This is a genomic window from Mycobacterium sp. SMC-15, assembly GCF_045310925.1.
GTDB lineage: Bacteria > Actinomycetota > Actinomycetes > Mycobacteriales > Mycobacteriaceae > Mycobacterium.
Genome location: NZ_JBJIAJ010000010.1, coordinates 114,214 through 207,480 on the forward strand (window position 1 = coordinate 114,214; position 93,267 = coordinate 207,480).

The 93,267-nt window shown below is 67.7% G+C and carries 80 protein-coding genes, 1 tRNA gene and 2 pseudogenes (1 of these 83 only partly in view); 38 read left to right on the forward strand and 45 right to left on the reverse strand.

The genetic code is table 11. The features are described 5' to 3' along the window. Positions 1 to 59 carry the 5' end (the start) of a DUF2236 domain-containing protein gene (locus ACJH71_RS15850; protein WP_406758948.1) on the reverse strand. It extends 1,270 nt beyond the left edge of the window, so only the first 59 of its 1,329 coding nucleotides appear in the window; its start codon is at positions 57 to 59; its stop codon lies off the left edge, out of view. A gap of 78 nt (positions 60 to 137) precedes the next feature. Next, a complete protein-coding gene (locus ACJH71_RS15855) occupies positions 138 to 1,466 on the reverse strand; it encodes an oxygenase MpaB family protein (RefSeq protein ID WP_406758949.1) in 1,329 nt (442 codons plus the stop codon). A gap of 91 nt (positions 1,467 to 1,557) precedes the next feature. Here ACJH71_RS15855 and ACJH71_RS15860 point away from each other — a divergent pair, with 91 nt between their 5' ends. Beyond that, on the forward strand, positions 1,558 to 2,139 hold the full coding sequence (locus ACJH71_RS15860) for a TetR/AcrR family transcriptional regulator (RefSeq protein ID WP_406759028.1): 582 nt from the start codon (positions 1,558 to 1,560) through the stop codon (positions 2,137 to 2,139). 4 nt (positions 2,140 to 2,143) lie between these two features. Here the strand turns inward: ACJH71_RS15860 and ACJH71_RS15865 are convergent, their stop codons facing one another. Together ACJH71_RS15865 and ACJH71_RS15870 are read right to left on the reverse strand one after the other, a co-directional pair. Further along, complete coding sequence (locus tag ACJH71_RS15865; protein WP_406758950.1) at positions 2,144 to 3,121, reverse strand: phosphotriesterase-related protein; 978 nt, start codon at positions 3,119 to 3,121, stop codon at positions 2,144 to 2,146. A gap of 53 nt (positions 3,122 to 3,174) precedes the next feature. Beyond that, entirely contained in the window at positions 3,175 to 3,633 is a 459-nt protein-coding gene (locus ACJH71_RS15870) for a MarR family winged helix-turn-helix transcriptional regulator (RefSeq protein WP_406758951.1), read from the reverse strand. Positions 3,634 to 3,791: 158 nt separating this feature from the next. Between ACJH71_RS15870 and ACJH71_RS15875 the strand changes: the two genes are divergently transcribed. From ACJH71_RS15875 to wrbA, 3 genes are read left to right on the forward strand one after another with little or no spacing between them, the layout of a single operon-like run. After that, positions 3,792 to 4,889: an LLM class flavin-dependent oxidoreductase gene (locus ACJH71_RS15875; RefSeq protein ID WP_406759029.1), complete on the forward strand. Its 1,098-nt coding sequence runs from the start codon at positions 3,792 to 3,794 to the stop codon at positions 4,887 to 4,889. Continuing rightward, a complete protein-coding gene (locus ACJH71_RS15880) occupies positions 4,886 to 5,485 on the forward strand; it encodes an FMN reductase (protein ID WP_406758952.1) in 600 nt (199 codons plus the stop codon). Before ACJH71_RS15875 ends, ACJH71_RS15880 begins: the two co-directional genes overlap by 4 nt. 30 nt (positions 5,486 to 5,515) lie before the next feature. After that, positions 5,516 to 6,118: an NAD(P)H:quinone oxidoreductase gene (wrbA, locus tag ACJH71_RS15885; RefSeq protein ID WP_406758953.1), complete on the forward strand. Its 603-nt coding sequence runs from the start codon at positions 5,516 to 5,518 to the stop codon at positions 6,116 to 6,118. A gap of 9 nt (positions 6,119 to 6,127) precedes the next feature. Here wrbA and ACJH71_RS15890 read toward each other — a convergent pair whose 3' ends face one another. Continuing rightward, positions 6,128 to 7,510, reverse strand: coding sequence for an NADP-dependent succinic semialdehyde dehydrogenase (locus tag ACJH71_RS15890; RefSeq protein WP_406758954.1), 1,383 nt, complete (start codon positions 7,508 to 7,510; stop codon positions 6,128 to 6,130). 112 nt (positions 7,511 to 7,622) lie between these two features. On the opposite strand from ACJH71_RS15890, the gene ACJH71_RS15895 reads away from it, so the two are divergent. Further along, positions 7,623 to 8,549, forward strand: a complete 927-nt coding sequence (locus ACJH71_RS15895; RefSeq protein ID WP_406758955.1) for a hypothetical protein — start codon at positions 7,623 to 7,625, stop codon at positions 8,547 to 8,549. Positions 8,550 to 8,730: 181 nt separating this feature from the next. Here ACJH71_RS15895 and ACJH71_RS15900 read toward each other — a convergent pair whose 3' ends face one another. Together ACJH71_RS15900 and ACJH71_RS15905 are read right to left on the reverse strand one after the other, a co-directional pair. After that, on the reverse strand, positions 8,731 to 12,981 hold the full coding sequence (locus tag ACJH71_RS15900) for an alpha-(1->3)-arabinofuranosyltransferase family protein (protein WP_406758956.1): 4,251 nt from the start codon (positions 12,979 to 12,981) through the stop codon (positions 8,731 to 8,733). A 49-nt stretch (positions 12,982 to 13,030) separates the two neighbouring features. Continuing rightward, the gene (locus ACJH71_RS15905; RefSeq protein ID WP_013827163.1) at positions 13,031 to 13,204 is read right to left on the reverse strand and encodes a DUF2613 domain-containing protein; all 174 of its coding nucleotides are present in this window, start codon (positions 13,202 to 13,204) and stop codon (positions 13,031 to 13,033) included. 131 nt (positions 13,205 to 13,335) lie between these two features. Between ACJH71_RS15905 and ACJH71_RS15910 the strand changes: the two genes are divergently transcribed. Together ACJH71_RS15910 and ACJH71_RS15915 are read left to right on the forward strand one after the other, a co-directional pair. After that, positions 13,336 to 14,526, forward strand: coding sequence for a glycoside hydrolase family 3 N-terminal domain-containing protein (locus ACJH71_RS15910; RefSeq protein WP_406758957.1), 1,191 nt, complete (start codon positions 13,336 to 13,338; stop codon positions 14,524 to 14,526). Between the two features lie 79 nt (positions 14,527 to 14,605). Beyond that, positions 14,606 to 15,232: a TetR/AcrR family transcriptional regulator gene (locus ACJH71_RS15915; protein WP_406758958.1), complete on the forward strand. Its 627-nt coding sequence runs from the start codon at positions 14,606 to 14,608 to the stop codon at positions 15,230 to 15,232. A 12-nt stretch (positions 15,233 to 15,244) separates the two neighbouring features. On the opposite strand, the gene ACJH71_RS15920 is transcribed toward ACJH71_RS15915, so the two are convergent. Next, positions 15,245 to 16,738 (reverse strand): PE-PPE domain-containing protein, encoded by a 1,494-nt coding sequence (locus ACJH71_RS15920; RefSeq protein WP_406758959.1) that lies wholly within the window; start codon positions 16,736 to 16,738, stop codon positions 15,245 to 15,247. Positions 16,739 to 16,875: 137 nt separating this feature from the next. On the opposite strand from ACJH71_RS15920, the gene ACJH71_RS15925 reads away from it, so the two are divergent. Then, positions 16,876 to 17,478, forward strand: coding sequence for a TetR/AcrR family transcriptional regulator (locus ACJH71_RS15925; protein ID WP_406758960.1), 603 nt, complete (start codon positions 16,876 to 16,878; stop codon positions 17,476 to 17,478). 662 nt (positions 17,479 to 18,140) lie between these two features. Here the strand turns inward: ACJH71_RS15925 and ACJH71_RS15930 are convergent. From ACJH71_RS15930 to ACJH71_RS15945, 4 genes and pseudogenes are all read right to left on the reverse strand, one after another. Continuing rightward, a pseudogene (locus ACJH71_RS15930) lies at positions 18,141 to 18,434 on the reverse strand (PE family protein); the annotation flags it as partial. 9 nt (positions 18,435 to 18,443) lie between these two features. Next, the gene (locus ACJH71_RS15935; protein WP_406758961.1) at positions 18,444 to 19,535 is read right to left on the reverse strand and encodes a PPE family protein; all 1,092 of its coding nucleotides are present in this window, start codon (positions 19,533 to 19,535) and stop codon (positions 18,444 to 18,446) included. A 117-nt stretch (positions 19,536 to 19,652) separates the two neighbouring features. Next, positions 19,653 to 20,495, reverse strand: a complete 843-nt coding sequence (locus tag ACJH71_RS15940) for a MaoC/PaaZ C-terminal domain-containing protein (protein ID WP_406758962.1) — start codon at positions 20,493 to 20,495, stop codon at positions 19,653 to 19,655. A gap of 5 nt (positions 20,496 to 20,500) precedes the next feature. After that, positions 20,501 to 21,865, reverse strand: coding sequence for a 3-oxoacyl-ACP reductase (locus ACJH71_RS15945; protein ID WP_406758963.1), 1,365 nt, complete (start codon positions 21,863 to 21,865; stop codon positions 20,501 to 20,503). Positions 21,866 to 22,006: 141 nt separating this feature from the next. Between ACJH71_RS15945 and ACJH71_RS15950 the strand changes: the two genes are divergently transcribed. After that, the gene (locus ACJH71_RS15950; protein WP_406758964.1) at positions 22,007 to 23,353 is read left to right on the forward strand and encodes an acetyl-CoA C-acetyltransferase; all 1,347 of its coding nucleotides are present in this window, start codon (positions 22,007 to 22,009) and stop codon (positions 23,351 to 23,353) included. A 139-nt stretch (positions 23,354 to 23,492) separates the two neighbouring features. Here ACJH71_RS15950 and ACJH71_RS15955 read toward each other — a convergent pair whose 3' ends face one another. From ACJH71_RS15955 to ACJH71_RS15965, 3 genes are all read right to left on the reverse strand, one after another. Further along, positions 23,493 to 24,221, reverse strand: a complete 729-nt coding sequence (locus ACJH71_RS15955; RefSeq protein WP_406758965.1) for a DJ-1/PfpI family protein — start codon at positions 24,219 to 24,221, stop codon at positions 23,493 to 23,495. Positions 24,222 to 24,233: 12 nt separating this feature from the next. Next, positions 24,234 to 25,202: a GlxA family transcriptional regulator gene (locus tag ACJH71_RS15960; protein ID WP_406758966.1), complete on the reverse strand. Its 969-nt coding sequence runs from the start codon at positions 25,200 to 25,202 to the stop codon at positions 24,234 to 24,236. Positions 25,203 to 25,350: 148 nt separating this feature from the next. Beyond that, complete coding sequence (locus ACJH71_RS15965) at positions 25,351 to 27,186, reverse strand: acyl-CoA dehydrogenase (protein WP_406758967.1); 1,836 nt, start codon at positions 27,184 to 27,186, stop codon at positions 25,351 to 25,353. Positions 27,187 to 27,464: 278 nt separating this feature from the next. Between ACJH71_RS15965 and ACJH71_RS15970 the strand changes: the two genes are divergently transcribed. From ACJH71_RS15970 to ACJH71_RS15980, 3 genes are all read left to right on the forward strand, one after another. Beyond that, positions 27,465 to 27,941, forward strand: coding sequence for a flavin reductase family protein (locus ACJH71_RS15970; RefSeq protein ID WP_406759030.1), 477 nt, complete (start codon positions 27,465 to 27,467; stop codon positions 27,939 to 27,941). A 64-nt stretch (positions 27,942 to 28,005) separates the two neighbouring features. Beyond that, the gene (locus tag ACJH71_RS15975; RefSeq protein WP_406758968.1) at positions 28,006 to 28,875 is read left to right on the forward strand and encodes an inositol monophosphatase family protein; all 870 of its coding nucleotides are present in this window, start codon (positions 28,006 to 28,008) and stop codon (positions 28,873 to 28,875) included. Between the two features lie 240 nt (positions 28,876 to 29,115). Then, positions 29,116 to 29,985 (forward strand): aldo/keto reductase, encoded by an 870-nt coding sequence (locus tag ACJH71_RS15980; protein WP_406758969.1) that lies wholly within the window; start codon positions 29,116 to 29,118, stop codon positions 29,983 to 29,985. A gap of 2 nt (positions 29,986 to 29,987) precedes the next feature. Here ACJH71_RS15980 and ACJH71_RS15985 read toward each other — a convergent pair whose 3' ends face one another. The 5 genes from ACJH71_RS15985 to ACJH71_RS16005 all read right to left on the reverse strand — a co-directional run bounded on the left by ACJH71_RS15985 (position 29,988) and on the right by ACJH71_RS16005 (position 34,491). Beyond that, complete coding sequence (locus ACJH71_RS15985) at positions 29,988 to 30,743, reverse strand: succinate dehydrogenase/fumarate reductase iron-sulfur subunit (RefSeq protein ID WP_406758970.1); 756 nt, start codon at positions 30,741 to 30,743, stop codon at positions 29,988 to 29,990. After that, positions 30,743 to 32,662, reverse strand: a complete 1,920-nt coding sequence (locus ACJH71_RS15990; protein ID WP_406758971.1) for a fumarate reductase/succinate dehydrogenase flavoprotein subunit — start codon at positions 32,660 to 32,662, stop codon at positions 30,743 to 30,745. Before ACJH71_RS15990 ends, ACJH71_RS15985 begins: the two co-directional genes overlap by 1 nt. A 34-nt stretch (positions 32,663 to 32,696) precedes the next feature. Further along, on the reverse strand, positions 32,697 to 33,521 hold the full coding sequence (locus tag ACJH71_RS15995; protein ID WP_406758972.1) for a hypothetical protein: 825 nt from the start codon (positions 33,519 to 33,521) through the stop codon (positions 32,697 to 32,699). Between the two features lie 70 nt (positions 33,522 to 33,591). Beyond that, positions 33,592 to 33,888 carry a hypothetical protein gene (locus ACJH71_RS16000; RefSeq protein WP_046286628.1) on the reverse strand — a complete coding sequence of 99 codons (297 nt, stop codon included), beginning with the start codon at positions 33,886 to 33,888 and terminating at the stop codon, positions 33,592 to 33,594. 165 nt (positions 33,889 to 34,053) lie between these two features. Beyond that, complete coding sequence (locus tag ACJH71_RS16005; protein WP_406758973.1) at positions 34,054 to 34,491, reverse strand: Hsp20/alpha crystallin family protein; 438 nt, start codon at positions 34,489 to 34,491, stop codon at positions 34,054 to 34,056. A gap of 218 nt (positions 34,492 to 34,709) precedes the next feature. On the opposite strand from ACJH71_RS16005, the gene nirB reads away from it, so the two are divergent. Beyond that, positions 34,710 to 37,277: a nitrite reductase large subunit NirB gene (gene nirB / locus ACJH71_RS16010; RefSeq protein ID WP_406758974.1), complete on the forward strand. Its 2,568-nt coding sequence runs from the start codon at positions 34,710 to 34,712 to the stop codon at positions 37,275 to 37,277. Then, a complete protein-coding gene (gene nirD / locus ACJH71_RS16015; protein WP_406758975.1) occupies positions 37,274 to 37,642 on the forward strand; it encodes a nitrite reductase small subunit NirD in 369 nt (122 codons plus the stop codon). The genes nirB and nirD overlap by 4 nt, the downstream gene beginning before the upstream one ends. Here nirD and ACJH71_RS16020 read toward each other — a convergent pair. The 12 genes and pseudogenes from ACJH71_RS16020 to ACJH71_RS16075 form a co-directional block, all read right to left on the reverse strand. Next, positions 37,639 to 38,772, reverse strand: a complete 1,134-nt coding sequence (locus tag ACJH71_RS16020) for a uroporphyrinogen-III synthase (protein WP_406758976.1) — start codon at positions 38,770 to 38,772, stop codon at positions 37,639 to 37,641. The two genes, nirD and ACJH71_RS16020, sit on opposite strands and share 4 nt — an antisense overlap. Before the next feature lies 1 nt (position 38,773). Next, positions 38,774 to 40,165, reverse strand: a complete 1,392-nt coding sequence (locus ACJH71_RS16025) for a nitrate/nitrite transporter (RefSeq protein WP_406758977.1) — start codon at positions 40,163 to 40,165, stop codon at positions 38,774 to 38,776. Positions 40,166 to 40,388: 223 nt separating this feature from the next. Next, positions 40,389 to 41,081 (reverse strand): sirohydrochlorin chelatase, encoded by a 693-nt coding sequence (locus tag ACJH71_RS16030; RefSeq protein ID WP_406758978.1) that lies wholly within the window; start codon positions 41,079 to 41,081, stop codon positions 40,389 to 40,391. Then, positions 41,078 to 41,368, reverse strand: a pseudogene (locus ACJH71_RS16035) (winged helix-turn-helix domain-containing protein); the annotation flags it as partial. The pseudogene ACJH71_RS16035 and the gene ACJH71_RS16030, both read right to left, overlap by 4 nt. Positions 41,369 to 41,463: 95 nt before the next feature. Next, entirely contained in the window at positions 41,464 to 42,867 is a 1,404-nt protein-coding gene (locus ACJH71_RS16040; protein ID WP_406758979.1) for a nitrate/nitrite transporter, read from the reverse strand. Between the two features lie 226 nt (positions 42,868 to 43,093). Further along, complete coding sequence (locus tag ACJH71_RS16045; protein ID WP_406758980.1) at positions 43,094 to 44,317, reverse strand: sodium-dependent bicarbonate transport family permease; 1,224 nt, start codon at positions 44,315 to 44,317, stop codon at positions 43,094 to 43,096. A gap of 445 nt (positions 44,318 to 44,762) precedes the next feature. Beyond that, positions 44,763 to 45,308 (reverse strand): GNAT family N-acetyltransferase, encoded by a 546-nt coding sequence (locus tag ACJH71_RS16050; RefSeq protein WP_406758981.1) that lies wholly within the window; start codon positions 45,306 to 45,308, stop codon positions 44,763 to 44,765. A 9-nt stretch (positions 45,309 to 45,317) separates the two neighbouring features. Continuing rightward, positions 45,318 to 46,214 carry a 5-oxoprolinase/urea amidolyase family protein gene (locus ACJH71_RS16055; protein WP_406758982.1) on the reverse strand — a complete coding sequence of 299 codons (897 nt, stop codon included), beginning with the start codon at positions 46,212 to 46,214 and terminating at the stop codon, positions 45,318 to 45,320. Positions 46,215 to 46,219: 5 nt separating this feature from the next. Next, positions 46,220 to 46,876: an allophanate hydrolase subunit 1 gene (locus ACJH71_RS16060; protein ID WP_406758983.1), complete on the reverse strand. Its 657-nt coding sequence runs from the start codon at positions 46,874 to 46,876 to the stop codon at positions 46,220 to 46,222. A 96-nt stretch (positions 46,877 to 46,972) separates the two neighbouring features. Continuing rightward, positions 46,973 to 47,920 carry an ABC transporter substrate-binding protein gene (locus tag ACJH71_RS16065; RefSeq protein ID WP_406758984.1) on the reverse strand — a complete coding sequence of 316 codons (948 nt, stop codon included), beginning with the start codon at positions 47,918 to 47,920 and terminating at the stop codon, positions 46,973 to 46,975. Positions 47,921 to 47,940: 20 nt separating this feature from the next. Beyond that, on the reverse strand, positions 47,941 to 51,540 hold the full coding sequence (locus ACJH71_RS16070) for a hydantoinase B/oxoprolinase family protein (RefSeq protein WP_406758985.1): 3,600 nt from the start codon (positions 51,538 to 51,540) through the stop codon (positions 47,941 to 47,943). 3 nt (positions 51,541 to 51,543) lie between these two features. Then, a complete protein-coding gene (locus ACJH71_RS16075; protein ID WP_406758986.1) occupies positions 51,544 to 52,452 on the reverse strand; it encodes a TetR family transcriptional regulator in 909 nt (302 codons plus the stop codon). A 158-nt stretch (positions 52,453 to 52,610) separates the two neighbouring features. Here ACJH71_RS16075 and ACJH71_RS16080 point away from each other — a divergent pair, with 158 nt between their 5' ends. The 7 genes from ACJH71_RS16080 to ACJH71_RS16110 all read left to right on the forward strand — a co-directional run bounded on the left by ACJH71_RS16080 (position 52,611) and on the right by ACJH71_RS16110 (position 60,197). Further along, positions 52,611 to 53,822, forward strand: coding sequence for an acyl-CoA dehydrogenase family protein (locus ACJH71_RS16080; RefSeq protein WP_406758987.1), 1,212 nt, complete (start codon positions 52,611 to 52,613; stop codon positions 53,820 to 53,822). Then, complete coding sequence (locus tag ACJH71_RS16085) at positions 53,819 to 54,844, forward strand: phosphotransferase family protein (protein WP_406758988.1); 1,026 nt, start codon at positions 53,819 to 53,821, stop codon at positions 54,842 to 54,844. Before ACJH71_RS16080 ends, ACJH71_RS16085 begins: the two co-directional genes overlap by 4 nt. A gap of 28 nt (positions 54,845 to 54,872) precedes the next feature. Next, positions 54,873 to 55,634, forward strand: a complete 762-nt coding sequence (locus ACJH71_RS16090; RefSeq protein WP_406758989.1) for an SDR family NAD(P)-dependent oxidoreductase — start codon at positions 54,873 to 54,875, stop codon at positions 55,632 to 55,634. A 40-nt stretch (positions 55,635 to 55,674) separates the two neighbouring features. Then, positions 55,675 to 56,760 carry a PucR family transcriptional regulator gene (locus tag ACJH71_RS16095; protein WP_406758990.1) on the forward strand — a complete coding sequence of 362 codons (1,086 nt, stop codon included), beginning with the start codon at positions 55,675 to 55,677 and terminating at the stop codon, positions 56,758 to 56,760. Positions 56,761 to 56,840: 80 nt separating this feature from the next. Then, entirely contained in the window at positions 56,841 to 57,407 is a 567-nt protein-coding gene (locus ACJH71_RS16100; RefSeq protein WP_406758991.1) for a nuclear transport factor 2 family protein, read from the forward strand. Further along, positions 57,397 to 59,058: an AMP-binding protein gene (locus ACJH71_RS16105; protein ID WP_406758992.1), complete on the forward strand. Its 1,662-nt coding sequence runs from the start codon at positions 57,397 to 57,399 to the stop codon at positions 59,056 to 59,058. The genes ACJH71_RS16100 and ACJH71_RS16105 overlap by 11 nt, the downstream gene beginning before the upstream one ends. 5 nt (positions 59,059 to 59,063) lie before the next feature. Then, positions 59,064 to 60,197, forward strand: coding sequence for a Rieske 2Fe-2S domain-containing protein (locus ACJH71_RS16110; protein WP_406758993.1), 1,134 nt, complete (start codon positions 59,064 to 59,066; stop codon positions 60,195 to 60,197). Positions 60,198 to 60,205: 8 nt separating this feature from the next. Here the strand turns inward: ACJH71_RS16110 and ACJH71_RS16115 are convergent, their stop codons facing one another. After that, positions 60,206 to 61,441, reverse strand: a complete 1,236-nt coding sequence (locus ACJH71_RS16115; RefSeq protein WP_406758994.1) for a DNA polymerase domain-containing protein — start codon at positions 61,439 to 61,441, stop codon at positions 60,206 to 60,208. A 67-nt stretch (positions 61,442 to 61,508) separates the two neighbouring features. Between ACJH71_RS16115 and fadD2 the strand changes: the two genes are divergently transcribed. Further along, positions 61,509 to 63,179, forward strand: coding sequence for a long-chain-fatty-acid--CoA ligase FadD2 (gene fadD2 / locus ACJH71_RS16120; RefSeq protein ID WP_406758995.1), 1,671 nt, complete (start codon positions 61,509 to 61,511; stop codon positions 63,177 to 63,179). 7 nt (positions 63,180 to 63,186) lie between these two features. Here the strand turns inward: fadD2 and ACJH71_RS16125 are convergent, their stop codons facing one another. The 4 genes from ACJH71_RS16125 to ACJH71_RS16140 form a co-directional block, all read right to left on the reverse strand. After that, positions 63,187 to 64,224 (reverse strand): TQO small subunit DoxD, encoded by a 1,038-nt coding sequence (locus tag ACJH71_RS16125; RefSeq protein ID WP_406758996.1) that lies wholly within the window; start codon positions 64,222 to 64,224, stop codon positions 63,187 to 63,189. Between the two features lie 192 nt (positions 64,225 to 64,416). After that, the gene (locus ACJH71_RS16130; protein WP_406758997.1) at positions 64,417 to 66,615 is read right to left on the reverse strand and encodes an acyl-CoA dehydrogenase; all 2,199 of its coding nucleotides are present in this window, start codon (positions 66,613 to 66,615) and stop codon (positions 64,417 to 64,419) included. 56 nt (positions 66,616 to 66,671) lie between these two features. Beyond that, positions 66,672 to 67,619 (reverse strand): 2-hydroxyacid dehydrogenase, encoded by a 948-nt coding sequence (locus tag ACJH71_RS16135; RefSeq protein WP_406758998.1) that lies wholly within the window; start codon positions 67,617 to 67,619, stop codon positions 66,672 to 66,674. A 2-nt stretch (positions 67,620 to 67,621) separates the two neighbouring features. Further along, positions 67,622 to 68,260 carry a TetR/AcrR family transcriptional regulator gene (locus tag ACJH71_RS16140; RefSeq protein ID WP_406758999.1) on the reverse strand — a complete coding sequence of 213 codons (639 nt, stop codon included), beginning with the start codon at positions 68,258 to 68,260 and terminating at the stop codon, positions 67,622 to 67,624. A 91-nt stretch (positions 68,261 to 68,351) separates the two neighbouring features. Here ACJH71_RS16140 and ACJH71_RS16145 point away from each other — a divergent pair, with 91 nt between their 5' ends. Then, the gene (locus ACJH71_RS16145; RefSeq protein WP_308485266.1) at positions 68,352 to 68,927 is read left to right on the forward strand and encodes a VOC family protein; all 576 of its coding nucleotides are present in this window, start codon (positions 68,352 to 68,354) and stop codon (positions 68,925 to 68,927) included. Positions 68,928 to 68,935: 8 nt separating this feature from the next. Here the strand turns inward: ACJH71_RS16145 and ACJH71_RS16150 are convergent, their stop codons facing one another. The 4 genes from ACJH71_RS16150 to ACJH71_RS16165 all read right to left on the reverse strand — a co-directional run bounded on the left by ACJH71_RS16150 (position 68,936) and on the right by ACJH71_RS16165 (position 73,178). Beyond that, complete coding sequence (locus ACJH71_RS16150) at positions 68,936 to 69,916, reverse strand: FUSC family protein (protein ID WP_406759000.1); 981 nt, start codon at positions 69,914 to 69,916, stop codon at positions 68,936 to 68,938. 26 nt (positions 69,917 to 69,942) lie between these two features. After that, positions 69,943 to 71,739, reverse strand: coding sequence for a selenocysteine-specific translation elongation factor (gene selB / locus ACJH71_RS16155; protein WP_406759001.1), 1,797 nt, complete (start codon positions 71,737 to 71,739; stop codon positions 69,943 to 69,945). A 13-nt stretch (positions 71,740 to 71,752) separates the two neighbouring features. Continuing rightward, positions 71,753 to 73,060: an L-seryl-tRNA(Sec) selenium transferase gene (gene selA, locus ACJH71_RS16160; RefSeq protein WP_406759002.1), complete on the reverse strand. Its 1,308-nt coding sequence runs from the start codon at positions 73,058 to 73,060 to the stop codon at positions 71,753 to 71,755. A gap of 23 nt (positions 73,061 to 73,083) precedes the next feature. Continuing rightward, positions 73,084 to 73,178, reverse strand: a tRNA-Sec gene (locus ACJH71_RS16165). A 106-nt stretch (positions 73,179 to 73,284) separates the two neighbouring features. On the opposite strand from ACJH71_RS16165, the gene ACJH71_RS16170 reads away from it, so the two are divergent. Genes ACJH71_RS16170 through ACJH71_RS16185 form a run of 4 tightly spaced genes read left to right on the forward strand, consistent with a single transcriptional unit; the run spans position 73,285 to position 76,753 of the window. Next, positions 73,285 to 74,190, forward strand: coding sequence for a metal-dependent hydrolase (locus ACJH71_RS16170; RefSeq protein ID WP_406759003.1), 906 nt, complete (start codon positions 73,285 to 73,287; stop codon positions 74,188 to 74,190). Between the two features lie 38 nt (positions 74,191 to 74,228). Next, positions 74,229 to 75,326 (forward strand): PDR/VanB family oxidoreductase, encoded by a 1,098-nt coding sequence (locus ACJH71_RS16175; protein ID WP_406759031.1) that lies wholly within the window; start codon positions 74,229 to 74,231, stop codon positions 75,324 to 75,326. Further along, positions 75,323 to 76,303: a selenide, water dikinase SelD gene (gene selD / locus ACJH71_RS16180; RefSeq protein ID WP_406759004.1), complete on the forward strand. Its 981-nt coding sequence runs from the start codon at positions 75,323 to 75,325 to the stop codon at positions 76,301 to 76,303. Before ACJH71_RS16175 ends, selD begins: the two co-directional genes overlap by 4 nt. 30 nt (positions 76,304 to 76,333) lie before the next feature. Further along, positions 76,334 to 76,753, forward strand: a complete 420-nt coding sequence (locus ACJH71_RS16185; RefSeq protein WP_406759005.1) for a hypothetical protein — start codon at positions 76,334 to 76,336, stop codon at positions 76,751 to 76,753. A gap of 16 nt (positions 76,754 to 76,769) precedes the next feature. Here the strand turns inward: ACJH71_RS16185 and nrfD are convergent, their stop codons facing one another. Genes nrfD through fdh form a run of 3 tightly spaced genes read right to left on the reverse strand, consistent with a single transcriptional unit; the run spans position 76,770 to position 82,074 of the window. Further along, positions 76,770 to 77,825, reverse strand: coding sequence for an NrfD/PsrC family molybdoenzyme membrane anchor subunit (nrfD, locus tag ACJH71_RS16190; RefSeq protein WP_406759006.1), 1,056 nt, complete (start codon positions 77,823 to 77,825; stop codon positions 76,770 to 76,772). Beyond that, a complete protein-coding gene (locus tag ACJH71_RS16195; RefSeq protein WP_406759007.1) occupies positions 77,822 to 78,784 on the reverse strand; it encodes a 4Fe-4S dicluster domain-containing protein in 963 nt (320 codons plus the stop codon). Before ACJH71_RS16195 ends, nrfD begins: the two co-directional genes overlap by 4 nt. Continuing rightward, a complete protein-coding gene (fdh, locus tag ACJH71_RS16200; RefSeq protein WP_406759008.1) occupies positions 78,784 to 82,074 on the reverse strand; it encodes a formate dehydrogenase in 3,291 nt (1,096 codons plus the stop codon). Before fdh ends, ACJH71_RS16195 begins: the two co-directional genes overlap by 1 nt. Before the next feature lie 89 nt (positions 82,075 to 82,163). On the opposite strand from fdh, the gene fdhD reads away from it, so the two are divergent. Further along, complete coding sequence (fdhD, locus tag ACJH71_RS16205) at positions 82,164 to 82,988, forward strand: formate dehydrogenase accessory sulfurtransferase FdhD (RefSeq protein WP_406759009.1); 825 nt, start codon at positions 82,164 to 82,166, stop codon at positions 82,986 to 82,988. Positions 82,989 to 83,143: 155 nt separating this feature from the next. Then, positions 83,144 to 84,412: a hypothetical protein gene (locus tag ACJH71_RS16210; protein ID WP_406759010.1), complete on the forward strand. Its 1,269-nt coding sequence runs from the start codon at positions 83,144 to 83,146 to the stop codon at positions 84,410 to 84,412. On the opposite strand, the gene ACJH71_RS16215 is transcribed toward ACJH71_RS16210, so the two are convergent. Beyond that, positions 84,409 to 84,951, reverse strand: coding sequence for a hypothetical protein (locus ACJH71_RS16215; RefSeq protein ID WP_406759011.1), 543 nt, complete (start codon positions 84,949 to 84,951; stop codon positions 84,409 to 84,411). The two genes, ACJH71_RS16210 and ACJH71_RS16215, sit on opposite strands and share 4 nt — an antisense overlap. A 105-nt stretch (positions 84,952 to 85,056) precedes the next feature. Between ACJH71_RS16215 and ACJH71_RS16220 the strand changes: the two genes are divergently transcribed. From ACJH71_RS16220 to eccB, 9 genes are all read left to right on the forward strand, one after another. Further along, a complete protein-coding gene (locus ACJH71_RS16220; RefSeq protein ID WP_406759012.1) occupies positions 85,057 to 85,503 on the forward strand; it encodes a hypothetical protein in 447 nt (148 codons plus the stop codon). Next, positions 85,500 to 86,276 (forward strand): hypothetical protein, encoded by a 777-nt coding sequence (locus tag ACJH71_RS16225; RefSeq protein WP_406759013.1) that lies wholly within the window; start codon positions 85,500 to 85,502, stop codon positions 86,274 to 86,276. The genes ACJH71_RS16220 and ACJH71_RS16225 overlap by 4 nt, the downstream gene beginning before the upstream one ends. Positions 86,277 to 86,391: 115 nt before the next feature. Next, positions 86,392 to 86,691, forward strand: a complete 300-nt coding sequence (locus ACJH71_RS16230; RefSeq protein ID WP_406759014.1) for a PE family protein — start codon at positions 86,392 to 86,394, stop codon at positions 86,689 to 86,691. Between the two features lie 10 nt (positions 86,692 to 86,701). Further along, positions 86,702 to 88,294 (forward strand): PPE family protein, encoded by a 1,593-nt coding sequence (locus ACJH71_RS16235; RefSeq protein ID WP_406759015.1) that lies wholly within the window; start codon positions 86,702 to 86,704, stop codon positions 88,292 to 88,294. Positions 88,295 to 88,516: 222 nt separating this feature from the next. After that, complete coding sequence (locus ACJH71_RS16240) at positions 88,517 to 88,810, forward strand: type VII secretion protein EsxS (RefSeq protein ID WP_406759016.1); 294 nt, start codon at positions 88,517 to 88,519, stop codon at positions 88,808 to 88,810. Positions 88,811 to 88,844: 34 nt separating this feature from the next. Then, the gene (locus ACJH71_RS16245; RefSeq protein WP_406759017.1) at positions 88,845 to 89,132 is read left to right on the forward strand and encodes a WXG100 family type VII secretion target; all 288 of its coding nucleotides are present in this window, start codon (positions 88,845 to 88,847) and stop codon (positions 89,130 to 89,132) included. 97 nt (positions 89,133 to 89,229) lie between these two features. Next, entirely contained in the window at positions 89,230 to 90,129 is a 900-nt protein-coding gene (locus tag ACJH71_RS16250; RefSeq protein WP_406759032.1) for a class I SAM-dependent methyltransferase, read from the forward strand. 275 nt (positions 90,130 to 90,404) lie between these two features. Then, positions 90,405 to 92,237 carry a type VII secretion AAA-ATPase EccA gene (gene eccA / locus ACJH71_RS16255; protein WP_406759018.1) on the forward strand — a complete coding sequence of 611 codons (1,833 nt, stop codon included), beginning with the start codon at positions 90,405 to 90,407 and terminating at the stop codon, positions 92,235 to 92,237. After that, a partial coding sequence (eccB, locus tag ACJH71_RS16260) for a type VII secretion protein EccB (protein WP_406759019.1) occupies positions 92,234 to 93,267 on the forward strand: 1,034 nt, incomplete at its 3' end. The genes eccA and eccB, both read left to right, overlap by 4 nt.

Genomic DNA, 93,267 nt, shown 5'->3' on the forward strand with positions numbered 1-93,267 from the left:
GGCAACAGCTCGGCCTGACGGCGCACGCGCTGGTGCAGGTCGGGGTAGTGCGTGGGCATTCAAGGACCTCCGAATTAACTAACAAGCTGTGAGTTGCAGCCAACAGAACCGGTGCCGGCGTTGTCAAGCGGGTGCGGCTACACGGGCTTCTCGGCCGGGGTGTAGTCGGCGGCATCGCTGGTGAATTCGGGTACCCCGTAGGTCTTCAACCGGTATTTCAGCAGCCGGATGATGTAGTCATCGACGAACGGCTGCAGCAGGGAGGAACGATTGGCTTTCTGCACGATCAGCAGTCGGCCGACGATAAACGGTGCGGTCAGCCCGATCCGGATGACGTCGGCCACCCCGATCGGCACGCCCATCGATTTCGCGACGGCACGGTCGCCACTGCAGAACGCCTTGATGAAAGCCGCCTTGCTGTAGCTGCGCTCCACCGTATCGGCGATGCGTTCGCGCAGGCTCTCGTTCGGGCGTAGGTAGGCGGCCATTGTGGAGCGGATCATCTCGCCGCAGGTGGCGTCGTCGAAGTCGTCGCGCAGTAGTGCCGCACGCGCGTGGAAGACGCGGACGATCTCCGCCGGTGTGCGGGGCAGCAGCTCGTCGGGCAGCCCCAGCAGGAAGTTGCGGTAGTGCGTGAACTCGACGACCGCGCGTTCGCGGGCACTGAACTCGGTGCGGCCCTGGCGCTGTGCGGCCAGCGACAGCAGGTAGAGGTTGATCATGCCGGCGGGCATCTGGTCGACTTGGGGGATCGGCAGCCCGTAGACGTCGACGTCCCATTTCGGGGACCGTTTCAGGGCGTTGTAGCGCACCATCGAGTGCATCAGCCGCACCATGGCCGCCGCCTCGAAGCCGGGCCCATGCCGCTCCAGGGCGCCGGGCAGGGTGGTGATCGCGAAGAAGCTGGTGGTCTCGTTGACGCGTCGGGCGGCCCGTTTGCCCGACAGTGCCCCGGTGAGCGCCATCGGCAGCGCCGCGTAGGTGTTGACGAACGTCGCGATAAACGCGCCCCGGGTGATGAACGGCGACACCAACGCCGCCGGGATGCGGGACTCGCGGGCACCGCGGCGCACCACGTCCATGTCCAGCCAGTCCGGTGCGTCTTCCATCGCGGCGATGAATGCGTGCAGTTCCGGTGGCGCGTCGGGGACGGCCTCGATTCCCTTGCGGCAGGCCAGCTTCAACATGCCGATCAGGTCGGTGACGCTGTATTCCGACATCAGGGTGGCGTAGGCGTCGGCCACCGCATCGCCGAGCCAGGTCGCCGCGCAGATCAGCTCGACCGCGGGCTCGTCGGCCAGATAGGGGTCGCGCTCGGCCACCCAGGCCGGCAGCGACGACACGTCGTCGGGTGAGGTTGCCGTCCGGTAGGGCTGGACGTCGAAGTTCAGCCCGCCGTAGAGAGCCGGCAGGATCTCGGCCTGGCGGCGAACGCGCTCGGCAAGCTCGGGGTAGTGCGTGGTCATCGACGGCCTCCGCATAACTCACAGGTTGTTAGTTACAGCTAACAGAGCGTTAATTATGCTGTCAAGTGTGATCGGGGGCAGTCGGCAGCGGATGACGGGCGAGGCACGACGCGAGCAGATCCTCGACGTCGCCCACGCGATCGTCGACGCGGAGGGCTTCCACGCCGCCACGCCGAACCGGGTCGCGCTCGGCGCCGGAGTCAATCGGTCACTGATCTATCAGCAGTTCGGAAGTCCCGCAGGTCTTTTCGTCGCACTCATCGATCGTGAAGCGGCCCGTGCCGCGGCCCAGTTCACCGCCGCGATCACCGGCACCGAGAACCCCGGCGCCGACGGCTTCCTGGCGCGGGTCTTCGACGGGGTGCTGCGCGCCACCGACGGCCACGCCGCCACCTGGCGACTGTTCCTGTTTCCGCCTCAGGGTGCGCCACCGGAGCTGCATGAGCGGCTGGCCGGCGCCGAGGCCGCCGTCCGGGCCTTCCTCACCCGTGAACTGCTGCGCAGCCTGCCCGATCTGCCGGATCCCGACTACACCGCGCGCGTCGTTGCCGCCATCGGCCGCGAATTGCTGCAACTGCGACTCAGCGATCCCGATCAGGCCACCCCCGAGCGGCTGCGCGCGATTCTCGATTCGCTGGAGCTCAATGTCGGCAGCCGGTCTCGACGAACGTAGGGCCTCAGTAGCCGCCGGAGTGCTCGAAGATCTTGCGCGGGTTGTCGACCAGCATGGTGCGTAGCTGCTCCTCGGTGACGCCGCGCTGTCGTAGCGCCGGAATCACGTCGTTGTGGATGTGCAGGTAGTGCCAGTTCGGTGCGGCCACCGAGCTCAGGTCGCCGGGCAGTGCATCGAAATAGCAGTTGGCATCGTGGGAGAGCACCATCTTGTCGGCGTGGCCGCGCTCGCACATGGCTGCCACCGTGTTCACCCGCTCCTCGAACGGCAGGATCAGGTCGATCCCGAAGCGGTCCATGCCCAGATACGATCCCGCCGCGATCAGCTCTTCCAGATAGCCCAGGTCGGTGCTGTCTCCGGAGTGCCCGATCACCACCCGGGACAGGTCGACGCCTTCTTCCTCGAAGATGCGCTGCTGTTCCAGGCCGCGGCGGGTGCCGGCGTGGGTGTGGGTGGAGATGGGTGCGCCGGTCCGGCGATGGGCGTTGGCCACCGCGCGGAGCACCCGCTCGACGCCGGGAGTCACGCCGGGTTCGTCGGTGGCACACTTGAGGATTCCCGCCTTGATCCCGGTGTCGGCGATGCCGGACTCGATGTCGCGGACGAACATGTCGGCCATGATCTCGGGGCCGTCCAGCATGGTGCCGGGCCCGCGATAGTGGTAGAAGAACGGCACGTCGTTATAGGTGTAGATGCCGGTGGCCACCACGATGTTCAGGTCGGTACCGGCGGCGACCCGGGCGATCCGCGGGATGTAGCGGCCCAGTCCGATCACCGTGAGGTCGACGATGGTGTCGACTCCGGCGGCCTTCAGCGCGTCCAGCCGGGTGATGGCGTCGGCTATTCGGGCGTCCTCGTCGCCCCAGGCTTCCGGATAGTTCTGGGCGATCTCGGTGGTCATGATGAACACGTGCTCGTGCATCAGGGTGACGCCGAGGTTCGCGGTGTCGATGGGCCCGCGCGCGGTGTGGCAGTGCGACATGGCTCGATCGTATGGAGATCGACGCGGCGGTCGGTTGCCTTCGCCGAGAATGCCTACGGGTGCTCGAGCAGATTGTCGCGGATTCGCGCGTAGGAGTGGGTGAACAGTTCCACCTCGCGCGGACTGAGCGAGTCGAACAGGCCGGCCCGCACCGCTTGCACGTGACCGGGTGCGGCGGCTCGCAGCTTGTCCATGCCTGACTCGGTGAGCTCGGCGTATTGGCCGCGTTTGTCTTCCTCGCACTTGACCTGGTGGACCCAGCCGGCGTCGGTCAGCCGTTTGACCGCTCGGGTCACTCCGCTGCGAGTCGTCACGGTGATGTCGGCCAACTCGTTCATCCGCAGCCGGCGTTCCGGCGCCTCGGACAGCAGCGCCAGGATCTCGAAGTCGGACAGGGTCAGTCCCGCATCGGCGGCCAGTTGTCGGTCCAGGCTGCGTAGCAGCAGCCGGGTGCTGTCGAGGTAGCCCCGCCACATCTGCTGTTCCTCCTCGTTGAGCCACCGTGTCTCCATGACGCCGAATATAGTTGACATGAGCACAATCGTCCAGGTGGCGTGGCGCGTTAAGCGGCCAGAAAATGCGGAAATGGACCGTCAACTAGTTGCGTTAGCAACTATCAGTTAGAGTGCTGACAACGAACCAAGGAGGGCCCGCAGTGACGACCACCGGTATGCAGTTCGGCATCTTCACCGTCGGCGATGTGACCGTCGACCCGACCACCGGCCGCGCGCCGACTGAGGCCGAGCGCATCAAGGCGACCGTGGCGATCGCCAAGAAGGCCGAGGAAGTGGGCCTGGACGTCTTCGCCACCGGTGAGCATCACAACCCGCCGTTCGTGCCGTCGTCGCCGACCACCCTGCTGGGCTACATCGCGGCGCAGACGCAGCGGATCCAGCTGACCACCGCCACCACGCTGATCACCACGAACGACCCGGTGAAGATCGCCGAGGACTACAGCGTGCTGCAGCACCTCGCCGACGGCCGGGTGGACCTGATGCTGGGGCGGGGCAACACCGGACCGGTGTACCCCTGGTTCGGCAAGGACATCCGGACCGCGCTGCCGCTGACGGTGGAGAACTATCAGTTGCTGCGCCGGTTGTGGCGTGAGGAGGTCGTCGACTTCAGCGGTGAATACCGCACCCCGCTGCACGGATTCACCCTGGCACCGCGTCCGCTGGACGGGGTTCCGCCGTTCGTCTGGCACGGGTCCATCCGCACGCCCGAGATCGCCGAGCTGGCCGCGCACTTCGGCGACGGCTTCTTCGCCAACCACATCTTCTGGCCGGCGTCGCATACCAAGCGGATGGTGCAGCTGTACCGCCAGCGCTTCGAGCACTACGGCCATGGTGGTGCCGACCAGGCGATCGTGGGCCTGGGCGGTCAGGTGTTCCTGCGGCCCAACAGTCAGGACGCGGTCAACGAGTTCCGGCCTTACTTCGACAATGCCCCGGTCTATGGGCACGGTCCGAGCCTGGAGGAGTTCAGTGATCAGACCCCGCTGACGGTCGGCTCGCCGCAGCAGGTGATCGACAAGACCCTGAGCTTCCGGGACTACGTCGGCGACTACCAGCGCCAGCTGTTCTTGGTCGACCACGCGGGTCTGCCGTTGAAGACGGTGCTCGAACAGCTCGATCTGCTGGGCGAGCACGTCGTCCCGGTGCTGCGCAAGGAGTTCGCCATCGGACGGCCCGCGCACGTTCCCGGTGCGCCGACGCACCAGTCGCTGGTCGAGGCTGCGCGGCAACCCGAGATTCAGGAGGCGTCATGAAGTTGATCGTGATCAGTGGCGGCCTGCGTGAGCCGTCGTCCACCCGACTGCTGGCCGACCGGCTCGGCGCGGCGGTCCGCGCCGAGCTCGGGCAGGTCGACATCGAGGTCATCGAGCTGCGCCATCTGGCCCGAGCGATCACCGACGCGATGTTGACCGGGTTCGCCTCACCGGAGCTGGAGGAGGTGTTCGGCGCGGTTGCGGGCAGTGACGGAGTGGTCGCGGTGACGCCGACGTTCAACGCGACGTTCAGTGGGTTGTTCAAGTCGTTCTTCGACGTGCTGCCCGAGCAGACGCTGGAGGGGATGCCGGTGCTGATCGCGGCGACCGGCGGTACGCAGCGCCACTCGCTGGTGCTGGACCACGCCCTGCGTCCGATGTTCTGCTATCTGCATGCGCTGGTATCGCCCACCGGGGTGTTCGCCGCCACCGCGGACTTCGGCGCGGACGGGTCCGGCTCGGGCCTGCCCGAACGGATCGCCAAGGCGGCCAGGGATTTCGCTCGGCTGTTGCGGGCGAGCGGCTCACGGCCGCACCGAGACCAGTTCAACGACGAGCTGACCGAGATACAGGGCCTGCTGACCGGCACGCACTGACACGACACAACAACCAAAGGAGAGATGGCAATGACGAAGTTGGCGGTTATCTACTACTCGGCCACCGGGCACGGCACCAAGATGGCCGAGCGGGTGGCCCGGGCGGGCGAGGCGGCTGGCGCCGAGGTCCGCGTGCGGCACATCGAGGAGACACGCGACCCGGAGACCTTTGCCCACAACCCGGCGTGGTCCGCCAACTACGCGGCGACCAAGGATCTGCCCGCGGCCACCGGGGACGACATCGTCTGGGCGGACGCCGTCATCTTCGGCTCGCCCACCCGCTTCGGTTCCCCCTCCGCGCAGTTCCGTAACTTTCTGGACGGGCTGGGTGGGCTGTGGGCCAAGGGCGAACTCGCCGACAAGGTCTATGCCGGCTTCACCTCGAGTCAGACCGCCCACGGCGGGCAGGAAGCCACGCTGCTGAACCTCTACGTGTCCCTGATGCATTTCGGCGGCATCCTGGTCCCGCCGGGCTACACCGACCCGATCAAGTTCGCCGACGGCAACCCGTACGGCGTCGGGCACATCACCGGACCGAACAACCAGAACGAGCTGGACGAGCCCACCCTGGCCGCCCTCGACCACCTGGCCACGCGGGTGGTGGGCGTCGCCGGCAAGATCGCGGCGGGCTGACGGCCGGCGTCAGGCCACCCAGACCGTCTTGAGGTTGCAGAACTCCCGGATGCCATGGCCCGAGAGTTCCCGGCCGTACCCGGATCGCTTGATCCCGCCGAACGGCAGCTCCGGGTAGGACACCGTCATCCCGTTGATAAAGACCTGGCCGGCCTCGATCTCGTCGGCAAACCGGCTGATCTCCGCCTCGTCGCGGGTCCAGGCATTGGATCCCAGCCCGAACGGGCTGGCGTTGGCGATCTCGATGGCCTCGTCGATGTCGGCGGCGCGGTACACCGATGCCACCGGGCCGAACACCTCTTCGGTGAAGATCGCCATGTCACGGCTGATGTCGGTGATCACGGTGGGCGGATAGAACCAGCCCGGGCGGTTGAGTCGCTTGCCGCCGCAACGGATTACCGCGCCGGCGGCGGCAGCGGCATCGACCTGCTGCGCGACCTCGTCACGGCCCGATTCGGTGGCCAGCGGTCCGACATCGGTATCCGGGTCGGTCGGGTCGCCGACCCGCAGTGCCGACATCTGACTGACGAACTGGGCGACGAAGTCGTCGTAGATGTCGGTGTGGACGATGAATCGCTTTGCCGCGATGCATGATTGGCCGTTGTTCTGCACCCGCGCGGTGACCGCGGTACGCACCGCGGACTCCAGGTCGGCCGAGGGCATGACAACGAACGGGTCACTGCCGCCCAATTCCAGCACGGTGTGTTTGACCTCGTCGCCGGCGATAGCGGCGACCGACCTCCCGGCGGGTTCGCTGCCGGTCAGGGTGGCCGCCACCACCCGCGGGTCGCGCAGCACCCGCTCGACAGCGCCCGAGGAGATCAGCAGGGTCTGGAAGCAGCCCTCGGGGAAACCGGCACGGGCCAGCAGGTCGGCGAGGTACAGCGCGGTCTGCGGCACGTTCGAGGCGTGTTTGAGCAGGCCCACATTGCCGGCCATCAGGGCCGGGGCGGCAAATCGCACCGCCTGCCACAGCGGAAAGTTCCACGGCATCACCGCCAGCACCACCCCGAGCGGCTGATAGCGTGCGAACGCCTTGGACGCGTTGACCTTCGACGCGTCGGCGACCTCGTCGGCCAGCAACTCCGCGCTGTGGTCGGCGTAGTAGCGGAACCCCTTGACGCACTTGAGTGCTTCGGCCTTGGCCGAAGTCAAGGTCTTGCCCATCTCCAGGGTCATCATCGCGGCGACCTCGTCGGCTTCGCCCTCCAGCAGATCAGCGGCGGCGTGCATCCATCTGGCGCGTTGAGCGAAATCGGTGCGACGGTATTCGACGAAGCGATTCGCCGCGCGGGTGATCGCGGCATCGACTTCCGCGTCGCTGGCGGCGGTGAACGTCTTGACCGTTTCGCCGGTCGCCGGGTTGGTCGTGGCTATCGGTGTTGCGGGCACGCGGGCCTCCTTTGGAGCGCTGCGGTGTGAGAGTGCATGTCCAGCCTGCCACCATCGAACCGCGTAGGCTCGCCACGAGCCAGCGTCAGTACATCGATACGGGAGTTGCCCGATGCGTTTCAACCCACCGCCCACCTGGCCGCCTGCGCCGCCCGGCTGGGCACCGGACGCCAATTGGGCGCCTGATCCGACGTGGCCGCCGCTGCCTCCGGGCTGGCCGCTGTGGGTGGAGGACGACGCTGCCGGTGTGGCCCCCGGGGGCTACCCGCCCTATGGTGCGCCGTGGCCCGTGCCGGCGCCTGAGCCCAGGTCACGCAAGGTGTTGTGGCTGTCGCTGGCGGCGGCTGCAGTGGTGGTTGTGGTGGTCGCCGGTCTGGTTCTGAGCCTGGGCGGCCGACTCACGGCGGAGGACAAGCCGTCTGGCAAGCCGGACATCAAGGACCTCACGTCGGAGATGCTCGTGGAGCGGTCCTCCTTCCCGGACCCGTCCGGCGGGAAGTGGATCAGCGGGGTGAACAGCGCCGGCGACGCGCCCTCGGATATGCCGAATCTGACGGTCGACCCGCCCGAATGCGCCGACTTCTACTCCAGCCCCTCCTCGGCCACCCAGACGGCGACGGCGACGCTGGCGAAGCTGCAGCCCGGCGGCCTGCACACGATGCGGGTGCGACTGGCCCTGACGCCGGATCACCCGAACCTCAAGCGGTACGTGGAGAAGTGCCAGACGTTCAAGCAGACCTTCGAGCAGGGTGGGCGTTCGGTGACCACCGACATCCAGATGAATCCGCTGGACGCCGATGGGGTGCCACCGTGGGCGGTCGCGACCGTCATCACGAGCGCGAGCAAGGCCGCCATCCGGTTGCCGATCTCGATCACCGCCTCCACCATCTCCGGTTACTACCGCGGGGTGCTCGTGGTTGCGACCAGCAACGACATCGGTTTGCGTATGGAGAGCGACGGATCCGAGGACTCCTCGCACGCCGATGATCTGGTGAAGCTGTTCAACACGCAGATCGAGAAGCTCGAAGCCGCGCAGTAGTCCCGGGCGCCGCAGGGGACTCACCGGCCTCGTGATGGAACCACGTAGTGCTGTTCGGATCGGCTAGCGCATGCGCTATCGCCTGCCGGTTGTTTCGTCGGTGATAGCGCCGTCGATATCCGATTCGAACAACACACAATGGCGGGCCGACGGTACGCGCGGTGCGGATGTGGCGCGCGGTTTAGGGGCGCTGGTCTGCTTCGCCCGACTCCGTCGGCCTCGCAACCACCGCTGTGGCCGCGAGGACCGCCACCGAGACCAGGGCCGCCAATTGCACTCCCGCGGAATGGCCGGCATAGCCGTCCACCGACCGCCAGGGATGCCGGCACAGCATCGCACCCGCCGTGATCAGTCCGCCGGCGCTCAACCCGAGCCGGGCCACATCAAAGGCGCGCTGCCGATGCCGCAACGCGATCAGCAGCACCATCGCGGCCCCGAACACCGCCGCGCCGGTGATCCCGGCGATCAAGAATCCGACCGTCAGCGCACCGGTCGCCGCCACGCGGCGGCTCGGCCCCCAGGGCTGCACCGGCGGCCCGGGATCGCGGGTCCGCCGCGCCGGCCACCAGGCCAGCAACGCCAGCAGCGGTAGCAGAGCCAGTCCGCCGGCCATCCCGAGTCGGTACATCCGATTGGGCCCGAATGTCAGGGTGATCGCGCCGTCGGTGCCCCCGGGCAGCACAAAGCCCTGCTGCCATCCATTGACCGCCACCGGAGCCAAGCGGGCGCCGTCCGACGTGCGGGCCACCCACCCGCCGTTGATGCTCTCCGGAACGACCAGCACTCGAGCGGTCGCCGCGGCAGGCACCGTCACCTCACGCCGGTCCGAGCCCCACGTGCCGAGGACCGCGGGTGTCGTCGCGGACGCTCCGGTGGCTGCTGACGGTCCGGACAGCGTCGCGCCATCGACGACGAAAGCCGGACCCGGGCTGATCATCAATTCCTGCGCGCCGGGCGGCAACGCGATCGGACGCTGGTCGCACGCCTGCGCCGCCACCGGCTTGTCGTCGAGCAGCGCGCCGACCGTGGTGCTGATCGAGGTGTGCACGAACCGGCCGGCGATCGCGATGATCGGGCCGTGGTCGCAGTCGACGTGGACCGGACGCGAGCGGTTGCGGGCGGGATCGGCGGGAGCAACCGGGCGTCCGTCGGCGCCGAGCACACTGACCTCGGCCAGCCCCGGCGGCTTGAGCTGGTCGAAGCCGATCGCGGTGCGGTCGATCACGTCCTCCCAACCCAGCAGGCTGATCGTGACGGTGTCGGTGACCCGCGGCAGCAAGCGCACCCGCTCATCGTCGGATTCCGCCAGGTCCCGGACTTGGGGACCGGAGCCCAGGTCGATGGCCACCAGCGTGGGATGCGCCGGCAGCGGGGACTGACTGGGAGTGAACCGCACTCCGGTCACCTTGACCGGTCGCGGCAGGGTGATGGTCAGGGTCGGCGGTGATCGGTGCGCGACCACTCGCTGCGACGCGGTCCATGCCGTGCCCGGGTCACCGTCGGCGGCGGCATACGCCGACCCGAGCACGTCGAGCACGTCGGCGTCACCGCGGGCCCGCAGGGCGCCCGGCTCGGCGATCAGGTCGACCAGGTTCGGGCCCTGACGCGGCCGCACCCAAACGGTCGGGGTCACCGACATGGGCCGCGGCACGTTCAGGGTGCGGCTGAAGCTGGCGGGCTCCTCGGGCTCCAACATCATCGACGCCGCGCAGCGCACCGCGCCGTCGGCCGTTGCGCAACCGGTCCGGCCCGGCAAGCCCGCCCCCAAGTCCCACTGCGCCACCTGGGCGCCCGCCGGCGGCGCGGGCACCAGCGCCGTGTGGCGCAGGTCGACCGGATGCGCGAAGCCCGAGGCGTCGTACTGGGTGATCGCCAAATCGGTGATGCCGAACTGGACGCCCGGGGAGCCGTCGTCGGTGCCCGATGCGGTGATCCGCACCCAAGGTGTTTCGCCGTAGGGCAGCGCTGCGATCAGGGGCTCGCCGGCGCGGTCGAACCGCAGCGTGGTGGTGCCGTTGACCGTGGAGATCTGGATCCGGCGCACCTGCGCGCCGACGGCCGTGGCGCTGGGCGTCAAGGTGATGGTGCCGTTGGTCAGCGGGTGATCGAAGTCCACCTGCAGCCATTGCCCGACCGCCGACTGCAGGGCGTTGGACACCCAGGCGGTGCCCGAGTCGCTGTCGATGGCGGCCGCCGGTGAGGTCGACGGCGCGACGTCGGGCAGCGTGGTGGCGTCCGAAGACGAGCTGGAGGCGGTGAGCCGGCCTCCGAGCCAGCCGCCGAACACCGTGCTGGCGCCGGGCGTCGGATAGTCCGGCACCCGGCTCAGCGTGTGCCGGGCGTCGCCGGCCGCCCGGATCGTCGACGAGTGGTCATCGACCCGGCCGTAGTCGGTCTCGCGGGCCAGGGGTGTGTCGGTGACGGTGACTACCGGTGTGCCCAAGTCCGCGCGCCGCGCGTCAGCGGTCATCAGCACCGGACCCAACACCGGCTCACCGCGCAACCGTCGGTGTTCGTCGAGCCGCAGCAACACCTCGGGGCCCCCGTCGACCCGCGGCATCGCGTCAAGGTCAGCCAGGTACGGCGCGCCCGGGTTTGCGACGGCCCCCGGGTCACCGACCCGGTAGATCTCGATCGCCGGATAGGCCGGCCGCAGACCGCTGTCGGAGACGAATCCCGGGACCGTGCCCGACCCGACCGGATCGCCGAACTGGGCCACCCGCTGCAACCCCGGGGAGCCGTCGACAGCGCGATGCACCAGCAATGGCCGGGCCGACCGCGACGTGTCGGGGTCCAGATCGTTGCGCACCACCAGATAGGAGATGCCTTGTCTGATCAGGGTGTCGGCCAGCCCGGCCGACGGGCGGCCGGCGGCGAACAGGCGCTGCACCGAGTCGAGTGCCCGGATGGTCTGCGGCGGGGTCAGCGGGATCGAGTCGCGCACTCCCCACGGTCCGACGTCGAGGACCTGTAGGGGTTCGTCGTGGCTGGTTCCCCAGGTCTGGGTGGCGAACGGCGCACCCGGCGCCACCAGCACCCGGCCCGGCGTGGGGCCGCCACCGTTGTGTTCGGCGAGCCAGGTGGCGGCGTCGCGCCAGTACTGCGGCAGCGCGCTGAATGTCCCCGACGGCGCGAGCCGGCCGGTCCAGGCCAGAGACGTGGAGACCATCAGCGCCGTCAGGACCACCAGCCCGACCGCGGCCGACTTGTGGTGCTCGGGGTGGACGAACGCGCGCCGCCACACCAGCGCCGGCGCGCTGCCCGGCAGCGGGATGCGGCCCAGCAGATGGGTGAGCCCCAGGACCAGCGGGATCCGAATCACCGACTCGAGCTTGTGCAGATTGCGCAGCGGCGCTCCGGCTCCGTCCAGGAAGGCCTGCACCGAGTGGGCCAGCGGCGAGCCCAGCCCACCGGCATAGCCGATGGCCAGCAGCGTCACCCCGATCAGCAGCATGGTGACCAGCCGTCCGGCGCCGGGCGTCCGCCGAGCCAGCAGGCCGGTCAGTCCGGCCAGACCTGCGGCCGCGACCAGGCAGGTGCCCAGGATCAACACCGGGCGAGTGACCAGTGGCGCCCCGGCGGTGGCATTCGGCGCGACGAACGGGGTCCAGCTGTGGGTGCCGCGCAGCATCTCGGTCAGCGACGTCCAGCGGGTGGTGACGCCGGCCGATTCGATGAAGTCCAGGAACGGCGGGCTGACCCGGCCGAGCAGCAGCAGGGCCACCACCCACCAGGTCACCGCCAGTGCCAGCGCCAGCAGCCACCAGCCGGTGAACCGCCACCAGCGCCGGTTCGGGCGATGACACAGCCACCAGATCATCGCCGGCAGGCACCCCGCCAGCGTCGCGACCGCGTTCACGGCGCCCATCAAGGCCACCGCGACCCCAGCCTGGCCGGCCAGCACCCGAGCGGGCCGTTCCGGGGCGTCCTGGTTCGGATCACGCGGCGCGCCGAGCGCCCGGATGACCGGCAGCAGCACCCAGGGGGCCAGCATCATCGGCAGCGTCTCCGACGAGATCGACCCCAGGGTGGTGAGCACTCGCGGCGACAGGGCGAACGCGGCGGCGCCGATCACCCGCGCCGTGGGCGTCCCGATCCGCAACGTCTCGGCGACTCGCAGCAGGCCCCAGAACCCCACCGTGAGCAGCACCGCCCACCAGAGCCGCTGAACGATCCAGCCGGGGAGCCCCAGCAGGTCACCGGCCAGGAAGAAGGTGCCGTGCGGGAACAGGTAACCGTACGCCTGGTTCTGCACCTGACCGAACGGCAGTTCGCTGCTCCACAGATTGGCGGCACGAGCCAGGAAGCGCAGCGGAGCGATGGTCAGATCGAGCTTGGTGTCCGGAGAGATCCGGCCGGGAGCCTGCAGCAGGCTGAAAGTCAGAGAGACGGCGCCTACCAGCCACAACCAGCGCCGGGACAACGGTGTCACAGCCTGCGGCCTTTCCGGCGGACGCTCGGGCGTTGCCGGCGTCCGCAGGTCAGCCGCGGTTGCCGTATTCCACCCTGTTCAGCACCGAGGACTGCGGGTCGCCTCCGGCGATCTGCGGCTTGGTGTCTTGTTGCACCATCAGCGTGACCCCGAAGACGGCCGCCGCACCCAGCAACACCCCCACGACGATGCTTATTGCGGCCGGCACCACGAACCGAGGCATGGTCAGGCTCCTTCTGCACTCTCGTGACGTAGATCAGGGGCCGTCAATATCAGCCCCCGCTGGCCCCTGACCGCCAACGTAGCATGTGGGCCTTGCGCGCCCGGCTGTTCCGGCCGTGACAGCATGGTGCGATGCCTGGATCACTGACTCGACAACTGCCCGGTCTGCTACTCGCCGCCGCGCTGCTGCCAGCCCTCGTGACCTCGTGCTCCCACCGTGACGACGCGCCCTTGTCCGAGGCGTCCTCATCGACGCCGTCGGACACCGCGACGGCTGCGCCGCCGGTGGATCCGGTGTGTGAGCAGGTGTCGGCCCTGTCGGTCCGCGACAAGCTGGCACAGCTGGTGATGGTGGGGGTCCGCGATGCGGCCGACGCCCGCGCAGTGGTCACCGACCACCACGTCGGCGGCATCTTCATCGGCAGCTGGACCGAGCTGTCTATGCTCACCGACGGCTCATTGAAGGAGATCAAGGAAAGCCAGGCCCCCACCGGTCCGCTGCCGCTGGCGGTCAGCGTGGACGAGGAGGGCGGCCGGGTGTCTCGGCTGTCGTCGCTGATCGGGAAGTCACCGTCGGCGAAGGAGCTGGCGCAGACCAGCAGCGCCGCGCAGGTACGTGAGCTGGCCGCCGAACGGGGCCGCAAGATGGCGGAGCTGGGCATCACCGTCGACTTCGCGCCCGTCGTGGACGTGGTGGACTCCGACACCGACGACGACACCGTGATCGGTGACCGTTCGTTCGGCTCGGACCCCGCCAAGGTCACCGAGTACGCCGGCGCTTACGCGCAGGGTCTGCGGGACGCCGGGCTGCTGCCCGTGCTCAAGCACTTCCCCGGCCACGGTCACGGGTCCGGTGACTCCCACACCGCTGGCGCGGTCGTCACGCCGCCCCTGGCGCAGCTGCAGGACAACGACCTGGTGCCCTACCGCACGCTGGTCACCCAGGCACCGGTGGCAGTGATGATGGGCCACCTGGAGGTACCCGGACTCACCGAAGACCCCGCCAGCCTGAGCCCGGCGGCGGTCAATCTGCTGCGCACCGGCACCGACTACCGCGGGCCGGCATTCGACGGTCCGGTGTTCAGCGACGACCTGTCGTCGATGGCGGCAATCACCGAGCACTACGGGGTCGCCGAAGCGGTGCTGCGCAGCCTGCAGGCAGGAGTCGACATTGCACTGTGGGTCACCACCGACGAGGTGCCGGCGGTGCTGGACAGGCTGGAGCAGGCGGTGTCGGCCGGTGAGCTGAAGCAGGAGGCCGTCGAGGCCTCGCTGGCTCGGGTGGCTGCGGTCAAGAAGCCCGGTACGCACTGCCACGGGTAATTCCGGCGGCGCGGGCAAGCACACAAGTTACTCTTCGGTAAGATCGTGCCGAGGGGGAGCGCGGAAGGACCTCGAGGCGATGGCAGCTGGTAGCAAACGGTTACCGCGGGCCGTGCGCGAACAGCAGATGCTCGACGCCGCGGTGCAGATGTTCTCGATCAACGGTTACCACGAGACGTCGATGGATTCGATCGCCGCGGCCGCGCAGATCTCCAAGCCGATGCTCTATCTGTACTACGGCTCCAAGGAAGAATTGTTCGGGGCATGCCTGGACCGCGAACTGCGCCGCTTCGTCGAGACGGTGCGCACCGGAATCGACTTTCAGCAGCCCCCGAAAGACATGTTGCGCAATACCATTCGGGCATTCTTGCGCTACATCGACGCCAACCGGGCGTCGTGGATCGTGATGTACACCCAGGCCACCAGTTCGCAGGCGTTCGCCCATACCGTGCGCGAAGGCCGCGAGCGAATCATCGAGTTGGTCGGCCGACTGCTGCGGGCCGGCACGCGTAAACCCGAACCGGGCGTCGACTTCGACTTGATGGCGGTCGCGCTGGTGGGCGCCGGCGAGGCGATCGCCAGCCGGGTCAGCACCGGTGACACCGGCGTCGACGAAGCCGGCGAGCTGATGATCGACCTGTTCTGGCGCGGCCTCAAAGAAGCCCCCGGCGGCCGCGACGGCGCCGACACCGTCGCGGCCGGGTAGCCCGGCGCGGCCTCAGGCCGTGAAGAGGCTCTGGAGGTCGGCGGTGATGTCCCGGATCGCGCCGTTGAGTGCGAGGAATTCGAAACCGGCGCCCAGCGTGCCCAACCCGATGATGCCGGCGATCGGCAGACCGACGGCGTTGAGGATGTCTCCTTCGGCGAGTTCCTGGGCGAACACGTCGAACGCGTACGCCGGTGCGGTGGTGAGTAGCGCGTTGAGGATGTCGGCGGTCGGAAGCAGCGCGGCGTACGCCGTCGAGGCGATACTGCTGAATGTGTTGACGATTTCGGTCAGGCTGGGCAGCGCGAACGAGGTGAGGTCGCCCGCCGAGCCGCCGAGGAAATCGGCTGCACTGGGGAAGGTCAGATTCGACAGATCGTCGACGAAGTTGGTCCAGCCCTCCTGCGCCCCGTTGGCCAGAGCCGTCAGAACCTCACCCCAGTCGAGGTCTGTCGGGAACAACTCGAACGTGGAGGCGACATCGGCCGGGCCGGAGGACCAGCCATCGGTGATGCTGCCGTAGCCAAGGTTCACCAGGACGCGCATGGCCGGTTCCAGTAGGTCGTAGAGCGGCATGCCGAGGACCGGGATCGACTGCAGCGGCATCAACAGCGGGAGGATCTCGCTGGGAATCATGAAGTACTGGGTGTTTCCGTCGTAGCCCTCGCTCATCGGCAGTTCGATGGCCGTCCCCAGCTGCTCGGCGGTCAGGTTCGGGTAGATCGTGTGCTCGTAGATGATGCCCAGGACAGCGTTGAGGTCGGCGAGGAAATTGATCGGGTATTTCGGGAAGTCGGCGTAGCCGTCGTATTCCAGGGTGTAGACGCTGGTAGCCCACGGGGCGTCCTCCGGGATTGCACCGTTGAACGTGATGCCCAGGCTCGGGATGGTCGGGTAGCTGCCGTCGTCTAAGACGTTGAAACGTTCGAACAAGCCGCCGTTGGGATTGTTAGGGGCACCGAGCAGCACGAAGGACAGCTGGTCGGCGGTCGGCTGTTGGTCGGCGGGCAGCGCCAACAGGTCGCGCATCACGACGGTGGAAATGGTGCTGCTCTGCGAGTAGCCCAGTATGACGAGCTTGTTCCCTTCCGCGATCTGTTTGTTGATCGTGTCGTGCAGGATGGTCACGCCCTGGGCGAGCGACGGATCCAGTTCCAGGCTCTTGACGCCACTGTTGGGGTAGAGGCCTTCCGGTGTGACCAGGCCGTTCACCGCATCCACCGGGTAGCGGGGCTGGCCGTCGAAGAACGGCGTGGTGGGGTCGATGTAGCGGGCAAAGAGCGCGTCCATGTAGCTCTGCGGCGGGATCGGCAGGCCGCTGCCGCCCATGATCCACGCCTCGGTGTCCAACAGCTTCACTTGGGCCGCAACCGCTTTGGCCCCGGCCGTGACTGCGGGGTTCAGGGCGGGAATCGCACCCATGGCGACGGCGGAGGTGATGGCCAGCGGTACGGCGAGCGCATGGAGCGGCCGGCTGGTGTTGTCGAGACGAAACGCGAAGGTCATCGGAGTGTCCTTACAATTGCCTCATGGCAAGGTCTTCAGGCCTGAACAGCGGAAATGACGACCGAGCCCTAGTTGACTGTTCATCTGATCAGTCAGATTAGCTGTGACAGAGATGTCAACGCAATAGGGGAATCCCAATGAAAATTGGTACGCGGGCCGAGCAGCGTGCCGCGACGCGTCAGGCACTGGTGGGCGCCGCGGTCGAACTGCTGCGGGCCGAAGGGGTCGTCGCGGTGACCACGCGCCGGGTCGCCGGCGCCGCGAACGTCTCGCAAAGCACGGTGATGTATCACTTCCCGACCCGCGATGATCTGGTGACAGCGGCGGTCGCCCAGCTCGCTTTCGAGTTGGCGAATCAGGCCCGCATCCACTTCGAGGAGACGGCCGCGGCCGCCACTCTTGACCTGGAGGGCTACCTCGACCTGATCTGGCGCGAATTCACTACCCCGCACGCGCTTTCGGTGGCTCACCTGTGGGCTGCGTGTTGGACGGATTCACAGGTCGCCGAGACGGTGAAGTCGTTGGAGCAGCACATCTATGGCCTGGCGGTGGCGTCCGCCGAAGCGTTACCCGGTGCTGCCCCGGGCTTCTCCGCGCCGGCCTATATGGACACGGTGATGGTGGTGGTCCGCGGCCTGGTGATGTCGATCCCGGTCTGGGGTATCGAGGTGGTCAGTACTCGCTGGGAGGCCAGCAAGGCGAACTTATTGAGGGCGGCCGGCCTTCCGGTTGCTGACTGACGGCCCGATCAGACGTCGCCGGCGGACAGATGCACGGCGTGGACGCCCGGTGCTGTCGACAGCTCGTCCAACAGATTTTCCAGGTGCGCCTTGTCGGTGTGCCAGTGCTGCACCGATTCCGGCCTTTCGGCGGCCGCGCCCAGGGCCTGCCGGAGCGGGTCGGGCGCCTCGCGGTCGGTGATGACGGCGGTGGCCGGGACCGTCGCTGAGCGGGGGACGCGACCGGCCCCGGCGGCGCCGGCCATGCCTCCCGCGGCGGCCTGCCCGACCAGGGATCCGGCTCCTGGCTCGACCGACGGCGCCGCGCTGGCGGCCGCCGTTACCGTTGCAGGTCCGGCGCCTGGTGCGGCGATTGCCCAGCCCGCCGACGCCGCTCGCACGGCGGTCAGCCGCGCGGGCGCGCCGGCGGCGGTCGGGTCGGTGCGGACCGGCCCCGAACCGGTGGCAGTCGATACCGGCGTCTGCGCCGACATCAATTCCGCCGCCGGACTCGATACCGCCGCCGCGCCAGCCGTCTTCAACACGCCGTCCAAATGCTGGGCGCCGGAGGACAGGCCGGAGATGACGCTGACCACGGCGCTGGCCTGGCCCGGTCCGGTGACGAAACCACCGATGGACTGCATCGCGCCGGCTACCGCCGTGAGGGTTGACGGGTCGAGCGCAGCCCCCGCGGCATTGGCGGCCTCGGCCGTGGCGTACGAGACGGCGCTGCCTCGCAGCGTTTCGATGAACAGTTGCTGCAACGCGGCGGCCCGAGCGCTGATCGCCTGATACTGCTGGGCGTGCGCGGCGAAGCGCGCTGCGGTCATCGCCGAGACCTCATCGGCGGCCGGGGGCGGCGCCCCCAGGGTCGGGGCCGCCGCGACCGAGTTCTCCTCGCGCATCGCCGTGTCGAGGCCGGCCCACTGGGTGGCGGCCGTCGTCAGCAGGTCGGGTTGGGTGATCACAAAGGACATGTCCGCTCCTCAGGCCTTTCGTTCGTTGGGCCAGTCGGAGGCCTGGATGACGAAGATCGTGGAACCGGCCGCCGCCCCGGCCCGGCTGCCGCCGTGGGAAGCGACGACGCGGCTGGTGAAGCCGTTGGCGGCTAATGCACCGCCCGCCGCGCCGGCCAGGGCCATATCACCCGCCAGAACTCCGCGACCGGCGATCGGCGTCACTGCAGCGGGTTTCGCCACCGCCGCGGCGGGGCTCACCGCCGGGGCGGCGGCGATCCAGCTCGGCGGAACCGCCAGCCGCCCAACGGTTCCGGCGCGGCCGACGGAAGCCGCAGTCGATACGGTCACCGGCCGAATCTCCGATCGGACCGCGCCGTCAAACAACTCCGCGCCGGATGCGGGTGACGGCAGGGCCGCCACTTTCTGGGCCAACTCGGCGACGTTGGCCGAGACGGAGGGCAGGCCGTACATCTCGGTGCTGAAGAGGTAGCCGCCGAGGGCGGGGTTCAGCAACGACAGTGGCGAGAACGGTCCGGTGAGGCCGCCCAGGATGGACAGGCCCGGCATCGGGTCCGCCGCGGTGGAGGCCGGGCCGGCGGTGGTCTGCGGTGGGTCGCTGAACGGCGCCAGTTGCGAGGCGCTCGCCGCGGATGCGGCGTAACTGAGCATTGCGGCGGCGTCCTGCGCCCACATCTGTAGGTACTCGGCCTCCAACGCCGCGATGGCAGCGCTGTTCTGGCCCAGGAAGTTGGTGGCGATCAGCGAAGCCTGCAGGCTGCGGTTGGTTGCGATCGCCGGTGGGGGCACCGTCGCGGCGAACGCGGTCTCGTACGCGACGGCGGCGGCTCGTTGCTGCGCGGCGGTCTGTTCGGCTTCGGTCGCGCTGAGGTGGATCCAGGCGAGGGTTCGTTGGGCGGCCGCCATCATCTTCGCCGACGACGGGCCGCTCCAGCCCGCGGCCAATGCTGCGACCACCGCGGCGCCCGAGGTCGCGGTGGCCGACATCTGCGAGGCAAGTCCGTCCCAGGCGGCCGCGGCCGCCAGCATTGGTCCGGCCCCCGGTCCGGCGTACATCCGAGCGGAGTTGACCTCCGGCGGCAGCAGCGCGAAGTCCGTCATCTCCAACAGCCTCCCCAGCTAGTTGACTCAGCAACTAACTCCAAGGATAGTGCCGATAGTTGCTTTGTCAACTAGTTGGGGGGCCGGGAATTGCCGGGTGCGTGCCCGGCGAATCGCTTACAGCGCCCGTACCGACCCGGTCAAGTAGGGATAGCCCTTGGCGACGTTGCGCAGTGCCAGGTCCCAGCCGCCATCGACCTTGTCGATGTAGAGGCCGGGGCTGGCCGGCAGCAACATCGGCTTGCCGAACCGCACCGTGTAGTCCACCGCGTCCGGAAGCGCGCCTTCGATGTTGGCCAGAACCGTTGCCGCGGAGAACATCCCGTGCGCGATCGCGGTGGGGAAGCCGAACAGCTTGGCGCCGATCGAGCTGGTGTGGATCGGGTTGTGATCGCCGCCGGCCGACGCGTAGCGCCGAATCTGTCCCGGGGTGACCCGCAGCACGGCACTGGGCGGGCCCAGTTTGGGTTGCTTGGCCGGCGGCGGCTTCGGCTCGTCGGACAGGCTGGTGCGCTGCTGATGAAGGAATGTCGTCACCTGATGCCAGGCAGGGTCGTTGCCCACATTGATGTCGGTGACGATGTCGACCAGCAGGCCCTTGCGGTGCTCCCGCAGGTTCTCGGCCCGCACCGTCACTGCGACGGTGTCGGTGACGGCGATCGGGCGGTGGCGGACGATTCGGTTCTCGGTGTGCACCGAGCCCATCGCGGCGAACGGGAAGTCGAACCCGGTCGCCAGCTCCATCACCGTCGGGAACGTCAGCGCGAAGGGATAGGTCAGCGGGACCTGATCGGCGAAGCGCAGCCCGGTGACGGCGGCGTATGCGGCGACGTGGCCGGGGTCGATGGTCAGCTCGTCGACCCGCAGCGTCCGGTTCGGCAGGGATTGGGTGCGCGGAACGAAGGGCAGCGCCCCGGCGACCGCGCGCAGCATGTTCCTCATGCCACTGGGTTGGGACATGGGTCTCACGCCCCCAACATGGCTTGGCCGCAGACCCGGATGGTGTTGCCGGTCACCGCATTCGAGGCCGGGCTGGCGAAGTAGCCGATCAACTCGGCGACATCGACGGGCTGACCACCCTGGAACAGCGAGTTGAGCCGCCGGCCGACCTCGCGGGTGGCCAGCGGGATCGCCGCCGTCATCTCGGTTTCGATGAACCCCGGGGCGACGGCATTGATCGTGATGCCCTTCTTGGCCAGCGTCGGAGCCAGCGCTTCGGTCAGGCCGATCATGCCGGCCTTGGTGGCCGCGTAGTTGGTCTGGCCGCGGTTGCCCGCGATCCCGGCCATCGACGACAGGCCGATCACCCGGCCCCCCTCACCGATGCTGCCTCCTGCGACCAATCCTTCGGTAAGACGCTGCGGCGCAAGCAGGTTGACCGCCAGAACCGCGTTCCATCGAGCGTCGTCCATGTTGGCCAGCAACTTGTCGCGGGTGATGCCGGCGTTGTTGACCAGCACGTCGGCCTTGCCTCCATGGTGCTCGGCCAGGTGCGCGGCGATCTGGTCCACCGCGTCGTCGGCGGTGACGTCCAGTGCCAGCGCTGTCCCGCCCACGCGGGAGGCCGTCTTCTCCAGTGCCTCGGCGGCCTGCGGCACGTCGATCGCCACCACCTTGGCGCCGTCACGGGCGAACACCTCGGCGATGGTGGCGCCGATGCCGCGCGCCGCGCCGGTGATGATCGCGACCTTGCCCTCCAGCGGCCGGTCCCAGTCGGCGGGCGCGGTCGCGTCGTCGGCGCCCACGTAGAACACCTGGCCGTCGACGTAGGCCGAGCGGGCCGAGAGGATGAATCGCAACGTCGATTCCAGGCCGGTGGCCCCGGGCTTGGCGTCCGGCGACAGGTACACCAGCTGCACGGTGGCGCCGCGCTGCAGTTCCTTGCCCAGGGAGCGGGTGAAGCCCTCCAGGGCGCGCTGGGCGATCTGCTCGTCGGCGCTGCCGGTTGCGGAGGGGGTGGTACCGACGACCACCAGGCGGCCACAGCGGCCCACGTTGCGCAGCAGCGGGGTGAAGAACTCATGCAGCTCGGTCAGCCCGGCGGGCGAGGTGATGCCGGTGGCGTCGAAGACCAGTCCGCCGAACGAGTCGGCCCAACGGCCGCCCAGGTTGTCGCCGACCAGCTCGTAGTCGTCGGCCAGTGCGGCCCGCAGCGGCTCGGCCACCCGGCCCGAACCGCCGATCAGCAGCGGGCCGGCCAGTGCCGGCTCGCCGACCCGGTAGCGGCGCAGGGTCTCGGCCTGCGGAACGCCCAGCTGCTTGGACAGGAACGATCCGGGTGCGGAGTTGAGGAGCTGGGACAACAGGTCCGAGGAGAGCTTGGGAGCCACTGAGCTGCCTTCCATGTGGGGACGTGCCTGGTGCGGGCTACGGTGTCGACAACGAACTTACTCCAGAGTAAGAATACTGGGTAGTATCAGCCCGACCGTCCCCGGCAATGCGGGGGGACCCACCATCAGAGACGAGAGATCGTGGCATCTACATCTGCTACTAAACCGGCCGAGGCAACCGCCGGCACACGACGCCGTGTCGCCGTCCTCGGGGGCAATCGCATTCCGTTCGCGCGCTCCGACGGCGCCTACGCGAACGCGTCCAACCAGGACATGTTCACCGCCGCCCTGGGCGGCCTCGTCGACCGATTCGGCCTGGCCGGCGAGAAGCTGGACGCGGTGATCGGCGGGGCGGTGCTCAAGCACAGCCGCGACTTCAACCTGATCCGCGAATCGGTGCTGGGATCGGCGCTGTCGCCCTACACGCAGGCATTCGACCTGCAGCAGGCCTGCGGCACCGGGCTGCAGGCGGCGATCTGCGCTGCCGACGGGATCGCCGCCGGCCGCTACGAGGTGGCTGCCGCGGGCGGGGTGGACACCACCTCGGATGCGCCCCTGGCCGTCGGCAACGAACTGCGCCGCACCCTGCTCGCGCTGCGCCGGTCGAAGTCGAACCTGCAGCGCCTCAAGCTGGCCGGCAAGCTGCCCGCCGCACTGGGGGTGGAAATCCCGGCCAACAAGGAGGCCCGCACCGGCCTGTCGATGGGCGAGCACCAGGCCATCACCACCAAGCAGATGGGGATCAAGCGGGTCGACCAGGACGAACTGGCCGCAGCCAGCCACCGCAACATGGCCGCCGCCTACGACCGCGGCTTCTTCGACGACCTTGTCACGCCGTTTCAGGGGCTCTACCGCGACGACAACCTGCGGCCCCAGTCCAGCCCGGAGAAGCTGGCCACGCTCAAGCCGGTGTTCGGCGCGAAGGCCGGTGACGCCACCATGACCGCGGGCAACTCCACCCCGCTGACCGACGGCGCGTCGGTGGCGCTGCTGGCCAGTGAGGAGTGGGCCGCCGCGCACAAGCTGACTCCGCTGGCGTACTTCGTCGACGCCGAGACGGCCGCGGTGGACTACGTCAACGGCGCCGACGGGCTGCTGATGGCCCCGACCTATGCGGTGCCGCGACTGCTGGCCCGCAACGGGCTGACCCTGCAGGACTTCGACTTCTACGAGATCCACGAGGCGTTCGCCTCGACGGTCCTGTGCCATCTGGCGGCGTGGGAGTCCGAGGAGTACTGCAAGGAGCGGCTGGGGCTGGACTCCGCGTTGGGCGCCATCGACCGGTCCAAGCTCAACGTCAACGGCTCGTCGCTGGCCTCGGGGCACCCCTTCGCGGCCACCGGCGGCCGGATCGTGGCGCAGGCGGCCAAGCAGATCGCCGAGGCCAAAGCGGCCAAAAAGGGTGCTGCGAAGAACAAGCCGGTGCGTGCGCTGATCTCGATCTGCGCCGCCGGAGGCCAGGGCGTGGCCGCCATCCTCGAGGGGTAGCCGAGGGCAGCGGCCTAGGAGTCGACGTTTGACAGTCGCCGTCGCCGGGTAGTCGAGACAACGGTTCGCTTCGCGTGGCCGCTCGCCCCCGGTGGCACCGCGAAGCAACCTGCCCGGTCCGCCGCTGAACTGAGGGGATTCAGCGGCGGACCGTTTGGGTCCGCCGGTTGCGAACCGCGCCGATCGCCTGATCCCACAGCAGCAGCGCGCTGGCCTTCAGCTGGGCCGGCTTCGCCAGCTCCCGGGCCATCAGCGCGGTGGCCGCCGCCTTGGTCTGCACCGATGCCTTCGAGGTGTGGCCGGAGTCGAATGGCGGCTGCGGGTCGTACTCCATCGACAACTGAATCGCCTTGGCGCGGCCCTCCCCGCCGATCTGGCCGGCCAGCCACAAACCCAGGTCGATACCGGCTGACACCCCCGCACAGGTGACGATGTCGCCCTCATGCACGATGCGCTCGTCGCCGACGGCGGTGGCGCCGAACGTTTTCAGCGCGGGCAGCGCCATCCAGTGTGAGGTGGCGCGCTTACCGGTGAGCAGTCCGGCGGCGCCCAGGATGACCGAGCCCGAGCACACCGACGTCGTCCATGTCGCCGTCTGGTGGGCGGCGCGGACCCAGTCCAGCAGCTTCTCGTCGCGGGCGTGCTCCATGGTCGTCATCCCGCCGGGGATCAGCATCACGTCGGGGGAAGGCGTCTCGTCGAACGAGTGGGTTGCGCCGACCACCAGTACACCGGAGTCGGCGGTGATCGGCCCCGGCTCGTGCCACACGAAGCGCACCTGGGCATCCGGAAGCCAGCGCAACACCTCGTAGGGGCCGATGAAGTCCAGCGAGGTGAAGCCGGGGTAGAGCACGACTGCGATCTGCATGGGTATGTCCTTTCAGGCGAAGGTCTTGCGGTAGTGATCGGGTGAGATGCCGAGTCGGCGGATGAAGGTGCGCCGCAGGGTTTCCGCGGTGCCGAATCCGCAGCGCCCGGCGATCGCGACGACGGTGTCGTCGGTCTCCTCGAGTTGGCGGCGTGCGGCCTCGGTGCGCACGCGCTCCACGTAGGCACCCGGTGCCATGCCCACCTCGTCGGTGAAGACCCGGGTGAAGTGCCGGGGACTCATCGAGGCCCGGGACGCCAGCTCGGTAATCCGATGTGGGCCTCCGGGTTCGGATTCGATCAGCTCCTGCACGTCACGGATGGGTGCGCGCCTGGATCGTGGCAGCCAAGCGGGGACCGCGAATTGGGACTGGCCGCCGGGGCGCCGCAGATACAGCACCAGCCAGCGGGCCGCGGTCTGCGCTACCTCGGTTCCGTAGTCTTCTTCCACCAACGCCAGGGCCAGGTCGATACCCGCGGTGACTCCGGCCGCGGTCCACAGCGCCGCCGAACTGCGCACGAAGATGGGCTCCGGGTCGACGGTGACGTTCGGGAAGTCGCGGGCCAGCGCGTCGGCAAATGCCCAATGCGTGGTGGCCCGACACCCGTCGAGCAGGCCCGCCTGTGCGGCCAGAAACGCGCCGGTGCACACGCTGACCACCCGTCGGGTGTGCGCCGAGGCCCGGCGAACCCATTCGACGGTTTCGGGGTCGGCCTGCGCCGCGTGGACGCCGACGCCACCGGGCAGCACCAGGGTGTCGACGGGTTCGCTCGGCTCGGGCAGGGGACTGGGCGTGAGCGCCAGCCCGCTGCTGGTGGCGATCGATGCGCCGTCGACGCTCGCCACCCTCACCTGGTAGCCGGCGTCCCCGCGGCCCTGACCGAGCAGGACGAGCGTTGCGGTGGCGAACACCTCCGCCGGCCCGAAGACATCCAGCGCCTGGATGCCGGGATAGCCGAGAATGACGACCTTCCGAGTCATGCCATCAGTGTCGACTGCCCGGTCCCGTGGCGTCTACGACATATATCCCACTAATCAGGACAAGCCCGCGTCGTCCGGACCAAGCCCCGACAATGCAGCAGGCCCCCAAGGGGTCTCCCCGGGGGCCTGCGCGGTCTGTGCTCAGCGCTTAGAACGCTGCTTCGTCGAGCTCCATGATCTCGTTGTCGATGGCCTCGATCACCGAGCGAGTGCTGGTCAGCAACGGCAGGAAGTTCTTGGTGAAGAACGACGCAACCGCGATCTTGCCCTCGTAGAAGGACCGGTCGGCACCCTCGGCGCCGGCGTCGAGCTTCGCCACCGCCACCGCGGCCTGGCGGGCCAGCAGCCAGCCGATCATCAGGTCGCCGACGCTCATCAGGAAGCGCACCGAACCCAAGCCGACCTTGTAGATGCTGGAGATGTCCTCCTGCGCGGCCATCAGGTAGCCGGTCAGCGTGGCCGCCATGCCCTGCACGTCGGCCAGCGCGGTGGCCAGCAGCTCCCGCTCGGCCTTGAGCCGCCCGTTGCCGGTCTCGTTCTTGATGAACGCCTCGATCTCGCCCGCGACGTGGCCCAGCGCGGCGCCCTTGTCGCGGATGATCTTGCGGAAGAAGAAGTCCTGCGCCTGAATTGCCGTGGTGCCCTCGTAGAGCGAGTCGATCTTGGCGTCACGGATGTACTGCTCGATCGGGTAGTCCTGCAGGAAGCCCGAGCCACCCAGGGTCTGCAGGCTCTCGGTGAGCTTGGCGTAGGCCTGCTCGGAGCCGACGCCCTTGACGATCGGCAGCATCAGGTCGTTGATCTTGACCGCCAGGTCGGCGTCGACGCCGTGCAGTGCTTTGGCGACCGCTTCGTCCTGGAAGGTGGCGGTGAACATGTACAGCGCGCGCAGACCCTCGGCGTAGGCCTTCTGGGTCATCAGCGACCGGCGGACGTCCGGGTGGTGGGTGATGGTCACCCGCGGCGCGGCCTTGTCGGTCATCTGGGTCAGGTCAGCGCCCTGCACCCGCTCCTTGGCGTACTCGAGCGCATTGAGGTAGCCGGTGGACAGCGTCGCGATGGCCTTGGTACCCACCATCATCCGGGCCTGCTCGATGACGTCGAACATCTGCGCGATGCCGTTGTGCACCTCGCCGACCAGCCAGCCCTTGGCCGGTACGCCGTGCTGGCCGAAGGTCAGCTCACAGGTGGCCGAGACCTTCAGACCCATCTTGTGCTCGACGTTGGTCACGAAGGCGCCGTTGCGCTCGCCGAGCTCGCCGGTTTCGAAGTCGAAGAGGAACTTCGGCACGAAGAACAGCGACAGACCCTTGGTGCCGGGCTTGGCGCCCTCGGGGCGGGCCAGCACCAGGTGGAAGATGTTCTCAAACAGGTCGTCGGAGTCAGCCGAGGTGATGAACCGCTTGACACCGTCGATGTGCCACGAGCCGTCCTCCTGCTGGACGGCCTTGGTGCGGCCGGCGCCCACGTCCGAGCCGGCGTCCGGCTCGGTCAGCACCATGGTCGAACCCCAGCCGCGCTCGGCGGCGAGGATGGCCCACTTCTTCTGCTCTTCGGTGGCGATGTTGTAGAAGATGTTGGCGAAGCCGGCGCCGCCGCCGTACATCCACACCGCCGGGTTGGCGCCCAGGATGTGCTCCTGCAGGGCCCACATCAGGACCTTGGGCATCGGGATGCCGCCGAGCTCCTCGATGACCCCGACCCGGTCCCAGCCGCCTTCCAGGTGAGCGCGCACCGACTTCTTGAAGGACTCGGGCAGCGTCACCGAGTGGGTGGCCGGGTCGAACACCGGCGGGTTGCGGTCGCCGTCGACGAAGGACTCGGCGATCGGACCCTCGGCCAGGCGGACCATCTCGCCGAGCATCTCTTGAGCGGTGTCGACGTCCAGGTCGGCGTAGTCGCCTTCGCCGAAGACCTGGTCCAAGCCCAGCACCTCGAACAGGTTGAACACCTGGTCACGGACATTGCTCTTGTAGTGGCTCACTACTTCCTCCTCATGGAATGCCACCTGTGGTTGGGTACTCAGGCTTAAGTTACCCACCAGTAACGTAACCTGAAATATACTCGCCAGTAGCCATAGTGCAAGCTGATGTGAGCTACGTCCTTTAATCGGGTAACCAACCGGTTGGTCTCTATCCGGGAAAGTGGCCGTCAGCTGGCCGATCTGCCGAGGCCACGGGGCGGCGAGTAGGGTTCTGGGCGACCAGATCAGACGAGGCGAATGGGTCCCCGGTGAATCCCCACGTGAGTTCCGCGAGCAACCTGACCCCACTGACCCCGTCGTCGCTACGGGAAGCCTTCGGGCATTTCCCGTCCGGTGTGGTGGCGGTGGCCGCCGAGATCGACGGCGTGCGGGTCGGCTTGGCGGCGAGCACGTTTGTGCCGGTTTCGCTGGAACCGCCGTTGGTGTCCTTCTGTGTGCAGAACACCTCGTCGACCTGGCCGAAACTCAAGGACTCGCCGCGGTTGGGCATCAGCGTGCTCGGTGAGGCGCACGACGTGGCGGCGCGCACCCTGGCCGCCAAGACCGGCGACCGGTTCGCCGGGCTGGAGACGGTCACCAACGACGGCGCGGTGTTCATCAAGGGCACCGGGGTGTGGCTGGGCAGCTCGATCGAACAGTTGGTTCCTGCCGGGGACCACACCATCGTGGTGCTGCGGGTCTGTGAATTGACCGTCGATCCAGAGGTCGCGCCGATCGTGTTCCACCGCAGCGGTTTTCGGCGTCTGGGCGGCTGATACCCGAGTCGCCGCGGGCCTGCCGGGGGTGCGATAACCACCGCGGATGTGTTGCTATGGGCAGATGGCGCCCCTGCGTAGCGACCCCGTGCAGTTGAGGACCACCGCCGAGACGCTGGTGGCCGAAGCCGCCGCCTTCGTCCGGCGCCGACGCGCCGAGGTGTTCGGCGCGGAGGGGGTCGAGACATCTTCGGCCCTGGTTCAGACGAAAAGCAGCCCGACCGATCCGGTGACCGTGGTCGACACCGAGACCGAGAACTTCATCCGGGATCGACTGGCCCGGCTGCGGCCCGGCGATGCGGTGCTGGGTGAGGAAGGCGGAGGCTCCGGCAACGTCTCCGGCCGTGAACCGGGTGTCGTCACCTGGGTGGTCGACCCGATAGACGGCACCGTCAACTTCATGTACGACGTCCCGGCGTACGCGGTGTCGGTGGCAGCGCAGATCGGCGGGGTGTCGGTGGCCGGCGCGGTCGCCGACGTGGTGGGTGGTCGGATCTATTCTGCCGGTGCCGGATTGGGTGCACGGGTCGCCGATGGCCAGGTCACCGCGGGGCTGCGCTGCACCGATGTCAGCGAGCTGTCGCTGGCGCTGCTGGGCACCGGCTTCGGTTATTCGCCCCGGCGCAGGGCCGCTCAGGCAGAGTTGCTTGCCCGGCTGTTGCCGGCGGTACGTGACGTACGTCGGATCGGATCGGCCGCGCTGGACCTGTGCATGGTGGCTGCCGGGCGGCTGGACGCGTACTACGAGCACGGGATCAAGCCGTGGGACTACGCCGCCGGAGCACTGATCGCGGTCGAGGCCGGTGCCCGGGTGGTGCTGCCGGGCCCGGAAATCGACAGCGGCGACGTGTGCGTCGCCGCCGCGCCGGGCGTTGCCGACGCCTTGATCGCAATGCTGCAGCGTGAAGGCGGCTGGGCCGCTATTGGCCAATAGCCCGATCGCGCGGGGAACATTGTGAGCGGGTTCACTTCGGGGCCGGTTTATTGCCTATCACTTGTTGACCGCCACTCGGCCGTGTCGGTAGAAACGGACATGCGGAAGCGCTGAGGCTTCGGTGGCCGCATCGACGCGGAAATAGCCAGAGTGGTGAAAGCTGGCTAGTAGCAGCTGGTTTCCCGGCTGATCGACACGTAACTAGTGATAGCAACGTAACGGAATGCGTAGGTCGAAGAGATGACGGTTTCTTTCGAGTTGGAATCCCTTGCGGAGACTTCGAAGTCGATTCCCCAGGTGTCCCTCAATGACGAGGTGGCCATGCCCGTGCTGGGGCTGGGGGTCGCCAAATTGTCCGACGAGCAGACGCAGGCATCGGTACTGGCGGCCCTGGAAAGCGGCTGCCGGCTCATCGACACCGCCGCTGCCTACGGCAACGAAGCCGTTGTGGGACGGGCGATAGAAGCGTCCGGCGTTCCGCGTTCCGAGTTGTTCGTCAGCACCAAGTTGGGCACGTCCAATCAGGGCTACGCCGCTGCCAAGCAGGCCTGCCAACGCAGCCTGGAGCAGCTTGGTCTGGACTACATCGACATGTATCTCATCCACTGGCCGGCTCCGCAGCTGGGCAAGTACGTGGAGAGCTTCGAAGCGATGATCGAGGCCCGTGACGCCGGCCTGGTGCAGTCGGTCGGGGTATGCAACTTCACCGAGGAACACCTGACCGAGGTGATCGACGAGACCGGTGTAACCCCGGCGATCAACCAGATCGAACTGCATCCGAGGCTCAGCCAAGCAGAACTGCGCGGCGCCAACGCCAATCGCGACATCGTCACCCAGTCCTACAGTCCGCTGGGGGTGGGTCGGCTGCTCGACGACCCCGCGGTCACGGCGCTGGCGACCGCCCACGGGCGAACACCGGCACAGATCTTGATCCGGTGGAATCTGCAGAGCGGCAACGCGGTGATCTCACGGTCTGGGAATCCCGAGCGGGTTGCGGCGAACCTGGACGTGTTCGCGTTCGAGCTGTCGGAGTCCGACATGGCCACCCTGGACGGCCTGCACGACGGCACCCGGGTGTTACACGACCCGATGACGTTTCTGGGAACCTAGTCTCAGTCGGCCTTGCGGCGGAAGATCTTTCGCCCGAGCCAGACGACGGGGTCGTAGCGGTTCCCGGCCACTCGTTCCTTCATGGGGATGATGGCGTTGTCGGTGATCGTGATGTGCTCCGGGCAGACTTCGGTGCAGCACTTGGTGATGTTGCACAACCCCAGGCCGGCGTCGTCCTGGGCGAAGTCACGCCGGTCGGCGGCGTCCAGCGGGTGCATGTCCAACTCCGCGAGCCGGATGAACATCCGCGGCCCGGAGAACCGTGGCTTGTTCTCCTCATGGTCCCGGATGACGTGGCAGACGTTTTGGCACAGAAAGCATTCGATGCATTTGCGGAACTCCTGCGAGCGCTCCACATCGACCTGCTGCATTCGGTATTCGCCGGGTTTGAGATCTGCCGGGGGCTTGAACGCCGGCATCTCGCGGGCCTTCTCGTAATTGAACGAGACGTCGGTGACCAGGTCGCGCACCACGGGGAAGGTCCGCACCGGTGTCACCGTGATGGTCTCATCCGGGTCGAACGTCGACATCCGCGTCATGCACATCAGCCGCGGGAATCCATTGATCTCCGCCGAACACGACCCGCACTTGCCGGCCTTGCAGTTCCAGCGCACCGCCAGGTCCGGGGTCTGGGTCGCCTGCAGGCGGTGGATGACGTCGAGCACCACCTCGCCCTCGTTGACCTCGACCTCGAAGTCCTGTAGTCCACCGCCGTCGACGTCACCGCGCCAGACTCGCAGGTGGGCGTTGTGTGTCATTACGCTCTCCGTCCCGGATGTTGCGCCAGTTCTTGGTCGGTGTAGTACTTCTCCAGTTCGGAGATCTCGAACAGCTCCAGCAAGTCCTCGCGCATCCCGGTCTGGGGCTCCGGCGTGATCGTGATGTCGGGAACCGCGCTGTGGTCCGCAACGCGGCAGACCAGCAGGGTCTTGCGCCAGTTGGAGTCCATCCCGGGGTGGTCGTCGCGGGTGTGCCCGCCGCGACTCTCGGTGCGTTGCAGTGCGGCTTTGGCCACGCATTCACTGACCAGCAGCATGTTGCGCAAGTCGACGGCCAGGTGCCATCCCGGGTTGTAGTGCCGTCCGCCCTCGACGGTGACAGCCGCGAACCGGGCCTTGAACTCCTCGAGGCGGACCAGGGCCTGCTCCAGCTCGCCGGCGTTGCGGATGATGCCGACCAGGTCGTTCATCGACTGTTGCAGCTCGGAGTGCAGGGTGTATGGGTTCTCCGGCGCGCGGCCGCCGGTTGGCCCGTTGAAGGGCGCCAGTGCCAGCGCCGCGGCGGCCTCCAGCGCCGCGGGCGTCACCGCCGGCCGAGTGGCCAGACCCTGGACGTATTGCGCGGCACCTAAACCGGCGCGGCGTCCGAACACCAGCAGGTCCGACAAGGAGTTGCCGCCGAGCCGGTTGGAGCCGTGCATCCCGCCGGAGCACTCACCGGCGGCGAATAGCCCGGGAACTACCGCGGCGCCGGTGTCGGGGTCGACTTCGATGCCACCCATCACGTAGTGGCAGGTAGGGCCGACTTCCATTGCATCCTTGGTGATGTCGACCTCAGCGAGCTGCATGAACTGGTGGTACATCGAGGGCAGCCGGCGCTTGATCTCCTCCGGCGTGAGACGGGAGGCGATGTCGAGGAACACCCCGCCGTGCGGCGACCCGCGTCCGGCCTTGACTTCGGAGTTGATGGCCCGGGCCACCTCGTCACGGGGCAGCAGATCGGGGGTGCGGCGGGCCGAGTCGTTGTCCTTGAGCCACTGATCGGCCTCTTGCTCGGTCTCGGCGTACTGGCCTTTGAACACCGGCGGGATGTAGTCGAACATGAAGCGCGTTCCGTCGGAGTTCTTGAGCACTCCGCCGTCGCCGCGCACGCCCTCGGTGACCAGAATCCCCTTCACGCTGGGCGGCCACACCATCCCGGTCGGGTGGAACTGGACGAACTCCATGTTGATCAGCGTCGCGCCTGCTCGCAGCGCCAGCGCGTGTCCGTCGCCGGTGTACTCCCACGAGTTCGAGGTCACCTTGAACGACTTACCGATGCCGCCGGTGGCCAGCACTATCGCCGGTGCTTCGAACAGTACGAAGTCGCCGCCTTCACGCCAGTAGCCGAATGCACCCGAAATGGCACCGGTGGATTCGTCTTTGAGTAGCTCGGTGATCGTGCACTCGTGGAAGATCTTGATCCGGGCCTCGTAGTCGCCGAACTCGGCGAAGTCGTCCTGCTGCAGCGAAACCACTTTCTGCTGCATGGTGCGAATCAGCTCGAGGCCGGTGCGGTCTCCGACGTGGGCCAGCCGCGGGTAGGTATGCCCACCGAAGTTGCGCTGGTTGATCTTTCCGTCGGGGGTGCGATCGAACAGTGCACCGTAGGTCTCCAGTTCCCAGACCCGCTCCGGTGCCTCCCGGGCGTGCAGTTCGGCCATCCGCCAGTTGTTGAGGAACTTCCCGCCGCGCATGGTGTCGCGGAAGTGCACCTGCCAGTTGTCCTTGGAGTTGACGTTGCCCATCGACGCCGCGCAACCGCCCTCGGCCATCACGGTGTGTGCCTTGCCGAACAGCGACTTGCACACCACCGCAACGCTCAGGCCCTGTTCACGGGCTTCGATCACCGCGCGCAGGCCAGCGCCGCCGGCACCGATCACGACCACGTCGTAGGAGTGCCGCTGCACTTCAACCATGAATTCTCGCTTACCCTTCGTGTGATCGCGGCAATTAGCCGACGAACCGGAAATCGGTGATGACGCCGCTGGACACCAGTGCGACGTAGAGGTCGGTGAAGGCCAGCGTGCCCAGGGTGATCCAGGCGAACTGCTGGTGGCGGCCGTTGAACCAGCTGATCTTCGTCCAGAACCAATAGCGGACTGGGTGTTTGGAGAAGTGGTTGAGGCGGCCGCCGAATACGTGCCGGCAGGAATGGCAGCCGCCGGTGTATGCCCAGAGCATCGCCACGTTCGTGAACAACACGATGTTGCCCACTCCGAACCCGAATCCACCCGGGCCGTCGTCGGAGTGCAGCGCGGCGAACGCGTCGTAGGTATTGAGCGCGGCCAGCGCGAACGCGGCGTAGAAGAAGTAGCGGTGGCTGTTCTGCAGGATCAGTGGGAAGCGGGTCTCCCCGGTGTAGTGGGCTCGGGGTTCTGGTACCGCGCATGCCGTCGGCGACTGCCAGAAGGCGCGGTAGTAGGCCTTGCGGTAGTAGTAACAGGTGAGCCGGAAACAGAGCAGGAAGGGCAATACCAACGCCCCCAGGGGAATCCATCGCGGAAACTCCGGCAGCCAGACGCCCAGGTGGCTTGAGCCGGGCACGCACGAGGCGCTGATGCACGGCGAGTAGAACGGCGTCAGGTAGTGGTACTTGTCAACCCAGTAGGCGCTGCCCCAGAACGACCGGACGGTCGCGTAGATGATGAACGCGTCCAGTCCGAGGTTCACCCGCAGCGGCGAGAGCCACCAGCGGTCGGTACGCAGCGTGCGATTCGCGATCCGTGCGCGAGTCGCCGAGAAGACGCCGGGACGATTCACGGCGGGTGCGCTCATTCTGGTGGGGTTCCCTTCGGCTCAGTTCGTCGGAGGGCGCCCCTTGGCCGCAAGCAGCACCCGGTGTGGGTCAGTACCTGCCTTGGCCGCCGACGCCTTCGTCGTCGACGTCACGCCAGAATTCGCTGTCGTATTCGGTGTCGGGGATGGTGATCTTCTCGTGCGACCGCTCGGCCGCCCAGCGCTCCAAGTCCATCTCTCCGGCGTCGGATTCGAGGAGCTGAACATCGGTGAGGATGCGCTCCGCATCCAGTTCGATGCGGCGCATTCCGGGAATGTCGCCGAACCGGGTCTTCAGCCCCAGCACGCAACGCCGCAGGTCACCAATCAGGGTGTGCAATTCGGCGAGTTCGGTAGTGCTCGACACCAGACCTCCTCGGGTGGTACGGATCACAGTACGTACACCCGATGCTAATCACATGAGGAACCGAACGTGAGACAGATCACGTTGTGCGCATGACGTGTTCGACGCCGAAAACCCCCACACACGGGCGTGTGCAGGGGTTTTCGGGCCTCTCGGGTCCTGGCCGGCCTACTTGGTGATGGCGATGGTCTGCGGCGAGGTGCCCGCGTACACCCCGGCTACCCGGACCGTCAGTACGCCGGCGTCATACGACGCGGTCACGGCGTCGCCGGTGACGTGCGCCGGAACCGCGAACGAGCGGCGGAACGCGCCATAGCGCACCTCGCGCAGGGTGCGGTCGGTGTCGGTGTGCTCGTCGCGCCGCTCGCCTCGCACCACCAGCCGGCCCTTGTCGAGTTCGACCGTCACGTCCTTGTCGACATCGATGCCGGGCAGTTCCAGGCGGACCACGGCGTCGTCGCCGTCCTTGGTGATCTCCGCGGCCGGGCTGAACCCGTCCGGCGTGGGCGTCCGCCAGTCGCTGGCCGTGGCCGGGCTGAAGAAGTCGCGGACCCAACGGTCGGTGTCGAAGGGGGGCTTGCGCTGCCACAGGGTCAGGGTGCTCATGGGTGTCTCCTTGCGGTGATTACTGCGTGCCGGTCGGGTGCCGGTCCGTCACCGGATAGAACTTGAGTCGACCCCGCTAAAGTTCCGTGTTCGCCGAGGGTGAACGACCACGTCAGATCGGCTTCTCGTGAGCGGCCTCACAGCCGCGTGAGCACACCGTCACACGCTTGTAACGTATGGCGATATTCCGGCAATATCGGCTTCCTAACCTCTTTTCCATGACCACGATCGAAACCCCGCGCGCCGTCAAAGACCTTGTCGTGGTCGGACACGGCATGGTGGGGCACCGCTTCGTGGAGGCGCTGCGTAGCCGGTCCGGCGGCGGAAACTGGCGGGTCACGGTGCTCGCAGAGGAGTCCGATCCCGCGTACGACCGGGTCGGGCTGACTTCCTACACCGATGGATGGGACCGATCCCGGCTGGCGCTGCCGGGCAATGACTACGCCGACGACGAGCAGGTGCGCCTGATGCTGAGCACCCGGGTCGAGAAACTCGACCTGGCCGACAAGTCGGTGCTCGCGGCGGATGGACAGCGGTACGGCTACGACTCGCTGGTGCTGGCGACCGGATCGCGCGCGTTCGTCCCCCCGGTCCCGGGCCACGATCTGCCCGGATGCCACGTCTACCGGACCCTTGACGATCTGGACGGAATCCGGGCCGACATCGAGTGCATGCTGGAAGCCGGGAACACCCGCGCCGGAGTGGTGATCGGGGGCGGGTTGCTGGGGTTGGAAGCCGCGAACGCGCTGCGCGCCTCGGGGATCGAACCGCACATCGTCGAGATGGCGCCGCGGTTGATGCCGCAGCAACTCGATGACGCCGGCGGTGTGCTGCTGAGCCGGATGATCTCGGAATTGGGTATCGCGGTGCATGTCGGCGTGGGTACCGAGTCCATCGAGCAGCTGACCCACCAATACGGTTCGCCCACCCTGCGGGTGAAGCTGTCCAACGGCGACGCGATCGAGGCCGGACTGGTGATCTTCGCCGCCGGGGTGCGTCCGCGCGATGAGCTGGCTCGTGAGGCCGGCCTGGCGATCGCCGAGCGTGGCGGCGTGTTGACCGATCTGTCCTGTCGGACCAGCGATTCCGATGTGTACGCGATCGGCGAGGTGGCTGCCATCGAAGGTGTCTGCTACGGATTGGTCGGGCCCGGCTACACCAGTGCCGAGGTAGTCGCCGACCGACTGCTGGAGGGCGTTGCCGAATTCGGTGAGGCCGACATGTCGACCAAGCTCAAGCTGCTCGGCGTCGACGTGGCCAGCTTCGGCGACGCGATGGGAGCGACCGAGAACTCGCTGTCGGTCGTGGTCAACGATCCGGTGAAGCGGACCTACGCCAAGCTGGTGCTCTCCGATAACGCCAAGACCCTGCTCGGCGGGATCCTGGTCGGCGACGCCTCCTCCTACGGTGTGCTGCGTCCGATGGTCGGCGCCGAGCTGCCCGGCGATCCGCTGGACCTGATCGCCCCGGCCGGCTCTGGCGACAGCAAGAGCGCGCTGGGGATCAGCGCGTTGCCCGGGGCGGCACAGATCTGCTCGTGCAACAACGTCAGCAAGGATCAGCTGTGCGACGCGATCGCCGGCGGTTGCCACGATGTACAGAGCCTGAAGGACTGCACCAAAGCGGGAACCTCGTGCGGCTCCTGCATTCCGCTGCTCAAGGAGTTGCTGATCGCCGAGGGCGTCGAGCAGTCCAAGTCGCTGTGCGAACATTTCGCCCAGTCGCGCGCGGAGCTCTTCGAGATCGTCCAGGTCACCGGAATCCGCACCTTCTCTGAACTATTGGAACGGTTCGGCACCGGCTACGGCTGCGACATCTGCAAGCCCACCGTCGCCTCCATCCTGGCGTCCACCGGATCCGACCACATCCTCTCCGGCGAACAGGCCGCTCTTCAGGACACCAACGACCACTTCCTGGCCAACATTCAGCGCAACGGCAGCTACTCGGTGGTCCCGCGCGTTCCCGGCGGTGAGATCAAGCCCGAGCACCTGATCCTGATCGGCCAGATCGCCCAGGAATTCGGCCTCTACACCAAGATCACCGGCGGACAGCGCATCGACATGTTCGGTGCCCGGGTGGATCAGCTGCCCGCCATCTGGCGCAAGTTGGTCGACGCCGGCATGGAATCCGGTCAGGCGTACGGCAAATCGCTGCGGACCGTGAAGAGCTGCGTGGGCAGCGACTGGTGCCGCTACGGACAGCAGGACTCCGTGAAGATGGCCATCGACTTGGAGCTGCGTTACCGCGGGCTTCGCGCGCCGCACAAGATCAAGATGGGTGTGTCGGGCTGTGCACGGGAGTGCGCCGAGGCACGCGGCAAAGACGTCGGTGTGATCGCCACCGAGATCGGCTGGAACCTCTACGTCGGCGGCAACGGCGGTATGTCGCCCAAGCACGCCCAGTTGCTCGCCAGTGATCTCGACACCGAGACCGTGTTCCGCTACGTCGACCGGTTCCTGATGTTCTACATCCGCACCGCCGACCGCCTGCAGCGCACCGCACCTTGGATCGAGTCGATGGAAGGCGGTCTCGACCACGTCCGCGAGGTCGTCTGCGACGACTCCCTGGGGCTGGCGGAGGAGTTCGAGGCAGAGATGGCCCGCCACGTCGACAACTACACCGACGAGTGGAAGGGCGTGCTCGACGACCCGGAGAAGCTTTCGCGCTTCGTGTCGTTCGTCAACGCCCCCGACGCCGAAGACCCGACCGTCGCGTTCACCGTGCGTGATGGCCGCAAGATCCCGTTACCCGTCCCGGTAGTGCGCTCATCTGAGGAGGAATTATGAGCACCAACAACATTGACACTTGGATCACCGCCTGCCGCTACGACAGTCTGATCCCCGGACTCGGCGTCGGTGTCTTGCTCGCCGACGGTAAGCAGGCGGCGCTGTTCCGGCTTGACGACGGCTCGGTTCGTGCGGTGTGCAACATCGACCCGTTCTTCCGGGCTGCGGTGCTGTCTCGCGGGATCGTCGGTGACCGCGGCGGCCGTCTGTCGGTCATCTCGCCGCTGAAGAAGCAGGCCTTCGCGCTCGACGACGGCAGCTGCCTGGACGACCCGAGCGTCTCGGTGCGGGTCTACCCGACTCGGACCACCGCCGAGGGCTATGTGCAGATCGGCCAGACCGTCCCGGAGAGGGCGGTCGCTTAGCCCGCCTCCTGGTCCACCTGGTCCACGGCCAGGCGGTACCCCCGTTTGACAACGGTGGCGACAATATTCTTGTCGCCCAAGGTTGTCCGCAGCCTCAGTACGGCGGTCTCCACCGCATGAGTGCTGGCGCCGTTGCCGGGCAGCGCCTCGAGCAGAGTCTGTCGTGAGACGACTCTGCCGGGCCGGTGCGCCAGCGCTCGTAACGTAGCCATACTCGACGGTGACATCGGCTTGGGCTCCCCGTCGACTATCACGCAACTGCCGCGGACCTCGATGCGATGGCCGGCGGCGTGAACCGTGTGGGTGCGCAGCCGAGGCAGCTCGTCGACGATATGGCGTGCCAACGCGCCCAGTCGCATTCGTCGCGGCGAAGAGGTCGGGACCTCCAAGAGGGCCAGGGGCCGCGCGGTCAACGGTCCTACGCACATCGCGTGCACGTCGGACCGCAGCGCGCCAAGCAGGGCGTCGGAGATGCCGAGATCGGCGGCACGTGTCAGTGTCGCCATCACGGCGGCTGCCGAGGTGAAGCTGACCGCGTCGAACTGGCGTTGGGCGATCTGCGAGGTGAGCTGATCGAACTCTCCGCCGGGATGCGCCGGCCGCCAACGGTAAACCGGGATGGGTAGTACATCGGCCCCCGCCTTGCGGAATTGGTCGAGCAGCTCGGGGGCGGGATCCCAGTCGCCCGTGGTGCCGTGCAGCTGTACTGCCATGCGGGCGCCGGCAATGTTGGATTTCAGGTATTCGACCACCGCGGCTGATGACTCAGATTCGGGCGACCACTCCTCGGGCAAACCTACAGTGCGCAAGGCGCCCACGGCCTTGGGCCCACGGGCCACGATGCGGGCGGCGGTCAGGGCGGAGATCAGCTGATCGGCGATGCCCCATCCTTCGGCGGCGGCGATCCAACCGCGGAAGCCCATGGCGGTCGTAACAATCAAGACGTCAGGCGGTTCCTCGATCAATGATTCGGTGCGCCCGCGCAATACAACGTCGTCGGTCAGGTCGATCATGGTGATGGCCGGGGCGGCGCAGACCGAGGCGCCGTGGCGCCGCAGCATGGTGCAGAGCTCGTCAGCGCGCCGCGCTGACGTCACCGCGACCCGGTAGCCGCTCAGCGACGTGGACACCTTACGCCGGCGCCAGCGCGGCCCGAGCCGGTTGAGTGGCGAAGAACGGCCGACGTACGTACCTCAGCCAGGTCAGCGCCGCGGCCCCGACATAACCCACCAGGAAGATCCAAAACGCCGTCGTAGCCGAGCCGCTGGAGATATACGACTGGCGCAGAGCCAGATTGATTCCGACGCCGCCCAATGCACCGATTGCACCGGCAAATCCGATCAGCGCTCCCGACATGGCTCGCGCCCAATGCCGACGATCGCTCTCGTGCATACCCATTCGGTGGCTGTGGGCCTCGAAGACCGACGGAATCATCTTGTACACCGAGCCATTGCCGATTCCGGACACGATGAACAGCGCCACGAAGCCGATCACATAGCCCACCATCACGGCGCCGGACGTGGGACCGCTGCGATGGCTGTCCAGGGTGCTCACACTCACGAGCAACCCGGAGGCTGCGAACAAGCCGCCAAAGGCAGCCAGCGTGACTCGGCTGCCGCCGAGCCGATCGGCCAGTCGACCGCCGAAGATCCGCGAAATCGACCCCAAAAGCGGCCCCAAAAAGGCGATTTGAGCAGCATGCAAGGAGGCCTGCGCTGGGCTCTGGCCGCCGCCCACGAAGCTGATCTGCAGCACCTGGCCGAACGCGAAAGAGAATCCGATGAAGGAGCCGAACGTCCCGATGTAGAGCAGTGCGACGATCCAGGTGTCGAGCTCGGGAAGGATCGAGCGCATTGCGGTCAGGTCGGCCCTTTGGCCATCGAGATTGTCCATGAACAGCGCGGCACCGATAGCGGCCACCGTGAGGACGACCAGATAGATCGCACACACCCAATACGGCTGACGGTTACCCACGGTGGCCAACACTCCCAGTCCGACCAGCTGGATCAGCGGAACCCCCAGGTTGCCGCCACCGGCATTGACCGCCAGGGCCCACCCCTTGAGTCGGTGCGGATAGAACGCGTTCACATTGGTCATCGAAGCGGCAAAGTTGCCGCCGCCCAGACCTGTTAGGGCCGCACACACCAGGTAAGGCCACAGCGGCAGGCCTGGATGGGCCAGCAGGCCCATCATCCCGACGGTCGGGATCAGCAGCACCAGTGCGGAGAAGATCGTCCAGTTACGGCCGCCGAACGCCGCGGTGGCCAGCGAGTACGGTATGCGCAGTACGCCGCCGGCGAGCGTAGCCGTGGCTGCCAGCAGGAACTTGTCTCCCGCGGTGAAGCCGTACACCGACTCGGGCATGAACAACACCATCACCGACCAGATCGACCAGATGGAGAAGCCGGCGTGCTCAGCAACTGTCGACCAGATCAGATTGCGCCGCGCGATCTTGTCGTTGCCGGCCGTCCAGGCCACGGTGTCTTCGGGATCCCACTGGGTTATCAGGTGTGAACGAGCCATGTGGTCACGGTAGAAATCTTTCGTTACCGCAATGCTGCACGAGATGACTCGCCCGTGAACTTCTCCTCACGGTGCTGTCGACCGAGTGTGAGGCGGCGGAGTCGGTCCGCCGAACGCGAAGGAATGCCGGTGACACCTGTCAACGTGGCGGGGCCAGAAAGGAATTCAGGAAGTCCGCTTCAGCGCGAACGCCGCGCGGACGAGGACCGTTGCTGAAAACGGTTTAGCGCACTGGAATCCGCGTGTGGGCGGTGATGAACCGGTCGGCGACGACCTGGGCGATACCGGGATGCGTGCCCAGCGGCTCGGTCACCAGATCCGCGCCGGCGTCGCGCAGGCGGCGCTGGAAAAGGCCGTCGGCCAACAAGTACGACGCGATCACCACGCGTGAAGCGCCTTGGCTGCGTAGGTCGGCGACGGCTTCACCGACGCTGGGACCACCGGTAGCGGCGAACGCCACCGTGACCGGCGAACCGAGCAGCCCGGAAAGCATCTCCGCTGCGTGCTTCAAGTCGTTGTGCGCGAGGGGGTCTGATGAGCCGGCCGCGGCGAGAACCACCGAGTCTCCAGCGTGCCAGCCCGATTCGGTCAGCCGAGCGGCGACCACCGCGGCGACGCGATCGTCGGGGCCCAGCGCCGGAGTGATCGTGACATCGGGGTGACCGCTGGCCGCGACCTGGGTGGGTACGTCGACGCCCACATGGTAACCGCGGGCCAGAAAGGCGGGTACCAGGATCGCCGGGCGGCCGCTCTCGGCCTCAGCGGCAAGGATCTCCGCCGGGTTGGGTCCCAGCACGTCGACGAATGCCACGCGCACCGGTTGCCCCAACAAGCTACTGACCTGTTCGGCGAGTTCGCCGATCATGACGATCCCCTCGGGCTGACGGGTGCCATGCGCCACCAGGATGGGAATCATGCTGCCCCCTGCTCGCTGTCGACCGCCAGTCGGTACCCGCGCTTGACCACCGTGGCGACGATCTGGCTGTCGCCCAGCGCTGTTCGCAGCCGGAGCACGGCCGACTCGACGGCATGCGTGCTGTTACCGCGTCCCGGGAGGGCACGCAGCAACGTGTCCCGGGCAACCACGTTGCCCGGACGAAGCGCCAAGACGCGCAGGGCGGCCAGGCCGGCTGGAGAGACCGGTTTGACCATCCCGTCCACGAGAACCCGGCTTTCCTCGATCTCGATGCGGTGACCGGCGGCGTAAACGGCGGTACTCATGTATAAGATTTAGCCCCAGTCGATTTCATCTGTGTTACCGACCGATTTCGGATCCGTTGCCCGATTCGTGTTCCGGGTCACGCCGAGATCTTCTCGCCGTCTGCCGGAACCCGGGAGCTTTGGCCGCCCCGAACCCGCGGGGGCCGGCGAACGTACATCACCCAGGTCAGTGCCGCAACGGCGCAGTACGACGCCAGAAAGACCCAGAACGCGGGTGTCTCTGTTCCCGAGCTGGCGTAGGCCTGACGCAGGATCAAGTTGATGGCGACCCCGCCGAGCGCGCCGACCGCGGTGGCAAACCCGATCAAGGCGCCGGAATGTGAACGTGCCCAATGCCGGCGCTCGGCTTCGTCGGCATCCAGTGAGCGACTGCGCGCCTCGAAGATCGACGGGATCATCTTCAACACCGATCCGTTGCCCATTCCGGCGAGGATGAACAGCACCATGAATGCGGCGATGTAGATCACGATCGTCGATGTGGTTGCGCGGCTGTTGTGGTCGTCGATCGTGCTGGTCACAAGCAGTACGGCTGACGCCAGGATCATGCCGAGGAACACCACCAAGGTGACGCGGCCGCCGCCACGGCGGTCGGCCACCCGGCCGCCGTAAATGCGGGCCAAGGCGCCCAACAGTGGGCCTAGGAACGCGATTCGCGCAGCGTAGAGCGCCGCCTCGGCGGGGCTGTGGCCGGCCTTCTCGAAAGTGACGTGCAGCACTTGGGCGAATGCGAAAGCGAAGCCGATGAACGAGCCGAACGCGGCGCAGTACAGCGCCGAGACGATCCAGCTGTCCGGGACCGACAGGATCGACCGGATGCTGCCCACCTCTTCCATGCCGTGGTCGAGGTTGTCCATCCACAGGGCTGCGCAGGTTCCGACCACGGCAAGCAGCACCAGATACACCGAGCAGACCAGTTCGGGCTTGGTGTTGCCGACGGTAGCCAGTACCAACAGGCCGACCAGCTGGATGGCTGCTACCCCGAGGTTGCCGATGCCGCCGCACAGTCCGAGGGCGACGCCCTTGAGCCGCTGGGGGTAGAAGGCGTCGACGTTGGCCAGCGACGCGGCGTAGTTGCCGCCACCCAGGCCGGTCAGTGCGGCGCACACCAGGTACATCCACAGCGGCTGACCGGGGTTGACGAGGAGCAGCAGCGTCCCGACGGTCGGGACCAGCAGGATCAGCGAGGAGGCCACCGCCCAGTCCCGGCCGCCGAACTTCGCGGTGGCCCGGACGTAGGGCACGCGGACGCATCCACCGACCAGAGTGGCGACCGCGGCCAGCAGCAGTTTGTCGCCGGGTTTGATGCCGTAGACCGACTCGGGCATGAACAGCACCACCACAGACCACAGCGACCAGATGGAGAACGCGACGTGGGTACTGGCGGTGGACCAGATCAGGTTGCGTCGTGCGATGGCGGCATTGCCGGTCTCCCAGGCGGCGCAGTCCTCGGGATCGAAATTGCTGATGTGGCCGTTCGTCATGCGATCTCCTCAGGCTCTAGGCCATCGCCACGCGGACAATCTCGCATCACGATGGACGGTCTGCGAACCTACCGACCCGATCTGGCAAGTGGCAGAACAGAACCTGAAAATGCGGTGGGCACACGGCCTCTCAGTGGCCTACGTCACGTATTGGCCGCGCGCGCAGGATATTTCGCCTGGTTGACCGACAGAGTGGAGAAGCGTTGCGTTCGGTTGGAACCTTCTGTCAGCTGACTGGAAGCCAGGCGTTGACGGCCTTCGCGATCTGGAGATACAGCGGAATCCCAATGGTCACGTTGTAGGAGAACGTCAGGCCCAGCGATGCGGCCAGTGGAACCGTCGGACTGGCCTCGGGGATCGCCATGCGCTGCACCGCCGGAACGGCGATATAAGAAGCCGCGCCGCACAGTACAGCGAACAGCACGTAGCTGCCGGCTTCAAAATGGGTGCCGGTGATCTGCGAATAGGTGTGGATGATGAAAATTCCGGCTATCGCAAAGAGGTTGGGTGCCAACAACCCAAAGGCGATCAGACCGCGTCCCGCGGACCGCAGGTCCTTGAGCTTGCGTGAGGCAGTCATTCCCATTTCGAGCAGGAAGAGGCACAACATTCCCTGGAACGCGGTGACGAAGACGTGGTCACCGTCCTCGATGACCGAGGCGCCCTGCAAGCGGCCGACGAAGCCGATGAGGATCCCGCCGAACAGCAGGTACAGCCCCGGGTTGAGCAGCACCTCCCGCATCAGGGCTCCGCTGGACTGTGCCGAGACCGTGGTCGCCGTCACCGCGCCCGGCTGAGCGTGCTCCTGCCTTTCCAGCGCCAGGTCGATCTCGTCTTGAATGCCCTGGTCGTGCCGCGTGGTGGTGCGCGCTCCGTTCGCCTGGGCGGCGGCGGCGACCAGTTGCCGGCTGGCCTTCTTGTTGTAGCCGGGCTCGTCTGCCATGTTGCCGCGGGCGTCCATTCCGCGTGCACGCAACCGTGACACCAGGACCAGGGCCACAATGCAGCCCGGGATCTCCATGACAGCCAGCATCACCGGCATGTAGGCGTCGAACGCGATGTCCAGCGTGGCGAGCACGCCAAGGCAGGTGGCGAAAGTGCCGGCGGAGTCTGACCCGTAATACCCGGCGACGGTGGCACGGTCGATACGTCTCATTTTGGTCATTCGGGTCAGCAGCCAGTAGGCGACGAACCCGATGATCAAGTTGGTGGCAAAGCCGAGCACGATGAAGCCCAGGACGCCGCCGATGTTCGACGAGTCGACGGTTGCGAGCTCTTCGCCGCCACGCCAGCCGATGGCGAGCAGCAAATACAACGTCAAGCCCTGATACAGCACGTAGGGGAACTCGAACTGGATCTTCAGCAGGGGGATGAGGAACCCCATGTAGAAGAAAAGCAAGAGTGGCTTGAACAAGTTGTGGGTGAAGTTGTGCCAGAACTCGTACAGCATGAGGGTGCGTCTTTCGAGAGGGGGGCCGTGCAAGGCCGGGGCCAAGCCGTGACGGTCACACCATAAGGCCACTTTTGTTGGGCGTCGCCCTGAAGTCAGCCCCCTGCAACTATTGGCAGCAGAGTGGCAGGGAGCCGCAAAATCCGGCCTTGCGTTCGAGGTGTGTCCGCGCCGGGCGCGGGAAGCCGACGCGGTCGACGCGGCCAGTATGTGCAGGTCAAAGCCCTGAAAGCTTTCTTGACAATGGCGAACAGCCGTAATGCCGGTGTCGCCGCGCCCGTTCGCCTGTGAGACTGACGCAATATTAAGTTAACAATCAATCCTGCTGACGCTTGAATCGCACGGCTGATTCTTATGAACACTGCAGGGATTGTGAGCCACCTCACTGGAGTCCCGCTCGGTCACCGCGCATACACCGGTTGTCTACGGTCTGTTAACCGTGCGGCTACCACACTTGGCCGTCGCGCCAGTCGCAGCTCAGCTCGGCGGAGGTGTCCAGATCGGTGTCCACCGGCATGACAAACACAGTGCCGTCCGCCTCGGGGGTACGCACCGGCCCGGTGGGGGCCAGGACGGCAGTGGGTCCGCGCCACAGCAACCATCCTCGGGCGGTGTACAGCCGGCGGCTGATGCTGGGTGAACTGAGCGCGCCGAGTTCGAAGGCGCCGCGGATCACCTGCTCGCACGCCTGGAGTACGGCGGTGCCCAGGCCCCGCTCCCGGTGATCGGCCTGGACGGTGACGGCTTCTATATAGCCGCACCGCAGCGATCTGCCGCGATAGAGCAGTTGGCGCCTGATTACGCAGCCGTGAGCGATCAAGACGCCGTGGTGCCAGATCAAGGCGTGCATGCCACCGAGCGCATGCTGCCAGTCGGCGTCGGAGAGTGTGCCCCCGGAGGCCTCGGTGACCAGCCGACGTGCGCCGCGGCGGGTCTCATCGTCCAGATCGCTGGTGTGGATCAGGCGGGCGGTATGAACCTGGCCGGGCACCCGAAGGGCCTACCAAGCCGAGCGCGCGGCGGGATGTTGACGGGGCCGCGACCAGTGCATCCGCACCGTCTGCCCGGGCCGGACCTGGGCCAAGGTGTCGATGTCCTCATCGACCACAACCCCGACCACCGGATAGGCCCCGGTCACCGGATGGTCGGGGCCCAGGATTATCGGAAAGCCGTTCGGCAGGATCTGGATGGCGCCCCGATCGGCACCCTCGGCGGGCAATTGCCTTTCCGGCCAACGGTATTCCAGAGGCATCCCGACCAAGCGCATGCCGACCCGGTCGCTGCGGTTGCTCACCAGCCAGTTGGTGCGCACCATGATGTCGGGGTCAAGGAACCAGTCGTCGCGCGGCCCGGGCGTCACCCGCAACTCGACCACGTCGTCGGGGATGGTCGCCACCGGTGCCTGGTCGATCTCGGGGTAGTCGCCGGTCCGTTCGCCGATCTGCAGCACATCGCCGTCGCGCAACGGGGCCGGGCCGATCTCGCCCATCACGTCGTAACTGCGGGAACCCAGTACCGGGGTTACGTCGATGCCGCCCCGCACCGCCAGGTAGCTGCGCAGCCCCGACCGCGCCGTGCCCAGGGAGACCACCTGGCCGTCGCGGACGTGTTGAATGCTGTTGGTGCCGAAGCTGACTCCGTTGACATTCGGATCGGTGTCGGCGCCGGTGACCGCGATGTCGACGTCGCCGCCGTGGACCCGCACGGACAATCCGCCGAATGCCACCTCGATGGTGGCTCGATCATCGGGATTGGCCAACAGTCGGTTGGCCAACCTGTGCGAGCGACGGTCGGCGGCACCGGAACGGCTGACACCGAGATGCCCTAACCCGGCCCGGCCCAGATCCTCGACCAGGGCCAACGGGCCGGTGTGCAGAATTTCCAGAGTGGTTGTCATGGCGGTCACGCGGCCCGGAATTGCACCGACAGGCCCGGTGTCAGCAGTGCCGGGGCAGGACGGTTCAGATCCCACAACACGGCGTCGGTGTGGCCGATCACCTGCCAGCCGCCGGGCCACTGACGCGGATAGATGCCGCTGAACTGGCCGGCCAGCGCCACCGAACCGGCTGGAACCGGACGCAGCTCGGCGCGGCGGGGCACCTGCAGCCTGGGGTCGCCGCCCAGCAGGTAGGCGAAACCCGGTGTGGATCCGCCGAAGCCCACCAACCAGGGCGTGGTGGTATGGGCGTTGATCACCTGGGCCACGCTCAGGCCGGTGTGTTCGGCCACCTCGGTCAGGTCCGGCCCGTCGTAGATGACGTCGACAACCACGTCCGCGGGGCCTTCTGAGGCGCGAGTTCGGACCGCATCGGGGTCGGCGTCCAGGGTTGTCAGGCGGCGCCGGACACCTGACAGGTATCGGGGTGCGGCCACTTTCACCAACACCGTGTGCGACGCCGGGACGATGTCGACCACGCCGGGCAGCGCTGCCGAATGCAGCGCCGCGGTCCATGCCAGCACGTCGGTCGTTGAGTCGAACTGCAACAGCAAAGCGCTGTCGCCATAGTCGAGGACCATGTCGGTCTTGGTGAAATCCGTGAAATCCAATGCCACGCTCATGCCACGACCGTAGCCCCGAATGGCGGCAAATAGTGACGTAGAACACAATTCTGCGGGGTATGCCAGAGGGGTCTTACCGAACGCGCAGAGTCGGCCCTAGCCGGTGATCTTGGCGATCAGCGCCGGTAGCTGCCCGGCCACCAGCGGGTAGCTCAGCGGGGAGGCGAAGGCGATCGCGCCGGCCTGGTCTTTGGTGGTGAAAATGCTGCGCGACTCGAACCCGGCGATATCGGGATCGGCCAGCAGAGCCGTGCGCTCGTCGTCGCTCTCGGTGGTCCAGATCAGCACGTCCGCGCCGCCGAGTGCGGATGCGATCCGGTCGTGCTCGATCACCGAGGGTCCATCGGCGACGGTCAATCCCATCTGGGTGAGAAACGCAGTTCGCCACCCAGTGGCGGCGCTGACGTTGCCCTGGTCCAGTCGACCGGCCAGCAGCAGTACCTTCTTGCCTTTGAAGCCAGGGCGCGCGCTGGCGACGTCGGTGAACGCGGCGTCGACCCCGTCGACCAGCGACTGCATCTGCTGACCGCGGTGCACCGCTTTGCCGATGGCGGCGGCCTGAATCTTCCAGGGCTCGAAGAAGGCGTCGCCGCCCGACTGGGGCACGGTCGGCGCGATGGCCGACAGCTTCTGATAGGTATCAGCGTCCACGCCGGCATTCGTCGCGATGATCAGATCCGGTTTGAGGTCGGCGATCTGTGCGACCGCAATCCCGTTGTCCAAGTTCAGCACTACCGGCTTGGCGTCCCCGAGCTGCCGCTGCGCCCACGGCCACACTGCAAAAGGCTGGTCACCGAACCAGTTGGTCACCGCGATCGGAACGACGCCGAGCGCCAGCAGGTCGTCCTGCCCGGTGTAGCCGGCGCAAACCACTCGGGTGGGCGGCTCCGGGACGGTCGTCTCACCGAAGATGTGGGCGATGGTGGTCGGTCCGGGTGCGCCGTCATCGCCGTGCTCATCCGACGAGCAGGAGGCCAGCAACGCGGCGGCACCGGCCGCGCCACAGAGGCCGAAGAAACCACGCCGGCTCCACTGGTCCCGCATCCGGTGAGATTAACCCGCGATCAGCGGGACTCGCCATACCCGCCGCCGCCCGGAGTTTCGATCACCAGCACATCACCCGGGCCGACGTCGGTGGAATCGCAGCCGGCCAACTCGGTCACCGAGCCACTCGCGCGTTCCACCCGGTTGCGTCCCAGTTCGCCGGTCTGGCCGCCGGCCATACCGTAGGGCGCGACCCGCCGATGCCCCGTCAGCACGCTGACGGTCATCGGCTCGCGGAACTCGATCTTGCGCACGCCGCCATCACCGCCGCGCCAGCGTCCGGACCCGCCGCTGCCGTGCCGGATCGCGAACTCGCGCAACAGCACCGGGAAGCGCATCTCCAGAATTTCGGGGTCGGTGAGCCGCGAGTTGGTCATGTGGGTCTGCACCACCGAGGCGCCGTCGAAACCCTCGCCCGCGCCCGATCCGCAGCCCAGCGTCTCGTAGTACTGGTGGCCGGCGTTGCCGAACGTGACATTGTTCATGGTTCCGGAGCCTTCGGCCTGCACCCGCAGCGCAGCCAGCAGTGCCCCGGTGATGGCTTGGGAGGTCTCGACGTTGCCGGCGACCACCGCGGCCGGGTAGGCCGGCGACAGCAGGGTGCCGTCCGGGATCGTGATCTTTAGCGGGCGCAGGCAGCCATCATTGATCGGGATATCGTCGGCTACCAGAGTGCGGAACACGTAGAGCACCGCGGCGGTGGCCACCGAGGACGGCGCGTTGAAGTTTGTGGCCAACTGGGGCGATGTTCCATCGAAGTCGATGGTGGCACCCCGCGCCGCGCGGTCGACGGTAATCCGCACCGCGATCGTTGCGCCGGAGTCCATCTCATAGCGGTACTCGCCGTCATCGAGCGAATCGATGACCCGGCGCACCGCTTCCTCGGCGTTGTCCTGGACGTGGCGCATGTAGGCCTGTACGACGTCCAGCCCGAAATGCGAGATCATGGAGCGGATCTCGTCTATGCCCTTCTGATTCGCGGCGACCTGCGCTCGCAGATCGGCGAGGTTGGTATCGGGGCTGCGGGAGGCGAATGTGGCCCCCGTGAGATGGTCCCGGGTCGGTGTTTCGCGGAACTGGCCGCCGTCGACCAACAGCCAGTTGTCGAACAGCACGCCCTCCTCGACAACGGACTTGCTGTCGGCGGGCATGGAACCCGGTGTGGTCCCACCGATTTCGGCATGGTGACCGCGTGAGGCCACGAAGAACAACACGGGGTCGTCCGGGGTTGCGCCTTCGGCGTACACCGGAGTGACGACGGTGATGTCGGGCAGGTGGGTGCCGCCGTGGTACGGGTCGTTGACCGCATAGACCTGGCCGGGCTGCATCGTCGAAGCCCGGCGGGCGATCACTTCCTTGACGGTCGCACCCATCGATCCCAGGTGTACCGGGATATGCGGCGCGTTGGCCACCAGATTGCCTTCGGCGTCGAACAATGCGCAGGAGAAGTCCAGCCGCTCACGGATGTTCACCGACTGGGCGGTGGCCTCCAGCCGGGTGCCCATCTGTTCGGCGATGGACATGAACAGGTTGTTGAAGATCTCCAGCAGTACCGGATCCGCCGCGGTCCCGGCCGCGGCCGGTGCTGCGGTGGTCAGCCGTTTCAGCACCAGTTGCCCGTCGGCGGTCAGCTGGGCCTGCCAGCCGTCGTCGACGACGGTGGTGGCGTTGTCCTCGGCGATGATGGCCGGCCCGATCACCACGTCGGTGATCGATTCCCGCCGGTGCAGCGGCGCATCCCGCCAGGCGCCACCGGTGTAGAGGCGCACGATCTGGCCGGCGTGATGAGATGCGTCGGCAGCGCTTCGCTGCAACAGCTCGGGTTGCTCGGTGAGGCCGGTCGCCTCGACCGAGACCGTCTCGGCGATAAGCGGACGGTCCATCAGGAACGAGTACATGCCGCGGTGGATGTCTTCGAACGCCGCCGTCATCGCAGCGACGCCGTCGAACTCGACCGGGATCGAGGTGTCAGTTCCCTGGTAGCGCAGCTGAACTCGGTGGATCACCCGTGTCCGGTCGGGCGGAATGTCTTGGTCGGCGAGCTCCGCGCGAGCTGCCCGCTCCAGGCCGTCCGCTACCTCGCGCAACCCGGCGAGGGCGGTGGAATCCAGCTCGGTCTCGACGGCGCGCTCGCGGATCACGGTGGTGTCGGCCAACCCGATCCCGAGTGCGGAGAGCACGCCCGCCATCGGCGGTACCAACACCGTACGGATGCCGAGCTCGTCGGCGACCGCGCACGCGTGCTGTCCGCCGGCGCCACCGAAGGTGGTCAGGGCGTAGCGGGTGATGTCGTAGCCCTTGGCCACGGAGATCTTCTTGACCGCGTTGGCCATGTTCGCCACGGCGATGCGCAGGAACCCTTCGGCGACCTGCTCGGCGGTGCGGTCATCGCCGGTGGCGATGAGAATATCGTCGGCCAGGGCGGCGAAGGACTGTCCGACCGTTGCAGCATCGAGCGGTTCGTCGCCGGCCGGTCCGAACACTGCTGGGAAATGGTCCGGTTGGATGCGCCCGAGCATGACGTTGGCGTCGGTGACGGTCAACGGTCCCCCGCGCCGGTAGCAGGCCGGGCCCGGGTCGGCGCCCGCGGACTCCGGGCCCACCCGATACCGGCTGCCGTCGAAGTGCAGGATCGAGCCGCCGCCGGCCGCGACGGTGTGGATATGCAGCATCGGTGCTCGCAGCCGCACGCCGGCGACCTCGGTGGTGAACACCCGCTCGTATCCGCCGGTGGCGGTGTAGTGGGATACGTCGGTGGAGGTTCCGCCCATGTCGAAACCGATCACCGAGTCGAAGCCGGCCATCGCCGACATTCGAACCATGCCGACGATTCCGCCGGCTGGCCCGGACAGGATCGCGTCCTTGCCGCGGAAATGATCTGCCGCCGCCAGCCCCCCGTTGGACTGCATGAACATCAGTCGCACGCCGGTGAGCTGGTCGGCCACCTGTGCGACATAGCGACGCAAGACCGGTGACAGATAGGCGTCGACGACGGCGGTATCGCCGCGTGGGATCAGTTTCGGCAGCGGGCTGACCTCGCACGACAACGAGACCTGGGTGAAACCGATCTCGCGGGCCAGCTCTCCGATTGCCCTTTCATGCACCGGATTTCGGTAACTGTGCAGGCATACCACCGCGCACGCGCCGATCCCCTCGGCGTGGGCGGTGCGCAGCTGTGCGGCCAAGTCATCCAGATTCGGCGCCTGCAGCACCGTCCCGTCGGCGGCGATGCGTTCATCGACCTCGATGGTGCGTTCGTAGAGTTGCTCGGGCGTCACGATGTGCCGGTCGAAGATGCGTGGCCGATTCTGATAGGCGATGCGCAGTGCATCCCCGAAACCCCGCGTGATCACCAGCAGGGTGCGTTCACCGGCGCGCTCCAGCAGGGCGTTGGTGGCCACCGTCGTGCCCATCCGCACCGCATCGATCAGCCCGTCCGGAATGGGCGCCTCGCCGTCGAGCTGCAGTAGGGCGCGGATTCCGGCCACCGCCGCGTCTCGGTAGTGCTCCGGATTCTCCGAGAGGAGCTTGTGCGTGAGCAGACGCCCGTCGGGGTGGCGCGCCACGATGTCGGTGAACGTGCCGCCCCGGTCGATCCAGAACTGCCATGTAGCCGACACGGGTCACATTCTGCCGTCGGGGGACACCGGCGGGGAAGCCAGTCCGAGGCCGCGCGGTTTGGTGAGCAGCGAGACCGCGAAATCGGCGTAGGTGCGAGCCGTTTCCTCCGGAGTGGCGGGGCCGTCGGGGTTGAACCATTGTGGCAGCGAGGTGCACATCGTGGTGATGGCGCGTCCGGCGATCCGGCGGTCGAGAACATCGGCGATATCTACATCGCGCTCCCGCGCTGCGCGGTCGACGGCGGCGTCCAGGGTGTGCTGCAGTTGATTTCGTGAGTCGGCGATACGTTGTCGATTCGTCGCGGTAAGGCTGCGCATCTCGCTGGCTCCGATGAACGCCAGCTTCTGGCGGTGCGTGTGGAACAGGGCCAGCGCCTCGACGACCAGCCGCACCTCCTGCAGCCCTGTTGCGGCGTCGGCGCGGGCCGCGGTGACGCGCCAGTGCAGTTCTGACATGGTCAGATCGAGTATCGCGACCAGCAGCGCCTGCTTGTCGGGGTAGTGGTGGTAAATCCCGGGAACGCTCATGCCCGCGCGTGCGGAGACATCCCGCATGGAACTGCCGTGGTAACCGGTTTCGACGAACGCATCGATAGCCGCCGCCAAGACGCCGTCGAGGGCCAGCGGCGGAAACCTTCGCCAGTCGCGCTGCCCGGAATCGGCGGCGTCGGCGCGCGCGTGGTCCAAGTGCGTCGCCGCCACCGAGACGGTGCCCGCCAGGATCTGGGCCGGTGTGACGCCCAGCGCCCCGGCGCACTCCTGAAGCCTCGACACCGAGACCCCGGTCTTGCCGTTCTCGATGGCGCTGATCGTGGCGGGACTGACCCGCAGACACTGGGCAAGCTCGCGCACGGTCAGACCCCGGGCCCGACGGGCGGCGCGGATCGCCGTGCCGCACCCAGATGATCCCACCACGGCCACCTCCGGTTTGTTCAGTAATTCTGAACTATATCGCACGGATTGATGCCGGCTTACGGTCGATTTTGACGGGAAATGCCCTTCTGTGTCACAGTCCGTAGTGTTCGGGCCGAGCGAACGGTCGGTCATTGCGAGAGTGGTGATGGGGTGTCATGGCGATCGAGTTGAGCTACTCGCCGGAAGTGTCGGAGCTCGTCGAAAAGACGCGGGCGTTCATCGAGGACGTGGTCCTGCCGGTGGAGGATCGCTTCGGCGGGGACATCGCCGCCGCGGGCGGGGACGCCACGGTGCAGGAACTGCAGGCCGCGGCTCGAGAGGCGGGCGTGTTCGCGCCGCACGCGCCCGTCGAATACGGCGGTCTGGGCTTGAACATGTCCGACCGGGCGCCGGTGTTCGAGGCCGCCGGGTATTCACTGTTCGGCCCGGCGGCGGTGAACATCGCCGCCCCCGATGAGGGCAACGTGCATCTGCTGGCAGAGGTGGCCAGCCCCGAGCAGAAGGCGCGCTACCTCGCGCCGCTGGCGGCCGGTGACGTGCGGTCCGCGTTCGCGATGACCGAGCCGGGGCCGGGCGCTGGTTCGGACCCGGCCGCGCTGACGACCAAGGCGCAGCGCCGGTCGGGAGATTGGTACATCACCGGTCGCAAGTGGTACATCACCGGCGCCGACGGCGCGGGATTCTTCATCGTCATGGCCCGCACCTCCGGGGAGCCCGGCCAGCGCGGCGGCGCCACCATGTTCCTGGTCCCCGCCGACACCGCGGGTCTGACCGTCGGCCGACACATCCCGACACTGGACCGGTCCATGGTGGGCGGGCACTGTGAGGTGTTCTTCGATGACGTTCGGGTACCCGAGGAAGCGGTGCTCGGCGAGGTGGACCGCGGCTTCGAATACGCCCAGGTGCGTCTCGGGCCTGCGCGCATGACCCACGTCATGCGCTGGCTCGGCGCCGCCCGCCGTGGTCACGACACCGCGCTGTCGCATGTCGTGGAGCGTCAGGCATTCGGATCGGCGCTCGGCGATCTGGGCATGATCCAGAACATGGTGGCCGACAACGAAATCGACATCGCCGCCACCCGAGCGTTGCTGGTACGCGCATGCTGGGAACTCGACCAGGGCTCTGGTGCCGGCGACGCGACGTCGATCGCCAAGACGTTCGCCGCCGAGGCGATCTTCCGGATCGTCGACCGCAGCGTCCAGATGTGCGGCGCGCTCGGCGTCACCGAGGACCTGCCACCGGCGCGGCTTTCCCGCGAGGTGCGCCCGTTCCGGGTTTACGACGGCCCCTCCGAGGTGCACCGCTGGGCCATCGCCAAGCGGCGCGTCGGGGCGGCGCGGCGCGCTCGCAAGGACGCCGCACAGTGACGGTCGAAGCGCTGGATCCGGTTGCCCTGCGGCAATACCTCATCGCCAACAACGTTCCGGTTCGCGGTGAACTCACCGTCGAACTGATCGCGGGAGGCCGCTCCAACCTCACCTTCAAGGTCAGCGACGAATCGTCGGCGTGGGTCGTGCGCCGACCTCCACTCGGCGGCCTGACCCCGTCGGCTCACGATGTGGGCCGCGAATTCGTGGTCACCGACAAGCTCTACGGCACCGGTGTTCCGATCGCACGACCCGTGGCGCTCGACGCCGACGGCGCGGTCTGTGGTGCGCCCTTGACCGTCACGGAGTTCGTGACCGGCCGGGTCTACCGGCACAAGGACGATCTGGACACCCTCTCCGATGCGGAACTGGCGGCCAACGCCAAGGCGCTGGTGCAGGCTCTGGTGGATCTGCACGCGGTCGACTACCGTGCCGTCGGCCTCGAATCCTTCGGTAGGCCAGACGGATTCCTGGAACGCCAGGTGCGCCTGTGGGCTCGCCAATGGGAGCTGGTCAAGACGCCTGCCAACGATGAAGCGCTGTCCGACGATGTCTCGAAGCTGGCCGCGGCACTGGCCGACACCATCCCACAGACATCGCAACCCTCGGTAGTGCACGGCGACTTCCGCATCGACAACACCATCTGCGATCAGGAGCGGGCGGACGTCATCCGGGCAGTTGTGGACTGGGAGCTGTCCACCCTGGGCGATCCGCTCACCGACATCGCCCTGATGTGTGCCTACCGGTCACCGGCATTCGACCTGGTGTTCGGCCACCCGGCCGCGTGGACCAGTGCACGCCTGCCATCGGCCGACGCCCTCGCCGAGGAGTACGCACGGCTGTCCGGCCGGGACCTGGGCGACTGGAACTTCTACCTGGCGCTGGCGAACTTCAAGATCGGGGTGATCGCCGAAGGAATCACCCACCGAGCCCAGCACGGCGCGAAAGACGTGCAGAATGCCGGTGAAGCGGCACAGGCTGCGCCGGAGTTCATCGCTGCGGCGCGAAATGCGTTGAAATAACCGTAAAAAGTCGAGAAAGGTGAGTCGGGTGAGCGTACTGGACAAGTTCCGGATGGATGGCAAGGTCGCCGTAGTGACCGGGGCGTCCTCGGGCCTCGGCGTGCATTTCGCTCGGGCCTTCGCCGAGGCCGGCGCGGACGTGGTGCTAGCGGCGCGGCGGGTGGAGAAGCTCGCGGAGGCGGCCGAACTCGTCACCGCTGCCGGACGCGCAGCACTTCCGGTGGCGACCGATATCGCCGACCCGGAGGCGGCGACCAAAATGGTCGAGGCCGCCATCGAGCGATTCGGTCGGGTCGATGTGCTGATCAACAACGCCGGCATCGGAACGGCGCACCCGGCCACCCGGGAAACCCCCGAGCAGTTCCGCGAGGTCATCGACGTCAACCTCAATGGGGCCTACTGGGCGGCGCAGGCCTGCGGGCGGGTGATGGCGCCGGGTTCGTCGATCGTCAACATCTCCAGCGTTCTGGGGCTGACCACGGCTGGGTTGCCGCAGGCGGCCTATGCCGCCAGCAAGGCCGGACTGATCGGTCTGACGCGGGACTTGGCGCAGCAGTGGGGAAGCCGAAAAGGTATCCGGGTCAACGCGATTGCTCCCGGATTCTTCGCCTCGGAGATGACCGATCAGTACCGCCCGGGATACCTGGACAGTGTCGCTCACCGAATCGTGCTGGGCCGGATGGGCGACCCGGAAGATCTCGCAGCCTCGGTTCTGTGGCTTGCCTCGGATGCCGGTGGCTACGTCACCGGACAGACCATCGCGGTCGACGGCGGCTTCACGATCAACTGAAGCCGCCGATCCCGCGGCGGATCCGCGATAGCCTCGGCTGATGGATCCCGAGCCGATCCGGCTGTCCCAGCTGGATTCCGGTGCCGATGCGGTGCTGCGGCTCGTCGCGCATTTCGACGCACTCGTCGAGTCGAACGCCGATACCGAGGCAGTGATCGGGTCGGCCGAGTACGTCGCGCAATGCCCGGTGACCGTGCGATGGATATCGGAGACCGAGCCCGAGATCCGGCTGGAGCGGGCCGGCACCTCGGCGCATCCACTCGACGAGGTGCTGGCCGACCGGGTACGTCACGCGCTGCGCATAGCGGCGTCGCGGGCGGGAGCGACCGTCCGGCTGGGTGACCCCGCGCTGCTGGAACTGGTGTTGTCCGACAACGAGTTACCGGCGGAGCGGGCCCGGGCGATCCGGCTGTTGGGCCTCGATGAGTCCCGCGAGGTCCGCGTGCTGGCGGTCTCGGCGGGATCGCCTGCTGAGGCGCTGCGCGTCGTTGTGAGGGAACTGGGCGACCAACCGGTCCGCTCGGTCACGATCGGCGCCGACACGGCCCTGCTGTGTTACAGCTCCGAGGATGCCCGGACCCTCTCGGACCGGCTCGATGCGGCGATCATCGCGGCCTTTCCGCCACCGTTACCAGCACAGCTGGGACGCGGGCCGTGGGTGGGGATCGGAGCCAAGTCCACCGTGTTCGGTGCGGCGACATCGTGGCAGCAGGCGCAGCGGGGGCTGCGATTCGCTTCGTCCACGCACTATGGGCGCCGGGCGGTCGCCTACGAACGCCTGAGTGTCCTGGAGCTGCTCGCCGACCTTCCGCTGGAGCGGGTGCTGCGGCACCACGATGTGGCGCGGATCAACGCCATCGCGGCCAAACCGGCCGGTGCGCACGACGTCGATACCACCGAGGCGTTCTGCGTGCTCGGCTCGCTGCGCCGCACCGCCACCCAGTTGCACCTGCACCACAGCACGGTGGCGTCCCGTATTGCCCACGTCGAGTCGGCGATGGGCTGGGATCTGGCCGACCCGATCGATCGGTTCACGGCCACCCTGGTGCTCTTCGTGCGCCGGATTGCGCTGTCGGCGGCTGAGCTTTCCGTCACGGAACCGACAGACGTCGGGCAAAATCCGTAAACCAGCAGACGTATGGCGGATGACCGGCATCGGCGATTGCAGTGATGATGATCACCACCTGAATAGAAGGAGCGAGAATCGTGGCCGTGATCGACCCCAGCCGGACCTGGGCCCCCTTGGAGAAGCGGTTGGCCGAAACCACCAATGAGCGGCACCGGGCCGCGCTCCAAGTGGTGATCGAGCACATGAAGGGCGAGGCTTCGCCCGACCTCGACCAGGTGATGGGCACGCTGAGCGCCGAGCCGGACTACCACTTCTGGATGGGCGGTCAGGATGTCGGTCCCAAAACCACCGAGGGAGTGCACACCTACTACACGAACTTCATGGCGACCCGTACCAACGTGCTGGAGTTCGCCATCGACCGGCTGGTGGTCGACGACGACTGCGTGGTCACCGAAGGGGACATGAAGCAGCTCTACCCGGGCGCCTTGGCGACCGCCATTCTCGGGGTGGAAGTCGAAGATCCCGACGCCGACTACTTAGTGGTGTACCGACAGGTCCTGCTGTGGCCACTCGATGCCAGCGGCAAGATCGTCGGAGAGGACTCCTACTTCGCCGGCGTGCGCAGCGTGACTCCGGTGGCCCGCGAAGACCTCCCGCAGTCCTACATCGATCTCGTTCACGCACCCGCGGCGAATGCCCACTGATATCGCGGGGATGCTGCTCGACCGCCTCGGCGACCGGCATCTAGGGTTGCGTACCCGGCAACGAGATTGGACCTGGGACGAGGTGGTGCGCGAGTCCGCCGCGCGCGCCGCGTTGGCGACGGATCTGCGCCGGGACGGACCGTTTCACATCGGCGTGCTGCTGGACAACGTCGAAGACTTCGTGTTCTGGCTCGGTGCCGGCGCGCTGGCGGGCGGGGTCATCGTCGGCATCAATCCCACCCGCGGCGATGCCGAAATGGCCGCGGAGATCCGCCACGCGGATTGTCAGCTGATCGTCACCGACACCGCCGGAATGGACCGGCTGCGCGGCCTGGACCACGGATTGGAGGCGGAGCGCTTCCTGGTGATCGACGACCCCGGCTACGCCGCCCTGGTCGGTGAACATGGGGTGGAGCCGGCCGCCGCCGCGGGCGTGGGGCCGGGATCGCTACTGCTGCTGTTGTTCACCTCCGGAACCACCGGTGCCTCCAAGGCGGTCAAATGCAGTCAGGGCCGGCTGGTCCGGATCGCCGACATGGCCACCTCCAAGTTCGGCCACGTGCGCTCCGACGTCGACTACTGCTGCATGCCGCTGTTTCACGGCAACGCGATCATGGCGCTGTGGGCGCCCGCGCTGGCCAACGGAGCCACGATCTGTCTGACACCCAAGTTCTCGGCTTCGCAGTTCCTACCCGACGTGCGCTACTTCGGCGCGACCTTTTTCACCTACGTGGGCAAGGCGCTGGGTTACCTGCTGGCCACCGCCGAACAGCCCGACGATGCCGACAACGCCCTGGTCCGCGGCTTCGGAACCGAGGCGTCGCCGCAGGATCAGGCGGAGTTTCTCCGCCGGTTCGGCGCTGTGCTGCACGAGGGGTACGGCTCCAGCGAGGGCGGCAACGCCGCGATACCCGACCCGGCGGCACCGCCCGGCGCGCTGGGGCGTCCGGCGCACGCGGGCATCGCCATCGTCGACCCGCAGACCCGTGCCGAGTGCGCCACCGCGGTCCTCGACGAGCACGGCAGGGTGTCCAACGCCGACGAGGCGGTCGGTGAGATCGTCGACAGGACCGGGGCCCGCGACTTCGAGGGCTACTACAAAAACGACACCGCAGACTCCGAGAAGATCCGCGACGGCTGGTACTGGACCGGTGACCTCGGCTACCGCGACGCGGCCGGCTTCCTGTACTTCGCCGGCCGCCGCGGCGACTGGATCCGGGTCGACGGGGAGAACACCTCCGCGCTGACCATCGAACAGGTACTGCGCCGGCATCCGCTGATCATCAGCGCCGGCGTCTATGCGGTGCCCGACCCGCGCTCCGGTGACCAGGTGATGGGTGCCGTCGAGGTCGCCGATCCCGACAGCTTCGACGCGGCGGCATTCGCCGGGTATCTGGCCGCCCAACCCGACCTGGGCCGCAAGGGCTTCCCGCGGTTCCTGCGGATCTCGGCCGGTCTGCCGGTCACCGGCTCGAACAAGGTGCTCAAACGCGAACTGCAGGCGCAGCGCTGGCACACCGACGAACCGGTATACCACTGGGTCGGGCGGGGTACTCCCGAGTACACCCGCATGACCGACGACGACAAGGGTTCGTTGGACGCCGAATTCACGTCCTACGGTCGGCAAAGCTACCTGCGAGGCGAAGGGTAGAGACGATGAGTGATTGCGCGATCCGGGCGCTGGACCACGGCACCCCCAAGAACCGGTATGCCCGGGGATGGCATTGCCTGGGCCTGGCGGAGACCTTCCGCGATGGTAAGCCGCACGGCATCAACGCCTTTGGCATGAAGCTGGTGGTGTTCGCCGACTCCAGCGGCGACGTGCACGTGCTGGACGCCTATTGCCGGCACATGGGCGGCGACCTGTCCCGGGGCACGGTCAAGGGTGACGCCGTGGCGTGTCCGTTCCACGACTGGCGTTGGCAGGGCTCGACCGGTCGGTGCGCCATGGTGCCCTACGCCAAACGGGCGCCGCGGACGGCGCGCACCCGACGCTGGCCCACCTGCGAGGTCAACGGCCAACTGTTGATGTGGCACGACCCGGAGGGCTCGACACCACCTGCGGAACTGACCCCACCTCAGATCGAGGGAATGGACGCCGGCAAATGGTCGCCGTGGCAATGGGATTCGGTCTTGATCGAGGGCGCCAACTGCCGAGAGATCATCGACAACGTCGTCGACATGGCGCACTTCTTCTACATCCACCACTCATATCCGACCTACTTCAAGAACGTGATCGAAGGTTCTCACGCCAGCCAGTACATGGAGAGCAAGGTCCGGCCGGACTCTCCGGGCGCCGATAAGCTGTGGGAGGGCACCTACCTGCGCTCCGAGGCGACCTACTTCGGGCCGGCTTACATGATCAACTGGCTGCACAACGATCTCGCACCGGATTTCACCGCCGAGATCGCACTGATCAACTGCCACTACCCGGTCACGCAGGACTCCTTCATGCTGCAGTGGGGAGTCGCCGTCCAGCAGATGCCGAACCTGCCGGCGGAGAAGGCCACCAAACTCGCCGCGGCCATGAGCCGCTCGTTCGGAGCGGGATTCCTCGAGGACGTCGAGATCTGGAAGCACAAGGCGCCCGTCGAGAACCCGTTGCTCACCGAAGAGGATGGCCCGGTGTATCAGCTGCGCCGGTGGTACGAGCAGTTCTACGTCGACGCCGCGGCCGTCACCCCGGACATGACCGACCGGTTCGAGGTCGAGGTCGACACCGCCCATGCATTCGGCCACTGGGAGGCCGAAGTCGCCGCGAACCTGGCCGCCGGTATCACTGTGCCCTGACGCGCGGATCAGCCTTTCGCGCCCTTCTTGCCCCAAGGGCTGTAGTCGGCGATCAACTCTTCCTGGGGTGGGCGCTGTGCCTCTTCCACGTGCTGCAGGTTGATCCGGACTCGATACCAGATCGAACTCGGGCCCCGCATACCGTCGAGCAGAACATCTTCGGGCGCCAGCTGTTTCGCCGCTGCGGGGTGCCGACCCCGCCAGACGTCGAGGGCGGCCATCGCCTCGTCGCGAGTCTTGGTACGGGCGATCTCGATCAACGGCAGCGGTGACGTGCGACGACCGTCGACGCTCTTGCGTGCACCGCGTGGCGCCTTCTCCGCCGGACCCTGCGCTTCGGCCAGCTCCAACAGCGACTCCAAGGAGCCGACGGTGTCGTTCATGCCCGCCCACGGGTCGCCGATCTGCTCGAAGCGGTCCGGCACGGTATCCACGGTGAACGACGCAGGGTCGACGTCGGCGACCTCGTCCCAATGCAGCGGCGTCGATACCCGGGCGTCAAGGGTGGCCCGCACCGAGTACGCCGAGGCGACGGTCCGGTCCTTGGCGTTCTGATTGAAGTCCACGAAGACGCCGTGCCGCTCCTCTTTCCACCACCGGCTGGTGGCCAACTGCGGTGCGCGCCGTTCGATCTCGCGGGCCACCGCCTGTGCCGCCAGCCGCACCTGGCCGAACTTCCATTGCGGTGCGATCCGCGCGTAGATGTGCATGCCCCTTGAGCCGGACGTCTTCGGCCACGCCGTCAGCCCGTGGTCGGCCAGTACTTCACGGGCCAGCAGCGTCACCTCGACGATCTCCGACCAGCCGACTCCCGGCATCGGATCGAGGTCGACCCGCAGCTCGTCGGGATGGTCGAGGTCGCCGGCGAGCACCGGGTGCGGATTGAGGTCCACACAGCCCAGATTGATCACCCAGGCCAGGCCGGCCGCGTCGTCGACGACGACCTCCTGCGCCGACCGGCCCGAGGCGTAGTGCAGCTCCGCGACCGACACCCAATCGGGGCGGTTGGCCGGTGCCCGCTTCTGGAAGATGGCCTCGGCGTCGATGCCGTCGACGAAGCGTTTGAGGATCATCGGCCGCCCGGCCACCCCGCGCAGCGCACCGTCGGCCACCGACAGGTAGTAGCGAATCAGCTCGATCTTGGTGCGCGGGGTGGAGCCTGGTCCACCGGGGAACACCAACTTATCCGGGTGGGTGACCACCACCCGGTGTCCCGCAACCTCCAGCGACATCCCGCCGGCCATGACGTCATGTTAATGAGAGGCCGCAATCCGCCGCCCGACGGCGATCTGCGTCACATAAGGTTGTCCCATGGCTAAGCTCACTGACCTGCCCAGCCAGGCTGCAAACAAGCTCGGTCGCTATCTCGAACGCGGTGGCGCCGAGTTGCATTATCTGCGCAAGATCCTGCAGTCCGGCGCGCTGAAGCTGGAGTCCCCGCGGGTGATCGCCAGTGCACTCGCCGATGGAGCGCGCTGGGGCGAGCTGGGGATGATTCCCGCGCTCAATGCTCGTCGTAACCCGAACGGCGTCGCCGTGATCGACGACGACGGCAGCATCACGTTCAAGGAACTGGACGACGCCGTCAACGCGGTGGCCAACGGCCTGCTGGCGATGGGGGTGCGTGGCGGTGACGGGGTGGCGATCCTGGCCCGTAACCACCGCTGGTTCCTGATCGCCAACTACGGCTGCGCCCGGGTCGGTGCCCGGCTGATCCTGCTGAACAGTGAATTCTCCGGTCCGCAGATCAAAGACGTCTCCGAACGCGAAGGCGCCAAGCTGATCATCTACGACGACGAGTACACCGCCGCCGTGACGCAGGCCGAACCGACGCTGGGCAAGTTGCGGGCCCTGGGCGTCAACCCGGACACCGATGAACCGTCGGGCAGCACCGACGAGACACTGGCGCAGCTGATTGCGCGCAGCAGCAAGGCGCCGGCGCCCAAGATCACCAAGCACGCCTCGATCATCATCCTGACGTCCGGCACCACCGGTACCCCCAAGGGCGCCAACCGCAGCACCCCGCCCACGCTGGCGCCGATCGGCGGCATCCTGTCGCACGTCCCGTTCCGGGCCGGTGAAGTGACGTCCTTGCCGTCGCCGATGTTCCACGCGCTGGGCTATCTGCACGGCACGCTGGCCATGTTCTTCGGCTCGACGCTGGTGCTGCGGCGCCGCTTCAAGCCGGCCACGGTGCTGGAGGATCTGGAAAAGCACAAGGTGACCGGCATGGTCGTCGTCCCGGTCATGTTGTCGCGGATCCTCGACCAGCTGGAGAAGACCAGTCCCAAGCCGGACCTGTCGAACCTGCGGATCGTGTTCGTCTCGGGGTCGCAGCTCGGCGCCGAATTGGCGACGCGGGCCCTGAAGGACCTGGGGCCGGTCATCTACAACATGTACGGCTCGACCGAGGTCGCGTTTGCCACCATCGCCGGCCCCGCCGACCTGCAGTACAACGCCGCGACGGTCGGACCGGTGGTCAAGGGCGTCAAGGTCCGCATCCTCGACGACAACGGCAACGAACTGCCGCAGGGCCAGGTCGGGCGGATCTTCGTCGGCAACTTCTTCCCGTTCGAGGGCTACACCGGTGGCGGCGGCAAGCAGATCATCGATGGGCTGCTGTCGTCGGGCGACGTCGGCTACTTCGACGAGCGCGGGCTGCTCTATGTCAGCGGACGCGACGACGAGATGATCGTCTCCGGCGGTGAGAACGTCTTCCCGGCCGAAGTCGAGGACCTGATCAGCGGACACCCCGACGTGATCGAGGCGACCGCATTGGGCGTCGACGACAAGGAGTGGGGTGCACGGCTGCGGGCCTTCGTGGTGAAGAAAGAAGGCTCCACCGTCGACGAGGACACCATCAAGGTCTACGTCAAGGAGCACCTGGCCCGCTACAAGGTGCCACGCGAGGTGGTCTTCCTCGACGAACTGCCGCGTAACCCCACCGGCAAGATCCTCAAGCGCGAGCTCCGCGACCTGTAGGGCACGCTCAGGAGACGGTTTCGATCACCCGTTTCCAGGTGGCGCCGCTGATGTCGGTGAGCACCAGCGTGTAGGAATGTGCGGCGTTCCATCGGGTGGTCCCGGTGTCGATGGTCAGCTGCGCTTTGGCGCCCAACGGCACGATCAGGCTGTGCGCGCCGGGTTTGACCTTGGCCACGTAGCGGTTGGCGATCGCCGCCTCGGGCAGCCGGCTGAGCTGTGCGCCGTCCAGTTGTACGACGGTATCGCCGGTGTTGTCGTCGACCACGCTGACACCGATCAGGAAGGAGCCGTACACATCGGCACCTTCGGTGCGGAACAGCTGAAATTGCAGGCCGTCGCCGGAGATGTGGGCATTGGTGATCTCGACGTTCGGCGCGACTGATTTGTTGTGCAACGGGCCGTACACCCCGCCGTGGAAATGCTGGTTGGTGAACAACGCCAGCGCCAGGATGACCAGCGAGCCGGTGAGGACCGCTGGCGCCTTGATGGTGACCTCGCCGGAGGTCAGCCAGCTGAGCCGTCGCCGGGTGAGCCGCGGATACCTCGCGGAAAGGACACGGTCCACCGAATAGTGTCCGCCACCGCTCAGAAACAGCATGAACCCGCTGGCCACGCCCAGGATGCCGATCTGCCACTCGTCGAGGCAGGTGGTGCCCAGCCAACCGGCGCTGAGCAAGATGCCGAAGGCCAACCCCAGCACGGCCAGACTCGTGACCCTGGTGAACAGGCCGACGATCACGCAGATCCCGACGATGCCTTCCACGATGGTGAACACCGTCATCGCCACGGCGAGCAGAGCAGGGTGGGTCAGGAGATGCTCGATGATCGGGCCGATGCCCAGCGCGTTCGGGAGGAAGTGATTGAACTTCTCGCCGACGTAGCCAGGCAGGTCCGGATTCAATTTGTCGTCGAGGCCGACTCGTCTCCAGAAGGCCGAGAAGTACGTCCATCCGATGACGAGGCGGACGGGCAGTGCGAAAAGTGCGGCGGTAGCGAAAGGGCGTTCGGTGATCTTCGTTTCGTCAGCAGCGTCAGTGGTCACGTAGGCAGTCCTGAGGCAGTCGTTCCTGGCGATCTCGCCCGTCATGCTAGCAGCGCGGTCGGAGTCGCATCCGAAACCGGTTGCGCCGTCAAGCTGTTCGCGCCCGGCCGCCCGTCCCCGAGTGTGCGCTTTCGTTGGGCAAGGGACCTTTTCGCCTATGAAAGCGCACACTCGGCGCCTACCACGACCCCGTTAGGGATCGCGGGGGAGGCCCAGCAGACGCTCGGCGATGATGTTGAGCTGGACCTCCGAGGTGCCGCCGTAGATGGTGGTGGCGCGGCTCATCAGCAGGTACTCGGCCCACTTACCGGGCAGCTGCTCACGGTCGCCGATCGCGGCATCACCGGCGAACGTACCCACCGCGAACTCGGCATAGCCCTGCCCCGTGCGCATCGACAGCAGCTTGGACACCGCCGCCGCCGGCATCGGGTCCTTGCCCGCCAGGGTCAACAGGGTCGAGCGCAGGTTGAGCAGCTTGGCGGCATGCCCTTCGGCGATCAACTGGCCGGCCCGGCGCTGTTCGCCTCCATCGAACTGGCCGTCCCGCATGAACTCCACGAAGCCGTCCAGGCTGGCCAGGAACGGCATCTCGGATCCGCCGATCGATACCCGCTCGGCCGTCAGCGTGTTGCGGCTGACCTCCCAGCCCCGGCTCACCTCGCCGAGCACCAGCTCGTCCGGGATGAACACGTCGTCGATGAACACGGTGTTGAACATCGCTCCGCCGGTGAGTTCACGCAGCGGACTGACCGTCACCCCCTCGGCCTTCATGTCCAACAGGAAGTAGGTGATGCCGTCATGTTTGGGAGCGCTCGAGTCGGTCCTGGCCAGCAGTGCTCCCCACGAGGAGAACTGCGCGGCTGACGTCCAGATCTTCTGGCCGCTGATCCGCCAGCCGCCGTCGACCTTGGTTGCCTTGGTGGTCAGGCTGGCCAGGTCCGAACCGGCACCCGGCTCGGAAAACAGTTGGCACCAGATCATTTCGCCGCGGAACGTGGGCGGGAGGAAACGCTGCTTCTGCTCGTCGGTGCCAAACGCCACGATCGACGGGATCAGCCACGCGGCGATACCCATCGCCTGGCGACGCACCCGGCCGGTGGAGAATTCCTGCTCGATGATGATCTGCTCGATCGGCTCGGCGGCCCGCCCCCACGGCTTCGGCAGGTAGGGCAACACCCAGCCGCCCTCGGCGATCGCGACAGTGCGCTCGTCGTGCGCCATGGCCTTGAGTGCAGCGACCTCGGACCGGATCTCGGCCCGTAGCTTCTCGGTGTCGGGGTCCAGGTCGATGTCGATCTTGCGCATGCCACCGGCAGTGGCGGTGTCGACCACCTGTTGCGGGTAGGCGGAGCGGCTGCCGAAGGAAGCAGCCAGAATCAGTGCGCGCCGGTAGTACACACCCGCGTCGTGCTCCCAGGTGAAGCCGATTCCACCGTGCACCTGGATGCAGTCCTGGGTGCAGTGCTGCGCGGCGCTGGGCGCCAGCGTGGCCGCCACTGCCGTTGCGAACTGCACCGCAGAACCGGCAGCGTCCCAACCGTTTTCATCAGCCTCGTCGATAGCCCGGGCGGCATCCCACACCGCGGCGGTGGCCCGCTCGGTGTCGGCGATCATCTCCGCGCACTTGTGCTTGATCGCCTGGAACTGGCCGATCGGTCGGCCGAACTGCTCGCGGATCTTGGCGTAGTCCGCCGCAGTGTCGGTGGCCCAGCGGGCCACACCGACCGCCTCCGCGGACAGCAGCGTCGTGATCAGCGCGTGCGCGCGCGTCGACGAGAGGTCACGCAGGATCGCGGTGTCGTCGACCTCGACGCCGTCGGCGCGCACGTGGGCGATGGGGCGCAGCGGGTCCACGCTCGTCACCGGCTCGATCTCGAGCTGCTCGGCGCGCAGCACCACCCACACCTCGGCGCCGTCGACCACCACGGGCAGCACCAGCAACGACGCCTGCGCGGCAGCCGCCACGGCGCGGGCCTCGCCACCGATCACCAGCCCCGACCCTGCAGAGGTGCCGGTCAGTCCGGGATTGATTGTGTAGCTGGCGATCACCTCTCCGCCGGCCAGGCCGCTCAGCTCGGCGGCAGCCGGATTGTTCGCGGCGATCAGGGCGCTGGCGATTGCGGACGGCACGAATGGCCCGGGCACCGCGCCGTAGCCGAACTCGGCGAGCACCACCGCCAATTCCAGGATTCCGAAACCCTGGCCGCCGGCATCCTCGGCCAGATGCACACCCGCCAAGCCCTGCTCGGCGGCCGCCCGCCAATACGGCGGCGGATTCTGGATCGGGGTGTCCATCGCGGCGTGCAGCATCTCGGCCGGCACTGCGCGGGTCACGAACGACCGCACGGAATCGGCCAGGTCCTGATGTTCAGAGGTGATCGCTATCGGCATTGATGCGCCTTTCGGTGTGTACGTATAGTGAATCTAACAACCAGTCGGTTGGTTGACTACGGTTGGTTGACGACGTGGGCCAGCGGTTGCCCATCGCGCAACCGGCGGCAGTTGTCCACAGCGGCCGCCAGATAGCGCCGCATGGTGTCGGCGGTGTACCAGCTGACGTGCGGAGTGAGCACCACGTTCTCCAGGCTGAGCAGGGGGTTGTCCGCGGTCACCGGCTCGACGGCGAACACGTCGAGGCCGGCACCGGCCAGGCGCCCACCGCGCAGCGCGTCGGCCAGCGCGGCCTCGTCGACGATCGGACCGCGCGCGGTGTTGACCAGCACCGCCCCGGGTTTCATCCGCGCCAGGGCGGCCCGGTCGATCAAGCCCTCGGTGGCCTCGGTCAATGGAACGTGCAGCGAGACGATGTCCGAGGCGGCCAGCAGTTCTGGCAGGGGCCGCCAGCCGGGCGTGCCGTCGTCGCGGGTACTGGTGTGCAGCACCTGCGCGCCCATGGCGGCCACGATTCCGGCCACCCGCTGCGCGATGCTGCCGAAGCCGACCAGGCCGACGGTGCAGCCGCCGATGTCGCGGCAGTGCTCGCCCAGATCGGGATCGGTCGGCCACCCGCGGACCTCCCGGGTGGCGCGATCCAGCGGCAGCAGCCGGCGCAGCACCGCGAGCATCAGCAGCACGGTGCCCTCGGCGACGGACGCGGCATTGGCGCCGGGCATATTGGCCACCGCGATGCCGCGTTGGGTTGCGACGTCGACGTCGATGGTGTTGATGCCGACACCGAACTTGTGCACCAGCCGCAGTGCAGGCCCGCTTCGCAGGTCGTCGCCCGAGAGCGGTCGCAGCACGTGCCAGAGCACCTCGGCGTCGGCCAGTTCACGGCGGAACGTGGCGTCGTCGTCGGCGGCGCACCACCGGATGTCCAGCCAATCGGATTCGGGTGCAACGAATTCCTCGACCTTCGGGCCGGGAATGAAATGCGCCAGGACTCTCAACGCCATGCTCAGGAATTCTCCTCGGTGTAGATCGCCCGATAGAACACGTTGGCCAGCGTGCGAATACACGCGTCATCGTCGGGGCCGTCATCGCGGGGCGTGGCGAGCTGGACATAACAGAACTGGTTGAGCATCGACACGATCGCCACCGCGAGCAATTCCGGGTCGTCATTGGGGCAGTAGCCCTCGGCTTGGGCGCGCTTGACCGTTTCAGTGATGTGGCCGACGGGAACGGCGCAGATCTCCGCCCAGTACCGGGCGAAGTCGTCGTTGACCATCGCCAGCTGGGAGACCCCGATCATCTCGGCCAGCCGGTTGCGGTAGGTGTGCCAATGCGCGGCGGTGGCCTGCTCGATCCGTTCGCGGTTGGTCAGCCCGTGCCGCACCATGCTGGATGCGCGCTCACCGGCCTCATCGCGGAACCGCAGCGCCCATTCGGCGACCATCGCCTCTTTGGAGTCGTAGTAGTTGTAGAACGACGCCGCGCTTCGGCCGGCTTCGGCCGCGATGTCGGCGATGGTGGCGGCCAGAACTCCCTTGCGGGCGATCACCGCGCGCGCCGCCGAGTCGATCGCGGCTTGGGTGCGTCGGCCCCGGTGGGTGGGCAACGGGTCGCGGTGGCCGGACTGCTCGGGGCTGGTCGACACCGGAACACACTCCCTGTCTTGGTGGGGCTGGATCAAACCTGAATCTGATGTTAGATTCAGTTTCAGATCTTGACCAGAGGAGTGTCCGCACATGATCAAGCCGCACGGTGTCAACACCGAATTCGAAATCAGCGGGATCAACCACGTAGCGATGGTGTGCTCCGACATGGAACGCACCGTCGACTTCTACAGCAACACCTTGGGCATGCCCCTGATCAAGTCGCTCGACCTGCCCGCGGGTATCGGTCAGCACTTCTTCTTCGATGCCGGTAACGGGGACTGTGTGGCCTTCTTCTGGTTCCGCGACGCGCCGGACCGGGTGCCCGGGATCTCCTCGCCGGCTGCCATACCCGGAATCGGCGAGATCACCAGTGCGGTAAGCACGCTCAATCACCTGGCCTTCCATGTGCCGGCGGACAAGTTCGACGCCTACCGCCAGCGGCTGAAGGAAAAGGGTGTGCGGGTGGGCCCGGTCCTCAACCACGACGAGTCCGAGTGGCAGGCGAGCCCGACGTTGCACCCGGGTGTGTATGTCCGCTCGTTCTACTTCCAGGACCCCGACGGCATCACGCTGGAATTCGCTTGCTGGACCAAGGAATTCACCGGTGACGAGGAGCACGTCGCGCCCAAGACCGCAGCCGATCGGCGGGTCCCGGCCAGCACTTAGAAGCTGCGTCAATGCGGCGCGAGCCGGACGACCCGGTCCAGTTCGTCGATGCAGGTGTCGATGGAGGCAATTAACGCGGCGTTGCCGGAGTGTGCCACCAGCGTGTGACTGCGGGCCGATGTCGCGTGCGCCGCTGCGGCAACAGGCTCGTCACGGGTGAGGGCGGAGGCTGCCGCGGCGAGCTCGCCGACGGCTTCCCGGACCGGTTCGACGAGCGGTTCGGCGGTCCCGGTGATGGTGCGCGCCAGTTGCACCACGGAAGTGGCCAGCAGGGACAGTTGTGCGGCCTGGCGATCGGCGGCTCGCGTCGCGTCGCGCAGCGACCAGCGAAACGGGCATACCCGCGCCAACTGTTCGGCGGTACCGCGAGCTTCGGTCAGGCGAGCCAGACGGTGGTGCAGCTCGGCCGCGGCTGACAGCATCCAGTCGGAATCGCCGGTGTGGCTGTGTGTCTGGGTGAGGATGTCGTGCACCGCCGTCAACACTTCGATCCGGGCATCCCCCAGGACCACTACCGGGTTCCGGGGGAAAATCAGGATGCTGAAGGTTGCCGCGATCCCGCCGCCGACCAGCGCGTCGAACAGCCGCTCCGTTCCGATACCGCTGTGCGGCAGGGACAACACCAGGATGGCTGAGATGACCGTCTGGTTGACGAACATCGGACGGTGCTGCAGGAAACCTCGGCCGATGAGCAACGCCGCAGACAGCGAGACCAAGACGACTACCGACATCGCGATCGGCCCGGTGCCCAGCACCATGTTCACCAAGCTGCCTAATCCGATGCCCAGTCCCACCCCCACCACCATCTCGGCCGCAAGCTCTGCGCGGACCACGTTGGTCGCCCACATGCACACCGCGGCGGCGATCGGCGCGAAGAACGGGGCAGGGTGGCCGAGCACGTCGCGGGCCAGGTACCAAGCCACGCCCGCGGCGAGCGCGGTCTGCAGGATCGCCCATGCGGTGGCTCGCAGTCGCGACGTACCGATCATGTTGCCAGCAAACAGCATGTGTCGTGTCAGCGCACCACTTCCCGGTAGACCGCATCGATTCGGCGAGTCCAGCCGCGGGCATCGAGATACTCCAGCAAGGGGATCGCCACCCGCCGGGTGGTGTTCAACGCCTGCTTGGCCTGAGTGGCCGTGAAAGGCTGCGTCAGCGAAGCCAATTCACGCATCGCCAGCGCGGGCGCGGTTGGGAGCAGGACGAGATTCTCGCCGAGCCGCAACAACCGCCCGACCCGTTCAGCCGCCGCCAGCTCCCGGATACCCAGGTGCAGCGCGGCCAGATCGTCGGCCTCCGGGGCGTGAAACGGCGCCGCGGTCAGCCGGGATTCCAACTCGGCGATCGCGTACTCGGCAGGGCCGAGATCGGCACGGTCGTCCGGCACGCGAATCAGTCCGTCACGTTGTTCCAGACCCGCGGCACCTACCAGCTCATCGAGCAACGCCGCTTCGGGCAACGCAAGCAGATCCGCCGCCGCACCCCGGGACAGACCGGCGGACAGCGGATCGCGCTCTCGCAGTTCGCGCGCCGCAGTCTGCAGCCGGTCTCGCCAAGCCTTGTAGGTCGCAGGGTGCACCCACCAGCCGCCCATCACCGTCACCTCCGGCGGTGCCGGGGAGACCTCGTGTCCGAGCAACCGCAGCTGGCGCTGCGACACCGCGCCGCGGCGGGCCACCTCGGTAAGTACCCGGCGCGCCTGGTCGGCCGGATCGGAGCCGGCGAGCTCCTCGGCACGTCGGGCCGCGTCACCGCGTCGCCGCAGGGCCGGTGGATCGGCGTCGAGCACCACCACCCCGCCCAGCACGCGGCGGGCACCCGGGTCGCGCAGTACCAGACGATCGGAAAACATCAGCGGCAGAGGGTGTTCCAAAGTGATTCGGGCGTGGTCGGTGCCCAGAACCCGAAGCCGGGCGGACACCGCAGCCGTGCCGACGTGCACCACGATTCGCTCGGGTGCCTCGGTCAGGGGACAACCGGTGCTGCGCCGGACGTCGACCACTGTCGTGGTCAGCCACTCGTCGGGGCTGACCAGGGTGTCCCCGCGGCGCACCTCGCCGGCCGTCACCCCACGCAGATTGACTGCCACTCGCACCGTGGGGTGCAGTTCCGAATGCGCCTCGCCGCAGCTTTGCAGTCCTCGGACGGCCACCGCACGCAAGTGGCCGCGATCCAGCAACTGCAGGTGATCGCCGCTCGCAAGTGTGCCCGCGGTCAGGGTGCCGGTCACCACCGTCCCGGCCCCGGTGATGGTGAACGACCGGTCGACCCACAGCCGGAGGCGCCCCATGCGCAACGGTGGCGGAAGCTCGGCCAACAGGTCGTCGAGCACAGCACGCAGCGTGTCCAGGCCGGTGCCGTCCAGCGCCGAGACGGCGACGATCGGGGCGTCGTGCAGACCCGTCTGGGCCAGTTCGGCGCGGACCTGTTCGGACACCTCGGCGACACGTTGATCGCCGGCCCGGTCGACACGGGTGAGCACCACCAGTCCCCGGGTAATGCCCAGTGCCGCAATGGCGTCGCGGTGATCGTCGGACTGGGCCCGCCATCCCTCGTCGGCGGCGACCACGAAGCACACCACCGAGGCCGGTCCCAGGCCGGCGAGCGTGTTGGGCAGAAACCGTTCGTGGCCAGGGACATCGACAAAGGCCACTCGCCGTCCCGACGGCAGCGCGGTCCAGGCGAAACCCAGGTCGATGGTGAGTCCGCGCCGTCGCTCCTGCGCCCAACGGTCGGGTTCCATCCCGGTGAGCGCCCGCACCAGGGTGGATTTGCCGTGGTCGACGTGGCCGGCGGTGGCAATAACAAACATGGCCGAACGCCCCTCACCCCATCCGGTCGAGCGCGGCCCGCACCGCCGCCAGCAGCCGTCCGTCGTCGGCTTCGGGCACACAGCGCAGATCGATCAGGCAGGCGCCGTCGTGCACTCGGGGCAGCACCGCGGGATCGCCGGTGCGCAGCGGAGTGGCCGCCGCCTCGGGCAGTCGGACCGCCCAGCCCGGCAACGGGACTCCCGGCGCACCGCCGCCACCGACGCGGCCGTCGTGGGCGATGACGGTGCCGCCGACCGCGCTGGCCAACCGCTCGGCGCGCGATCGCAACTGGTCGGGATCGGCGTGCAGCGCCCGAGTCACCGGTGCGGGGGCGCCGGAGACGGTCGCCTCCAGCGCGGCGAGGGTGAGTTTGTCGGCGCGGACCGCGCGGGCCAACGGGTGTCGGGCAAGCCGGGAGATGACCCCGGCGCGGCCCAACACGATTCCGGCCTGCGGCCCGCCGAGCAGCTTGTCACCGCTGGCGGTCACGACGTCGGCGCCGTCGGCAAGCGTGGTGGCCGCATCCGGCTCGTCGGGCAGCAGCGGATCGGGGGCCAACAGTCCGCTGCCTAGATCGGCCACCAAGGCAACGTCGTGTTCGGTTGCCAGTGGCCGCAATTGCGCCAATCCCACCGACGCAGTGAAACCGTGGACGGCGAAATTGCTGGGGTGCACCTTGAGGATGCACCCGGTCTGCGGGCCGATCGCCTCGGCGTAATCGCGCAGGTGGGTGCGGTTGGTGGTGCCGACCTCGTGCAGCCTCGCCCCGGTGGAGGCGATCAGGTCCGGTAGGCGGAATCCGGCCCCGATCTCGATCAGTTCGCCCCGGCTGACCACGACCTCGCGGCCGGCGGCCAACGCGGTGGTGGCCAGCACCAGGGCCGCGGCACCGTTGTTGACCACCAGCGCGTCCTCGGCGCCCGGGCAGGCAGCCAGCAGCGCGGCGCGCGCTGCGACCCCACGTTTGGAGCGCGCGCCGGTGGTCAGGTCCAACTCGACGTCCACGTAGCCGCCGGCTGCCACCAACGCGTCGACCGCGGCGGCTGACAGCGGCGCTCGACCCAGATTGGTGTGCACCAGTACGCCGGTGGCGTTGAGGACCGGCCGTAGCGCCGTCCCCGTCCGCACTGAAATGCCCTCCAGTACGGCGCTTTCAACCTGTTCCGGTGCCAGATCGCCGCGTCGCGCTCGATCCTGGGCGTCGCGCACCAGGCCGCGGACCACGTGCTCACCGAGCCGTGCTCGGGCCGCACGAACCGGAGGCAGCATCAACAGTGCGTCGGTGCGTGGAATGGTGCGGCGCGGATCGGCGTCGGTCACGGCTCCTCCTGGCGATACGCGGCTGGCGGAGGCGGACGGGAATCGAACCCGCCAGGCCGAGCTACTCGGCCTCACCGGTTTTGAAGACCGGGGAGCCCACCAGGACTCAGACGCCTCCGCTGATCAACCTAAACCTTCAGCCGATCTTGGCGTGACAATGCCCGCTCACCGCAGAAAAACGCACCGAAATCGTGGGTAGCATGACCCCGAAGGAGGCCGTGACTATGACGAGCCAAACCAAGCCGGCGGTGGGCGGGCACACCTATGAGCCGGCCGGCGTGGAGATCCACGCCCGCAATGTCGAGTTCGACTGGTCCCAGACCCCGCTGCACTGGATCAAAGGCGAGCCGGTGGCCTCCGATGTGGTGAGCATTCTGCACCTGATCCTGCCCGAGGGCGAGCGCTGGTTCTGCGAGGTGTTCAACGAGGCGCTGCCGTACGTCAAAGACGAGGATCTGGCGCGGGCCATGCGCGGCTTCATCGGCCAGGAGGCGATGCATGCCGAGTCGCACGACAAGGCGGTGACCGAGTTCCTGGAAGCGCGCGGCGTCGATACCGGGCCCATACTGCGGCAGTTCGAGTACTTGTTCCGCAAGCTGCTGGCGCCGCGCAGCCAGCGGTTCGCCCGCACCCGATACAACGACATGGTGCAGCGGCTGTGGCTGATCGCGGCGATCGAGCACTACACCGCGATCCTGGGCGACTTCGTGCTGAACTGCTCGTGGGACGACTACGACGTCGACCCGACGATGGCCGACATCTGCCGCTGGCACGGTGCCGAGGAGATCGAACATCGCTGTGTGGCACACGATGTGGCGAACTACTTTCACCCCGGCTACCTGAACCGGTGCCGAGCGATGGTGGTTGGCCTGGCCTATCTGGTGTTGATGATTCACCGGGCGATCGGATTCATGTGCCGCTCCGACGCCACCATCAGCCATTCCTATTTCTGGCTGTGGCGTCAGTACCTGCGCGGGTCGCGGCGCAACATCCTGCCCCAGCTGCGGCAGGTGCTCAAATACACCTTCGTCTACTTCAAGCCGTCGTTCGACCCCGCCTCCATCGGCTCCACCGCGCAGGCCGTCGCCTACCTGGCGACGTCGCCGGCAGCACGGAGGGCGCGGCGTTGACGTCAGGGCACGACGCCGCGGGATCACGATTCCGGCCGCTGGGCGAGATTCCGGCCGACATTCCACCGCAGCTGTACGGGCGGTGGCGCCACGACCCCCTGCTGCGGGTCTCGAATCTGCTGGCCAAGATCGCGTTCCCGGCGTTCAGCGTGTTGATGCGGCGCTGGAAACTGGCCGAGCCGGATCGCACCCGCGAGTTGCGGGTGGCCCGACGCGAGATCGTCGCGCACGACAAAGATGTGGTGGCGCTGACCCTGGTCGCCATCGACGGCAAGCCGCTGGCCCGCTGGACACCCGGCGCGCACCTGGACCTGCTACTGCCCTCGGGCAAGATGCGGGAGTACTCGCTGTGCGGGGATCCCGCCGACTCCGACAGCTACCGCATCGCGGTGCGCCGCATCCCCGACGGCGGTGGGGGGTCGATCGAGGTGCACGACACGTTGCAACCGGGCACCACTGTCACGATCAAGGGTCCCCGCAACGGTATGCCGATGGCCGTTCCCGGTTTCGGTTCGCCGGCGCAGCGTCTGCGGTTCGTCGCCGGCGGTATCGGGATCACCCCGATCCTGCCGATGATGCGCGCCGCCGAGCGCCTGGGTCTGGACTGGTCGATGATCTACACCGGCCGTTCGGCCGACACCATCCCGTTCATCGATGAGGTGCAGCAGTTCGGCGACAAAGTGGCCGTCCGCACCGACGACACGCATGGGCTACCGACGGCCGCCGATCTGATCGGCGATGCGCCGGTGCCGACGGCGCTCTACGCGTGTGGCCCGCCGGCGATGCTCGAGGTGCTCCGCCAGGGCCTGATCGGCCGTACAGACGTGGAGCTGCACTATGAACGGTTCTCTGCCCCACCGGTTCTGGATGGCAAGCCGTTCACCGTCACCCTCGCCAAAACCGGCACCGTCGTCCCCGTCGACGCCGAGCAGACCGCGTTGGCAGCGATCCTGCAGGTCAACCCGGCTACCCCCTACTCGTGCAAGCAGGGATTCTGCGGCACCTGCCGGGTGCGGGTGCTCGACGGGGAGATCGACCACCGAGATCAGACCCTGACCGATACCGAGCGTGCCAACGGCGACATGCTGATCTGCATCTCCCGTGCTGCCGGCGACCACCTCATCATTGACGCATGACCGAACTGCGATTGACCGGCTACGCCCACGGCGGCGGCTGCGCATGCAAGATTCCCCCCGGTGAGCTGGAGGAGGCGGTACGCGGCCTGACCGGGCAGTCCGGGAAGAACGTTCTGGTGGGCCTCGACGACGGCGACGACGCTGCGGCCGTACTGGTCCGCGACGACCTCGCGGTGCTGTCCACCGCGGACTTCTTCACCCCCGTCGTCGACGACGCCTACGACTGGGGCCGGATAGCCGCCGCCAACGCGCTCTCGGACATCTATGCGATGGGCGGGCGCCCGGTGGTCGCGATCAACTTGGTCGGCTGGCCGCGGGAACGGCTGCCCCTGGAGTTGATGACCGAGGTGTTGCGCGGCGGGCTGGCGGTGGCCGAGCAGGCGGGCTGCCCGGTGATCGGCGGCCATTCCATCGACGATCCCGAACCCAAATACGGCATGGCGGTCACCGGGGTAGCCGACCCGACCAAGCTGCTGCGCAACGACGCCGCGCGGCCTGGCCTGCCGCTGACCTTGACCAAGCCGCTGGGAGTGGGACTGCTCAACAACCGGCACAAACGCACCGGCGAGGTGTTCGACGAGGCGATCGCGACCATGGTCGGGCTCAATCGAGACGCCGCCGAATCCGCAGTGTCGCTGGGGGTGCGGGCGGCGACCGACGTCACCGGCTTCGGGCTGCTCGGCCACCTGTACAAGATGTGCCGCGCGTCGGGGGTGGGTGCGGTGCTCGACGGATCCGCGGTGCCACTGATCGCCGGCGCACGCGAAGCCCTGCGCGATGGCTACGTCTCCGGTGGCACGCGCCGCAACCTGGACTGGGTGCGTCCGCACCTGCGCCCCGGCCCCGGGGTCACCGAGGACGATCTGCTGCTGCTGGCCGACGCCCAGACCTCCGGGGGCCTGCTGGTCGTCGGCGAGTTGCCCGGCCACCCCGTGATCGGACATACCGTGGCGGCCAGCGGAATTGACATCCTATGAGGGGGAACTCTGATAGGTTCCTCGATCACCATGAACCTTTCTCGGCGCGCCGTTCGCAACTCGTCCCGCGCGGCGGCAGTGTGCGCTGCCGCAGTCATCACCGCCGGTCCCGCATACGCTGATCCGCCGTTGCTCAACGGCGAATACCAGGGCGGTGACCAGGAGTTCGCCTGGACGATCGCAACCAGCTGTAGTCAGGCCGACTGCAACGGAACGGTGTCCAGTAATCAGGGCTGGACCAGTCCCATGAGCCTGGTCGACGGGCACTGGCAGTTCAGTGTCACCAAGCCGGACGGGGGGATCTGCGCGGACGGCAACTATGCACCGGCAATCATTCGGGTGTCGATCGACCCGGTATCGCTCGGCGGCGTGGTCACGACCAGCTCCGATGGCGAATGTCCGGGAAGTGCGCTGTCCTCCAGGCCCTTTCAGCTACACCAGCTCGGTTGAGACATTCCGGCAGGTCCTAATCAGCCGTGGTGATCGAATCCCCGGTGATCCCCGCCGCCTGGCGCTCCGCCAGCCGGCGCTTCTGCGGCTCGATGGTGTATCGCGGGTCCTTCGCCGAGGCCATGCCGGCTTCGAACACCCCGAAGCGGGTCAGCGCGGAGGCGCCCAGCAGCGCCAGCCCCGACAATGCCGCCACACCGCGGTGACGCCCGCCCAGGAGCGTCCCGATACCTCCGGCGATCGCCAACCGTTCGCTCCAGCGCAGCATCGCCCCGGCCCGGCCCTCGTGTAGCGGTTCCGCTGCGATCGGGTCCATCCGGTGCTCCATGGCCCGGGTGGCAATGACATCGCCGAGCACCCCGAGCACGGCCAATCGGCGGGCCGGCCCGGCCTCACGCACCGGGGTGGTCAGCATGGCCAAGCCGCCCGAGGCCAGGCTCGCCGAGCTGACGAACACGAACGGCAAGTCGCGGTGCGCGCCGTGCCAGGTCGGGGTCGCGGTGTCGCCCAGCAACACCGCGGTATAGACGGCCAGCGGCGCCGCGAACACCGCGGCCTCCAAGCCGGCCGGCCCCTCTGCCGCCTGCAGCACGCCGCGTAGCGGGCCCAGCGGTAATCGCTTTCCGGTCAACCGATCCAGCTCGGCGGCCGCCGCCACCGACGTGCCCGCGCCGAACCCCGACAGGATCCACGAGCCCAGGCTCATCGGCGACGTCAGCTTGATGGTGCGCAGCATGTTGACGAAGCGCTCCGGACGGCCGAGGTCGCTGATCAGGGCCGCCGCACTCAACACGATCGCCCCCAGTGCGGCCAGCCGGGAGTTGCGCCGCAACACTTTTCGTCCGGTCAGCTGGGCGCCGGCGGCCAGCAGACCGGATCCCCCCGCCACACCGCCGAGAAACAGGTAGGCGGCGATCTCGTGTGACCACGGTGCGGGTTTGACCACCGGACGGCCGTAGTAGGAGCTGAACTGCACGTCGGGGACCATCGGCATCTCGCGGCCACCGTCACCACCGCCTCGGCGTCGGCGCCTGCCGCCGCCGCGGCGCGGACCATCGGACACCACGTTCATGAGCGTCCCCCGAGGAAGGCGACCGCCGCGGCGGCAAGCATGCCCGCCGCGGCCAGCGCCGATCGCTTGAACATCGTCGGCAGGTCGGCGGTGCCCACCCGCGGGTCGGGCGGCAGCCCGTACACCTCCGGCTCGTCGAGCAACAGGAAGACCGAGCCGGTGCCGCCGACACCGTCATGCTCATTGGCGCCGTAGAGCCGGGCCTCGGTGCGGCCCTGGGCATGCAGCTGGGCCACCCGCTGCCGGGCCCGCTGCACCAGGTCATCGTGATCACCGAACCGGATGGACTCCGTCGGGCAGGTCTGCGCGCACGCCGGCGGCTGGCCGTCGACCAGCCGGTCGTAACAGAGTGTGCACTTCTGGGCGACCCCGGTGTTGGGCACCGGTTCGGGGGCGCGGGCACTCTTCGGCGCGGCGGTGCCGTCGGTGCGACGCTCGATCACCCCGAACGGGCACGCCGGCACACAGTTGCCGCAGCCATTGCAGACGTCGGCCTGCACCACCACCGTGCCGAACTCGGTGCGAAACAGCGAGCCCGTCGGGCACACGTCCAGGCACCCCGCGTGCGTGCAGTGCTTGCAGACGTCCGAGGACATCAGCCAGCGGAACTGATCGGTGTCGGGAGGAGCGACATCCGCCGTCTCGCCGGGCATCTTCGGCAGACCCAGGCTGATCAACTGCCGGCCGGATTCGCGGGCCTCCTCGATGCGGTCACGGTTCTGCTCGATGAACGCCACATGCCGCCATGTGCTGGCGCCCAGCGCACCGGTGTTGTCGTAGGACGAGCCGAGCAGCTCCAGCGGGCCGTCCTGCGGGTTGTGGTTCCACTCCTTGCACGCCACCTCGCAGGCCTTGCAGCCGATACAGATCGAGGTGTCGGTGAAGAACCCCTTGCGTGGGTGTTGCGGCGACCACCGGGCGTCGGCGGCGGGGTCGGTCGGTCCGGACAGTTGGCCCATCAGTCCCGCCCTTCTGGATCGACAGCGGCATTGCCGGTCTCCGGTGTTGTGCCGGAACGGCTTTGATATTCCGAGATCAGGCGCAGCAGCGCCTCACCGTGCGGCCGCCGGCCCGGTTGGATATCGCATGAGCCGGCCTTGGACTCCTGGATCTGCACGTTGGGGTCCAGGGTCACCCCGAGCAGATCGTTGGCGGCGTCGCCGCTGACCACCGCGTCGCCGCCGACCCCCCAGTGGTAGGGCAGCCCGATCTGGTGCACCGTGTGGCCGCCCACGATCAGTGGCGTCATCCGGTCGGTCACCAACACCCGGGCCTCGATCGCCGCCCGCGCCGAAATGATGGTGGCCCAGCCGAAGTTCTCCAGACCCCGTTCGGCGGCCAGCGCGGGGGAGACCTCGCAGAACATCTCCGGCTGCAGCTCGGCCAGGTACGGCAGCCAGCGGCTCATCCCGCCGGCGGTGTGATGCTCGGTGAGCCGGTAGGTGGTGAACACGTAGGGATAGACATCGGCGCCCGGCTCGCCGGCGCTGGGTGCCGACAGGTTGTCCTTGCGGGGGAACGTGATTCGGGCGGGGTTGCGCTGTTGACGATAGACGGCGTTGGCGACCGGCGACTCCTGCGGCTCGTAGTGGGTGGGCAACGGCCCGTCCACCACGCCCTTGGGTGCGAACAGCCAGCCCTTGCCGTCGGGCTGCATGACGAACGGGTCGTCGCCGGCCAATGCATCCGGGCCGCCCAACGCTGGATCCGGTCGAGCGCCCGGCGCGCGATCGACCACGAAGTCGGGCACGTCCTTGCCGGTCCAACGGCCGGCCGCCGCATCCCACCACACGTAGCGTTTGCGTTCGCTCCACGGCACCCCGTCCGGGTCCGCCGACGCGCGGTTGTAGAGGATCCGCCGATCGGCCGGCCAGGCCCAGCCCCACTCCGACTGGTTAGGGCTCGGCCCGCCGCGCGGTACACGGCGGGCGGCCTGGTTGACGCCGTCGGCGTACACCCCGGAATAGATCCAGCAGCCGCCGGCGGTGGAACCGTCGGCGCGCAGCTCGGTGAAACCCGAGACACAACGACCGGCATCTGGACCGGTGAGCTGATGACCGTTGATCTCGGCCAGCACGAACTCCGGATCGGGATCACCGTGGGCGTCGACCGGGTAGTCCCAGACCAGGTCCAACAGCGGTCGGTCCCGCGGATCAGTCGACCCGGCGAGGTGAGCACGAATTCGGTTGCCCAGCTTGATGAAGAACTCCAGCTCACTGATGCAGTCCCCTGGCGGGGCGACGGCCTGATGGCGCCATTGCAACAGGCGCTGGGTCTGGGTGAACGTCCCGGCCTTCTCAACGTGGCTGGCCGCCGGCAGGAAGAACACCTCGGTCTCGTTGTCTTGCGCGCGCAGCTCGCCGGAGGCGATCTCCGGGCCGTCCTTCCACCAGGTGGCCGACTCGATCAGGTTCAGGTCCCGCACCACCAGCCACTTCAGGTGCGACATGCCCAACCGTTGTTGACGGCCGTTGGCCGAACCGACGGCCGGGTTCTGGCCGAGCAGGAAATAGCCCTCCACTTCGTCGTTCAGCATTCCCGTCACGGCCTGGTAGGTGCCGTGCGGTCCGGTCAGCCGGGGCAGGTAGTCATAAGCCCAGTCGTTGTCGGCGGTCGCGGCGTCCCCCCACCACGCCTTGAGCAGGCTGACCAGATACGCGTCGGCGTTGGCCCAAAAGCCCTTCTGGCTCTTCGATCCAACGCGGTCCAGGTACTGGCGCAGGGTGTCGTCGCGCCCAGCCTTGGGCATCGGCAGATAGCCGGGCAGCATGTCGTAGAGCGTGGGGATATCGGTGGAGCCCTGAATGCTGGCGTGCCCGCGCAGCGCCATGATCCCGCCGCCAGGCCGGCCCACGTTGCCCAACAGCAGCTGCAGGATTGCCGCGGTGCGGATGTACTGGGCGCCCAGGGTGTGTTGCGTCCAGCCCACCGCGTAGGCGAAGCAGGTGGTGCGTTCGCGCCCCGAGTTGGCCGTGACCGCGGCCGCCAGGTAGTCGAACATCGTGGTGTCGATACCGCAGACGTCGCGGACCATTTCCGGTGTGTAGCGCGCGTAGTGCCGCTTGAGGATCTGGAAGACCGTGCGCGGGTGCTGCAGCGTTTCGTCGCGTTGCACGCGGGCGTGGTCCAGTGCCGGGCCACCGCTGCCGAGCGTCTCACCGACCGAGCGCGCCGATGCGCTGGCGCCGTGCTCATGGCCGCCCCCGGGCGAGCCGATGTCCTCCTCGTCGACTCCTCGACTTTGGTACGCCCAGCTCGACGGGTCGTACTGCCCGGTCTGCGGGTCGAAGCCGGAGAACAACCCGCCCAGGTCCTCGGTGTCGCGGAAGTCCTCGCTGACCAGCGTCGCGGCATTGGTGTAGGCGAGCACGTAGTCACGGAACCACAGGTCGTGGGTGAGCACATGGTTGATCAGGGCACCCAACAGCACCACGTCGGAGCCGGCTCGGATCGGAATGTGCTTGTCGCACACCGCCGACGTGCGGGTGAACCGCGGGTCGACGTGGATCACCACCGCGCCGCGGGCTTTGGCCTCCTCCACCCACTGGAACCCCACCGGGTGGCACTCGGCCATGTTCGAGCCCTGGATGACGATGCAGTCGGCATTCGCCATGTCTTGCAATGTTTGCGTCGCTCCACCGCGACCGAAGGAGGCTCCCAGACCGGGAACCGTGGCGGAGTGTCAAATACGAGCTTGGTTGTCGACCTGTATGACGCCCGCAGCGGTGAAGAGTTTCTTGATGATGTAGTTCTCTTCGTTGTCGAGCGTCGCGCCGCCCAGCGAGGCGATGCCCATGGTGCGCCGCAACGGCCGGCCGTCGGCATCGTGGTCCTGCCATGCGTTGCGCCGCGAAGCGATGAACCGCTCGGCCACCATGTCGATGGCGGTGTCCAGCTCCAGCGGCTGCCACTGCGTGGCGCGGGGAGCCCGGTAGAGCACGGTGATCTGCCGGCCGGGCGAGTTGACCAACTGTTCGCTGGCCGACCCCTTCGGACACAGGCGCCCACGTGAGATCGGTGAGTTGGGATCGCCCTCGATCTGCACGACCTTCTCGTCCTTGACGTAGACGCGCTGGCCGCAGCCGACCGCGCAATACGGGCAGACGCTGCTCACCACGCGGTCGGCGGTAGCGGTTCGCGGCGCGATACTGCGGGTGCGTTCGGAGGTGACCGCCGGCCCACGGCCGAACACGTCGCCGGTGCGCAGTTGCCGGATTACCGGCCACTCCAGGAATTTTCGCTGAACCATTCCTGCAGCGTAGTCCCGTGGTGTTCGCGCGACGCGCTGTTCCGCGGCAACCGGGCGCGTATGAGAACCCGACCCGGGATGATGGAGCGATGAGTCGGATAACGCAGCGTCGGCGGGTCAGCCGCCTGGTCGCAGGGGATGCGACGCAGCGGCCCGAGACGCTGGCGGTGGAGGAACCACTGGAGATCCGGCTGGGCGGCGTCCCGCTCACCGTCACGATGCGCACACCCGGTTCGGATATAGAGCTGGCGCAGGGTTTTTTGCTCTCCGAGGGCATCATCGCCGGGCGTGACGATGTGGTGAGCGCGCGGTACTGCGGCGAGTCGGCGACCCCCGACACCTACAACGTGCTCGATGTGACGCTGGCGCCGCATGTGCCGCCCCCGGCGGTGGACATCTCCCGCAATTTCTACGCCACCTCGTCCTGCGGGATCTGCGGTAAAGCCTCACTGGACGCGGTACGCCTTGCCAGCCGGTACCAGCCGGGCGACGACCCGGTCCATGTTTCAGCGGCGGAGCTGACCGCGATGCCCGATCAATTGCGAGCCGCGCAGGACGTCTTCGCCAGCACCGGGGGTCTGCATGCCGCAGCGCTGTTCGACGTCACCCACGGCGGCGCGATGTTGGTGGTGCGCGAGGACATCGGCCGCCACAACGCCGTCGACAAGGTGATCGGTTGGGCGCTCGAGCGGCACCGGATACCGCTGTCCGGGACGGTACTGCTGGTGAGTGGGCGGGCATCGTTCGAGCTGACCCAGAAGGCGGTGATGGCCGGGGTGCCGGTCCTGGCCGCCGTCTCGGCGCCGTCGTCGTTGGCGGTCGACCTGGCGGTCGAATGCGGGCTGACGCTGGTCGCGTTCCTTCGGGGTGACTCGATGAATGTGTACAGCCGGGACGACCGCATCGTCGGCTGATCGGCAGCTCGGCTACGCCGCGCAATCGCGAAAAAACCGGAGTGCATGGACCGCAATGGCGGACGATAACGGCTCATCCGTGTTGCTTTTTCGGTTTCAGGGATTAGTGTGACGAGACTGAGTAAACCCTGGTCGGAAACCCGAGGAGGTGCTCGATGGCCAGTCGCCGTCAGGACCGGAGTCGCCTGTTCGGCAGGCGTCTGAGCAGCGCCGGCGCCACGTCCGGAGCGTTCCTGATCGCCGCCGTAACGCCGATCGGCCTCGCGCCGACCGCACACGCCGATCTGTGGGATCTGTTCGTCGACCCGATCGCAGACGTCGTCGACGGCGGGCCGGCTGCCGACCCGTTCGGGGACTTCGGCGATCTGGGACTGGGCAGTGCCGAGGCCGGACCGCTGGACTTCTGGCAGTCGATCAACGACTCGCTGCAGGAATGGCTCGCCAGTGCTTCGGGCATGCAGCTGGCCGAGATGATCAACCAGCCGTTTGTGTATCTGTTCGGGCGCGACCTGATCGGCAACGGCCTCGACGACTTCACCGACGCCAACACGTCGCTGTTCGGCAGCTCGGGCATGTTCGGTGACCTCGGTGACGGCGGATTCCTGTTCGGCAACGGCGGGGCCGGGGCCGCGGGTGAGGCAGGCGTGAACGACGGGGTCGGCTGGGCGGGCGGCTCGGCCGGGATGTTCGGCGACGGCGGCGACGGTGGTGCGGGTGCGGCGGGCGCGGCGGGTGGTGCCGGCGGCGACGGCGGCAGCATGTTCGGCAACGGGGGCAATGGGGGCGCCGGTGGTGATTCCACCGGCATCGCGGTCCCCGGCGGTGACGGCGGCGCGGGCGGAAACGCCGGCTCCTGGTTCGGCAACGGCGGGAACGGCGGTGACGGCGGCCTGGGCTTGCTGGGCGTCCAAGGGGTGTCCGCTGGGGCCGGGAGCGCCGCCGGCAACGGTGGCGCCGGCGGTAATGGCGCATCTCTGGGCTACGGCAACGGTGGTAACGGCGGTGCCGGCGGCACAGGTGGCGACGGGGCCGCGGTGAGTGGCAGCGGAACCGGCGGCGGTGGCGGTGGTGGCGGCGGTGGAGGAGGCGGCGGAGGCGGCGGCGTCTCGGGCACCAATACCGCGGGCGGCAACGGTGGTCGCGGTGGCGCGGGCGGCAGCGCCGCCCTGATATCGGGCAACGGCGGCAACGGCGGTGACGGCGGCAACGGCGGTTACGCCGGAATCAGGGGGCCCGACAGTCCCGGGGGCCAGGGTGGCGCCGGTGGCCAAGGCGGCGCGGGCAGCATCGGCGGGAGCAACGGGGAAGCCGGCACCACCGGGAACACGCCGGGCAGCCATGGCGGCGGCGGTGGCGGATGCGTCCCCAACCCCGGTGGCGGCGGCCCGGGCGGCCCGGGCAGCGGTACCGGCTGTAACTCCTAGCGGGTTTGCGGGGCTGCCCAGTCGATCGCGGCGGCCATCACCCAACCGAGGACTCCGGCCACCAGGCCGAAGCCGAGGTGATACAGCGCCTTGTCGCCCAGGACCACCATGCTCGCATGGTGACCGCCGATGAGCCCCGTCGCAATCGGAACAGCAAGCGCGACAAGGTGTATCGGAGCCGCGGCCAGCGCGATCAGCCATCGGCGGCTTCGCACGGCCGGGTTGGTTGTCAGCAGGCAAAGGAACGCCGCGGCGCCCAGGTAGCGAACCCCGGCCCAGGGGCCGGGACCGGACTGCAGTAACACGGTGGCTGCCGTGGATGCCGCCCCCACCGCGAGCACCGTCTGAGGCCGTCGCGCGGTGAGGGCGACCGCTACCAGCAGGGTCAGCCACACCAGGCCGCGATGCCCCGGCAATCCCAGCGGCATCCGCATGTCGGACGCCCACGTGATCACCAGGGCCGCCGCGGCCGGGAAGACGACGTCGCGGGCCACGAGCAGGCTGGTCGGTCTCCGCACGGTCCACGGCATCACGGTCATCGCCTCAAGGTAGGCCTCGCCGACCGCGCTGCACAACCTCAGTTGAGGGTCAGATGGCTGTGTGGACACTTGAATACGTGGCGACGCCTGCTTACGGTCATGCACATGCGGTCATCTGCTGTGCGCCTGGTCGGGCTGGGTCTAGCGGCGCTTGTCGCCGGCGCTGCCGTGGCGGGGTGCGCCGCCGACTCCGATACCGACACGTCGACGGGGTATCGCCTGGTGATCCGGCAGGACGGCCGAGTGCTGGACGAGTTCGATCTCGCCCGGCTGGGTGGCCTGCCGCAGACCGAGATCGCCACGCCGCAATCTCACGGAAGTCCCGTGCAGCGCGGCCCAGCGGTGCGCGCGGTACTCGACGCCGCCGGGGCCGACGCGATCCGCAGTGTTCGAGTCGAAGGACGTGACCCGGCGCAGACACTGACCGCCGCCGAGCTCACCGAACAGGTCGTGTTGAGTTTCACCAAACGCGACACGCTCAAACTGGCCGGTGCCGAACTCGAGCGCGACCGGTGGGTTCGCGATGTCAGCACTGTGGTCGTCAACCCGTGACGGTTTTTGCCGGTGTCGATCTGCTGATCGGCATCGACGACACCGATGACCAGTTCAGTCCCGGTACCGGCCGGCGTGCCCGGGCGCTGTTGCGGGAGTTGGCCGCTGCCGGGCTGGGTAGCGAGGCCGGAGCCACCCGGCATCAACTCCTCGTCGACGACCGCGTCCCCTACACATCGCACAATTCCAGCGCCTGCCTGGCCTGGCGCAGCCCCGGCGCCGACCCGCACGCGGTGCGCGACCAGATCATCGACTTCGTCGCCGGATTCCTGGAACGGGTCTGTCCGCCGGCCGCCGATCCCGGTCTGGCGGTAGCGATTCCGGCGGATGTGCCAGACGTCGGCCCACTGGTGGAGTTCGGTGGGCGGGCCAAACGAGAAGTGCTGCAGCGGGCGCATGCCCGTCGCCTCGGCGATGAACTGGGTGTCCACGTGTCCGGGCACGGCGGCACCCACGACGGGGTGTTGGGGGCCTTGGCGGCGGTCGGTCTGCAACTCTCCGGTGACGATGGCCTGTTCATCACGCTGCCGGGGTTGGGGAATCTGCCCACCGAGGCGACCGTCGACGAACTGCTGGCCAGTGTGCCCATTGACGATGTCCGTGACGGCAGCGACCGCCGTCCGGCGCCGGGAGAAGTGATCGAGTTGGGCGACTGGGTTCGGCCCGTCCTGCTGCGGGGGCGCGCCGTGCTGCTGCTGGACCCGCCCGTGCGGTGCGCCGATGGCAGTCTTCGTTGGCGCACCGCACCGCGGTCGGTGGTCAAGAAGCATTGAGGTGTATCCGCAGTTACGGGAACGACAAGGGCTTGAGTAGGCATATCGTGACTGCAACTGCGTCATTATTCCGCAGGTAGGGTTGGCGACGTACCGGCCGGAAGGGGGTTCCGTCATGGTCCTGGATGTTTTGCCTGAGGGCTTGGCTGCGACAAGCGCGGCGGTCGAGGCGATCGCCGCGGCGCTGGCGGCGGCGCATGCGACCGCGGCTCCGTCGATCACCGCGGTGGTAGCGCCGGCGATCGATCCGGTGTCGCTGCAGGCCGCGGCGGAACTCAGCCTGCAGGGCAGCGCGCATGGGGCGGTCGCTGCGCGCGGTGCCGAGGTGTTGGGCCGCGCCGGGGCGGGGGTCGCTCAAGCCGGCGTCAACTACCAGGTCGCGGACACCACGGCGGCGTCGGTGTTCCCGCGATAGCGGTGTGGTGATGTCGGCCCCCGCCACCTGGATGGCGGCCCCGCCGGAGGTGCATTCGGCAATGCTGAGCACCGGGCCGGGGCCGGGGCCGCTGCTTGCCGCGTCGGCAGCCTGGGCGACGTTGAGCAGTGAGTACCTCGGTGCCGCAAGCGAACTCACCGCCGTCCTCGGCGATTCTCAGCAGGTCTGGGCCGGCCCAACCGCCGAGGCGTACGCGGCGGCGCATCTGCCCTATGTGGCCTGGCTGCAGCTGGCCGGCACGCTCAGCGCCCGGACCGCCACCCAGCACCAGGTAATCGCGACGGCGTACAGCAGCGCTCTGGCGGCCATGCCGACCCTCGCCGAATTGGCCGCCAACCACGCCGCCCACGCGGTGTTGGTGGCGACCAATTTCTTCGGGATCAACACCGTGCCGATCGCGGTCAACGAGGCCGATTACGCCCGGATGTGGACCCAAGCGGCCACCGTAATGAGCGCCTATCAGGCGACCGCCGAGACCGCGCGCAGCTTGGGACACACCAGCGGCAGTGCGCAAGCCGGAGTCGCGGCAGCCGGAGACGGCACGGGCGGCGGCGGTGGGGGAGGCAACGGCGGCAACAGCGGGGGCGGTGGCGGATCCTTCGACCTGCCGACGCCGGCCGAGATCTGGCAGATGCTCTTCGGGTCCGACGGTCAGCAGGTGCCCGGACAGGGCCAGCCCAACTGGAGTCCCGCGGAATTCCTGCAGAACCTGTCCAATTTCGTCAACGGCAGTGAGAAGGCGCTGGCCTGGCTGCAGCAGAACTTCCAAGGTGTGCTGACGCCCGCCCAGTGGTGGCAGCTGACGAGCTACTTCGTTGCATGGCAGACCTACCGCGCCGTCAACTGGACGCTACGCAGTCTGCGCTTCCTGCTGCAGCTTTCCCCGCTGCTGGCGGGCGTCGGGTTGAACCTGGCGATCGGCAGCCTGGCTGCGGTCGGACCGCCGGCCGGCCTGGCCGGCTTGGCAGGACTGGCCGGCGTCCCCGCACCGGCGGTCCCGGTGCCGGCCCCGGCTGCGATGTCACCGGTCATCCCCGGTGGCGCGCCGGCGCCGAACCCTGCGACGGTGCCGGCTTCGGCAGCGCCGGCAGCCCAGGCGGCGACGCTGCCCGCCCCCGCTGCCTCCGCCGGCGCCGCACCACCACCACCGGCGGCGCCCCCGCTGATCGGCACCGAGGGCACGTTCCACAGCTACCTGGTGGGCTGGCTTCCCTCGGCGCAGAACGCTGCCGGCAGGGCGGGCGCGAAGTCGGCCCGGCCCGCCGCGGGTGTTGCGGCCGCCGCGACGATAGGCGAACCAGCAACCGGCGCGGCGCGACACGGCGGCCGTCGGCGCGGCAGGCTGATCGACCCCGGCTACCGCTACGAATACCTCGAGGACGACGACCCGGGTCGCGAAGCGGGCGGTGTGTCGCAGGCCCGCTACAGCACAACGGGCTTCACGGGGACGCTCGGCAAACCCGGCGTGGCCCGGGCCGCCGGTCTGGCGGGGTTGACCGCAGACGCGTACGGCGCAGGCCCAACCCTGCCGATGTTGCCCACCTCCTGGGACGGCCAGGGCGAGGCCCCGCCCGCCGAATAAGTTAATCCGCATTCGCGGCTACTAATCAGATTAAAGGTACGTATAACGAGGTAAATGTCGTAGCATTGGTCCTCAGTTATTGACCGGACTGACTCCGCCGGCGTGCTGGTCCGGGAGTGCTGCAGCCGCTCTCAACGATGCGAGCAACAGGCGGTCACGGCCTCCATGGAACCCGAGCGGCGCGGGCCACGACTAATCGATAGTTGAGAGAGGAGCGCGGGGATGAGTTTGTTGGATGCGCATATTCCGCAGTTGGTGGCGTCGGAGTCGGCGTTTGGTGCCAAGGCGGCGTTGATGCGGTCGACGATGACGCAGGCGGAGCAGGCGGCGATGTCGGCGCAGGCGTTTCATGTGGGTGAGGCGGCTGCGGCGTTTCAGGGGTCGCATGCGCGGTTTGTGGCGATGGCGGCGCGGGTGAATGCGTTGCTGGATATGGCGCAGGTGAATCTGGCGGATGCCGGTAGCGCGTATGTCGCAGCAGACGCAGCAGCGGCTTCCGGTTACACCGGCGTTTAGGGATATCGGGGCCAGAAGAGAGGAGCGCAGTCTGATGTCGCAGATTATGTACAACTACCCGGCGATGTTGGCCCATGCGGCTGAGATGAATGGATATTCGGGCACGTTGCAGGCTGTGGGTGCTGATATTGCCAGTGAGCAGGCGGCGTTGTCGGCGGCGTGGCAGGGCGATACGGGGATGACGTATCAGGCGTGGCAGGCGCAGTGGAATCAGGCGATGGAGGAGTTGGTGCGGGCCTATCACGCGATGGCCACCACGCATGAGACCAACACCTTGATGATGAACGCGCGCGACACCGCCGAAGCCGCCAAGTGGGGTTAGCGGAGCGCAAGCTCTGGCCTGTCATGGCCGGTTCCGGCCGCATTCGGCGGGCCTTCCAGCGCGCTCACGTCGGCGTAGGGTCCCTGGAATGCCTCTAATGCGTAGTGAAGGTGACAGCTGGGACATCACCACGAGCGTCGGTTCGACGGCCCTGTTCGTGGCCACCGCCCGGGCGCTGGAAGCGGCCAAACCCGACCCAGTGGCCGTCGATCCGTATGCGGAGTTGTTCTGCCGGGCTGCCGGCGGGGACTGGGCGGCCGTGCTGGACGGCAACCTGCCCGACCACGAGTTGTTGTCCAGTGAATTCGGGCAGCACTTCGTCAACTTCCAGGGTGCACGCACCCGCTACTTCGACGAATACTTCAGTGGCGTCATAGAGGCCGGGGTGCGCCAGGTGGTGATTCTGGCGGCCGGGCTGGACTCCCGTGCCTTCCGGTTGCCCTGGCTGGACGGAACAACGGTCTTTGAGTTGGACCAGCCGCAGGTGCTCGGCTTCAAGAGTTACGTGCTGTCGCAGCGCGGCATCCGTCCCACGGCCGAGCGGCGTGAGGTCGCCGTCGACCTGCGTGAGGACTGGCCCCGGGCGCTGCGTGACGCCGGTTTCGATCCGACGCGTCCCTCGGCATGGATCGCCGAAGGGCTGTTGATCTACCTACCTGCTGTTGCGCAGGAGCAGCTGTTCGCCGGTATCGATGGCCTTGCCGCTTCGGGCAGCCACGTCGCGGTCGAAGACGGCATCCCGATGCCTCCGGACGCCTATGAAGCCGCGGTGGCGGCCGAAGTCGAGGCAGGCGACGACACCCGCAACTTCCATCGGCTGGTCTACAACGAGCAGCATGCTCCGGCGGATCAGTGGTTCGGTGCTCGCGGCTGGACCGCGGCGGTGACACCCCTGGCGTCTTGTCTGCAGGGGTTGGGTCGCCCCGTGCCGGAGCCCGACAGCCCAGCCGGTCAGATGATCCTGCGGAACTCGCTGATGTGGGCAGTCAAGAAGTAGCGGCGGTCGGTGACCGCTGGGGGGTGAACCGTTGTGGAAGACGAAACCGGCATGCGGTAGCGTGCGGGATAATCGAAAATGATTTTCAATAAGGAGTCGGTGATGGGTTGGAACGACGTGGGCGTGCCGACGTCCCGTTTGTGGGCTGCGAAGCCGCCTGCGGGAGTGACGGAAGTCGCCTGTCGATCGTCTCGATCGATCTCGACAGTTAGCTTATGCAATGCTAACTTCAGCCGGGTTGGTGCAGTCAAAAACAGTGAAGGGGCGAGCCACGCATGAATAACGGTGATGCGGCTCTGCTCACCCCGCAACCACGGGTCGACGAGGAAACCGTCAGCCGGTTTGCCACCTGCTGCCGCGCCCTTGGCATCGAGGTTTACCAGCGGAAACGCCCTGCAGACCTGACGGCGGCGCGCGCTGGATTCGCGGCACTCACCCGGGTCGCGCATGAGCAGTGCGACGCCTGGATCGGCCTGGCCGCCGCCGGCGATCAGTCGCCGCGGGTGCTGGCCGCGATCTCGCAGACCGTCGCCGGCGCCGGCGCCCTGCAGCGGCGCCTGGATCTGCAGCAGGGTGCGCTCGGGTTCCACTACGACACCGGGCTGTACCTGAAACTGCGCGCCACCGAAGCCGACGACTTCCACCTCGCTCACGCCGCGCAACTGGCGATGGCTGGCCGGTGCGCCGAGGCGAACGCGGTGGTCGCCGAGATCGCCCAGCGGCGTCCCGATTGGAATGACGTTCGCTGGATGGCGATCGCGGTGAACCACCACGCCGGGCGCTGGTCGGACATGGTCAAGCTGCTGACTCCGATCGTCAACGACCCCGACCGCGACGAGTTGTTCACCCACGCCGCCAAGATCGCCCTGGGGATCGCCCTGGCTCGGCTGGGCATGTACGCCCCGGCGTTGTCCTACCTGGAGGAGCCGGAAGGGCCGATCGCGGTCGCCGCCACCGACGGGGCCTTGGCCAAGGGGCTGATCCTGCGGGCCCAAGACGATGAGGAATCCGCGGCCGAAGTGCTGCAGGATCTCTACGCCGCCAACCCGGAGAACGAGCAGGTTCAACACGCCTTGCTGGACCACAGCTTCGGGATCGTCACCACCACCGCGGCCCGGATCGAGGCTCGGACCGACCCCTGGGACCCCGACACGGAGCCGAGCGCCGAGGACTTCGTCGACCCGTCCGCCCACGAACGCAAGGCCGAACTGCTGGCCGAAGCCGAGCGCGAACTCGGCGAGTTCATCGGGCTGTCCGAGGTCAAGAACCAGGTGCAGCGGCTCAAGAGCTCGGTGGCCATGGAGGTGGTGCGCAAGCAGCACGGTCTGGCCGTCGGTCAACGCACTCACCACCTGGTCTTCGCCGGGCCTCCCGGGACCGGTAAGACCACCATCGCCCGTGTGGTGGCCAAGATCTACTGCGGCCTGGGCCTGCTGAAGAAAGAGAACATCAAAGAGGTGCACCGTGCTGACCTGATCGGTCAGCACATCGGTGAGACCGAGGCCAAGACCAACGCCATCATCGACAGTGCGCTCGATGGCGTGCTGTTCCTCGATGAGGCGTACGCGTTGGTGGCCACCGGCGCCAAGAACGACTTCGGGCTGGTGGCCATCGACACCCTGCTGGCGCGGATGGAGAACGACCGTGACCGGTTGGTGGTGATCGTCGCCGGTTACCGGGCTGACCTGGACCGATTCCTGGACACCAACGAAGGTCTGCGGTCGCGTTTCACCCGCAGCATCGACTTCCCGTCCTACCAGCCGCCGGAGCTGGTCGAGATCGCGCACAAGATGGCCGAGCAGCGCGACAGCCGTTTCGAGCAGTCCGCACTCGAAGACATGGAGGCGCTGTTCGGTCAGCTGGCCGAGGCGACGCACCCCGACGCCAACGGCGTGGCCCGGCGCAGCCTGGACATCGCCGGTAACGGCCGCTTTGTGCGAAACGTCGTCGAGCGCTCCGAGGAGGAGCGCGAATTCCGGCTTGACCATTCCGAACAGTCCGGCACCGGGCTGTTCACCGATGAGGAGCTCATGACCATTACGACCGAAGACGTTCGTAACTCGGTGGCGCCGTTGCTGCGTGGCCTTGGCCTGGAGGCCAAGGCATGAGCGCGGCCCAGTCCGACCGGTCCGATGACGAGCGGCGCTCGTTCGCCTCGCGTACCCCGGTCAACGAGAATCCCGACCGGGTCGAATACCGGCGCGGCTTTGTCACCAAGCACCAGGTCAGCGGCTGGCGTTTCGTCATGCGGCGCATCGCCTCCGGCGTAGCCCTGCACGACACCCGGATGCTCGTGGAGCCGCTGCGCTCCCAAGCGCGTGCAGTGCTGATGGGTCTGCTGGTGCTGGCCACGGTCGCGGGCGGCTGCTTCGTCTTCACCCTGATCTGGCCCAACAGTGCGGCCAACAACGACCCGGTGCTGGCAGACAAGTCCACCTCCGCGCTGTATGTGCGGGTCGGGGACCAGCTGCACCCGGTGCTGAACCTGACCTCCGCGCGGCTGATCGCCGGTCGGCCGGTCAACCCGACCGTGGTGAAAAGCACTGCGCTGGACAAGTTCGCCCGCGGCAACCTAATCGGCATTCCGGGAGCCCCGGAACGCATGGTGCAGAGCAGCGCCCGGGACGCCGATTGGACGGCGTGCGACTCGGTGACCGGTTCGACTGCAGGGGTCACGGTGATCGGCGGGCCGTTGGCCTACAGCGGTTCTCGCGCCGGTGCGCTGGACGCGCAGCATGCGGTGCTGGCCGACAACGGTGCCGGCGCCTGGCTGCTGTGGGACGGCAAGCGCAGTCGAATCGATCTGTCCGACCACGCCATCACCGGAGCCCTGGGTCTCGGCGAGCGCGGTTCGGCGGTGCCCACTCCGCGCTCGATCGCCACTGGACTGTTCAACGCGATCCCGGAGGCGCCCGCACTGGTGGCGCCGGTGATCCCCGGCGCCGGCGGCAAGCCGTCGTTCGACCTGCACGCGGCCGCGCCGGTGGGCGCAGTTGTGGCGGCACACTCCCTGGACGGCAACTCCGACGGCACCCTGCGCTACTACGCGGTGCTCGAAGACGGGTTGCAGCCGATTTCTGGTGTGGTGGCGGCGGTGTTGCGTAACACTGATTCGCAGGGTTTGGATCGGCCGCCGGT

Bases quoted from the DNA above. Each gene is read 5' to 3' on its own strand.
- ACJH71_RS16235 (WP_406759015.1), top strand. From the start codon at position 86,702: ATGTCGGCCCCCGCCACCTGGATGGCGGCCCCGCCGGAGGTGCATTCG.
- ACJH71_RS16130 (WP_406758997.1), bottom strand. From the start codon at position 66,615: ATGCCGATAGCGATCACCTCTGAACATCAGGACCTGGCCGATTCCGTG.
- nirB (WP_406758974.1), top strand. From the start codon at position 34,710: ATGACCACGATCGAAACCCCGCGCGCCGTCAAAGACCTTGTCGTGGTC.
- ACJH71_RS15855 (WP_406758949.1), bottom strand. From the start codon at position 1,466: ATGACCACGCACTACCCCGAGCTTGCCGAGCGCGTTCGCCGCCAGGCC.
- ACJH71_RS15895 (WP_406758955.1), top strand. From the start codon at position 7,623: ATGCGTTTCAACCCACCGCCCACCTGGCCGCCTGCGCCGCCCGGCTGG.
- nirD (WP_406758975.1), top strand. From the start codon at position 37,274: ATGAGCACCAACAACATTGACACTTGGATCACCGCCTGCCGCTACGAC.
- ACJH71_RS16025 (WP_406758977.1), bottom strand. From the start codon at position 40,165: ATGGCTCGTTCACACCTGATAACCCAGTGGGATCCCGAAGACACCGTG.
- ACJH71_RS16195 (WP_406759007.1), bottom strand. From the start codon at position 78,784: ATGGGCCAACTGTCCGGACCGACCGACCCCGCCGCCGACGCCCGGTGG.
- ACJH71_RS16005 (WP_406758973.1), bottom strand. From the start codon at position 34,491: ATGAGCACCCTGACCCTGTGGCAGCGCAAGCCCCCCTTCGACACCGAC.
- ACJH71_RS15980 (WP_406758969.1), top strand. From the start codon at position 29,116: ATGACGGTTTCTTTCGAGTTGGAATCCCTTGCGGAGACTTCGAAGTCG.
- ACJH71_RS16220 (WP_406759012.1), top strand. From the start codon at position 85,057: ATGCGGTCATCTGCTGTGCGCCTGGTCGGGCTGGGTCTAGCGGCGCTT.
- eccA (WP_406759018.1), top strand. From the start codon at position 90,405: ATGAATAACGGTGATGCGGCTCTGCTCACCCCGCAACCACGGGTCGAC.
- selD (WP_406759004.1), top strand. From the start codon at position 75,323: ATGACCGAACTGCGATTGACCGGCTACGCCCACGGCGGCGGCTGCGCA.
- ACJH71_RS15905 (WP_013827163.1), bottom strand. From the start codon at position 13,204: ATGCCTCGGTTCGTGGTGCCGGCCGCAATAAGCATCGTCGTGGGGGTG.
- ACJH71_RS15995 (WP_406758972.1), bottom strand. From the start codon at position 33,521: ATGAGCGCACCCGCCGTGAATCGTCCCGGCGTCTTCTCGGCGACTCGC.
- ACJH71_RS16185 (WP_406759005.1), top strand. From the start codon at position 76,334: ATGAACCTTTCTCGGCGCGCCGTTCGCAACTCGTCCCGCGCGGCGGCA.
- ACJH71_RS16060 (WP_406758983.1), bottom strand. From the start codon at position 46,876: ATGAGCGTGGCATTGGATTTCACGGATTTCACCAAGACCGACATGGTC.
- ACJH71_RS15975 (WP_406758968.1), top strand. From the start codon at position 28,006: ATGGCGCCCCTGCGTAGCGACCCCGTGCAGTTGAGGACCACCGCCGAG.
- ACJH71_RS16080 (WP_406758987.1), top strand. From the start codon at position 52,611: ATGGCGATCGAGTTGAGCTACTCGCCGGAAGTGTCGGAGCTCGTCGAA.
- ACJH71_RS15985 (WP_406758970.1), bottom strand. From the start codon at position 30,743: ATGACACACAACGCCCACCTGCGAGTCTGGCGCGGTGACGTCGACGGC.
- ACJH71_RS16230 (WP_406759014.1), top strand. From the start codon at position 86,392: ATGGTCCTGGATGTTTTGCCTGAGGGCTTGGCTGCGACAAGCGCGGCG.
- ACJH71_RS16215 (WP_406759011.1), bottom strand. From the start codon at position 84,951: ATGACCGTGATGCCGTGGACCGTGCGGAGACCGACCAGCCTGCTCGTG.
- ACJH71_RS16105 (WP_406758992.1), top strand. From the start codon at position 57,397: ATGCCCACTGATATCGCGGGGATGCTGCTCGACCGCCTCGGCGACCGG.
- nrfD (WP_406759006.1), bottom strand. From the start codon at position 77,825: ATGAACGTGGTGTCCGATGGTCCGCGCCGCGGCGGCGGCAGGCGCCGA.
- ACJH71_RS15955 (WP_406758965.1), bottom strand. From the start codon at position 24,221: ATGCAGATCGCAGTCGTGCTCTACCCCGGCTTCACCTCGCTGGACTTC.
- ACJH71_RS15865 (WP_406758950.1), bottom strand. From the start codon at position 3,121: ATGTCGCACTGCCACACCGCGCGCGGGCCCATCGACACCGCGAACCTC.
- ACJH71_RS16170 (WP_406759003.1), top strand. From the start codon at position 73,285: ATGACGAGCCAAACCAAGCCGGCGGTGGGCGGGCACACCTATGAGCCG.
- ACJH71_RS15870 (WP_406758951.1), bottom strand. From the start codon at position 3,633: ATGGAGACACGGTGGCTCAACGAGGAGGAACAGCAGATGTGGCGGGGC.
- wrbA (WP_406758953.1), top strand. From the start codon at position 5,516: ATGACGAAGTTGGCGGTTATCTACTACTCGGCCACCGGGCACGGCACC.
- ACJH71_RS16040 (WP_406758979.1), bottom strand. From the start codon at position 42,867: ATGACGAACGGCCACATCAGCAATTTCGATCCCGAGGACTGCGCCGCC.
- ACJH71_RS16150 (WP_406759000.1), bottom strand. From the start codon at position 69,916: ATGATCGGTACGTCGCGACTGCGAGCCACCGCATGGGCGATCCTGCAG.
- ACJH71_RS15875 (WP_406759029.1), top strand. From the start codon at position 3,792: ATGCAGTTCGGCATCTTCACCGTCGGCGATGTGACCGTCGACCCGACC.
- ACJH71_RS15920 (WP_406758959.1), bottom strand. From the start codon at position 16,738: ATGACCTTCGCGTTTCGTCTCGACAACACCAGCCGGCCGCTCCATGCG.
- ACJH71_RS16245 (WP_406759017.1), top strand. From the start codon at position 88,845: ATGTCGCAGATTATGTACAACTACCCGGCGATGTTGGCCCATGCGGCT.
- ACJH71_RS15925 (WP_406758960.1), top strand. From the start codon at position 16,876: ATGAAAATTGGTACGCGGGCCGAGCAGCGTGCCGCGACGCGTCAGGCA.
- ACJH71_RS16240 (WP_406759016.1), top strand. From the start codon at position 88,517: ATGAGTTTGTTGGATGCGCATATTCCGCAGTTGGTGGCGTCGGAGTCG.
- ACJH71_RS15910 (WP_406758957.1), top strand. From the start codon at position 13,336: ATGCCTGGATCACTGACTCGACAACTGCCCGGTCTGCTACTCGCCGCC.
- fdhD (WP_406759009.1), top strand. From the start codon at position 82,164: ATGAGTCGGATAACGCAGCGTCGGCGGGTCAGCCGCCTGGTCGCAGGG.
- ACJH71_RS16115 (WP_406758994.1), bottom strand. From the start codon at position 61,441: ATGGCCGGCGGGATGTCGCTGGAGGTTGCGGGACACCGGGTGGTGGTC.
- ACJH71_RS15960 (WP_406758966.1), bottom strand. From the start codon at position 25,202: ATGACTCGGAAGGTCGTCATTCTCGGCTATCCCGGCATCCAGGCGCTG.
- ACJH71_RS15915 (WP_406758958.1), top strand. From the start codon at position 14,606: ATGGCAGCTGGTAGCAAACGGTTACCGCGGGCCGTGCGCGAACAGCAG.
- ACJH71_RS16095 (WP_406758990.1), top strand. From the start codon at position 55,675: ATGGATCCCGAGCCGATCCGGCTGTCCCAGCTGGATTCCGGTGCCGAT.
- ACJH71_RS16110 (WP_406758993.1), top strand. From the start codon at position 59,064: ATGAGTGATTGCGCGATCCGGGCGCTGGACCACGGCACCCCCAAGAAC.
- ACJH71_RS15990 (WP_406758971.1), bottom strand. From the start codon at position 32,662: ATGGTTGAAGTGCAGCGGCACTCCTACGACGTGGTCGTGATCGGTGCC.
- ACJH71_RS16045 (WP_406758980.1), bottom strand. From the start codon at position 44,317: ATGCTGTACGAGTTCTGGCACAACTTCACCCACAACTTGTTCAAGCCA.
- ACJH71_RS16145 (WP_308485266.1), top strand. From the start codon at position 68,352: ATGATCAAGCCGCACGGTGTCAACACCGAATTCGAAATCAGCGGGATC.
- ACJH71_RS15880 (WP_406758952.1), top strand. From the start codon at position 4,886: ATGAAGTTGATCGTGATCAGTGGCGGCCTGCGTGAGCCGTCGTCCACC.
- ACJH71_RS16030 (WP_406758978.1), bottom strand. From the start codon at position 41,081: ATGATTCCCATCCTGGTGGCGCATGGCACCCGTCAGCCCGAGGGGATC.
- ACJH71_RS16135 (WP_406758998.1), bottom strand. From the start codon at position 67,619: ATGGCGTTGAGAGTCCTGGCGCATTTCATTCCCGGCCCGAAGGTCGAG.
- ACJH71_RS15940 (WP_406758962.1), bottom strand. From the start codon at position 20,495: ATGTCCCAACCCAGTGGCATGAGGAACATGCTGCGCGCGGTCGCCGGG.
- ACJH71_RS15935 (WP_406758961.1), bottom strand. From the start codon at position 19,535: ATGACGGACTTCGCGCTGCTGCCGCCGGAGGTCAACTCCGCTCGGATG.
- fadD2 (WP_406758995.1), top strand. From the start codon at position 61,509: ATGGCTAAGCTCACTGACCTGCCCAGCCAGGCTGCAAACAAGCTCGGT.
- ACJH71_RS16055 (WP_406758982.1), bottom strand. From the start codon at position 46,214: ATGACAACCACTCTGGAAATTCTGCACACCGGCCCGTTGGCCCTGGTC.
- ACJH71_RS15860 (WP_406759028.1), top strand. From the start codon at position 1,558: ATGACGGGCGAGGCACGACGCGAGCAGATCCTCGACGTCGCCCACGCG.
- ACJH71_RS16250 (WP_406759032.1), top strand. From the start codon at position 89,230: ATGCGTAGTGAAGGTGACAGCTGGGACATCACCACGAGCGTCGGTTCG.
- ACJH71_RS16065 (WP_406758984.1), bottom strand. From the start codon at position 47,920: ATGCGGGACCAGTGGAGCCGGCGTGGTTTCTTCGGCCTCTGTGGCGCG.
- ACJH71_RS16210 (WP_406759010.1), top strand. From the start codon at position 83,144: ATGGCCAGTCGCCGTCAGGACCGGAGTCGCCTGTTCGGCAGGCGTCTG.
- selB (WP_406759001.1), bottom strand. From the start codon at position 71,739: ATGTTTGTTATTGCCACCGCCGGCCACGTCGACCACGGCAAATCCACC.